This is a genomic window from Paraburkholderia unamae (genome assembly GCF_003268775.1).
GTDB lineage: Bacteria > Pseudomonadota > Gammaproteobacteria > Burkholderiales > Burkholderiaceae > Paraburkholderia > Paraburkholderia unamae.
The window spans coordinates 57,672-173,014 of sequence record NZ_QLSU01000003.1; the positions used below are offsets into that span (position 1 = coordinate 57,672).

Genomic DNA, 115,343 nt, shown 5'->3' on the forward strand with positions numbered 1-115,343 from the left:
TCGCGCCCTCGTGCCACGGCATGCCCGCCCGCACGCACGCCAGCGCGTTCACGAGCGTGCGGCTGTCCGCCGACTTGTGCACGAACGCATGCGCGCCCGCCGCGAGCGCGTTTTGCCGGTCGTCGGGGTCTTCGGAAGCGGAGAGCACGAGAATGCGCACGCCGGGACGCAACTGCCGCAGCCCCTTCACCAGCGCCGCGCCGCCGATGTCGGGCAGGTAGTAGTCCATGATCACGCTGCTGATGTCCGCATGCTCGTGGACGGCGGCGAGCGCCGCGTGGCCGCTGGCCACGTCGTGCACCGTGAGTTCCGGGTCCGCCTTCGCGATCGTGAGCAGCAAGCCCTCACGGAACATCGCGTGGTCATCGATCAGCAATACGCCTGTCACAGCTTTCCCCCGAATATGCGTGTTCTGGGTGACGAGGCAAGCTGAGGCGGGATGCGGCTACGTTGCGCGGGTCACCGTTTGTCGTTCTAACCGCAAGCGCGGCGTAAGCCGAATCATAGTATGTTTTCGAGATGACATGGAAAATCGGCTTCAGGCGGCGCTTGCGCGTCGCGCGGCGCGCTGCGGCAGCACGGCGATACAGCCGACGATGAAGATGAGCAGCAGCGCGGACGCATAAAGCCGGCTGAATTCCAGGCCGCCTTGCGCCACGGGCTTGTCGAGCAGGTCGCCCAGCGTCGCGCCGAGCGGGCGCGTGAGCACGAACGCAAACCAGAAGAGCGCCGTGCGCGACACGCGCGGCCACAGCCACAGCAGGCCCACGACGACCAGTGCCGCGCCGAAGATCACCGCGCCCATTTCGTAGCCCAAGCCCAGCCCGCCGCGATCCTCACCGGCGACCCAGTCGCCCAGCGCCGTGCCCAGCGTTTGCGAAAAGAGGATCGTGGTCCAGTAAAACCATTCGACGCGCGCGCTCGCGACGCTCTCGATCGACACCGTGCCTTCCGCGCGATACCAGACGCCCAGGCTCGTGATCAGCAACAGGAGAATAATCGACACGCCGCCGGGATAGCCGACACCGAGCGAGCGGTCGAAAAAATCGGCCAGCGTCGTGCCGAGCGTGGTCGTGGCGACGATGGTTGCCCAGTAGAGCCAGGGATAAAAGTTGCGGGCACGAATCTGCGCCGAAACCAGCACGACGAAGCCCGCGAGAAAGATGAGGGAGCCGACCAGGTAGCCCAGGTTCAGTGACATCGTCACCCAGTCTCCGCCCGTTTCGCCGAGCGTGGTGCACGCCACCTTGATGATCCAGAAGCCGAGCGTCACCGCGGGAACCTTGCTCACCGCGTGGTCGATAAAAGTTCGTGAAGCGGAAGTCATTGGACACTCCTTGCGCCACATGACGGGCGAAATGGAACAGCCTGCGACTATAAGGCCCCTTTCCTTAGCTAAACCTTAGCTGAATACCCAGGCTGCATGAATGTGGCCCGTAAAGGCAGATATGCGCCGCTTGCTTGTGCATAAGCAAACTCTAAGGTTGGATGCGTACGCTGGGTACATACGTCGTGCAGAAAAGCATGGCGTGTCGTTCCGCAAGCGTCGTGCCTGGCGTGTCCAGTCCGGCATCACTTATCAGGATTACGAATCAATATCCACGATGGAGTCCATATCATGAAAGCACTACTTGTTTCCGCCATTCTTTCGCTCGGTGTTGCGCTGACCCCGGCCGCCTTCGCGCAAAGCACCACCCCGGCGCAAATGCCGCAACACACTTCGCAGGGGTCCGGCACGCAACGCGCCAATGACTCATCGGGCTATGGCATGGAGGGCGGCGGCACCTCGAATGCTTCGGTGCCGGGTTCGTCTCGCGCCTTCACACAGGCGTCGAACCATGCCTCGAACATGCACAACGAGGGTCGCAACGGCCTCTTCGCGCACCATTGAGCGCGGGCGCTTCGGCCGCGCGCCCCCTGCGGTTCGATCACACCCGCAAACCGCGGCTCTTGAGCCGATAAACCAGTTGTGCGCGCGTGATGCCGAGGTTGCGCGCCGCCGCCGAGAGGTTGCCCGACGCCTGGCGCACCGCGCTCTTGAGCAACGCGGACTCGATGTCGTCGAGCGAGAGCGGCGGGCCTTCGTTTTCCGTGCCCATCAACAGGCTCGTGACCTGACGCGTGACGCGCCCCGCTTCGTCCTCCGACCCCGCGAGCATATTGAGCTTGTCGGAGGGCAGCAGCGCGCCGTGCTCGTCCACGCCGAACACCGAGAGATCGAAGGTTTCCCCGCTGATGAAGAGATGGCCCACGTCGATCGCGCCGTCGTCGGCGGCGAGTATCACGCCGCGCTCCACGATGTTCTCCAGTTCGCGGATATTGCCGGGCCAGTTGTAGCTGAGGATCGCGTCGATGGCGCGGCTCGTGAAGCCCGTGACGTTGCGCCCGTGGCGCTCGCGGTATTTGCGCAGGAAGTGATTGAGCAGCACCGGCAAGTCTTCCTTGCGCTCGCGCAGCGAAGGCACGCGCACCGGAAACACGTTGAGCCGGAAAAAGAGGTCCTCGCGAAAGCGCCCCGCGCGCACTTCGTCGCGCAGGTCGAGATTGGTGGCCGCCACCACGCGCACGTCCACACGCCGCGTTTGCGTGTCGCCCACGCGCTCGATCTCGCCTTCCTGTAGCGCGCGCAACAGCTTGCCCTGCGCCGTCATGGTGAGAATGCCGATCTCGTCGAGAAAGAGCGTGCCGCCGTTGGCGCGCTCGAAACGTCCGGGCCGGCTTTGCGTGGCATCTGTGAAGCCGCCCTTCTCGACGCCGAAGAGTTCCGACTCCACGAGCGACTCGGGAATGGCCGCGCAGTTGATCGCGACGAACGCGCCTTCGCTGCGCTTGCTGATGCGATGCAGCGTGCGCGCGAACACTTCCTTGCCCACGCCGCTTTCGCCGAGAAAGAGCACCGTCGCGCGCGTGCCCGCCACGCGCCGGATCATGTGGCAAACGGCATTGAAGCCCGGCGACGCCCCCACCATGTTGCCGTCGCCGAACGCGGTGGGCGTTTCGCGCGGCGCGAGCGCGCCGTAACCGCTCAGCGCATGCGTGTGCTCGTCGCTCGCGGCGAGCCCCTGCGTGAACGATTGCGCTTTCAGGAAGCGCAGATCGTTGGTGGCCTCGTCGCCCCACGCCTCGATCGGCTTGCCGATGATGCGGCAATACGATTGCCCGAGCGCGCGGCACTCCACCTCGCGATAAAGAATCGGCCGCCCCATGAACACGCTCGTGTAGCCGCTCGCGTAACCGATCTGCGTCCAGCACGCGGGCTCGGCGCCAATGCCGTAAATGCGCACGTGCTCTTCGTCTTCGGCGCAGCCCTTCCAGAGAAACTCGCCGTAGTAGTGGCCCTTCTCGACGTCGATTTCGAGCCGCACCGGCTCCACCTCGGTCAGCCCTTCGAGCATGTGCAATTGCGGCCCTACCGCGAACATCTCGGCCACGTCGTTCGCGGCGCGCACCTTGCCCACGAGTTCCGCGTCGCGCGCGCCCGAGTTGTAGCCCATGCGCGTGAGCAGCCCGCGCGCGGCGTCGATGCCGAGACTGTCGATGAGCTCGCGCCGCAGCGTGCCGAGCGACTGCGCGTGCAGCAGCACCATGCGCTGATCGTCGAGCCAGATGCGGCCGTTGCCGGGCGCGAAGCGCAGGCGCGACATGAGGTCGGCGATGTCGGGATAACGCAGGCTGTCCACGCGCGCGCCCTTGGGCGTCACGAGTTTCATCTGTCCGCCCGTGTGATCGCCCGCCTGATCGCCCGTCCGATCCCCCGTGCGGTCCCTCGCTGGCTCCGCCTTGCGTTGCGTACCCATGCTGCGCTGCTCTCCGCTTCGATGAACGGCCACACGATAGGGGAAGCCGCCTGGCCGCGCAAGACGCAATCGCGCGCCGCCGTCGGCCCTGCGGGTAATCCCCGATGCTCGTTTGAGCAAGCGGTTTCGGGCCTCACGCCGGGCATTCGATCATTTGGTCGAACCGTCCGCATGCCTCGCGACGGGTGCCGCCGCCCATCGCGAAGCGGCCCGATCGCGCCAAACGCCGCACGCGCAAGGCCTCGCCCTCACGGCGCTACGCCCACCACACGCCACCCGCTGCGCCCTGGCCCGCTCATTGCATATAGGGAACACCACGCGGCGCATTGCACGAAAAGATCGAAGCACATCGAAGCGCCGCGTGGATCAAAACGGAGGAGGCAATGAGCAAACCGCAATCGCTCGTCACCGCGCTGGAACGGCCCTTCGATGTGGCGCGGCGCTACGTGCGAACGAAGGCGCACCGCGCCGACGGCTTCGTCGAGTTCGAATTCTCGATTGGCGACCCGCGCATTTGCGTGGAACTGGTGATGCGCGAGTCCGACTATCGCGCGTTCTGCGCAACGCACGACGTCGTGCGGCTTTCCGCCGTGGAAGCCGCGGCGCTCGACGCGGAAGAACTCAAGTGGCGTTATGGCCAACCCGGTCTCGCCGAATAAACAACGTTGCATGCGCAATCGATAACAAGGAGGAGCAACAGATGCAAATCGACATCAAGACCTCGGCGGTGCAGCCGGTGCGGCAGACGTTCTCGCACATCGCGCGTCGGCTCGGCGCCGACAAGCCCGCGTCGCGCTATCAGGAAGCGACGTTCGACCTGCAACCCGAGGTCAATTTCCACTACCGCCCGCTGTGGCAGCCGCAATACGAGCTTTACGACAAGGCGCGCACAGCGATCCGCATGAACGACTGGTACGCGTTCAAGGACCCGCGCCAGTACTACTACGGCGCCTATACGATCGCCCGCGCGCGCCAGCAGGACACGATGGAAAAGAACATCGAGTTCGTCACGCGGCGCGCGCTGCTCTCCGGCTTGCCCGACGAACAGAAAGAACGCATCGCCTCGATCATGGTGCCGCTGCGCCACGTGGAGTGGGCCGCGAACACGAACAACTGCTTCGTCACGGCCTACGGCTGGGGCACCGCCATCACGCAGGCCACGATGTATCACAGCATGGATCGCCTCGGCCTCGCGCAGTATCTCTCGCGCATCGGCCTCGTGCTGGACGGCAATCTCGGCAGTTCGCTCGTGGCGGGCAAGGCGGCCTGGCTCGACGCCCCCATGTGGCAGCCGTTGCGCCGCCTGGTCGAAGACCTCATGGTCGTGCAGGACTGGTTCGAAACCTTCACCGCGCAAAACGCCGTGCTCGACGGCCTGCTCTACCCGCTCGTTTATCGCCATATCGATGCGCGGCTCTCGGCGCAATGCGGCGCGGGACTCGGCATGCTCAACGAGTTCGCGATTGCCTGGTTCGACGAAACGAGCCGCTGGGTCGACGCCACGCTCAAGACCGGCATCGCGATCGGCGAGAGCGCCACGCGCGCGGAGGCCCGACATGGCTGACACCGTCTTCATCGCCTTCCAGACCAACGACGACTCGCGCCCGATCGTCGAAGCCATTGCCGAAGACAACCCGCACGCCGTGGTCAACGCGCTGCCCGCCATGGTGAAGATCGATGCGCAGGGGCGCATCGTCATCAAGCGCGAATCGATCGAGGCGCGCATCGGCCGTCCGTTCGACCTGCGCGAGCTGCAACTGAACCTGATCTCGCTCTCCGGCAACATCGACGAAACCGACGACGAATTCATCCTGGCGTGGAACGCCTGAGCCCAAAACGACACGGAGACACACCATGAGCACGCCGGCATCCTCGCCCAAAAAACTGAGTATTAAGGAAAACTATGCAATGCTCACGCGCGGCCTTGCGTGGGAGAGCACCTATCAACCGATGGACGCGATCTTCCCGTACGACCGCTTCGAGGGCATCAAGGTCCACGACTGGGACCGCTGGGAAGACCCGTTCCGCCTCACGATGGACGCCTACTGGAAATACCAGGGCGAAAAGGAGCGCAAGCTCTACGCGATCATCGACGCGTTCCAGCAGAACAACGGCCAGTTCAACGTGACCGACCCGCGCTACATCAATGCGCTCAAGCTGTTCCTCACGGGTGTGAGCCCGCTCGAATACGCGGCGCATCGCGGCTTTGCGCTCGCGGGCCGCAACTTTCGCGGCGCGGGCGCGCGCATCGCCTGCCAGATGCAGGCCATCGACGAGTTGCGCCACGCCCAGACCCAGGTGCACACGATCAGCCAGTACAACAAGTTCTTCAACGGCTTTCACGACTTCCGGCACATGCATGACCGCGTCTGGTATCTGTCCGTGCCGAAGTCGTATTTCGAAGACGCCATGAGCGCCGGGCCGTTCGAGTTCGTCACCGCCATCTCGTTCTCATTCGAATATGTGCTCACGAATCTGCTCTTCATGCCGTTCATGTCGGGGGCGGCGTTCAACGGCGACATGGCGACGGTCACGTTCGGCTTTTCGGCGCAGTCGGACGAGTCACGCCACATGACGCTCGGCCTCGAAGTCGTGAAGTTCCTGCTCGAACAGGACCCCGGCAACGTGCCGATCATCCAGAAGTGGATCGACAAGTGGTTCTGGCGCGGCTACCGCCTGCTCACGCTCGTCGCGATGATGATGGATTACATGCTGCCCAAACGCATCATGTCGTGGCAGGAAGCATGGGAAACCTATTTCGAGCAGAACGGCGGCGCGCTCTTTCACGATCTGGAGCGCTACGGCATTCGCCTGCCGAAGTATCACGACGTCGCGACCAAAGAGAAGGATCGTCTCTCGCACGAGGCGTGGGGCATCTTCTACAACTACACGCACGCCGCCGCCATGCACACGTGGATTCCCACCGACGACGAGATGGACTGGCTCGCGCAGAAGTACCCGGCGACCTTCGACACGCTCTATCGTCCGCGCTTCGAATACTGGCGTCGCCAGCAGCAGGAAGGCAAGCGCTTCTACAACAACTCGCTGCCCATGCTGTGCCAGGTGTGCCAGATTCCCATGGCCTTCACCGAGCCCGACGATCCCACGAAAATCTGCTATCGCGAGAGCGACTACCTCGGCAACAAGTTCCACTTCTGCTCCGACGGCTGCAAGGACATCTTCGACAACGAGCCCGAGAAGTACGTGCAGGCGTGGCTGCCCGTGCACCAGATCTACCAGGGCAACTGCTTCGAAGCCGACGCCGATCCCGCCGCGCCCGGCTTCGACCCCATGCGCGAAGTGCTGCGCTACTACCACATCGAACCGGGCGCGGACGGCCATGAGTTCGAGGACTCGCCCGATTGCGCGAACTGGCGGCAGTGGACCGGCAAGCCCGCGTATGGCGGCGAGGTCGCCAGGGAAACGGGTAACGAAGCCGCAAGCGAAGACCAACCCACACGGCGCGCAGCGTAGGTCCTGCCGCAACCACGCCAAACACACGGAGACACATCATGGCAGTCGTCGCTTTGAACGAAGGCTACAGCGGGCCGATGCGCGATAGCGTGGAGAACTTCCACGGCAACCATCTGCTTTACGTGGGCTGGGAAGATCACCTCATGTTCTGCGCCCCGCATTGCATCGCCGTCGCGCCCGGCATGCGTTTCGCCACGCTCGCGCAGGAAGTCATTGCGGCCATGTACGGCATGCATCCGGACTGGCACTCGGTGCGACCCGAAAGCATCGAATGGTTCCGCTCGCGCGAGCGCTTCACGCCCGACTTCAACGCCAGCCTCGTGGAGAACGGTCTGGGCCACAAGGCCCTGCTGCGCCTGCGCACGCCAGGGCTCACGGGCATCGGCGGTTCGCACAGCTAGCACGGGAGGCAAGCATCATGAGCTATCAATTGACCATCGAGCCGATCGGCCAGACGATCGAGATCGAAGAGGACCAGACGCTGCTCGACGCGTGCCTGCGCGCGGGCGTGTGGCTGCCGCACGCGTGCTGCCACGGCCTGTGCGCGACGTGCAAGGTGCAGGTGAGCGACGGCGAGATCGAGCACGGCGAGGCGTCCCCGTTCGCGCTCATGGACTTCGAGCGCGACGAAGGCAAGTGCCTCGCCTGCTGCGCGCGCGTGCAGTCCGACGTGACGATCGAAGCCGATATCGACGAAGACCCGGATGCGCGCCATTTCCCGGTGCGCGACCATGTGGGGCGCGTGGCCGAGGTCGTCGACCTCACGCCCACCATCAAGGGTATTTTCGTCGAACTGCCAGGCGAAGGCATCGCGTTCCAGGCGGGCCAGTACGTGAACGTGCAGATACCGGGCGAGAGCATGCCCCGCGCGTTTTCGCTCGCGGGCGAGCCGGGCAGCGCGGCGCGCATCGAGCTCAACGTGCGGCGCGTGCCCGGCGGCAAGGGCACGACATGGTTGCACGAGCAACTGAATGTGGGCGACACGCTGCGCTTTGCCGGGCCGTTCGGGCGCTTCTTCGTGCGCGCCTCCGACCCGCAGCCCATCATCCTGATCGCGGGCGGCTCGGGCCTTTCGAGCCCGCGCTCGATGCTGCTCGATCTGCTCGCGCAAGGCGACGCGCGGCCCATCACCCTGCTCTACGGCGCACGTAGCCGCAGCGAGCTTTACTACCACGATGCGTTCCTCGCGCTTGCCGGGCGTCATGCGAACTTCAGCTACGTGCCGGCCCTTTCCGACGAACCCGCCGACTCGGGCTGGGACGGCTTTCGCGGTTACGTGCACGAAGCGGCGCGCAGCCATTTCGCGGGCGATTTCCGCGGCCACAAGGCGTACCTTTGCGGGCCGCCGGTCATGATCGAAGCCGCGATTCGCACGCTCATGCAGGGCCAGTTGTTCGAACGCGACATCTACACGGAGAAGTTCCTCACCCACGCCGACGGCGAGCAAGGCGCGGCGCGCAGCCCGCTTTTCAAGTCGATTTGAGTCTCGGCGGGCCGCAAGCGGGAACAACGGCACGGGCGCGCGCACCCGCAGTTCGGGGTGCGCCTCCCGCCCGTGCTTATCACGCATCGCTGTCGTTTGCTGCCTTCGGCGATCGAGTGTCTCGAAATCCGTTCGCCGGACCATTTATTTAGTATTACTTTATAAATAGAAGGAGACATATGAACCGCTTTTCTTTTGCGCGCAATTTCACGGCTATCGCGGCCGGTTTGTCGCTCGCCGGGGCCGCGCACGCCCAAAGCAGCGTGACGCTGTATGGCGTGCTGGACGCCAGCGTGCTGTATCTGAGCAAGACACTGAACCCCGCCACGGACACGAACGGCGGCAAGTTCATCGGCTTCGGCGATAGCGGACTCTCACCTTCGGTGTTCGGCCTGAAGGGCACTGAGGACCTTGGCGGCGGCCTGAAGGCGAACTTCACACTTGAAAGCGGCATCAACATGGGCACGGGCGGCTTCAACGACTCGAACGGCAATCTCTTCGGCCGCCAGGCCTGGGTGGGCATGAGCGGCGGTTTTGGCGACGTGAAACTCGGCTTGCAGTTCTCGCCCTTCTTCTTCGCGCTCTACGACCTGGACCCACGCCTATCCATGACGGGCAGTTCGCTGCTGCCGTGGCTGAACACCGTGGCCGCCACGGGCATCTTCACGCGCAACGCCGTTTCGTACACGAGCCCGGTGTTATATGGCCTGCAAGGCAGCGTGCTCTATGCGTTCGGCAATGTGCCAGGCGACTTCCAGGCGGGCAAGCAGGTTTCCGCAAGCCTCAAGTGGCAATGGCAGGACCTCATGGTCGAGGCCGCCTGGTTCGACAGCAACGCGAGCCCCGCCGCCGACACCGTGCCGCCCACGGCCGTGCCTTTTCAGGGCCGCATGCTCGGCGCCACGTACCGGTTCGGCACCGTGACGGCAAAGGCGTCGTTCACGAGCTTTCGCGTGAGCGGCGGCCCGAGCAACAACCTGTACGGCGGCGGCCTCGACTATCTGATCACGCCAACCATCGACGTGAACGGCGGCGTGTGGTACATGACCGACCGTAACGAAACGTCGAGCCACGCGGTGCTCGGCTCGATCGGCGCGTCGTATTCGCTGTCCAAACGCACGTCGCTCTATGCGCAGGTGGGCGTCGTGCACAACGACGGCAATGCACGCCTCGGTCTCGTTGCGGGCGAAGGGCTTTCGTCGGCCAACACGCTCTTCGCACCGGCGGGAACCACCACGGCCGTCAATCTCGGGGTCCGGCAGCTTTTCTGAAGCGCACCCGCCCGGGCGGGCACGCTTCAAACGCGCGCAGCCTCAGCCGCGCCGCTTGTCCCGTGCCAGTTCGTTGGGCGGCATCGTGTTGCTTTCCTGCAAGGGTTCGCCGACGATCCGGCGCTTGCCCGCCTGATCGCTGGCGATATGGGCGCCGTCGCCGTCGGCGTCCGATTCGGCGGCAATTTGCCTCTCCGCGCGGCTCCAGTATTCGTCCGCCTTGCCTTGCGGCGCGCCGTCGTCCTGCCAGAGTTGGTATGCGCGTCGCCGGACGCGCGCTTCGCGGTCGTCATTCATGATCGTTCCCTCCGGTGTGCGCGCGCCCGCGGCGAACGATTCGAATTCACCCGCTGCCGTTGACGCACGCCGGGAAACGCGCGCAATCGCGGTGCCCGGCGCAAAGCGCTTGCGCCTCACCGCGCTGCGTGCGATGAAGCCAGATCGACCGCAGGCGCGAGTCCGTTGGCCATCAGGCAAATTTAATCGTATGAAGATCAGCGCGATATCAGCGCGATACGGCAAAGCCGATGCGCGCGGACCAGCGGTGCTGGTTGTAATCGAGCAGATCCTCGCCGTAGCCGTTGAAATACCCGACCCACAAATAGCCGCCCCAGGCGTTGCCGAACAGCTTGGCGAGCGGGTATGTAAATTGCGCATCGACGCTGCCGTACCACGACTTCGTGCCCTTTCTCAGCGTGGTCGCGAGTTGCCAGCCATCCGGGCTGCCGTATTTGATCAGCAAGTCGACGTAACCGCGATAGTCCGCGATATCCGAGTTCTCTCCGGCGATATGCGTGTACCCATAGATTTTCGGCGCAATGGTCAGATGGTTCGCGTTGATGTCGCCGAAGTCCCAGATCGGCTTCACGTAAAAATAATCCAGGCCGCGCGACTCCGGTCCATCTTCCCCGTTCGAGTCGTGCTCATAACCGGCTTCTATCCCCATGCGCGTGAACCACTTCGACCGCCACCCGGTGTCCTCCAGGTAATAGAACAGCGCGGGCATGTAGCTCGTATCGCGGAACGGCGCCGAATATTCGTTGATGTCCCACAGCGACGTTTGCGTATACGCGAAATAAAGGTTGTCGACGAAACCTCGCGAGCGCGGATCATCGGGCAATACAAAACGGAACTTGAAGCTGATCTGGAATTTCGCGAGATCCGAATCGTTGGAGGCCCAGCCGTCCGCGAAATACGTGGGCTGGTAGAACGAAAAGCGGCCCTTGAGGAAGGTGGTGAGATCCGGCACGAGCGAATTCGAAGGCGTCACGCTCGAAGGCGGCATCTGGGCCGCGAGCGACGCGTTGCCCGCCATCGGTCCTTCGGCGGGCGCGATGGCGAGCGTTGTGGATGCAGGCGCAACGGCTGCGGGCGTGCTTCCTGGTGTGCTTCCTGGTGAGCTTCCCGGCGCGTTGGCGGACGCGTTGGTGGAAGTCCCCGCGCTCGCTGTGGCCGTTGCCGGCTTGCGCGTGAGCAGGACCACCGAAGGCGACACGTCCACGTCGGGCACGTCGATACGCACCGCGCCGCGCGCCCACTCCGGCCAGGGCGCGCGATAACTGACCGCCTTCATTTCGCCCGTTTCGAGCCGCACGTGTTCGGGCGCGCTCGCATCGCGCGTGAGCAGCACCGCCTTGGGCAGCGCCTCGCCGTTGGTGAGCGTAATGGTCAGGTTGCGCGGCACGTCGATGGTGGTGCCCGAAGGCGCGTCGCCGGTGTACACGATCGTCACGACGAGCGGCTCGTCGGAGCGCGCCTCGCGCGGCGGGCGCATGAAGGACACGGCCGCGCGGCTCACCGGCGCATGGCCCGCCAGCGTGGCCACGGCCAGCGCCATGCACGCCAGCCTGGCCCACGGCGGACGCGGCCCCGGTTCGGAGCACGAAAAGGTTTCCCCGCAAGATGCCATTCGAATCGCCACGTTGCCTCCTTGTATCGCCAGAATGATTCGCCGCGCGACGAATCCAGCCGATGCTCGTTACGAGTGAAGCGTGGTGCTTTCGGGAATCGTGCCCGATTCCCTGTTACAGACAGGCCGCCAGAATTGAATTGTTTGCTTGCGCTGCTATGATCAAAATGGTTCGTTCCGACTTGCCGGCCACGGCCGGCGAACGCTTTTCGCGAGGACTGACAATGAAACCTGTCCTGCTTGCGCTAGCCATGCTGGGCGCTTCCACGTGCTGGGCGCAAGCCAGCGCGCCAGCCGCGTCGTCGCATCCGCATCACGAGGAAACGGTCGACGACCGGGTGAAAGAATTGCATGCCGAACTGAAGATTACTCCCGCCGAAGAAGACCAGTGGGCGAAAGTGGCCGACGTGATGCGTAATAACGCCAAATCGGTGGACGACCTGATCCAGCAAAGGCACGACAACGCGCAGAAGCAGACCGCGGTGGAGAACCTGCAATCGTGGAATGAGATCGCCCAGGCCAACGCCGAAGGCAGCAAGGCGATGCTCGATGCGTTCGCGGCGCTCTATACGAGCATGCCCGACTCGCAGAAAAAGCTTGCGGACGCCGCTTTCCGTCCCGCCGAAGCGCACTCGAAGTAAGCCGCCGCGCGCACCGGGGACCGCACGACTCGACCTGGCTCGACCCGACTCAACGTGAGGCACGACGATGAAACCCTGCGTGTTGAAGTTTGCTTTCGTCTCGGCGCTGACTACGCTTTGCGCCATGCCGGCGGCGCAGGCGCGCGTGAACGTCAACGTGGGCGTGGGCATCGGCATTCCGGGCGCCTTCTACGCGCCGCCACCGCCCGTCGTCTTCATGCATCCCGCGCCCATGTGGCCGCCTCCGGTCGTGTACACGCGCCACGGCTTTTCGCCCTGGCACCATCCACCGCATTTCATGGGTCCGCGACACGTCCGGCACCCCGGCTGGGGACCGCCGCCGCCGCGCTGGCGCTAGATGCGCCCCGCATGATGATGCGATAAACAAAAAAGCCACGGCTTGCGAGGCTCGCAAAGCCGTGGCTCATCTCAGCGCGTCAAACACCATCCGCGATGCCGGATACCCTCAAGCGCCAAGCGCGGGATCGCTGTAGCTCGGGCGGCCCGTCTCGACGTGGCCCGCGATGCGGCGCACATAGGTCGAATCGCTGTCCACCGTGATCGTCAGGTCGTACCAGCCGTGCGCATTGCGCAGGTCCAGATAGAGGTGCTCGGTGTCGCCACCGCGCACCGTACGCTGGATCGTCGCGCCCGCGTCGTAGGCGTTGACGAGGGTGAACTGGCAACGCGCGCTGCCCGTGTTGTGCAGGCGCAGTTGCAGGTTGCCGTTCGCCACGTCATAGCCTTCGGCCACCTCGGGCCGCGCCGTTTCGTTGCCGCCGAACCAGCCCGGCTTCACCTGCTTGCCCGCATAGCGGCGCAAAAAGCCGTTGGGGCCGTGCACGCTGAAGTCGTAAGCGCCGCTCGCGGCGAGCGTGAGCTGGTCCTCCAGGCGCTTGCCCGCTTCGACCGTATAGGTGCGCGGCGCGTCGAGGCTGCCCGCCGTGTAGACGAGGAACACCGCGCCGGCGCGGCCCGTGTTGACGAAATGCGCGTTGGCGTGACCCGAATTGCCGTTCACGTCGAAGCGCACGAAAAGCTCATAGGGCAGCGCGCGCGCGTTGCGCACGCCCGGCTCCTGCTTCGGCACGCTGCCCACGGCGGGCGGCACGGGCACATAGTCGGGGTGACGCGTGCGGTCGGGCGGCGCATAGCTCGTGGTGGACGGCAGCGAAGGCAGCGCGGCGTTGGGCGTGGCGAAATCGAACGCCGACGTGAGGTCGCCGCACACGGCGCGCCGCCACGGGGTGATGTTCGCTTCGCGCAAATCGTGATGCAGTCCGAAGCGCTTTTCGATGAAGCGGATCACCGAGGTATGGTCGAACGTTTCCGAGCATACCCAGCCGCCCCGCGACCAGGGCGAGACCACGAGCATCGGCACGCGCGTGCCGAGCCCATAGGGGCCGGCCGCGTACTTGCTGTTGCCGGGGAAAATCTCGTTGGTGGTATCGACCGTCGAGAGGCCGTTTGCGCTCGATGCGGGCGGGAACGGCGGCGCGAGGTGGTCGAAGAAGCCGTCGTTCTCGTCGTAGTTCACGAGCAGCGCGGTCTTGCTCCACAGGTCGGGGTTCGACGTGAGGATCTGCAACACCTGATCGACGTACCACGCACCGTAGTTCGCGGGCCAGTTCGGATGCTCGGAATACGCCTCGGGCGCGACGATCCACGATACCTGCGGCAGCGCGTTGTTCGCCACGTCCTGTTTCAGCACGTCGAAATAGCCGCCGCCCGCGAGCACGTTGGTGCCCGTGCGTGCGCGGTCGTAGAGCGGGTTGCCCGGCTGCGCGTTCTGGTATTGGTGGAAGTACAGCAGCGAGTTGTCGCCGTAGTTGCCGATATACGGATTGTCGCCGGTCCAGCCCCACGAGCCCTTGGCGTCCAGCCCTTCGCCCACGTCCTGATAGATCTTCCACGAAATGCCCGCGTTTTGCAGCACTTCGGGATACGTGGACCAGCCGTAGCCCGCTTCCGCGTTGTCGATCACGGGGCCGCCGCCGCTGCCGTCGTTGCCCACCCAGCCCGTCCACATGTAGTAGCGGTTCGGGTCGGTCGAGGTCATCGTCGAGCAGTGGTAGGCGTCGCAGATCGTGAAGGCATCGGCAAGCTGGTAGTGAAACGGGATGTCGTCGCGCGTGAGGTACGCCATCGTCGTCGTGCCCTTGGCGGGCACCCACTGGTCGTAGCGGCCGCCGTTCCACGCCGCGTGCGTGGTGGGCCAGTCGTGCGGCAGATCCTGGAGGAACTGCAAGCCCAGATTGGCCGCCGTGGGATGGAACGGCAGCACTTCGCCCACGCCCGCCGCGAGCGGCTGGTTCCACACGGGCTTGCCGTTGGGCAGCGTGATCGTGCGCGTGTCGCCATAGCCGCGCACGCCGCGCAGCGTGCCGAAGTAATGGTCGAACGAGCGGTTCTCCTGCATGAGGATCACGATGTGCTCGACGTCGCGCAGGCTTCCCGTGCGATTGTTCGCGGGAATGGCGAGCGCGTTGCGAATGCCCAGCGGCAGCATCGTCAGGGCGGTGGCCGAACCGGCGCTCATCGCGGCGGTGCGGAGAAAGTCACGGCGGCTTCTCGATGTCATCTTGTGGTTTCCATCTTCGGGTTGAGAATGGCGCGCGCGGCACGCCGCCGTCTGGACGGACGGCAGTTGGCAAGACCGCGCGGCCGGGTCGTCAGTCGACGGTGTGAATGACGGGTGGTGCGAGCGGTTCGTTTTGTGCGGCTTGTGCGGACTGTGCGGACTGAGCGCCGGTGTCGTCCGATGGTCTGGCCGGCGAGCGCACGGTGTCGGCGGGCAAAGCGGCACCATCCGGGGGAATCGACGGGGAGGCTTGCGCCTCCTGATTGATCGCGTTGGCAAGCGGCGGGCTCGGCGCATGGCCGGGCTGCGCCTGCGCGAGCTCGCGCGCGGCGTTCGTGGAGAGCGCCACGCGCGCGTCGGCGTCGCGCTCGCTACATGCGCCGAGCGCGCAGCCCAGCACCGCGCACGCGAGCAGCGTGGCGGACAGGCGCCAGGTGATGAGTGCAGCGGGCGCGACCAAACGTTTGCGCGGCGCGCTCTGCGATAGCAGACGCACCGGCGCGGAATCGACCGTCATCGAAGTCTCCGTCCAGATAGAGGGACAACAGAGGCACAACAACGGCTCGAGGAGGCGGCCCGAGCTTTGCCTCGCGCGCACGAAGCATGCGGCATCAAGGCAACGCAGGAGGATAGCGAAGGCGCTTTTAAGTTTTGTGACGGCGCGCGCTGACAAACGCCTTGCGGCGCCCCAGGATCAACGCGGCTCGTGGCGGATATGCAGTTCCGCGTAACCGGTCGCGGCGTCTAGCTCGCGCGAGAAGCGATGTTCGGGAAGCAGCGCGAGCAGCAATTCGGCCGTGGTGCGCACGATGCAGCCGCGCGCGACATGGCCGCCGGACACCTGGCCGTGCGCGTCGGCCACGGACATATGCAGATGCGCGCCGTCGGGCGACACCGAGCCGGCCAGCGTCAGGATTTCGAGGTCGCCGTGCAGCGCCGTGGGCGATTCGGCGCCCGCGAAGCGCAACTGGGCCACGCTCAGGCTGCCGATGCCCTGAATGACGAAGCCGGCGCGCATGGCGCACCGGCTGAGTATGGCTTCCACGGCGACGCGCACGTCGTCGCCCGGAGACAGCCGAACGGGATGGATCTGCATGCGGGTATCCGTCTCATGTATCACCCGCAGCTTAGATCGGAGCGAGGGGCGAATGCAAGTCGCCCTCCTCGCCCCTTCCCGCGCGAGCATACGCATCCGGCGGGGCACACTCGACGATTGCAAAGGATTCCGTATCAATTCCGCAGAAGACCACCCCGCGCTCACGGATGCGCATAGATCGGACCGAGGCCGGGAATATCCTGCGCAGCCGCGGCAACCGTCGCGCCGCCCGCCGCCGACGCGCCGCCGGCGACCCCGCCGTACGCCGAGGCCACCGCGCCGTTCTGTGCGCTCACGCGCGCTTCCGCGGCCTGGAGGTTCTGCGGATAGTCCACGTAATCGGCCGCCGGGTTGTAGCCGGCCTTTTCGAGCTGGACCAGTTCCGCGCGCACCTGGGCGCGCGTGACCGGCGCGCTGGATTGCGCGAAGGAAACAGCGGGAACAGCGATGACAGCGGCAACGATCAGCGACTTGACGAGATTCATGATATCCACCTGTAAGCAGGAAAATGGTTCGGACCACGGTTGCGTGGCGCGTGCTTCCAGTCGCTTCGACATCGGTTTTGCGACATCGCTGACTGGCATGGGTGTATTTAACCCCTCGCACGTATCCGGCTTGTTTCCACAAAGCCCGGCTTTGCAAGCGTTTTTGTCCGTTTGCACGGTGGATACACAACGATACGAAAATCCCGCCGCGAAGGCCGCGCGCGCCGTATGGGCGCGCGACCGGGGGCGCTAGAAGCGGTCCACGTCGACCACAGCCTGCGCGAAGGCCTGCGGCGCTTCCTGCGGCAAGTTATGGCCGATACCGCCCGTGATCACGCGGTGCTCGTATTTGCCCGTGAACTTGCTCGCATACGCAGATGGCGGCGCATGGGGCGCGCCGTTCGCGTCGCCTTCGAGCGTGATGGCCGGCACGCCGATGGCCGGACCCGGCACGAGCTTCGCCTCGTACTCGTCGTACTTCGCTTCGCCCGGTGCCAGGCCCTGACGCCAGCGATAGTTATGGATCGTGATGTCCACGTGGTCGGGGTTGTCGAAGGCCGTTGCGCTGCGATCGAACGTGGCGTCGTCGAATTGCCATTTCGGCGAGGCCTGCCGCCAGATCAGCTTCGCGAAGTCGTGCGTGTACTTCTGGTAGCCGGCGCGGCCCCGGTCCGTCGCGAAGTAGAACTGATACCACCACTGGAACTCGGCCTCGGGCGGCAGCGGCGTCATGCCCGCCTTCTGGCTGCCGATCAGATAACCGCTCACGGAAACCAGCGCCTTGCAGCGCTGCGGCCACAAGGCGGCGATGATGTCGGCGGTGCGCGCGCCCCAGTCGAAGCCCGCGATCACCGGTTGATGCACGTTGAGCGCGTCCATGAACGCGACGATGTCGGTCGCCACCGCCGTGGGCTGGCCGTTGCGCAAGGTGTCGGCGGCGAGAAAGCGCGTGCTGCCGTAGCCGCGCAGATACGGCACGATCACGCGGTAGCCGCGCGAGGCGAGCAGCGGTGCGACGTCGACGAAGCTATGGATGTCGTAAGGCCAGCCGTGCAGCAGGATCACGGGCGGACCGTCGGCCGGGCCGTCCTCCGCATAGCCCACATTGAGCAGGCCCGCGTTGACCTGCTTGAGCGCTGCGAACGACGTGTGGCTGCCCGGCTTCACCGGGGGTAGAGGCGGCAGCGGCGCGGGCTTGGCCGCCGGGGTCTGCGCATGCGCGGTGCCCGACGCGCCCCACTGCGCGGCCGCCAGCATCAGGGCTCCGGTTCCCAGCAAACTGCGACGGCGTGCATCGATTGTTTCCGGCATTTCCGCTCTCTCCTTTATGGCGCCGTACGGTACGGCGAGCCACGGCAGTATAGGGGAGCGAAATTTCACAAGGCGCGGCGGTGCCGCGCTTGCATGGCACAGCGTCCTTACGCGAAGCGCACGCAATAAACCGGCGGCAGGTGCGCCGAAACCAGCCGCCAGTTTTCGCCGCCGTCGCCGGAAGTCCAGAGCGCGCCCGTGGTCGAGCCCATGGCGAGCCGCTCGCCGGAGTCGTCGATGGCGAGGCCATGCCGGTACACGAGGTCATACGCCGGGGCCGCCGGCAAGCCGTTCGAGAAGCGCTCGAACGTGCGCCCACCGTCGCGCGTGCGCGTCACGACGAACTCGCCGTTCACGGGCACGCGGTACTGGTCTTTCACGGCCGGCACGAACCAGGCCGTGTCGGGCTCGCGCGGGTGCACGGCCACCGCGAAACCGAAACTCGAAGGCTGCGCCTCGATGCGCCGCCAGTGCGCCGCGCCGTCGGTCGAGAGGAAGATCGCGCAGTGATGCTGGGTCCACAGCACGTCGGGATTCGCGGCGCACTGCACGATGCGGTGCGGGTCCTGCGCGTTGCCGCTGCCGCGCAGCTCGGGCGGCATGTAATCGGCCTCCATGCCTTCGGCCGTGAGACGCCAGTTCGCGCCGCCGTCCGAGGTCTGCCACACGCCGCCGCACGACACGCCTACCGTCACGTGCCGGCTGTCGCGCGGATCGACCATCACGGAGTGGATGCCCGGCGCGTCGTAGCCGCCGCCCGCCCATTCGCGGCGCTCCGGGCGATCCCATAGCGCGCGGTTGAGCGTCCAGGTGGCGCCGCCATCGCCGGAGCGGAACAGACCGCCCGGTATCGTGCCGGCCCACAACACGCCCGGTTCGTCGGGGCCGCCGGTTTCGAGCGACCAGATCTGCTGGAGCGTCCAGGGAATGTTCGCCTGGCCCGGCGCGGCGGCGTTCGAGGGCGGTTCGTCGGCGGGCTGCGGCGGGTAGAGCGGCGCCGCGCACTCTTCCCAGTGCGCCTCGCCCGCGCGGCGGCGGTGAAGCTTCACGCCGAAATGGCCGAGATTGAGCGCGGCATAGAGCGTGCCGTCACGCGCGTCGGGCAACACCATGCTCACCGGCTCGCCGACGAATTCCGGCTCGCCGAGCGTCCAGCCGCCCGCGCCGTCGGCTTGCAGCGTGAACAGTCCCTTGCGGGTCGCGACTAGCAGTCGATCGCTCATCTCGCGTGTCTCCTCACCTTTGCGCGCATGACGCCGCCCTGGCGGCCTGTTCCCTTCATCGCCCTTCTGCTTGCTTACCCGCCGGAGAGCGCCTGCACGACATAAACGCGGCTTTGCTCGCCGATCGCGTCGGACAGGCGTTCCCGGTCGCGCACGCGCCGGCCGTCCACGAACACGGCCAGATGCTTTCTCAGCGCGCCCTGGTCGTCGAGGATGTAGCCGCGCAGCCGGGGCTGCGTGGTGAAGACGGCTTCGAGCGCTTCGCCGAGCGTGTGCGCGTCGATCTCGCGCTCGGGCATCGCGACGTGCCGCTGGATCGAGGCGGCGAAGAAGATGTGCGCCATGGCGGGCCCGCGGTGCGGAAGTGGCCGCATCCGCTGGTCTTGTAGTTTACGCCATTCGTCGCGGGCACTGGGCGGCGGGACGTGCCGCCGCTCTCAGGACGCGCTGCCTTCGGCCTTGGGCTTGGCGTGCAGGCAGGGCGCGGGTAGCCGCATGCGGTACAGCGAGATCGCCTGAATTGTGAGCACGCAGAGAATCGCGCCGCCATAAGCGGACGGCAGGCTCCAGCGCGTGAGCGTCAAGCTCAGCACGTAGAAGAACGACGCGAAACCCAGCAGCCCGGCCGCCATGCCGCGCATGAGTTGCTGGGCGGCTTCGTGGCCGATCATGCGATGGGCGAAGACGGCGAGGATGATCGCCATGAACGGCAGCGACGCGAGCACGCCGCTCGCCTCGGGGCCGACGTACGGCGCGATCAGCGTCACGCCCACCACGAGGCCCGCGATGAGCGCCATGCGCGAAGGCAGATCCCACCAGGGCGCACTCAGGCGCGCGGTGCGGGCGGGCTTGTTGGGAATGAGGTTGAGCGCGAGCGCCACCGTCAGGATAGCGACGATGTAAAGCCCATTGGCGGGCAACGCGCTCCATTGCAGAAACCCCGCCACCACGGCGAACGTGAGCCCCGCGCCCGCGAGCGCCACGCTCCACCCGCGCGACGCGAGTCGGCAATAGGCCACGCAGAACGCCGCCTGCGCGGCGGTCGCGGTGAGCGAACCCGAGGTGGCCTGCGCCGCGAACGCGCTGCCGTGCTCCAGCGCGAGAAACACCGAAACCGGCCCGGAGGTGAGCGGCAGCCCGACGAGCAGCCCGCCGACCGCTTCGCCCCAACGGCGCGCGGCGAGACTGGCGGCGAGCAACAACAACGGCGTGAGAACGAGCTTGAAAACCAGAAGTTCCATGACGAGCAAGATGAAGCGAAAAATGCCGGCGCTGACGAATGCGCGAGCCGCGTAGCGCGACGCACCGCGGCTGCCCAACCATCTTGAAGGTGGCCTGACTGGCTGACAAACCATTTGTCGTCATATAATGCGTGAGTAAAACTCACACGTATTGCGCGACCTCGCCCATGTTCGACCGGCTTCCCCCTCTGCAAACGCTGCGCGCCTTCGAGGCGACCGGGCGGCTCCTGAGCATGACGCTCGCGGCGCAGGAACTGCATGTCACCCACGGCGCGGTGAGCCGGCACATCAAGACGCTCGAAACCCATCTGGGCGTGGCGCTGTTCCAGCGCCTCACGCGGCGCATCGTGCTGACCGCGGCGGGCGCCGAGTTCCTGCTGGCCGTGAACCGCACGCTCGCGGAACTCACCAAGGAGTCCGAACGGCTGCGCGCCCACGACAGCGTGACGCGCCTTAAAATCAACGCGAGCGTGTCGTTCGCGAACCGCTGGCTCGCGCCGCGCCTGCACCGGCTGAAGGCGCGCCACCCGGAGCTGGACGTGCACCTGGACGTGACCGACAAGTACGTCGACCTGAATGACTCCGATGTGGACGTGGCGATCCGCTACGGCAGCGGCCGCTATCCGCGCGTGCTGGCCGAGCGCATTCTGGACGAAACCGTGACGCCGGTTTGCAGTCCTGAGTATCAGGAGAAAATGGGCGGCATGGCCCAGGTGGAAAGCCTCGCACGCTGCACCTTGCTGCACGAGGGCGGCATGCTGGCGAACTGGGAGCAATGGTGCGCGCTGGCCGGTTTGAGCAGCGTGCGCAGCGATCGCGGCACCGCTTACAGCCACGGCAGCCTCGCCATCGAGGCCGCGATTCGCGGCGAAGGCGTGGCGCTCGGGCGCAGCGTGATCGTGGCCGACGACATCGCGGGCGGCCGGCTCGTGGCGCCCTTTCCCCAGCTTCGCCTCGAATCCGAGCGCGGCCACGACCTCGTCTATCGCATCGGCAGCCGCGACGACCCGAAGGTGCGCGCCCTGCGCGACTGGCTCGCCGACGAAATCCGCCTCTTCCTCGCGCCACCGCCTTGAGCGCCCGGCGCGGCCGCAACTAGATCGCCGCCGCGACCTCGCCGCACGGCGCGAGCGCGCGGCGAATGCACGCCACCGCGAAATCGACGTCGTCCTGCGTGGTGAAGCGCCCGAGACTCAGGCGCACCGTGCGGCTCGCCGCCTCCTCGCCCAGGCCGATGGCCGTGAGCACATGCGACGGCGTGCCCGCCGCCGAGTTGCACGCCGAGGTGGAGGAAATCGCGAGGTCGCCGGTCAGCAGAAACGGGAAAAAGCCCGGCAGATCGAACGTGAGGCTCATCGTATGCGGGATGCGCGGCGCGCGCGCCGCGTTGAGCGTGGCGCCCGGCAGCGCCAGCACGCCGGCCAGCAGGCGTTCACCGAGGCGCGCGATGCGCTCGCCGTCTTCGTGCAACGCGGTGCGCGCAAGCTCGCAGGCCACACCCATGCCCACGATCTGGTGCGTGGCGAGCGTGCCCGAGCGCAGGCCGCGCTCATGGCCGCCGCCGTGCATCTGCGGCGCGATGCGCGCGAACGCCTCGGGGCTCACGTAGAGTGCGCCGATGCCCTTCGGCCCGTACACCTTGTGCGCCGACATGGAAAGCAGGTCGATGCCCGCCGCCTTCACGTCGATGGGCGTCTTGCCGAGCGCCTGCGCCGCGTCGACGTGCAGCAGCGCGCCGGCCGCATGCACCACGCGCGCGATGGCCGCGACGTCGGTGAGCGTGCCCAGTTCGTTGTTGACCAGCATGAGCGAAACGAGCCCGGTGTCGGGCCGCAGCGCCGCCGCGACGGCCTCGGCCGTGATTTCGCCATCGGCCGTGGGCGCGAGCCGCGTCACGGCCATGCCGCGCTGCTCCAGGCTCGCCATCGTGTCGAGAATGGCCTTGTGCTCCAGCTGGCTCGTGACCAGATGGCGCTTGTGCGTGGCCCGCTCGGCGTAGCCCTTCAACGCCAGGTTGTTCGATTCGGTGGCGCCCGAGGTCCAGACGATGTCGTTCGCATCGGCGCCGATGAGCGCGGCCACATCCTTGCGCGCCTGCTCGACGAGCCGCCGCGCGCGTTGCCCCGCGTCGTGCGAGCTCGACGCGGGATTGCCGAAGTCGCCCTCGATGCCGAGGCACCCACCCATCGCCTCGATCACCCGCGGATCGGCCGGGGTGGTCGCGGCGTAATCAAAGTAATGCAAATTGCCCTTCTCGCTCATTTTTGCTTTCTCGCACGTCGGAATCGGAGAAATCGTACGCTGCGCGCCCTAAAAAATGCTTCCAAATTCGCGCGACTTCCGCTTTGAGCAGAGGATCTGATTCTGCGTTTGATTCATCCGGGAAAATTTATTTCTGATCGCGCCACGCCGTCCCCCAACAAACCCAGGACCCACCCAGGATTCGCCCCAGGACATTTACCGTCGCCCGAGGACAAATCCGTCCACCCTCGCGTGCGCCCGCGCAAAGCCGCCCCGGCGCGCGCATGCACGCCTTCACGCGCCGCCCGGCCCGCACAAGCCCGGACAAAAATGTCCACCCCGCCCCAGGCGCCACGCCGCGCCCGCCCCGCCGCGCGGGGCTTGCGCGCCGCGCGCGCGTTGGCACCGACCTTGCGTTTCGCCACCCATGAACGTAGCTGGACGTCACCCAGGTGTGCGGGACCCATCGTTGCAGGATGTGGTGCGAGAGCTTGCCCGTTACCTGCGTGGGCATCCGCATGCGGGGGACAGCGTGGATGGCATCGCTCAGTGGTGGCTCAACCTCACGCCGGACTCGGTCGGCCTCGTCGAGCGCGCGCTCGAGGTGCTGCGCGAGGCCGGCGTCGTCGTGGGCGCACGCGCGCCCGACGGCCGCATCCACTACCGCCGCCGCGTGCCCGACGCCCCGGCCGACGCCGCCGCGATCGAAGCCGCGCTCGACCGTTTGTGCGCCGCGCCCCCCGCGCTCCCGCCCGGCGGCCGCGCCCGCCCGCCGCCGCGGCCATGACCGCGCGCCGCGCGCCGATGGCCGCACTCCCTCAACGTCTGCAAGGTACGCATCATGGCGATGACCTACACCTATCCCGGCGTCTATATCGAGGAGCAGCAAAGCGCCTCGCATCCGATCACCGGCGTCCAGACCTCGATCGCGGCGTTCGTCGGCTATACGAAGAGCGGCATCGACAATCGCGCGCAGCAGATCTTCAGCTTCGGCGACTTTGAGCGGCTCTACGGCGGCCTCGCCTCGAACAGCGAACTCGGCTACGCGGTGCAGCAGTTCTTCCAGAACGGCGGCGCGCAGGCGTGGATCGTGCGCACGCCGGCCACCTCGCTCGGCGCGGCCGCGGCGAAGGTGCAGTTCCAGTCGTTCACGTTCGAGGCGCTCAGCAGCGGCACGATCCCGAACGGCCAGTTGCTGATCGACATCGACTACGTGGGCCTCACGCCGGGCGGCCCGAGCCCCGGCGCAGACCCGAAAACCTTCAACCTGACCGTGACCGATCTCGCGGGCGGCACGGTGGAGAGCTTCCCTTCGGTCACCTACGACAACACGAAAAGCAACTGGGTGGAGAACGTCGTCAACGACCCGGACAACGGCTCGCAACTCGTGAAGATGGACGCGCCGGGCACAGCCGACCTCACCGCGATCGAGGCGCTCGCGAGCATCGCGCAAACCGGCTACGTGGGCACAGCGATTTCGCCCTACTCGGTCGCGACCGACATCGGCGGCAACCTCGCGGGCGCGGTCACACTGACCACGGGCAGCGCTACCGTGCAGGGCAACGGCACGACCTTCACAACCACGCTGAAGTTCGGGCAGTCGATTCTCGTGGCGGGCGACACCAGCAACACGGCGTGGCGCGTGCTCTCCATCACGAACGACACGACGCTCACGCTCGCGCAGAACTACACGGGCCCGGGCGTGACGAACTCCGCCTTCACGCTCGCGAGCCCGGTCGCGACGAAGGACTATGGCTTCACGCTCAGCACGACGAACCCGAATCCGGCGCCCGCGGGGTTGCCGCTCTCGGTCAAGGTCATCGCCAGCAACACGGCGGTACCCGCCTCGCTCAGCGGCCTTGCCACGCAAATCCAGCAGGCCGTCAACGCCGCGCTCGCCGTGCAGATGCCGGGCGCGGTCGTGCAGGTGGGCGTCACGCCATTGCCCGCCAATCCCGCCACCCAGGCGTTGCGCATCAACGCACTGCTGCCCGGCAACCCCGACGCCGTGCTCTCGATTGCCGATCCGGCCGCGCCGCTCACCACCTGCGTGAGCCTGCTCGGCCTCACGGGCGGCAGCGCGAGCGCCAACGCGGCGCACTATGCGCTCGGCACCGGTCACACCGCCTGGGGCCAGGAAGCGACCTCGACCGCGGGCGCGGACTTCGCCTCGCCCGCCACCACGGGCCTGCCCGCCACGGCCGACCTGATCGGCGACGAGGCGAGCTTCACCGGCGTCTATGCGCTCTCGAAAGTCGATCTCTTCAACCTGCTTTGCATTCCCGACGCCACGCGCGCGAACGCGAGCAACCCCAACGCGCTCGACATCAACGTCAACGCGAACGCGGTCTACAGCGCCGCCATCGCGCTGTGCAAGCTGCGCCGCGCGTTCCTGCTGATCGACCCGCCGCCCGACGTGACGACCGTGGCGGGCGCGGTGGACTGGAAAAGCAGCCAGCTCGCCGTGGTGGACGCGAACGGCGCGGCCTTCTTCCCGCGCCTGCGCCTGGCCGATCCGCTGAACGGCTACAACCTGCGCACCTTCGCGCCGTGCGGCGTGGTGGCGGGCGTGTATGCGAGCACGGACAGCTCGCGCGGCGTATGGAAGGCCCCGGCGGGAACGGCCGCGACGCTCAATGGCGTGCAGAGCATGGTCTACCCGTTGAGCGACCCCGAGAACGGCGTGCTCAATCCGCTCGGCCTGAACTGCTTTCGCACCTTCCCCGTGTACGGCCCGGTGCTGTGGGGCGCGCGCACGCTGGTCGGCGCGGACGCCATGGCGAACCAGTGGAAGTACGTGCCGGTGCGGCGCATGGCGCTCTTTCTCGAAGAGAGCCTGTACCGCGGCACGCAGTGGGTGGTGTTCGAGCCGAACGACGAGCCGCTATGGGCGTCGATCCGCCTGAACGTGGGCAGCTTCATGCAGACCCTGTTCCTCAAGGGCGCGTTCCAGGGCAGCACGCCGAGCCAGGCCTACTTCGTCAAATGCGATAGCGAAACCACGACGCAGGCCGATATCGACAACGGCATCGTCAACATACTCGTGGGGTTCGCGCCGCTCAAGCCCGCGGAGTTCGTCGTGATCCAGATCGAGCAGATCAGCGCGCAATCGACCTGACCCGACCTGAGCCGGCCTGCACCCGCGCGTGCTCTTACTTACCTGTGCCCTAGCGGCGGAGATCAGTCATGGCAGAGTTCACCGTCAACCCCCAGCGCTTCGACCCGTACAAGAACTTCAAATTCCGGCTCAAGTGGGACGGGCGCTACGTGGCCGGCGTCAGCAAGGTCTCGGCGCTCAAGCGCACCACCGAGGTGGTCAAGCATCGCGAAGGCGGCGACCCGAGCACCTCGCGCAAGTCGCCGGGCCGCACCGAGTTCGAGGCGATCACGCTGGAGCGCGGCGTGACGCACGACACCGACTTCGAGGCCTGGGCCGCGAAGGTGTGGCAACTGGGCGCGACGCTCGGCAGCGAAGTGTCGCTCGCGGACTTTCGCAAGGACGTGATCCTCGACTTCTATAACGAGGCGGGGCAGCTTGCCATCAGCTACAAGATCTATCGCGCATGGGTTTCGGAGTACCAGGCATTGCCCGACCTCGACGCCAACGCGAACGCCGTGGCGATCCAGCATATCAAGCTCGAAAACGAGGGCTGGGAGCGCGATACCTCGGTCACCGAGCCGACCGAGCCGACCTACAACTCGACGGCCGCGTGAGCGTGACGTGAAAGCAGCATGACGATCACAGGGAGCACACCAGGGAGCCGGCAATGGCGATGAACCCCTCCGGCGCGATGCAGCCGCTCGCGGGCATGCGCCTCGTCGAAGCGTGCGAGGCGGCGCGGCGCGAGCCGGCGCTGCTGCGCCCGCTCACGCTGCTGGCCGCCGCGTGGCCCGGCTGCGAGCGCGACAGGCTGCTCGACCAGCCGCTTGCCGAGCGCAACCGCGCGCTGCTCGCGTTGCGCGCACTGAGCTTCGGGCCCGTGCTGGAGGGGTACGCCGAATGCGCCGCGTGCGGCGCGCCCATGACGTTCCACCTTGCCGTGAAAGACGCGCTCGCATCGCTCGATGCGTGCGCCGCAAGCGTGCCCGACGATGCGGCATGGCGCGTGCGCGAGGCGACGACGGCCGACTTGCTCGCGGCGTCCCGCATGCCCGACGATGAGGCGGCCGAGCGCGAACTGCTGCGGCGCTGTCTGGTTGAGAGCGCAACGAATGCAAAAAATGAAGTGACGACCGCCACGCCCGCCGCCCTCGCCGAATTCGAACGCATACACGCGGCCGCCGAACTGCATTGCGCGCTGACATGCCCGCAATGCGGCCACGCCGCCCATCACGAGCTGGACCTCGCGGACTTCGTCTGGCGCGAGGCGCGCCATGCGGCGCGACGCCTGCTCGCCGACATTCACACCCTCGCGTTGCACTATGGCTGGAGCGAGGCGGCCATCGCCGCCATGAGCCAGGCCCGCCGCGACGCCTACCTGGAGTTGCTGGACGCATGAGCACGCTGCTGCAACGCATGGCGCGCCGCGCGCGCGAAAGCCCGCTGGAGCCCACGCCGCGGATCGAACCGCTGCTGCGCACGTCGTTCGCGCCGCGCGCGGGCGAAGCCGTGGATGGCGTTTTCGAGGAGCATCGGGAGGTGGAAGCGCGTGAACCAGGCGTCCTGCATGCCGCAGCGCCCGGAGTCCACGCAAGCGAGGTCGGCCGCACAAGCGCCGATGCGACGCCACAACGGCCAGGCGCGAATGCCACACAAGCGCCCGCGCGCCCGGCCCATGTCGTTGTTCACGCAACGAAAGAAGCAGGCGATATCGCGCCGGCCCAGGCGCCAGGCACTGCACACGCGCTACAACGTCGCACCTCGCAAGCGAGAATCGATCCGCTGCTCAGTGCGAAACCTTCGGCCCCACCGAAGGCGCATGAGCCCGCCCGGAACACACGCCGCGACAACGAGTTCGCCACGCCGCCGCTTGCGCCGGAACAGCGCTTCGCAGAACACGCCGCGCATACCGAACACAGGGAACGCGTCGCCCTGCCGAGCACACCGACCACACCGGCCGCACGCGCACCCACGCCGCCACGCGCCGCCCCCCCGCCGGCCGCCGCGCCCACTGTCACGATCAACTTCGGCCGCGTGGAAGTGCGCGCCGCCAGCGCACCGCCCGCGCCGCCGCGTGCGCCGTTCCGGCCCGCCGTGAGCCTCGACGCCTTCCTGCGCCGTGGCGGAGGCAACACGCGATGAGCAGCTATCTCGCCGTGGGCGGCGTGAGCGCGTTGCTGCGCTGGCTGCTCAGCAACGCCCTCACGCCGAACGGCCCCACCACGCTGCTCGGCGGCGGCTCGCCCGGCATCACGGCCACCTCGCCCGACCTCGTGCAAACCGGCGCGGACGAAGCCCCGCACCTCAACATCTTCATGTATTACGCGAGCCTGAACCCCGCGCTGCGCAACGAGTCCGAGCCCTCGCGCAACGCGCGCGGCGAGGCCATCAGCAATCCGCCGCTCGCGCTGAATCTGCACTACCTCGTGACGGCCTATGGGGCGGGCCAGTTCGATCCCGAGATCCTGCTCGGCTGGGCCATGAAGGTCTTTCACGACACGCCGGTCGTGCCGCGCGCGATGATCGAAAGCGCAATGACCGACCTCAGCACCAACAACGTGACGCCCGAAGGCCAGCTCATCAGCGGCTGCCTGCTCGCCACGCAGTTCGAGCACATCCGCATCACGCCCGAAGCGCTCACGACCGAGGAAATCTACCGCCTCTGGACGGCCTTTCAGACCAGCTACCGCCCCACCACGTCGTATCAGGTCTCGGTGGTGGTGATCCAGGACACCGCCAGCTACGCGTCGAATCGCCCCGTGCAGCGGCGCGGCGTGCTCGCGCTGCCCTCGCAGGCCCCCGTCATCACGAGCGTCGCGCCGAACCCCGTGCTCGCGGGCGGCACGCTCACGATCCTCGGCCAGGCCTTCACCGGCGACACGCCGGGCGGCACGCTCGTGTCGTTCGACAACGCGGCGGGCCTGCCGCCCGACACGGTGCAGGGCACGACGCTGCGCATCGCCGTGCCCGCCACGCTGCAAGCCGGCACCCGCACGCTGCGCGTGCAGCGCACCGTGACCTACCCGATTTCGCCCGCCGCGCATGCGGGCTTCAGTTCGAGCCCGATGCCGTTCCAGTTGCTGCCGGTGATCACGCAGGTCAATCCCGCGAGCGTCGCGCGCGGCAGCGCGGCCACGCTCTCGATCTCGCCCGCCGTGGGCAGCGCCCAGCAGGTGGTGTTCTATCTCGGCGACACGGCCTTGCCGATCGAAGCCCGTGCGCTCGGCAACCCGCCCGTGAGCCAGCTCGCGCTCACGGTGCCCGCAAGCTTCGCAACGGGCAAGTGGCCCGTGCGCATCGAAGTGGACGGCGCGCAAAGCCGCATTGCGCTCGACACCACGAACGGCAGTCCGACCTACGGGCAATGGCTGCCGCAACTGGAGGTGACGCCATGAGCACGGCAGCCGTCATGACGCCCTCACCCGCGCCCTCAACCTCAACCGAAACGCTCGCGCAAGCACTCGATCGCGTGTATGCGCGACTCGTGCGCGGCCTCGGCGAGCGGCACGGCGAAGCGCGCCCGGAGCCAACGCCATCGGCCCCGGCTTCGTCGTTCGAAGCCGCCTCCACCGACGACACCCTCGCGCGCCTCAAATCCGTGTTCTCGCTCAGCGCCTTCGAACTCGACGTGCTGGTGCTGTGCCTCGGCGCAAGCCTCGAAGCGCGCTTCGCGAACGCATGCGCCGCCGCGCAGGGCGACGCGCGCAGCCCGTGGCCAAGCTTCGCGCTCGCGCTGGCGACGCTCGACGGCGCACACTGGAGCGCGCTGAGCGGCTCGACGCCGCTGCGCTACTGGAGCCTGATCGACGTGATCCGCGTGAGCGGCGCAGCCGAAGCGCTGCTGCACGCGCCGCTGCGCGTGAACGAACGCATTCTGCACTTCGTGCTGGGCGTGCCCGCCATCGACGCGCAGCTGGAAGCGACGATCCTCCCGCTTGCGCCCACGCACGCGCACGTGCGCGCCGGGGCCGAACTGGATGCCTACGAGCGCGCGCTCGAAAGCGGCCTGCACCAGTGGCGCGACGCGCGCGGCGCGGACCGGCCGTTGCTGCTCTGCGGCGCGCGCGCCGCCGCGCGCGAATCCGCATTCGCCTGGTTATGCGAACGATCCGGATTGCGCCCGTGGCAACTGAACGCGAGCGAGCTGCCCGCCACGGCCGAGGAGCGCAACACGCTCGCACGCCTGTGGACGCGCGAAGCGGCCTTGCAGCACGCGGCGCTCTACGTGCGCAGCGACAACGAAAGCGACGAAGCGGCCGCCGCGCTCGCAAGCTGGCTCGCGCGCGTGAGCGCACCCGTGGCGCTCGACGCGCCGCCCGGCTCGCGCGTGGAGCGGCTCGCGGGGCTGCGCGTGGACGTGCCCGCGCTGACGCCCGACGAACGCCGCACCGCATGGCTCGACGCGCTCGGCGACGACGCCGCGCGCATGAACGGCGCGCTGGAGCGCATCGTCGATTACTTCCACTTCGACGAACCGGCGATCCGTGACGCCGCCGCCCTCGCGCGCGGCGCGCCGCAAGCCGGGCCGGATCTCGGCGACGTCGCCTGGCAGGTCTGCCGCCAGCAGGGCCGCCGCGCGCTCGACACGCTCGCGCAGCGCGTCGAGCCGCGCGCGCAGTGGGGCGAGCTCGTGCTGCCGCCCACGCAAACCGACACGCTGCGCCAGATCGCCATCCATCTGCGTCAGCGCGCCGTGGTCAACCAGCGCTGGGGCTTCGCGCAGCGCTATAGCCGCGGACATGGCCTCACCGCGCTCTTTTACGGCGGCAGCGGCACCGGCAAGACCATGGCCGCCGAAATCCTCGCGCGCGAACTCGATCTCGACCTCTATCACATCGACCTCGCGGCGCTCATGAGCAAGTACATCGGCGAAACCGAGAAGAATCTGCGCACCGTGTTCGACGCCGCCGAGCAAAGCGGCGCGGTCCTGCTGTTCGACGAGTGCGATGCGCTTTTCGGCAAGCGCAGCGAAGTGCGCGACAGCCACGACCGCTACGCCAACCTCGAAGTGAGCTATCTGCTGCAACGCATGGACAGCTATCGCGGCATGGCGATCCTCACGACCAACCAGCGCCACGCGCTCGACCCCGCGTTTGTGCGGCGCATCCGTTTCATCGTGCAGTTTCCGCTGCCCGACGCGCCTTCGCGCGCGCGCATCTGGCGCGGCATTTTCCCGGCCGAAGCGCCGCTCGACGCGGCGCTCGACTTCGAGCAACTCGCGCAGCTCAACGTGCCGGGCGGCGTGATCCGCAATATCGCCGTGCACGCGGCCTTTCTCGCGGCCGAGGCGGGCACGCGCATCGGCGCGTCACAGATCCTCGCGGCCTCGCGCACCGAGTACGCGAAGATGGACCGGCCGCTCACGGCCGCCGAAACGAGGGGATGGTCATGAGGCAAGCGGCGGCAAAGGCGCGCAAAGCGGCGCAATCCACCACGCAAACGCAGGCCCGCACGGCCCCCGCGAACGTGCGCCTCGACATCTCGCATCTGAGCGTGGAAGGCTACACGGCCGCGCAGCACGCGCGTTTCATGCGCACGCTGGAGGCCGCGCTGCGCACACTGGCCGCGCAGCCGCGCGACTGGTCCTCGCTTGCCGCAAACGGCGCACAGCACCTCGCTCATGTCGCGCCGCTGACTGTGCGCCCCGGCAGCACGCCCGAGGAGGCCGCGCGCGAACTGGCGCGGCGCCTCTTCGCGCGCCTGCCTGCACAGACCACTGCCGCCACCGCCGCCACGGAGCGCCCCCATGCCTGACATTTCGCCGCGACTGCGCAAGGGCGCGATCCTGATGCTCGAACCGACGCTCGGCGTGCCGCTCGGGTCGATCCCCTTGCAGTACAACCCCGAAACGCTCACGCGCTCGCTCAAGCCGCAGGCCGTGGGCGACGAGCCCGACCGCACCGAGGTCCTGCGCCTGAAGGGCCCGCCGATCGAGACCATCAAGTGCGAGATCGAGATCGACGCCACCGACGCGCTCGCCGCCGGCGACGCCATCGCGCTCGCGCTCGGCATCCAGCCGCAGCTCGCGCTGCTGGAGTTGCTGATCTACCCGTCGAGCGTCACGCTCATCGCCAACGAAGTGCTCTCGCTGATCGGCACGATCGAGATCCTGCCGATGCAATCGGCGCTCACGGTGTTCGCCTGGAACGCCACGCGCCTGACACCCGTGCGCCTCACCGACATGGAGATCACCGAGCAGTTTTTCGACCCGCAGCTCAACCCCATTCACGCGAAGGTGTCGCTCGGCATGCGCGTGCTGAGCGTGAACGACGTGGGCTTCCTCACCCCGGCGGGCGCGCTGTACCTCGTCTACCAGACGACCAAGGAAGGGCTCGCGCTCGCGTCGCTTGCCTGAACCCGCCACCCGCACGTTACCCACAGCGAAGGCACGACGATCATGGACGCTTCCCTCAGTGCGCTGATCCGCTCCGCCGCCGGCACCGGCGCGCCGACCCTGCCTTCGAGCCGCTACTACGGCGCGGCCACGCTGCCGTATACGCTGGCCAACGGCGTGACCGTGCGCTATCTCGCGCGGCGCATCGTGCCGCAGCCGACGATCTATCCCGCGACGCAAGGCTACGCCGTTAGCGAGGGCGATCGCCTCGACAACCTCGCCGCGAAGTTTCTCGGCGACCCGCTGCTCTACTGGATGATCTGCGACGCCAACGCCAGCGTGGACCCCGACGCGCTCACCGCCCAGGCGGGCCGCGCCGTGCTGATCCCGCTTTCGTCGAACATCCCGCCCGGAGCGCGCAATGGCTAGCCCGCTCTATCTCACGCTGCTGGCCGGGCCCGTGATCGCCGTGCCGGTGCCCAAGCCGCTCATCGACGCGCTGGTCTCGGCGGAGGTGACCGAATCGGCGACAGGCAGGAGCGGCTTTCAGCTCACCTTCACACTCGCCGACGACTCGATCCTGCAAACCTTTTTCGTGCTCGCCGCCTCCTCGCCCGTGCCGGTGCTGCGCGTGGTGCTGATGGCGACCTTCGGCGGCCTGCCGCAAGTGGTGATCGACGGCATTGTGATGCACTGCGAAGTATCGCCCGAGGCCATGCAGGGGTCGTCGAAACTCGTGGTCACCGGCGAGGATCTTTCCGCGCTGATGGGCTTCGTGGATTTCACCGGCCTGCCGTATCCGGGCACGAGCCCCGACGTGCGCGTGGCCGCGATCCTCGCGAAATATGCGGCGTTCGGCGTGGTGCCCGCCGTCACGCCCGTGCCGGTGCCCGACATCGAGGTACCCACGGACCGCACGCCCGGCCAGAAGGGCACCGACCTCGACTACATTCAGGAACTCGCGCGCCTGTGCGGCTATGTGTTCTACATGATTCCCGGCCCCGCGCCCGGCACGAGCGCCGCGTACTGGGGCCCGCAGATCCGCTTCGGCATGCCGCAACCGTGCCTGAACGTGAATCTCGACGCGTGGACCAACGTCGAAAGCCTGAGCCTGCGCTACGAGCCGCAAGGCGCGGTCACGCCCGTCGTGTTCACGCAGGTGCCCGTGGTCAACACCGTCGTGCCGATTCCGATTCCATCCGTCACGCCGTTCAATCCGCCGCTCGGCCTCATGCCGCCCATCCCGCAGAAGGTCGAGCCGCTGGAGGACACCGCCAAGCTGCCCATCGGCCAGGCGCTCATGCGCGGCATGGCGCGCGCGGTGGAAACGGCCGACATCATCACGGGCCAGGGCTCGCTCGACGTGCAGCGCTACGGCCAGATCCTGCGCGCGCGCAGCCTCGTGGGCATGCGCGGCGCGGGCGTGGCGTTCGACGGCATCTATTACGTCGACAGCACCACGCATCAGGTGAAGCCCGGCGAGTACAAGCAGAGCTTCGTGCTCAAGCGCAACGCGCTGATCGCGAACACGCCCGTCGTTCCCGCCATGCCCTTCTAACGCCCAGGCAACCCGATCATGAGCAAGCCATCGAGCAAGCATTTCGGCAAGTTTCGCGGCACCGTACTCGACAACGTCGACCCCATGCAGATGGGGCGGCTCATGGTCCAGGTGGCCGCCGTCTCCAACGTGCTGCCCTCCACGTGGGCCATGCCGTGCCTGCCGTTCGGCGGCATTCAGGCGGGCCTCTACGTGACGCCCGCGATCGGCTCGGGGGTGTGGATCGAGTTCGAGCAGGGCGACCTCGACTACCCCGTGTGGGTGGGCTGCTACTGGGGCTCGGCGGCCGAGGTGCCCGCGCTCGCGCTCGCCGCGCCGCCGGGCCTCCAGCAGATGGTCGTGCAGACCACCATGCAGAACACGCTGATGATCAGCGACGTGCCGGGCCCCACGGGCGGCATCCTGCTCAAGACGGCCACGGGCGCGATGATCTCGATCAGCGAGACGGGCATCACGATCAGCAACGGCCAGGGCGCGACCATCGTCATGACGGGGCCCGCCGTCACCATCAACGAAGGCGCGCTGCAAGTGATCTGAAGAGGCAATGCGATGCCAGGCTTTCTCCTCCAGCAAGGCGCGACCGTCACCTGCGCCCACGGCGCGCCCGCCATGCCCACGGTGCCGAACCCCGCGGTCATGCTGAGCGGCATGCCCTCGGCGCTGCTGCCGTTCCCGTGGATCGTGACGGGATGCCCGGCGGCGGCGGCGTTGAACCCGCCCTGCATCACCGGCACATGGCTGCTCGGCACGCTGCGCGTGACCTCGTTCGGCCAGCCGTTCGTCGTGCAGAGCGGCACGTCGGTGTGCGCGCCGAGCGGCCTGCCGCTCATGCCGATCGTCGCGCAAACGCGCGTGGCCGCCCAATGAGCGTTGCACGAACCGCCATGAACCTCGCCTTCCCCTACGCCCTCGACCCGAACGGCCACACGGCCCAGACGAGTCTCGTCGCGCATATCGAACAGATGATCGAGCAGATCCTCTTCACCTCGCCCGGCGAGCGCGTGAACCGTCCGACCTTCGGCAGCGGCACCGCGCAGCTCGTGTTCGCGCCCAATAGCGACATGCTCGCGGCTGCGCAGCAGAATGTGATCCAGGCCAGCTTGCAGATGTGGCTATCGGACCTGATCCGCGTGCAGTCGGTCAGCGTGAGCGCCGAGGACGCCACGCTGCTCATCACCGTGGTCTACGTGGTGCTGGCCACGCAGCAGCAGCAAACGCAGCAGGTGGTGTATGGCGCGCTCGCCACGGGAGGCGCATCGTGATCTACTTCTGCGCGCAGAAGTCGCGCCGCGATCTCGTGCTGACGCGCTCGCCGCTGAACGGCATCGACTACGCGGAACTGCCAGGCGAGCGCCCCGGCTGCGGCACGCAACTCGCCATCACGTTCCTGAAGGATGCACGCGGTCTCGCACTCGGCGTGAACAACGTGAGCGTGAGCGGCGGCACGGCGATCACGGTGACGGGCGTGGACGCGGCGAGCGACGCCGACCCGCTCGTGGTCGTCGTGACGTTCTCGGGCACCGGCGACTTCTCGCCCTATACGCTCACGCTCGTCGCCACGCCCGGCGGCAACGATGCACCGGCGGGACTCGACCCGGCGCTCTCCTCGATCACATTCTCGTTCAAGGCCGACTGCCCCTCGCCCGCCGACTGCCTCGCCACGACCTGCTGCGCGACGCCCGCCGCGCCGCCGCCCGACATCAACTATCTTGCCAAGGACTACCCAGGATTCGTGCAGGTCATGCTCGACCGCATGGCCGCGCTCATGCCCGCGTGGAGCGAAACCCACGCGGCGGACATGGGCGTGGCACTCGTCGAAGCGCTGGCCTACGCCGCCGACCACCTGAGCTACCAGCAGGACGCCGTGAGCACCGAGGCGTATCTCGGCACGGCGCGCAGCCGCATTTCGCTGCGCCGCCATGCGCGGCTCGTGGACTACGCGATTGGCGAAGGCTGCAACGCGCGCGCGTGGATCTTCCTGAACACCACGAAGGACGATCAACCGGTGCAGGCGGGCACGGCGTTCTACGTGCGCACGCCGGGCGAGCCTACCGTGGTGAGGCCCACCGACCTGCCGCACGTCGCCGCGTTGCAGGCCGGCACGCAGCCGGTGTTCAGCAGCCTGTGCGACGTCACGCTGCAAACCGAGCAAAACAGCCTCTCGTTCTACACGTGGAGCGACACCGACTGCTGCTTGCCCGCCGGCGCGACGCAGGCCACGCTGAGCGGCCACTGCGCCACGTTGAATACGGGCACGGTGCTCGTGTTCGAGGAGGTGCTGGGCCCGCTGACGGGCGCGGCCGCCGACGCCGATCCCACCCACCGCTGGGCCGTGCGGCTCACGAGCGTGCGGCTATTCGACGACGGCGGCGCCACGCTTGCCGACCCGCTCACGGGCGAGGCCATCACCGAAATCACGTGGGCCGCGCAGGACGCGCTGCCGTTTCCGCTTTGCCTGTCCGTCACGCTCACGAACGACGACGGCACACCCGCTCCCATCGCGGACGTGAGCCTCGCGCGCGGCAACCTCGTGCCCGCCGACCACGGCGTGGCCGTGACGGGCGAAGCGCTGGGCGTGGTGCCGAAGCTGCCGCTCGCCGCCCAGGCCGCGACCGGCTGCACCTGCGACGACGGCACCGGCACCGCCGTCGTGCTCACCGCCCACGCGCGCTTCTATCCCGAACTCGCGCAAACCCTGCTGACGTTCGCGCCGCCCTACGACGCCACCGCGCCCGCCTCGGTGTTCCAGAGCGCAGGCCCGGACGCGGCCGTGCCGCAAATCACCGTGAGCAGCGACGACGCGCGCCACTGGAGCGCCGTGCCCGATCTGCTGGAAAGCCCCGGCGAGGCTGCGGCGTTCGTGCCCGAGATAGAAGCCGACGGCTCGGTCCACCTGCGCTTTGGCGACGGCCAGTACGGCGCCGCGCCCGCCCCCGGCCTCCAGTTCACAGCGAGCTACCGCGTGGGCAACGGCAGCGCGGGCAACGTGGGCCGCGACAGCATCGTCCATATGATCTGGAATCCTCAGTTCATTACGATCGTGCGCAATCCGCTGGCGGCGGCGGGCGGCGTCGATGCCGAGAGCATGGAGACTATCCGCCAGTACGCGCCGTTCTCATTCCAGACCCAGGCGCGCTGCGTGACCGAGGACGACTACGGCGCGCAGGCCTCGACGTTCCCCGGCATCAGCGAGGCGCGCGGCACGCTGCGCTGGACCGGCAGCTGGTACAGCGCCTTCGTTTCGATCGAGCCGGACACCACGCTCACGCCGCAGTTAGCCGCCGACACGCGCCGCCGCCTGGACCTGCTGCGCATGCTCGGCGTGGACGTCGCAGCCGAGGCCGCGCGCATCGTGGGCCTCGCCATCGTGCTGCGCATTTGTGTCGCGCCCGATCACTTTCGCGGCGACGTGTACAGCGCACTGCTGCGCCGCTTCATCACGGGCGACCAGTGCGACGGCCAGCCGGGGCTGCTCAACGCGGCGAACTTCGTGTTCGGGCAGACCATTTACGCGAGCCCGCTCGTGGCCGCCGCGCAGGCCGTGGACGGCGTGATCTCGGCCACGCTCACGCAGTTCGGGCGGCTCGACGCGCCCTGGGTGGACGGCGTCGCGCAGGGCTATCTCACGCTCGAGCGCCTCGAAATCGCGCGCTGCGACAACGACCCCAATCATCTGGACCGGGGCACCTTCACGTTACTGCTGGACGGTGGCAAATGAGCGTCTGCCCGACCACGACCGATACCCTGTGCGACTGCTGCACGGGCATCGCGCTCGAAACGCCCGAGCGCATCGTCAACGCGCCCGCGCTCGCCGCGATCGGCTATCGCGTGGGCCGCTGGGCGACCTTCAACGCCAGCATGCTCGCGAGTCTCTCGCAATCCGCCTACACGCCGATGGGCCTGCTGCGCACGCGCGAGTCGACCGACTTCAGCATTGCGCTGCTCGACGCGTGGGCCGTGGCGCTCGACATCCTCACGTTCTACCAGGAGCGCTTCGCCAACGAAGCGTTCCTGCGCACCGCGCTCGACACGCGCTCGGTGTTCGAGCTGGCGCGGCTGATCGGCTACGTGCCTTCGCCCGGCGTGGCGGCAAGCGACGTGCTCGCGTTCACGCTCGCGGACGCGCCCGGTTCTCCCGACCCTGTCCTCATCCCCGCCGGCACGCGCGTGCAGAGCGTGCCGGGGCCGGGGCAAACGGCGCAGATGTTCGAGACCTCGGCCGATCTCGTCGCGCAGATCGGCTATAACGCGCTGCCCGCGCAAACCACCCAGGCGTGGCAGCTCACCGGCGAGAACGCCACGTGGATCGCGGGCACCGCGAACAACGTGAACGTGGGCGACCTGCTGCTGTTCGTGGCCGCGGCGGGCGGCCAGCCCGTGCAGAGCGGCCCCGCCGACGCGCACTTCGTCACGGCGGTCAACACCGACGCGCAGCGCGGCGTCACGCAGTTGCAGTGGGACAACGCGCTGTCGAGCGACTTTCCCGCAGGCACGACGGCCGACGCCGTGTGCCTTTATGTGCTGCACAAAAAGGCCGCGCTCTATGGCGTACAGGCGCCCGACCCGGCGCTGCTTTCCAACAACCTGTCGAACATCGGCGGCGCGCCCTCCTCGGGTCCGGTGCTGCTGGAAGCCAAAACCGTCAAGATCATCCCGCCCGTCTTCTTCGGCGGCTCGACCGACTGGAGCTATTCGAGCTACGTGCCCGGCTCCTGGCGGCTCAATCTCGACGCCGCCTACGCGGGCCTCGCGCCCGCCGCGGGCGTGGACGAATGGGCCGTGTTCTACGGCACCCAGGGCTCGGCGTGCCTGCTGGTGACGGCCGCCGACGAATCCAACCCGAACCGCTACACGCTCACCACCAAGACCACCCGCCTCACCTTCGCGTGGGGCGCGCCGCTCGGCGGCACGGTGTCCGACGATCTCGATACCGCGCTGGCCGCCTTCGAGAACGACACGCGCAACGTCACCGTCTACGTGGACAGCGCGCAGTTGCAGCCCGCCGCGCTGCCGCTCACCGAGTGGGACGCCAACCCCGGCTACTGGATGGACCCGGCGCTCATCGCCCCCGTGGGCGCGAGCAGCGTGAGCCTCGTCGGCGGCCAGCGCATCGCGCTTGGCCAGGCGATCGGCGTGGCGGGCCAGCGCGTGCGCCTTCAGGTGCTGCCGGGCGCCGCCGCGCAGTTCGTGCCGGAAGGCTCGCTCGCGGCCACGGCCGTGCCCGACAACCAGGTGTTCCTCGTCGATGCGTGGCCGCCGCTCGTGGACGAAAGCAGCGGCACGCCGCTCTGGAGCGTCGAAACGGTGAGCGGCGTGGCGGGCGCGCTGCTCGTGCCCGACGCGTTCGTGCAGTTGCTGCCCGCCGCGAGCGGCGACGCGCCGGTGCGCGAAGCCTCCGATGTGGCTGGCGTGGCGGTTCAGGGCGACGTGACCACGCTGAGCCTGGGCGGCCCGCTCACGCGGCTCTACGACGCCGCCACCGTGTCCGTCAACGCCAACGCCGTCTGGGCCACGCACGGCGAAACCGTGCAGGAGATCCTCGGTTCCGGCGACGCGACCAACCCGGCGCTCACCTTCACGCTCAAGCAGTCGCCGCTCACCTACGTTTCCTCGACCGCGCAGAACGGCGCGCAATCCACGCTACAGGTGTGGGTCAACAATCTGCGATGGCAGGAAGCGCCCAACCTGCTCGCTTCCGGCCCGGCCGACCGCGTGTTCGTCACGCGCGTGAACGAAGCGGGCTTCACCGTGATCCAGTTCGGCGACGGCGTGAACGGCGCGCGGCCGCCCACCGGGCAGATGAACATTCGCGCCGTGTATCGCAAGGGCATCGGCAGCGCGGGCATGGTGGCTTCGGGCCAGCTTTCGCAGGCGATCGACCGGCCCCAGGGGCTGCGCTCGGCCGTCAATCCTTCGGCGGCGGCGGGCGGCGCCGATCCTGCCACGGCCGCCGATGCACGCGCGCGCGCGCCGCTGCCCACGCTCACCATCGGCCGCGTGGTGTCGCTGGAGGACTACCAGAATTACGCGCTGAACTTCGCGGGCATCGCCAAGGCCATCGCCTCGTGGACGTGGGCACGCGGCCGGCGCGGCGTGTTTCTCACCGTGGCGGGCGCGAACGGCGCGACCTTCGCGCCCACCGACGACACGATCCTCAACCTGATCGCCTCGCTGCGGCAGTACGGCAATCCGTATGTGCCGCTCACGGTCGCCTCGTATGAGCCGGTGCCGTTCGAGATGGCCGCGAACGTGCGCGTCGATCCCGCCTACGACACGACGCTCGTGCTCGCCGCCGCGTGGCAAAACCTGGCCGCCGCGTTTTCGTTCGCTGCGCGCCAGCCGGGCCAGAGCGTGGCCGCGAGCGACGTGGTCTCGATCGTGCAGCTCACGCCCGGCGTGCTCGCCATGCAACTCACGGCGCTCTGCCCGAGCGGCGACGCGGCGCTCACCGTGCCGCCGCTGCTGTGCGCGGCGGGCCCGCAGCCGCCGCTCGGCGCGCAGATGCTGCTCATCGATCCGGCGAGCGAGCACGCCATCGGAGTCTGGTCATGAGCCTCGACCCCAAAACGCTGTTCGCGCTGCTGCCGGCCGTCTACCGCACGCGCGACGCACTCGCGGGCGGCCCGTTGCAGGCGCTCATGAATATCGCCGCGAGCCAGTTCGACGTGGTCGAGGAGAACATCGAACAGCTTTACGACGATCAGTTCATCGAAACGTGCATGCCGTGGGTCATTCCGTATATCGGCGACCTGATCGGCTACAACTCGATCTATCAGACGGCCGCCGGGCTCGACAGCCGCGCGGAAGTGGCCAACACGATCGGCTATCGCCGCCGCAAGGGCACGCCCGTGTGCCTGCAACAGGTGGCCGGCGACGTGTCGGGGCGGCCCGCCATCGTGGTCGAGGAATTTCGCCGCATCGTCACGACGCAGAGCATGCGCCTGCCACGTCCGCACCATGTGGCGTGCCTCGACCTGCGCCGCGACGACGTGCTCGATACGCTGGACGACACCGCGTTCGATCGCAGCAACCGCACGCTCGACGTGCGCCGCATCGCGCCGCGCGTGCGCGAAGTGGCGCTGCCCGACCCCGCGCCGCTCGACATCGGCCTGCATGGGCCGGGGCGCATCAATGTGCCCGATGTAGCCGTCCACCTGTGGCGCTGCCAGCCGTGGTGGATCGGCGATGCGCCTGCGTTCATGGTGGACGCGCGGCGTTTTCGCTTCAGTCCCATCGGCCTCGACATGCCGCTGTTCAGCGTGCCGCCCGCAAGCGGCGCGCCGTTCTCGCGCATGCATACGCGCCTCGACGTGCCCCAGCCGATCCGGCGCGGCGAGTTCCGCCGCCAGCCCGCCCGCTTCTACGGCGCGAGCCTCGCTCTCGTGGCCGACGGCGTGGCCGTGCCCGTCACGCAAATCTGCTGCGCCAATCTCGCCGACCGCCAAAGCGCGACGGGCGGCCCGTGGTGCGTCGTGCCGCCCGGCAAGATTGCGATCGACCCCGAACTCGGCCGCATCCAGTTCGCCGCCGATCTGCCCGCGCCCGCCAGCGTGCGCGTGAGCTACGCATACGGCTTTGCGGCCGCACTGGGCGGCGGCCCCTACGATCGCAGCGCGACGCTCGACGCGCAGGCGCCCACCGCGAACCTCGCCGCCGCCGACTTCTACGCGCTGGTCGGCACGCCCCCGTTCCCGGACCTGGCGAGCGCGGTCGCGCAATGGAACGCGCAGCCGCCGGGCTCGACCGGCGTCATCGTGCTGCCCCGCTACGAGCGCCACGTGATCGACCTCACCGGGCCGAACGCCATCGCCCTGCCTTCGGCCAGCGTGCTCGCCGTCGTTTCCGCCACGCCGCTCGCGCAAGGCGGCCCGCGCGCGCTCGAATGGGACGAAGCGTGCGCCACGTTGAGCGGCAACCTCGACATCAACGGGCTCGCCGCGCCGCCGCTCCCGAACGGCGACCCCGCTGCGGCCGGGCAACTCGTCATCAACGGCGTGCTGATCGAAGGGCAACTGACTCTGGGCGGCGCGCCGCTCACCGCGCAGCTTTCCGACTGCACCTTCGTGCCGGGCCTCGGCGCGGCCGGTGACGGTCTTTCGCAATGCGAACCCGGCATCGTGCTCACGAACGACACCACGCTTTGCCTCGCACGCTGCATCATCGGCCCGATTGCCGCGAGCACGGCGGGCTCGGTGCGCGTGAGCGAATCCATCGTCGATGCGAATTCGCCTTGCTGCGTGGCCTACGCGGGCGCGGACGGCTACTCGGCGGGCGCGGACCTGCATATCGAGGACAGCACCGTGATCGGCAAGGTGCGCACGCGCACGCTCACTCTAGCTTCGAACACGATCTTCTTCGGGCGCACGGGGCGGCACGATCCGTGGCCCGCCGCGCTCTGGTGCAGCCGCCGCCAGACCGGCTGCGTGCGCTTTTGCTCGCTGCCGCAGAACGCCATCACGCCGCGCCGCTACGAGTGCCTGCCGCCCGACCTTGCCGACCCCGCGAGCGTCGCCCGGTTTGCGCCTTCCTTCGTCACGCTGCGCTATGGGCGGCCCGGCTACGCGCTGCTCTCGGGCGACGTGCCGCTCGCGATCTGGCAAGGCGCGGACAACGGCTCGCAGATCGGCGTGTACTACGGTATTCAGGAAACCGAAGCGGTTTCGAACGTGCAGATCCGTCTGCCCGAGTATCTGCCCGTGCTGCTCGAAGGCGGCGTGTTCGTGCATCCGGCGCGGCCCGAGCCGCGCCCGGCGCCGCCGCCCGCGAGCTATTACGGCGCGCGGCCGAGCTGCTGCGGCGACGAAGACGACGCCGACGCGTGGCTGCCCGGCATCGGCGCGGGACTGCTGTAGACCCATCAACCATCGAAAGACGTGGCGACGCGAGAGGCAACGAGGAGCAGGCCATGAAAGGTGATTTCAGCCGTATTCGCTTCGAGCCGCAGCAGCATTACACCGACGTCCTCGATCAGCAGGGGCGCGTGGCCTTCGACGCGGACCACAACGAGCAGCGCTTCATCGACCGGCGCCGCCGCACGATCGAGACCATCGACGTGATCGGCGAGTACGGCGCGCCGATGGACGACGCGGGCTTCGCGATCAGCCTGGCGGGCACGACGCTCTCCATCGGCGCGGGGCGCTATTACGTGCACGGCCTGCTGTGCGAGAACGATGCCGCGCTCGCCTACGACGAGCAGCCGTTCCTGATGGCGCCCGCCGACCTCACGGGCATGCTCGAAGCGCTGTGGCGCACACAGGGCGGCGGCTGCGTGCAGGTGTTTCTCGAAGTGTGGCAGCGCATGGTCACGGCGCTCGACGACGCGTGCCTGGGCGAGCCCGCGCTCGGCCAGGCCGATACGACCGTGCGCCTGCAAACGGTGTGGCGCGTGGCGGCGAATCTTGTCACGCCGCAGTCGTCCTCGCAAGGCGGCGCCACGCTCTCGACCAGCGCGCAAGCGGGTACCCAATCGAGCCTCACGCTGCTCGGCGCGCGCGAGGCGCAAGCGCTCGAATCCACGGCCTCGCGCGCGGCGCTGATCCGCGACGAGGCCGCCCTTGCGTCGCTCTCGCTCGCGGGCGGCACGAGCGGTACAAGCGCCGCGAGCACCACGAGCGCGGCGCGGACGAGCGCGGGCCTCGCGCTGAATCCCGCAGCGCTCGCAGCGGCGCTTGCACTCGAAAGCGGCGCAAGCGCCACGTCCGGAGCCCCGGCCACCGCGGCGGGCAGCGGCGCTGCGAAATCGCCCGCCACGTGCAGTTGCGCCGCGATGTACGCGGCCACGCCGCCCGTGCACAGCGGCACGCTGAGCGCCCAGGTCTCCACGGGCGGCGCTGACTGCGGCTGCCAGCCCATCCCCGCCGCGGGCTATACGGGCCTCGAAAACCAGCTCTATCGCATCGAGATCCAGCGCGGCGGCGCGCTCGGCGCGGCCACCTTCAAGTGGTCGCGCGAGAACGGCTCGGTCGAGGTGGCCGTGCTCGGCGTGTCGGGCAACAAGGTGAAGGTGGCGAGCCTCGGCATGGACGCGAACCTCGGCTTCCAGGAAGGCCAGTGGATCGAACTCGCCGACGACACCGGCCAGTTCGGCGACACGCCCGACCAGCCAGGCCTGCTCTATCAGATCCAGCAGATCGACCGCCCATCGATGACGCTCACCATGACCACGACGGTACAGAGCGTCGACCCCGCGCGCCATGCGCGCATGCGCCGCTGGGACCAGGGCGGCGCGAGCGCCGGCGCCAGCGGCGTGCCGCTCTCGCCGGGCTGGATCGCACTCGAAAACGGCATCCAGGTGTGCTTCGGCGCGGGCGCCTACTACGCGGGCGACGCGTGGACCATCGCGGCGCGCACGGCCACCGGCCAGATCGACTGGCCGCCTTGCGGCAGCGACGGCAACCCGTTCCAGCCACCGCATTACACGCACGTCTTCCGTGCGCCGCTCGCCTGCATCCACGCGAATTTGCGCCGCTCCGACGCGCGCCTGTCCAACTACTCGCCCTTCCTCATCGACGACTGCCGCCGCCTCTTCCCGGACCTTGCCGACCTGAGCCGCTTCGTGAACGCGCAGGCGCTGCACGTCACCGGCATCAACTGGTCCAACGACGACGTGATGACCTTCGACACGCTCGTCGCCAACGGCCTGCAAGTGCAGCTCGACGGCGCGCCCACCGGGCCGCTCTCGCCCGCGAACTTCATCGTGACGCTCGAAACGCCGTTGCCGCTCGGCGCGACCAGCACCGCGACAGACACGGCCACCAACCTCGCGGCGGGCGCGGCGTCGCTCCAGGGCCTGACCGTCGTGCGCTATCCGTTCATTCTCGATTCGGCCGTCGCGCTCAACGGCGACACGCTTTCGTGGTCGCTGCCAGGCGCAAGCGCGGGCAAACGCCAGATCAGCGAACTGGCCGTCATCGACCGCTCGCTCACCACCTTCGCGCAAATGGGCGCGCCCGCCCGCGCGCGCGTGAAGCTGCCCGGCCACGCCATCTACGGGCTCAATGCGCAGGGCGCGCCGATTTGGCTCGACGGCCAGGCGTTCGGGCAAACCGGCACGCCCGCTTCGGGCAACGGCGAGCGCGTGGATCTCGGCCTGCCGAGCGGCGACGGCGCACGCGCGAGCGATTTCGAAAGCTGGTTCTATCTGTATCCCGCGCTGGCCGTGCAAAGCGTTGCCTTTACATATCAGGCGCTCGTGGTCGCGTCGGTCAACGGCGCGCCCACCATCGTCGCGACGAAACCCGGGGCGACCACGCAACCCATCGTGCAGCAGGCCACCATCACGCTCAACTACGCGGCCGTCGCCGCCACGACCCTCCAGCTTTCGCTGACGGGCGACGCGAACGTGGCGAGCGTGCCCTCCAGCGTGGCCGTGAACGTGGGCGAGAGCAGCGTGAGCGTGAACGTGTCGATCAACGCGCTGCCCGCCGTGGGCGCGGCGCACACCTACACGTTGACGGCCTCGCTGCCCTCGGCGCTCGGCCAGGCGAGTTCGCAGAGCGCGTCGTTCACGATCAGCGGGCGCGGCGGCCGCCAGCCCGTCGAGACCACGCCCTTGACGCTCGATCCGCAAGCGACGACGAAAGCCGCCACAAAAATCAAGCGCGCCACGACACGCCGGGCGAGCACGAAATCGTCGGGAAAGGGGTAAGACGATGCGCGCCGTCTGGTCGTTCTGGAGCAAGCCGTATCTGGCCGGGCGCGGCGGCGTCTGGCGCGCGCCCCATCATCACCTGCTCGCGTGGGCGCTGTCGCTGCGCGTCGCGCGCGCGCACTATCCCGACACCGCGCTCGTGACCGACACGGCGGGCAAGGCCATCCTCGTCGATCACCTCGGTCTTTCGTTCTCCCAGGTGAGCACCGAACTCGACGCCCTGCGCGACGAAGACGCGGGCTGGTGGGCGCTCGGCAAGCTCTACGCGTACAGCGTGCAGGACGCGCCCTTCGTCCATATCGACAGCGACGTCTTTCTCTGGAAGGCGCTGCCGCGCAACATGACCGACGCGCCCGTGTTCGCGCAGTGCCCCGAACTGCATCCGCCGCTCGACACCTGGTCGCCGCCGTGCGACATCGAGGCCGCGTTCGCGAAGCACGGGCTCAGTCTGCCTGTGGAGTGGGAGTGGGCGCGCTCGTTCGGCTCGGAGGTCTATCGCGAGGAGAACTGCGGCGTGGTCGGCGGCCAGGACGTGGGCTTCCTGCGCCACTACGCGCACAGCGCGCTGCGGCTCGTGCGCGACCCCGCGCACCGCCGCGCATGGTGCGAGATTCCCTGCAAGGACGGCTACAACATGCGCGTGGAGCAGATGATGCTCGCGGCCTGCGTGGACTATCACCGCTCGCATCCGGGCTCGCCGTGGCATGGCGTGCGCATCCGCTATCTCTTTCCCGACTTCGCGGGCGCGTTCGATCCCGCGCGCGCGGCGCAAGCGGGCTACACGCACCTGCTGGGCGACAGCAAGCGCAATGCGGCCGTCGCGCAGCGGCTCGAACAGCGCGTGCGCGGCGAGGACCGCGACTGCTATGAGCGTTGCGTGCGCCTTGGCGCGCGGCTCGCGCAAGGCGCGTTTGCGTGAGAAGTCGATCGCTTGCGTGCGCCTCGGGCCGGTTTCAGTCCTCCGCGCGGCCGCTCTGGCGAAAGCGCTCGGGCGCGATGGCGTGCTTGCGCATCAGCTCGAAAAACGCACGGCGGTTCTTGCGCGCCGCCGTGGCCGCCTGCGTGATGTTGCCCGCATGCGTGGCGAGCAGCCGCTCGATATAGTCGCGCTCGAACGCCGTGACGCTGCGCGCCTTGGCGTCGCGAAACGATTCGGGCGCGATGTCGGGGCCGCGCGGCTCGGGCAGCGCGAGGTCGTCGGCGTCGATCACGGGGCCGCCGCAAAAGAGCACGGCGCGCTCGATCACGTTGTACAGCTCGCGCACATTGCCGGGCCACGAATAGGCGAGCAGCTTGCGCGTGGCGCGCGCGGTGAGTCCGAGCGCGGGGCGGCGCGCCTTGCGGCAGCACAGTTGCGCGAAATGGCCGGCGAGCGCGGGCACGTCCTCGGCGCGCTCGCGCAGCGCGGGCAGGTTCAGGCTCAGCACGTTCAGCCGAAAGTAGAGGTCGCGCCGGAACGCGCCCCGTTCCACGAGCGCGGCCAGGTCGTGATTGCTCGCGGCGATCACGCGCACGTCCGCATGCCAGAGCCGGTCGCTGCCCACGGGCCGGTATTCCATCTCCTGCAAAAATCGCAGCAGCTTGGTTTGCGCGCCGAGCGGCAATGCGTCGATCTCGTCGAGAAACAGCGTGCCGCCTTCGGCCTCGCGCACGAGCCCGCTGCGCGCGGCGTGCGCCGAGGTGTACGCGCCGCGCGCGCAGCCGAACAGCTCGCTTTCCATCAGCTCGACGGGAATCGCGCCGCAGTTCACCGCCACGAGCCCGCGCGCGGCGCGCGGCGAGAGATAGTGGATGGCACGCGCGAACATCTCCTTGCCGGTGCCGGTTTCGCCGAGGATCAGCACGCTCGCGTCGCTGCGCGCCGTGAGCGGCAAGCGCGCGAGTTCGCGCACGAACGGCGCGCTCGTGCCGATCAGGTCGTGCGCGCGCGCGCAGCGGATAGCCTCGCAGGCGTCGAGCGCGGGCCGCGCGAGCAGCCCGGCCGCCCGCTCCACGCGCATGCCGGGTTCGCCGTCGCGATACGGCGCGCACACGAAATCGAACGCCCCCGCCCCGAGCAGCGCGGCCACGTCCTGAGCGCCCAGGCCGCTGCACACGACGATGACGCAGCACGCCGGGTTCGCACTGCGCAGTTGCGCGATATGGCTCGCCGCGAGCGCCTGCGCGCCCGCATCGACGCAGAGCACGAGCAGGTCGCACGCGCCGCCCGCCTCCTGCGGCGCAAGCCAGAGCACGTCGAGCCGCGCGCCAAGTTGCGCGCACAACGCTCGCCAGGCATTGCGCCCGGCTGCCTGGGCGTCCCCCACGGCGCTCACGCCGCACTTGAGCCTGTCCATTTGTCTTCTTCCGTTGACCGAAGCGCGGTTCGGCTTTCGCCAGGACGAGGAAACCCGCGGCGCTCATGCGCCGGACCGTAAGGAATACCGGGAATCGTCTCGCCGCTCCAAACCGGTTCTTGTTCGATAGCCGCCTGTGTGAAGCTTAAATGACGCCAACAGCTTCACCCCGCGCAATATCCGGTCGATAATCGCGCGACTGCGACAATGATCATTTCTTTCGGAATTAATGTAGCGTAGCACAAGACCATCAACTTTCAAGACGGTAAGTATTTCCATTCCGCCCCTCAATCAGAAAGCGCGCGCGCAGTCCTGGTGCGCGTCGCCGGGCGATGGCGCAGTGTTTATAAACAAGTCGCGCCCGCTATTAAATTAATCACCCGCATTTAATTGAATTACGCCGAATTCAGGCTATCGGGCTTTAATTTCAAATCAGAAATTTCCTGAACCATTTACATTGCGATTTTCTGGAAATGCGTCATCGGCCGGAAAGTCCACTCGAAACGTCATTTCCCGGTTTTCGCCTTGGGTTTTAACGCACGACAGGGCGAATCAGCCCTCCGGCAACGCGATGTCGGCGCGGATCAATTCGTCGGCAAGCGCGAGCGCCACGTCGCGGGCCTGCGCGCCGGTCGCGCACGGCCCCGGCCGCGAGCAGCCTTCGAACGGATAGATGAGCCGCCCGTCGGTCCTGCGGCGAATACGCAACACGCCGTAGTAGCGGCCCGCACCGTCGATCTGCTCGCCACAGAAGACCTCGTAGTCCTCGGCCGTGGTCGGGCGGCGCGCGGCGGGTTTCGGGCTCTTTTCTGGCATGGGGCACTCCGTGGTCGCCGTGGGCAAGATGCGCGCCATTCCAGCAAGCGGCGCGCCTGCCGCCCCCACGCGCACCAGGCTTTCGCGCCGTTGTTCCCGATAACAGGCACAATACGCGCCTACGCCGCCGCACGAACGTAGTGTTCGATATGCGAACAGTTCGATGCCGCCGCACCGCCAGCCGCCTTTTTCCAGCAGTCATGAACCAAGATCGTCCTGCAAGCCCAGCCATTGCCACACGCCCGCCGAACTCGCCGCGCTTCCTGCTGTTGCTGATCTGCCTGTTCGCCTCCGCCGGGCAGCTCGCCATCGACATTTACGTGCCCGCGCTGCCCGCCATGGCGCACTACTTCGCGACCTCGCCACAGGCGATCCAGTCGAGCGTGTCGGTCTATATGGCCGCCTACGCCCTCGGCCAGCTCGTGTTCGGGCCGATCGCCGACGCCTTCGGCCGCAAGCGCGTGCTCGCCTTCGGGCTCGTGATCTACACGCTCGGCTGCGTGCTCTCGCTCGTCGCGCCGAACCTGGAGACGTTCGTGTTCGCGCGCTGCCTTCAGGGCTTCGGCATCGCCGCGACCAATCTGCTCGCGAAGGCGATCATCACCGATTCGTTCGCGGGCGTCGCGCTCATGCACGCGTTCACCTATATGTCGATCACCTGGGGACTCGCGCCGATCGTGGCCCCGGTGATCGGCGCGCACTTGCAGGAGTGGTTCGGCTGGAAATCCTGCCTCGTGTTTCTGCTCGTCTATTCGCTCTTCATGTGGGCGCTGCTGTGGCGCTTTCGCGAGACCTTGCGGCACCCCGTGCACCTGGAGCCGCGCACCTTGATCGCGAACGCGGGCAAGGTGCTCGCGAGCCCCGTGTTCCAGAGCTGCTTTCTCGCCCAGGGCCTGTGCTACAGCATCCTGCTCGTGTTCAATATCGTCGGGCCGTTCATGGTGCTCAACACGCTGCACAAGCCGCCCACCTACTTCGGCTATCTCGCGCTCGGCATCGGCCTCATGTATTTCCTCGGCGGCCTGTCGAACCGCCTGCACGGGCCGCGCATGCCGACGCCGGAACAGCGCCTGCGCCTGGGCGCGCGCGTGATGGCTGGCGCGGCCATCGCCATGCTCGTGCTCTCGCTCACCGTTGGCCTGCGCGTCTGGACGCTCGCCGTGCCCGTGCTCGTAATGGGTCTTTGCGCGGGCGCGATGTATCCCACGCTGATGGCCAAGGGCAATTCGCTGTTCCCGCATATCGCGGGCTTGACGAGCGCGATTCTCGGCTGCGCGCTGCTGCTCGTTTCGGCGGCGATGATGGGGCTGGCCGGTTTTGTTTCCGTGCACGTGCTCACGCCGCTCGCGGTGTTCTTCGTGCTGCTCGCGCTCACGGTTGTCGCGATGGTGACGAAGCTCTTGCGCCACCTCGCGCAGAATCAGGCCGCCGCCAGCGTCACGACCACCGCGTGACGACATGGCGGCCTAGCGTATCGCGCGCGCCACGTCCTGCAACTGCGTGAAGGCGCGGTAGCGCGCGTCGTGCAGCGCCGCGATCTCGCCCGTGGCGCTCGCGTAGACCTTGCTGATCTGCGACATCGCGGCCATCGCCTCGCGCACATTCCCGTAGAGGCCGCCCGCCACGCCGCCCAGCATCGCCGCGCCGAGCAGCACGGGCTCCTCGGCATGCGTGGCGAGCACGGGCTTGCCCGTTGCGTCCGCAAGCAGTTGGCGCACGAGGTCGAGCCGCCCCGCGCCGCCGCTGATCACCACCTGCTCGATCGGCGCACCCGCCTGCGCCTGCACCTCGACGATCTGCCGCAGCCCGTAGCCGATGCTGCACATACCCGCCACATAGAGCGCGACGAGACTCGCCATGTCCGTCTCCATGCCGAGGCCCGCGATCACGGCGCGCGCATGCGGATCGGCAAACGGCGCGCGGTTGCCGAGAAACTCCGGCACGACATGCAGGCCTTGAGCGTGCGCGAGACGCACCGCGCCCGACAACCCTTCTTCGCACTGGCCCGCCAGCGCCGCGAGCATGGCCGGCAGCGACTGGCCTTCGCGCGCGGCGCGGCTTGCGGCCTCGGGCGCGAGGGGATGCATCGCGAGCAGCCGCTCGATGGCCGCGCCCGCCACCGACTGCCCGCCTTCGTTGAGCCACGCCTGCGGCACCATCGCCGAATAGTACGGTCCCCACACGCCGGGCACGAACACGGGGTCGCGCGTCGTGGTCATCGTGCATGACGACGTGCCGAACACATAGGCGAGGCACGACTCGGGCCGCCCCTGCGCGCCGACCGTGCCGATGCCGCCCGCATGCGCGTCGATCACGCCCGTCGCGACCGGCGTGCCGGGCAGCAGACCGAGCTGCCCGGCGGCCTCCTGCGTCAAGCCCTGGCCAAGCGGCGTGCCCGGCTCGACAATCGTCTGGCCGATGCGCGCGAAACCTTCGTCCGCCAGCACGCCGAGACCCACGGTGCGAAAGTAGCTCTCGTCCCAGCGCTTTTCGTGCGCGAGATAGGTCCACTTGCAGGTGACGGTGCAGGTGGAGCGCGCCACATCGCCCGTGGCGCGCCACGTGAGGAAGTCGGTGAGGTCGAAGAACTGCCATGCCGCCGCGAACACCTGCGGGCGGTTTTCGAGCAGCCACAGTAGCTTGGGCGTCTCCATCTCGGGCGAGATCTTGCCACCCACGAAGCGCAGCACGTCGTGGCCCGTGGCGTTGATGCGCTCGGCCTGCTCCAGCGCGCGATGATCCATCCACACGATGATGTCGCGCTCGGCCGCTTCGGAGGGGCCGACCGGCAGCGGCTTGCCGCCCTCGCCCAGCACCACGAGCGAACAGGTGGCGTCGAAACCGATGCCCGCGATCCGCTCCGGCGCAACGGCGGCCTGCGCCATGGCCTCCTTCACCGCGTGGCACACGGCGTGCCATATCTCAGTGCTCGACTGCTCGACGATGGCGCCGCTCTCGTGGAACACGGTGATGTCGCGCTTGGCCGACGCCACCATGCGCCCGGCGGCGTCGAAAATGCCCGCGCGGGCGCTGCCGGTGCCCACGTCTACGCCGATGGCGTAGCGCGCGCCGCCGGCCGGATTGGTTGAGGTCATGGCTCGTTCTATGGTTGGGTTGGCGTTGCGGCGGCGCGCTCGCGCGCCATGGCGAGTTAGAGATCGACGCTGCTGGGCAGGATCACGAGGTCGCGTATGGTGACGTTGCGCGGCCGCGTGAGCATGAATACCACAGCGTCGGCCACTTCGTTGGGCTGCATCAGGCTGCCCTGGGCCAGCGCCTCGTCCATTTTCGCCTTGGGCCAGTCGTCGAGCAAGGCCGTCACGACCGGGCCCGGCAGCACCGCGCCCACGCGCACGCCGTGCTGGGCGACCTGGCGGCGCGTGGTGTGCGCGAAAGCCTGCACCGCGAATTTGGAGGCCGTGTAGATCGGCTCCCACACCACCGGCACCACGCCCGCCACGGAACTCGTGAACACGATGTCGCCCGCCTTCTGCGCGACCATGTGCGGCAGCACCGCATGCACCGAGCGGAACGCGGCGTTGATGTTGAGGTTGAGCATGCGGTCCCAGTCGTCGGGGTTGCCCTTCACCACCTCGCCGCCGATATAGGCCCCGGCGTTCGCGTGGAAGATGTCGAGACGCCCCGCGAGATCGAGAATCTTCGGCAGCATGGCCGAATAGTCGGCAGGCCTGAGCAAGTCCATGGCGAGCGCGAACGCGTTGGGCCCCAGTTGCGCGCAGCACTGCGCGAGCCGGTCCTCGGCGCGGTCGATCAGCACGACCTTCGCGCCTTCTTCGATCAACGCGCGCGCGCACGCGAAGCCAATGCCGGACGCCGCGCCCGTAATGGCGGCGACCTTTCCCTTGATGGATTCGGACATGGGTGACTCTCTCCTTGAAGCGGAATTCAGCGGTGCATCGAATGCATCGGGCACGCCGGGCACGCCGGGCCCATCAGGCGCGGCCATGCGTGACGCGCGACTGGCGGGCGAGCGAATCCACGATCACCGCAATGGCGAGCACGGCGCCGGTAATCATGAAGCGCAGCGACGACGACAGATTCAGGAGCGTGAGCCCGCTCGCGATCGACTGAATGACGATAATGCCAAGCACTGCCGACCATGCGCTGCCGCGCCCGCCGAACAGGCTCGTGCCGCCGATCACGGCCGCCGCGATGGCGTTCAGGTTCACGTCGCCGGTGCCCGCCTGCTGGCTGGCCGAGGCCAGGCGCGCGGCCGTGAGCACGCCGCCGAGCGCGGCCAGGCTCGCGCACAGCACGAAGGCGCTCGTGTAGATCGCGCCCACCTTGATGCCCGCGCGCCGCGCGGCTTCGTGGTTGCCGCCCACGGCGTTCATGGAGCGGCCCCAGCGCGTGCGCGAAAGCGCATATTGCATGGCGACCGCGAGGCCGAGGAACAGGCCGAACATCAGGGGCACGCCGCGCCCCCGGTTCAGATAAGCCACCACGATCTCCAGAAACACGGTAATGGCGAGCGCGCGTGCGATCAGACTCCCCACCGACGAAGCCGAGAGCCGCGCCGCGTGACGGCGCGCGCGCGTGCGCATGCCGAGCAGCAGGAGCACGAGGCCCGGCAGCAGCGCAATGAGGTGCGAGACGAGCGCCGGTATGACCATCAGTTGCCCGAAATTCACCATCGTCGAGCCGTAGGGCAAGTTGATCGAACCGGTCGAGCCGAGCACGTAAAGCTGCATGCCGAGGATGGCGAGCAGGCCCGCCAGCGTCGACACGAAGCTCGGCATGCCGATCCAGTTGAGCAGCAACGCATAGAGCGCGCCGATCACCGCGCCCACCGCGATGGCCGCGACGATGGCGAGCAGCACGGGCCAGCCGTCGTTGACCCACAGCGTGCCGACGAGCGCGGAGGCGAAGCCGCTCATCGATCCCACCGAGAGATCGATCTGCCCCACCAGCAGCACGCAGACGATGCCAAGCGAGATGACGCCGACCGTCGAGCAGTCGAACAGCATGTTCACGAGGTTGTCGGCCGAGAGAAACACGGGGTTCAGGCTCGTGAACACGGTCCAGATGATGACGAGGCCCGCGATCACCGGCAGCGACCCCAGGTCGCCCGAACGCACGCGGTCCACGAAGGCGGACAGGCTGTCGCCCACGCCGCTCGCATGCTTCACGCGCACGTCGCTGCGGTCGAGCAGCGAGCCGGGCTTCGCGTCGCCCTTTGTGGCGTCCTTCGTGGCGTCCTGGTTGGCGGGCTGCGGAGCGCCATGGATGGTCTTGCTCATGATCGTTCCTTTCATTGCACGTCCTGTTGCGCCTGGCGGCGGCCCGCGCGGCGAGACACCGCGTTTTCCGTTGCGCCCGTGATCGCGGCCACGAGTTCCGCATTGGAGGAGTCGGGATAGAAAATGCCGTTGTTGCGCCCGAGGCGCAGCACGACGATGCGATCGGCCACGGCGCGCACGTCCTCCATGTTGTGGCTGATCATGATGACGGCGTGCCCGCGGTCGCGCACGCGCTCGATCAGGTTCAGCACCTCGGCGGTCTGCGCCACGCCCAGCGCCGCCGTGGGCTCGTCGAGCATGATGAGCTTGGGGTCGAGCAGCAACGAGCGCGCAATCGCCACGGTCTGCCGCTGGCCGCCCGAGAGCGACGCGACCACGTCGCGCACGCTCGGAATGCGTGCCGAAAGCTCGTTGAGCAGCGTCCAGGCCTTCACCTCCATGGTGACTTCGTCGAGCCGGTAGGGGCTCAACTCGCGGCCGAGGAAGATGTTCGCCACGACGTCCAGGTTCTCGCATAGCGCGAGGTCCTGGAACACCGTCGCGATGCCGAGATCGAGCGCCGCGCCCGGATCGGACAAGGTGACGCTCTGGCCGCCGAAGGTGATCGTGCCCGCGCTCGGCTGGTGCACGCCCGCAAGTATCTTCACGAGCGTCGATTTGCCCGCGCCGTTGTCGCCCACGAGGGCGACCACCTCGCCCGCATGCACGTCGAGCTCGATGTCGGTGAGCGCCGAAACCGCGCCGAAGTGCTTCGAAACGCCGCGCAGGCTCAGCACCAGTTCGCCGGGCTGCGCGCGCGTGGAGGCATGCGTGGAATGCGTGGATTGCGTGGATGGCTCAGTCATGAAATCAGTACCTCTATGTTTCGGTGGAACCCGGCGTGCGCCGGGCTCCCTCGCGCGCCTTCCAGCCGCGCGTCAGTTCGCCATGCCGAGCTTCTTGCAACCGTCCGCATAGCGGCCCGTGCACAGATCCTTCGTGCTCGCGAAGCCCTTGTCCACCACTTCGGCCTTGATGTTCTTCTGCGTGATCACAGCCGGTTTGAAAAGTTGCGAAGGCGTCTTGAAGAGCGTCGTCTCGCCCTTCACCGGCTGGCCGTTGAGGAAGCCCACGGCCACCTTCGCCGCCGCGCCCGCCACGATCTCGCTGGGCTTGAGGATCGTGTTGTACTGGTCGCCCGCGATGATAAGCTGAAGGCCCGCCGTGGTCGCGTCATTGCCCGTGACCGGCGGCACCGGGTTCATGCCCGCGGCCTTGAACGCCGCGATGGTGCCGCCCGCCGTGCCGTCATTGGCGGCCACCACGCCCACGATCTGCGGGCCGAAGCGCGTGATCTGCCCGCTCACCCACTGCTGCGCCTTGGGCGGCGCCCACTCGGGCGTGTCGTACTCCGAAAGGGTCTTGTAGCCGCTGCCCTGCAAGCCTTCGTGGATGCCCTTCTTGATGAGCCCGGCGGCCGCGTCGGTGGGCGAGCCGTTGACTTCGAGCACGCCGCCCTTGCTCGCCGCCACGCCCGATTCCTTCAGGTGCTGCACGAGCGAGAGCGCAATGGACTTGCCGATTTCCTCGTTGTCGAACGAAACGTAATAGTCGGCGGGCGTGGACGGCACGGGCCGGTCATAGGCAATGACCTTGATGCCCTGACTCTGCGCCATATGCACGAGCGAGGCGGCCGCCGTGGAGTCCACCGGGTCGAGCACGATCACTTTCGCGCCCTGCGCGATCACCGAATTGAACTGTTGCTGCTGCTGCGAAGCGTCGGCGTTGGCGTTCTGGTAGAGCACCTTGCAGTCGGGGCAAAGCTTCGCCATTTCGGCCTTGAAGCCGGGGAAATCGTGCTGCTCGTAGCGCGTGGACGCCTGGTCGGGCATCAGGAAGGCCACGGTGCCGCTTGGCGCGGCGTAGGCCGACGTGATACCCGCGAGCGCGAGGGAGAGCGCGGCTGCGCCGATCAGTCGGGTGGGAAGCTTGTTCATTGCGTGTCTCCGTCTATTTGGTGGAATGTCCGTGCGGGTACTGCCGTGCGCTTGCGACAACTGAGGCTAACTTAGGCGAACTGAGGGTGCCAGGTGAAGGAAAGCGTGCGAAGCGCGGCGCTAGCCGGATGCTTCGACGCCGTGCAGCGTTTCGTCCTTGCTCGCCGCGCTCGCGGCATTGAGCTGCTGATACGCCCGCCAGCGCGACGGCGACATGTCCTTGAGCAACAGGAACTGGCGGTTGAAGTTCGAGAGGTTGTTGAAGCCCACCTGGTAGCAGATGTCCGTGATGCTCAGTTCACCTGACATCAGGAGCTGGCAAGCCAGATTGATGCGCAACTGGTTCACGTAGCGCACGAACGACACGCCCGTATGGCGGCGGAAATAGCGCGAAAACGCGCTCACGCTCTGCCCCGCCAGTTCCGCGAGTTCGGTCTCGCGCAACTCCTGCGAGAGGTTCTTGCCGATGAACGTCAGCACGTGGTTGATGCGCGTGCCCGCATAGCGCGCGGGGTCGGCGCGATACGTCTCGCTCGCGAGCGGCGCGGGCCCCGCGCTCTGCACGAGCAGGTCGAGCAACGAGAAAAACAGCGTCACGCGCCGCATGCCTTGCGCGCCCAGCATCTCGCGCAGGATCGGTTCGGCCGCCGCGCCCGTTTCCGGCGTGAACAGCAGCCCCCAGCGCGAGGCGTCGAGCAGCGGCTCGACGCGCCGGAACTCGGGAAACGCCTCCATCGCACGCGCAATGAATTCCGCGTCGAATTGCAGGACGAGGCAGCGCTCGTCCACCTGCTCGTCGTGCGGCACGCTGCTCACCCAGTTGTGCGGGAGATTCGGGCCGATCATCACGAGATTGCCGGGCGCAAAGCCGCCGATGAAATCACCCACGAAATACTTGCCCGTGGTCGAGGTGATGAGGTGAATCTCGTACTCGGGATGGAAGTGCCAGCGCACCGTGCGATAGGGGTAGCCATGCGACCAGACCTTGAACGACTCGTCGCGCGGCACGGCGACCAGTTCCAGGTCCGGCTGGGAATGGGTGGCCCGGCGCGCTTGCGTGTTCGTGTGCCCTTGCGTGTGCCCTTGCGTGTGCGATGGCGTGTGCGCCTGCGTCGTGGCAGCCCCAATGGTTTGCATCTGTCCTCCTCCTGCACCGGTTTTTTCTTGTTTTGCGGCAGCTTGCGCCATGCCTCTTTGATCCCTGCCTGGCAACGCGCCGCCATGACTGAAAAGTAATCGCGACGCGCCCCTTTCACCACTGAAAATCAGACTACCGGCTGATACTTTTTTGCATTCGGGTTAGCCCTTAGCCGGTTCGCGGGCACTGAAAGTCAACTTTTGTGCAAAGCAACAGCCCTCTTTGCGCATGTCACCGCCGCCGCACCGGTCAACGCACTAATCGCCGCAATCGCGCGCCGCCGGGTCGGGTTGATAGCGCTCCAGCCAGTACGCGTACTGCGCGGGCAACACCCACGATGGCCGCTCGATCTTCAGATGCTGCGCGGCCCGGTACGGGTAATGCGGATCGGCCAGATGCGCGCGGCCAATCATGGCGAGGTCCATCTGCTCCTCGGCGATCACGCGCTCGGCCACGCGCGGAATGTCCACGCCCCACGACGACGCAACCGGCAGGCCCGCGTCGCGCCGCACACGCGCCGAGACCGGCGCGAGAAACGCGGGGCCCCATGGAATCTTCGCGCCTGGAATCGAAAAGCCGACGCTCACGTTGAGCAAGTCGAGCCCTTCGGCGCGCATCGCACGCGTGAGCGCGATCGATTCGGTGAGCGTTTCTTCGTCGCGCCCGTCGTACTCGATCACGCCAAAGCGCGCCGTGAGCGGCAGATTGCCGGGCCACACCGCGCGCACGGCCGCCAGCGTTTCGAGCAGAAAGCGGCTGCGGCCTTCGAGGCTGCCGCCATAGGCGTCGGTGCGCTGATTCGAGTGCGCCGAGAAGAAGCTCTGCGCGAGGTAGCCGTGCGCGAAGTGCAGTTCGAGCCATTCGAAGCCCGCCGCACGCGCGCGTTGGGCCGCATCGACGAAACCCTGCTTCACGCGGGCGATATCGTCCAGCGTCATCGCGCGCGGCACGCGCGGCAGATTCGCGCCGAACGCAATGGCCGAAGGCGCGATGGGCTGCCACGCGCGCGGGTCGCCCTCGGGAATGTGGTCGTCGCCCTCCCACGGCCGGTTCGCGCTCGCCTTGCGGCCCGCGTGCGCGATCTGGATGCCGGGCACCGCGCCCTCGGCCTTGATCGACGCGGCGATGCGCGCCATGCCCTCGGCCTGCCCGTCGTTCCACAGGCCCGTGCAGGCGGGCGTGATGCGGCCTTCGGGCGACACCGCCGTGGCCTCGACGATGACGAGGCCCGCGCCGCCGCGCGCGATGGCCGGATAGTGCACCTGGTGCCACGCATTCGTCACGCCTTCGGTGGCGCTGTACTGGCACATGGGCGGCACCGCAATGCGGTTGCGCAGCGTAACGTCCTTGAGTTTGAACGGACTGAACAAGGCTGACATTTCATGCCTCCAGGCGGGGGTTCGGGGAAGACCGGCAATGAGCGGCGCGCGTGGGCCGCGCGCCTCGCGCCGCCGCCCGTGTGCAAGCGCGAACGCGGGGCGTGGAAGCGGCGCATCGACTCCCACATTAGGCGAAATTTGCGCACTGCGGCGAATGCGTGAAAAGAAGCGCGCCACCCGGGCCGCGGTTCCTGGACGAGGATCTCTTATGCGATACGCCGAGTCATGGCCGTCCCCCACGCCGGGCTATTGCCGTGGCGGCGCTCGGCAACGCGATCGAATAGTTCGACTGCATCGATGCCTGGGGTCTCACCTATCTTTCCGCTGCGCTGTTTCCCGGCAGCACGGCCAGCGCCACGCTGTTCGCGCTCGGCACGTTTGCCATTGCGCTGCTGATCCGGCCGCCCGGCGGCCTGCTCCATGCGCCGCAGCTCGCCACCATCCCGGCGATGTTCCCTACCCACGTGCGTTACGCGGGCATGGCGATCGCCTGTAAGGTCTCGACGTCGCTGTTCTGCGGCACCGCGCCGATCGTGAGCGACTGGCTTGTCGACAAGACCGGCAACCCGCTCGTTCCGGCCTGCTACATGATGGCCGCCTGCGCGGTGGGCGCAATCGCACTCTTTTTCGTGATCGGGACGAAGGGATGCTCGTTGCGCGGACATCAGGTCCCGGACAAAGAGAGGGCGTGATGGCTTGATCGGATGGGCGTTGTTTCGAGGAAATGCCCGGCGTTGCGCCGGGCATTTTTCTTTTCAGTATACGCTGCAACGCTTGCCACTCTGTTGCGTGCGCAACGTTATCGGGATGCTGCGTGCCTGCGCATCAATCAATGCGGCACGTTCACCACGCCGTCGCGCACCTGGATCGCGTTGCTGCCCGGATTCGCGACGATGGACGGCAGGTTGCTCACGCTCAGCGCAGGCGCGGCGCCCGCACTGCCGCCGCGCGGTATCGTGCGGATCACCTGCGACGGCGGCAGCGGCGTGCCGTTCTTCAGATGATTCCACATCAGGTTGAGCGCCTCCAGGTTGTAGTAATGAACGGGCACGAAATGGTTGTCGAAGCCCGGCACGCCGAGGAACGCATCGAAGTGCTGACCGTTCATCACCTCGTAGAGCGACAACTGGCTGCGCGAGCCTTCGCGCTCGCTGTTCGCCGCCAGATACGCGCGCGAGGCATGGTTGATCGGCACCAGCGCGTCGCTGCGGCCCTGCACGATGATGGCGGGCTTGCCGTGCAGGTTCGCATTCACGCTGATGGCCTGCACGCTCTGGCGCATGCGCGGGTCGCGGTTCGTCCACAGCGTGCGCAGGCACACCGCGCCCGCGAAGCTCGCGTCGGGCGTCGCCAGCCGATGATCGGCCCCGCCCGGCGGCGTGACGTTGTAGACGAGACTCACGCCATTGGTGGGCGGCACGCCGTTGCCCAGCCCGAACACGGTCAGCATGGGCGAGACGGCGGGCGCGACGCCCGCGGCACCCGTCGACGCATTGGTCGTGCCGAAGCTGAAGCCGCACAGGTTGTCCACCACGCTCGCGCGCATGTACGCGTTCGCGTAGGTCACGGCAACGGCCGGCACGGCCTGCGAGTCCCACATGGGCGCCTGGAGCAGGTCCGAATCGGCTTCGTAACCGGCTGCATGTAGACGCGCGAGCGCGTCGTTCGCCTGGGCCTGCGTGTCGCCGCCGTGCACGTAGCCGGACGCCGCCAGCGAGGCGCAACGCGCCTCGCGAATCGCGGTCGTCGTGGCAGCGGGCAGCGCCGTGAGGTACGGGGCCCCGGTGGCCGCGTCCGCGAGCGCCGCGCACGGTTGCAGCAGGTTGGCGAGCGTCATGTAGTCGGCGAGCGGCTTGCCCGCTTCGGCGATGCGCTGGCCGCCTTCCCTCACCTGCGCGTCACCGGGCATGCGCACGTTGATCTGCGGCTCGCCCACCACCACCGCCGTGATCCATTTGCCGGGGTCCTGCTCGGCCGCCGCGAGCGCCGCGCCGCCGCCGTTGCTCACCGAAGCCGCGATCGTCGTGATGTCGCCGGGCGCGTAGCGTACGCCGCGATTCGACGCGTCCACGCGCGGCCCGAACTGCTGGTTGAGCACCCAGTAAGCGAACTGCACGGCTTCGAGCGTGTCCTTGCCCCAGTCCGCTTCCGGATTCTGCTGCGAATGCGCGTGCTTGAACGCATAGCGATTCGGGTACTTCTGGTTGTACGCGGCGAGCGCGCCGGCAGGCACGTTCGCGGTGAAAAGACTCGTGCGCCCGGCCGTTGCGGCGTTGGCCGTGAGGCCGTCGATCAGCGTAACCGCGCCGGTCATCAATTCGTGCGCGCCGTTGCCCGAGCCCTTGTCGGTGTATGCGACCGCGCAGCCGCGCTTGAGTCCCCACTCGCCGGCCGCCGAGATCGCGCCGTACACGCCGCGCGAGCCCGACGACGTCGCCGTGACGATGCAGGGGTTCGCCGGGTCGAAGCTCGTCGGCACCTGAACGAGGAGGCTGACGTTCTGGCGGCCCGAGCCGTCGTCGGCATACGCCAGATATTCCGCGCCCGCAATCTTGCCTTCGCCGAGCGTGTCGTTGCCGTAGAGGTCGACGTTGGGCCCCCAGAAGCGCCCATAGCCGCCGTTCACGCTCATGTCCACGAGCGCGCGATAGTTCGACCAGATGGCGAGCCTGCGCAACTCAGCAGCCGTTGGCGCAGCCGGGTTCGCGATCGCCGGTTGCGCGCCCGCCAGGCCGGTCTTGCCGAGACCGGCGGTGAGCAGGTCGTCGCTCACGCCGTCGTAGCTCGTCGTTCTCAGGCTGCTCGCCACCACGAACGACGGCAGTCTGTTCATCGCGGGGCGGCCGCCGTTGTGATCGCCTGATTGCATGTCTGCTTGCGCGCCCGGCACGAGCGCCGCGGCCGTTATCGCCATCGCGGCGCCGAGCCGCACGGTTTTACGTCGGACTGCGAACGGGGTGTCTCTCATCGTGTTTCCTTGTTTGTTGTCGGGACAAGTCGCACTGCATCGGCAATACCGTTCTGCTGCGCCGCGTCGCGGCGCCACTGGACATTAGGACATCCTGATCGCGGATACCAGGAGAGATTGCACACGGCCCGCCAGCGCGTGCGCGCGGGGCTCGAAGCGGCGCGACGATGTCGCGAAGGAAGGAGGATGTGAAGGGAGGAGATGAAGCGGGGGATGTGAAGCGACAGGCGTTGCGCGCGGTGAGTCAGGAGGTTTTCGAACCTCGCGCAACGCCGGAAGAAAAAATCAGCGGTACGTGGTCGTCGAAGATTGCAGCTTCGTCAACGTGCCGTTCTTGAACCGGTACCAGCCGTCGGCGCCTTGCATCACGACTTCGTCGGGTTGCCAGAATACGCGCTTGATCGTCAGGCGCGCGTTCACGCGTTGCACGAGCGGCGGCTTGTGGCGCAAGTCGTACAGCACGGGACCAAAGGCGGTCTGCACGAGCATGCGTGTGACCGTGGCGTTGTCGCGACCGGTTTCGTCGAAATGCGCGAGCGTCTTCGCGTCGAAGCGGTCGAAGATTTCCTTGTCGAGCATGGCCACGAAATCGCGGTCGTCGCGCACGAACTGCATGGTGCCGGAAGGGGTGGTGAACTCGCCCGGTGCGTTGCTTTGCGCATGCGCGAAGCTCGCGAACGAGACGGCCGCGAGCGCGGCGAATAACAGTCGTTTCATGTTGCGTTCCAGATTGGGCGGCCGCCCCGGTGCGGGAGCGGGACTCGAAAGCGTGGCTTTCCGGGCATTTTCGTTGATTTTGCCCGTTACGTCGAATGCCTCAATCCGTGCGGTCAGCGCCTTGTGGCGTGCGTCGCCGCGTGCTTCGGGCGGCGACCGGACTTGCGTCGGATCGCCGCGGTGAACGGGGCCATTTAGCGTGCGCCGCCCGGCAGCACCTTGGAAATGTCGCCCGTCGCGCTCGCCACGAGCACGTAGTCGCCCGCCACGCCAACCCAGTGGTAGCCACGCGCAGGCGCTTCCAGGCCATGCTGACGCCAGTCGTCGACGACGAAGATGCGGTCGCGGTATTCGGGCGGCAGCCGGTCGCCGCGATGCCAGTCTTGATGCGGAATGGCCCCGACCGCGCGATTGGCCCGCTCGATCGACGGGTTCGCCTGGCTGGCAGGACCGTGCCCGGGCTGCGCGGCGAACACACTCGATGTGGTGGCAAGCAGTGCGGCAATGACGAGTAAGGTGGTGACTTTCGATTTCATGGTGATGCCTCGAATGATCGTTGGGGGACTGAGGTGAATCTAACGGCCGGTGTGCTCGCCGCCGGTTTCACCTGCTTCGGACGGCGTGGCGCGACGCCCTGCGCCCGCGGCGCCGGTGGCCGCACGCTTCTTGGTGGCCGGCGGGCTATGCGGGGCATGCGTGGGCGGCGTCATCTGGGCCCACGCGAACAGCGGCGCCATGACGAGGAGACCGGCGATAGCCATCGTGGCATTGAGTCGCTCGAAGTACGTTTTCACGGTGTTCTCCCTGGCAGGAAAATAAAGGATAACTAAGTTATCCGTAGATCGACTCAAGGTCGAAGGAGACCCTGAGGACGGCTTGTTCCGGATTCAAAGCTTACGGCAAGTTTACATTTCGTAAGATTCGAGAGCAAGCCGTCAACACGCGGATTTCGTGCGGCGTAACGCCCCACGAAATGTCATGGGGCAAGGGGGCTACGCGCATGGCGCATCGACATTAATTCTCGTTCAGGCTCACCCAGTTCCCATCGCGAGCCGAGCGAAACACCGCGTCGATCACCCGCATGTTTGCGCAAGCATCTTCCAGCGCGATGGCCTGCGGGCCGCCGGTCAGGATCGCCTCGGCAAACACCGCCGCGGCCACACCGTATTGATCGCAAAGCGCAAGCTCCACCCAGCGATCGGCATGCACGCCTGCGCTCGTCTGCCCGCTCACCCACAGGCGCGTTGGCCGGTCATTGGGCGCGTTGAACGGAATCTCGACCTCCACCCGCCCCTGGGTGCCATGAAACTGCATGCGCTGATAAGGATGGACTTGCGTGGAGTAGAAGAAGCTTGCCTGCACGCCTTCGAAATCCATCAGCACGGAGCCGAGCCGGTCCACTTCGAACGCCGGGTCGCGCTCCATCAGCGCGACCACCCGCCTCGGCTCGCGCCCGATGACAAAGCGCGAAGTCGTGATCGGATAACAGCCGATGTCCAGCAAGCCGCCACCGCCCAGTTCGCTCTGGTTGCGGATGTCGTGCGCATTGGTGTTGTAGTACGTGAAGCCTCCGGTCACCGCGCGCAATTCGCCGATCACGCCTTCGTCGATCAAGGCGCGCACCTTCAGCCACTGAGGATGCGTGCGCACCATGAAGGCTTCCTGGATGTAGCGTCCGCTCGCATCGCGCGCGGCGATGAGCCGCTGCGCCTGTTGCGCGTCGAGCCCGATGGGCTTTTCACACAGCACGTGCTTGCCCGCCTCGGCGGACTTGATGGTCCATTCCACGTGAAGGTGATTGGGCAACGATATGTACACCGCATCGATTTCCGGGTCGGCCAGCAACGCTTCGTAGCTTTCGTAGGCGTGCGCCAGGCCGTATTTCGCGGCGGCCTCATGGGCCCGTTGCGCAGATCGCGAAGCGATGCCCTTTACGCGGCACCTGGGCGCGTGGTGCATCGGCACGACGACCTTGTCGTTGATCTTCGCCGTGCCGAGTATCCCCCAGACGATTTCATCCTTTGCCATGACATCCCCTTGCGCGTTGTATTTGCGCGGACGGTTCGAGCCGGAATGCGTGCGCCGCAGCCCTGCGGCCGCGCCAGTTTACACCTGCGCAATGCGTGGCCCACGCGGCCTGCCGCCGGTTTCGCCGCGCCACTGACGGCAAGATGAAAGCGCGCCGTCATCACAGGTTCGCCGTTAGCCGCCACATTGCTTGGGTTGTGCGCAAGTCCATCCACGCAATACAACGAGGTGAAACATGGAGAAGACACCGAAGTGGTCGCGCGTAAGCGCAGTCGCGGGAGCCGCCGTCATGGCGATGGCAGGCGTGCAGTCCCTGGCGCAGGCGGCCGACATGAACGACGTGAAGCACGTACTGCTCATCAGTTTCGACGGCTTGCACGAACAGGACGTGGCCCGCTGTATCGGCAGCAACGCGTGCCCCAACCTCGCGCTGCTCGCGAAGTCGGGCGTGACCTACTCGAACGCCCACACGCCTCACCTGTCCGACTCGTTCCCCGGCCTCGCGGCGCTGGTGACGGGCGGCTCGCCCAGGAGCGCGGGCCTCTTCTATGACGTGTCTTATGACCGCACGCTTTACGCGCCGCTCGATTCGAACTGCACGGGAGCGCAGGGCTGGAATGTCGTGTTCGACGAAACGACCGGGATCGACGCACAGGGCGGCGGCGCGCTCGTCCACCTCAACGGCGGCGGCGCCTTCAATCCGGACGCGATTCCCTATGCGAAGGTGAACGGCGTCTGCAAGCCCGTGTACCCGCACAACTACATCAAGACCAACACGGTGTTCGAAGTCGTGAAGCAGCACATTCACGGCGCGCGCACCGCATGGGCCGACAAGCACGCGTGGGGCTACGACTGGGTGAACGGGCCGTCCGGCACGGGCGTGGATGATCTCGCGCGCACCGAGATCAATTCGATCGATCCGACGACGAACACCTATTATCTGGACTCCTATACGCATACGGAGGTGTTCGACAACCTCCACGTGCAGGCGCTCATCAACGAGATCGACGGCCTCGACTCCACGGGGCAGACGAGCGCGCCCGTGCCCACGGTGTTCGGCACGAACTTCCAGACGCTCAGCGTCGCGCAGAAGTCGCCCGTCGCCAAGCTAGGCGGCTATCTCGACGCCGACTTCACGCCGGGCCAGCAGGTGAGCGCCGCGATCACCTACCTCGACGGCGCGCTCGGGCGCGTCGTGCAGGAGCTCAAGCAGCGCAACCTGTATGCGTCGACGCTCATCATCGTGACGGCCAAGCACGGCCAGTCGCCCACCGACCACACGAAACTCGTGAAGAACGGCGACACGCTCACGAAACTGCTCGAAACCAGCAACTATCTGGACTCGGGCGGCAACTTCGGCCAGAACAACACGAAGACGGGCAACCTGAACGACGGCTCGGGCCTGCCGGGGACGGGCTTCGTGCAGACCGACGACGTCGGCCTGATCTGGCTGCGCGACCCGAGCCAGAAGGCGGCCGTGGTGAAGACGCTGAAGGCCAACCTGGGTTGCAACGCGCCGGGCATCTGCGCGGACGGCCCGCAAGCGTACATCCTCGAAGGCGACCGCCTGACCGACTGGTTCGGCTCCCCTTCGAACGGCCGCACGCCCGACATCATCGTGCAGCCGAACCCCGGCGTGATCTATACGTCGAGCACGGGCAAGGACGAGGAACACGGCGGCAATGCGCCCGACGACAGCCATCTGGGTCTCGTCGTGTCGTTCCCCGGCATCCGTCACGCCGGCCGCACGGACGACCACTACGTCTTCACGACCCAGGTCGCCCCGACCATCCTGCGCGCGCTCGACCTCGACCCGCAACTGCTGCACGCGGTGCAGATCGAAGGCACGCCCATGCTGCCGGGACTCGGTCTCGAACGCTAAAGCGCGACGTTCGTCGTCCCAGGCCGAACGCCGCACCGCGTTCGGCCCAGGGGCGCGCTACGAGCCGCCCTGTTCCGCCCGGCCGCGCGCCGGGCTTTTCGCCTGCATGGGCCGAGCGTTGCTTCAACGCGGCTCGCCGCTATTCCTCAGATGCTTACAAATGACTGTCGATGAACGTGCGACAACCCACATAGCGAATTGCATGGTTATGGAAAGCTATATGAAAGACTAAATAGCCACACCTCGGGGGATACCGTGCATCAAATCGTATTAGCGCTGGCCGCCATCGCGTTGACCGCAATCGCTTACGCCCTGTGGAACACGCCGGGCTTTATCGAGGAGCGCGAACGCGCGAAGCTGGAGGACCGCCAGCGTAAGGCCGTGCTGAGCGCGATGCGCACGAGATGCATGGAGGTGGCAGAGGCAGGGCGCCCTCAGGAGTCAGGGCGCCCTGCGAGGGCGGACGTTCGCGTAGCGGACGCATGACCGGCGTGTGAGCTGGCGCACGAGGGACGCAAAAGCGCGCCCCGCCCCGCACAACACATCAAATACTCAAACCGTTTGCAGGCCGTCGATGTCGACGATACGGATGAGCTTGCCCTGCGCGTCGATGAGGCCGCGCTTCTGGAAGCGCGAGAGAATGCGGCTCACGGTTTCGAGCGTGATGCCGAGATAGCTGCCCATGTCCTCGCGCGACATGCGCAGACGGAACTCGGCCTGCGAGTAACCGCGTTCCCAGTTGCGCGACGACACATCGAGCAGGAAGGCGGCCACGCGCTCCTCGGCGGTGAGCGAGCCGAGCACCATCATCTGCGAGGCTTCCTGGTTGAACTGGCCGCCCATGAGCCGGTGCAAGCGGTCCTGCATCGTGCTGCTTTCGCGGCAGAGGGTCTTGAGCGCGGCGTAAGGAAGCGTGCAGATCGAGCTGTCTTCCAGCGCAACCGCGCTGAACGCGTGCACGTCGGTGGCGATGCCGTCGACCCCGAGCGCGTCGCCGGCGAGGCGCAGGCCGGTGATCTGCTCACGGCCGTCACGGTTGACAATGAGCGTCTTGAGCGAGCCGGAACGCACGGCGAACAGGCTGTCGAAGCGGTCGCCGGAGCGATACAGCGCTTCGCCGCGGCGCACCTTGCGCGCGCCGCAGATCAGCGCCTCGAGCCTTGGCAGGTCTTCGGCGGGCAAGCCCTGAGGCATGCAAAGATGACGCATGGCGCAACCCGAGCAGCGCGCATTGGGTTGCGTTCCCCCGATAGGAGCACGACTGGCCGGGCGTACGACGATAGCGGATCCTGCGAGAGGTGACAGCATCGAACGACTCCTTCCTTAACATTTTTTGAGATTTCGACGCATTGTCACACCATGCACGTGCGTCAATGTGGTGGCAAAATGCCGCGCATCAGAACGAGGGGGCATTGCGTCTTGTCACTTGGCGGTTTTGCGGGGTTTAGCGGCGGTCAAGATGTCGAAAAAACAACACCGCCGAAGGCGTTGCACGAATGCAAAAAAACCGCCGCACTGGCGTGCGGCGGCGCGTGGTGCAAAGCCGTGAATCGTGTGCGCGCTGGTCGGTCGGGTTTGCAGGTAGCAGCCTGACGGCTAACCGCTAACGGCTTGCGGTGCTTACCCCGCCGCAACGAGGTTGCGCTCGGCCACCTCGTACACAGCCTGTTTGACGATCCCCACGATTTCCTCCGCTTCGGCGCGGGCCATGACGAGCGGCGGCGCGAAGCCCAGGATGTCGCCGCGCAGCAAGGCGCACCGTCGCGATCCGCTCATTCGCAAGCGCTCATGGTCGCTCAACAACGGGACGCAAAATAACGGCCCCAGGACAATCGGCGGAAGGCGGCGAAAAGCAGCGGGCAGGCTGCGCTTCAGCGGGCGACGTGGTCGAGGTAGTACTGCGCCGCGCGCGTGACGTGGCGCTCGGCCAGCAGCGCCGCGAGGGCCGCGTCGCCGGATTGCACGGCGCGCAGGATGGCCGCGTGCTCGTCCCAGGTGAGGCGCACTTCTTCGTCCGTGGCGTTGACGAACAGCATGCGCGTGCGATCGCGCAGCGAGCGCATGAGGTCCGACAGCATGGAATTGGCGCCCGCCGCGTAGAGCAGGTCGTGAAAACGCGCGTTCAATTCCAGCAGGCCCGCGGGATTGCCGGCGGCCACCTTGGCGTTGCCCGCCTGAAGCACCTCTTCGATCTGCCTGACCAGTTCTGGCGTGCAATGCTCGGCGGCGAGCCGCGCGTTGAGCCCTTCGAGCGTGGCGCGGATCTGCACCATTTCGCGCGCCGCCGACGGGTCGAGCGACGCGACCACGGCGCCGTGGCGCGGCCGCACCTCGACCAGCCCTTCGGCGGCGAGCGCGCGCAGCGCCTCGCGCACGGGCACGCGCGACACGTCCAGTTCCTCGGCAATGCGGCCCTCGACCAGCCGGTCGCCCGGCTTGTACTGCCCCGAGGTGATCGACTCGCGCAGGCGGGCGATCACCAGCTCCGAAAGCTGCTTGTGCATGATCGGCTCGCGGCCGCCCGCCCCACCCGCACCGTTTGCCCCGACGGCTCCCCGCACCATGTTCCTTTCTCCACGATCCACGATCAGACTGTTGCACTCGCGCTGTTGCACCCGCACTGCTGGCGCAATTCTAGCAGTGCCCGGGTTTTCGTAGACTGTACACATGATACGAAACGCGCGCTGCCTGCGCGACGTCAATTTTGCGCGGGCCGGCACGCGAGGTCCGCTTTTTCTCCTTCTTCCACTTACGTTGCGCGCCGCGTCGACGCCATGAACGCGCGTATCTCCCGCCCGAGCGTCTCCTCACCGGAATTGAAGTGCGCGACGATCGACGTGTGATTGTGACCGCGCATCTGCACGAAGCGCGGCGGCGCGCCGCGATGGCGCAGCAGCGCGAGGAAAAACGCCGCCCCGTAGTCATCGAGGAAGCGGTTTTCGTACTCGGCCACGGCGATCATCACGGGCACCGTGGAGCGGGCCGCATGCGTGAGCGGCGAGCGCTCGGCATAGCGCGATTCGTCGTCGCCGAAATACCGGCGCACGGGGCCCGCGTTCGGATTGCGCGGATCGACATCGGCGAACAAACGCGCGCTGATGAGCACGAGGCCCGCCACGCTCTGCGGCGGCACGCCGGGCGCGAGCGCGGGATCGAACAGGCAACTCGCCGCGTGCGCGCCGCCCGCCGAATGGCCGATCAGGAAGATACGCGACGTGTCGATACGCCAGCGCGCGGCATGCTCGCGCACCCACGCCAGCGCCGACGCCACGTCCTGCGCGCCGCCGGGCCAGGGGGCCTCGTCGGCGAGCCGGTATTCCACGTTCACCGCCACGCAGCCCTGGCGGGCGAACCAGTGGCAGACGTTGTCGTAAATCTCGCCGTTCACGCTCTTGCTGCCGCGCACGAATGCGCCGCCGTGCACGAACAGCACCGCCTCGCGCAGTGCGCCGCCCTCGTGCGCGGCGTACTCCGGCGCAAAGACGTCGAGCACCTGACGCGCATTCGGCCCGTAGGCGATCTCGCGCTCCACCTGCGTGCCTGCCCTCGGCGCGGCGGCCACGACAGGCGTATAGCAATCGATCACGATCTTGCGGTGGCCGACGATGTCGTCATTCCAGCGCGGGCCGAGTTCCAGCAACTGCTCGCGCTGCGCTTCGCCCAGCGCGCTGAACGGCTCGTGCGCGGCGAATTCGCTTCGTTCGTCTCGATCGTCTGTCACCATGACACGCTCACATTGCCCTTGATGAAGGTCTGGCACGCCATGCGGTAGCCGCTCGCCAGTTCTTCGGCGCTCAGGTGGCGCCGCTCCTTTTGCTTGACCTCGTCGGTGTGCTCGCGGCCCGCCTCGACCCGGCACTTGCAGGTGCCGCACAGGCCGCCGCCGCACTTGAACGGAATGCCGCCCTGCTCGCGCAGCGACACGCGCAGCAAGTTACTGTTCTCCGGCGCCTCGACCGTCTTGCCGCCATTGCTCAGGAAAGTAATCTGAACCATTGCTAATCCGGAATCCTTAATTTTCACGGCGAATCAGCTTCGCCTCGTTGTGCCCGTGTCCGGTGAGATCCTGGATGGAGCCCAACGCCTCGCGCAAGCTCGCGAACTTCTCGAAGAAACGGGTGGGCACGAGGTTGACCCCCTGCGCGCCGCTGCCAGGCGCGGACTCCTCGACGATGCGCACACGCGCCTCGCCATCCAGCCGCGCCACCATGAACGCCGCCACGTGGCGCGCGCCGTAGAAGTAGTCGTGCGTTTCGATCGGCGTGATGCCCTCGGTCGGCTCGCTGTGGTACTGGCCGGGCCGGCTCGTGAGTACGATATACATGTGCTCTCCGGTTTTGCGCTCTTGCGCTGTTCTTGTGGGCCCGCGAGCCCGGCGCTCAGGCCTCGACGGGCAGTTCGTCCTGTTCCAGTACGATGTCGTGTGCGATCCATAGCTGACACGCCAGCCGGTAACCGGCTTCGAGCCGCTCGCCCAATTGCTTTTTCTCCTTCCAGTTGGGCGGCGGCAACTGCTCGCCGCCGGAGAGCACGCGACACGCGCAGCGCGCGCATTTGCCCATGCCGCACTCGTAGCGCAAATGCGGAAACGGAAACTGCTTGATGCCCGCGCGAACGACCAGATTGGTGTTTTCCTTGACTTCCCCCCGGTGGGCTTCCCCGTTCCTGTGGAACACGACGACTGGCATGCATCCTCCTCTGACCTAAGCGGCTGGCCTTCTCGCACCGTTGCTCGGGCCATGAATGCAGTGTAACTCATTTTTGAACATTGTATACCGTTTTCAAAACACGCCAGAGTGCACACGATAAAAGTGGCGCGGATACGCAAGCCAGCACTCCGGATTCCACGGCCTCTGGCCAGTGAATCCATTTACGTATACCGTATACCCATCTACACGCATGATGCACGCTTTATTCACCCACCATCAAGGACACGCCCCATGATTCACCTCACCGATCAGCAGATCGACGAACTCATCGATTTCGAACAAGCCATGCCAGCGCTCGAAAGCGCCTTTCGCGAGCAGGCCCGTGGCAACGCCGGGATACAGCGTCGCGTGCGCACCGAGGCGGGCGCGACCAAGCTCTCCACGCTGGGCGCGGTGCTGCCCGAAGCCGATGTGGCGGCCGCCAAGGTCTACACAACCCTTCGCGGCCAGTTCAATTTCGTGATCGTGCTGTTTCGCGCCTCCGACGGCCAATGCCTCGCCACGCTCGACGCCAACGCCATCACGCGCTTGCGCACGGCCGCCACCACCACGCTTGCCGTCAAGCGCCTTGCGCGCACCGACGCGCAAACCGCGACGATCTTCGGCACCGGCGTACAAGGGCGCGCTCACGCGCATGCGATTGTCCGCTTCACGAATCTGAAGACGCTGCGCATTGTCGGCATGGAAGGTCACGCCGAACTGGCTCACGCGCTCAACGACGCTTATGGCGCGCAAGGCGTGCAGGCTCGCGCGATCGAGGCCGGATGCGCAGCCGAGGCCCTCGACGACGCCGATGTCATCATCACGGCCACGCGCGCCACCACGCCGCTTTTCGACGGCCGGGCGCTGAAGCCGGGCGCATTCGTTGCCGCCATCGGCTCCAGCCTGCCGCACGCTCGCGAACTCGACGACACGACGCTCGCGCGCGCTAGCCGTATCGTGGTGGAGTTGCGCGATCAGGCGCGCGAGGAAGCCGGCGATCTCGTGCTGGCCGCGCCGGGCGTGGTGGACGATTCGAAGCTCGCCGAGCTAGGCGACGTGCTGGAGAACGCCGCGCGCGGCCGGCAGCGCGATGATGAAATCATCGTCTACAAGGCGGTGGGGATCGGGCTTCAGGATGCGGCGCTCGCGGCGCTGGCGTATCGCGCCTTTGAGGCGCGCGCGAAGTAAAGATTGAAAGCAGCGGGCCGGCGCTTTCCGCCGGCCCTGGATCACCCTAACGCCCCCTCATCCCGCCCGCGAGCGCCGCAAGCCCACGCGCTGCGCGAACGGCACGAACACCACCAGCGCGGCCATCGCGATACTCAGGAGCCAGTGCGCGAAACGCTCGTTGCCGGCACCGTCGCCGAGCACGTCCGCCCCCGCGCGCAGCGCCTGCGCCACGTGAGGATCGGCGAGCAGCATGTCGGCCGCGATCCAGCCGAGCAACGCGGAACCCAGCCAGATCGTCAGCGGAAAACGCTCGATCACGCGCAGCATCACCGTGCTCCCGAGGACGATGGCGGGCGCGCCCACGGCGAGCCCCGCAAGCACGATCGGCATGCGCGAGGCTTCCGGCAGGGTCTGCGCCACGGCGGCCGTCGCGAGCCCGTTATCGAGGCTCATCGCGAAGTCGGCGAAAAGAATCAGCATGACGGCGCGCCAGAGCGCTTTCGCGCCGGGCGCAGCGTCGGGCTGTGCATCGGCTGAGTGATCCTCGCGCAACAACTGCATGCCGATCCATGCGAGCAACAGCCCCGCAACGATATGCATATACGGAATCGCGAGCAGAAAGCCGATCGCATACACCATCACGAAGCGCAGCACGACGCCGAGCCCCGTGCCGAGCCACACGCCGGCACGCCGCTGCTGCGGCGGCAGCGAGCGGCATGTCATCGCAATGGCGATGGCGTTGTCGCCGCCGAGCAGCAGGTTGATGAAGACGATCTGCAACACGGCGAGCGCGTGATGCCCGAAATCCGCCGGAAGGTCCTGCATGAGTGCAGCCATTTGCATCGGAGCGTGCCCTCACGCGAACGCGACGGCCGCGAGCGTCGCGACCACGAGACCGCACACCACGGGCAGGAACAGCGCGCGCACCGCGTCGAGCACGGGCACGCGCGCAAAGCCGGTGACCGCGATGAGCGACGACCACGCCACGAGCGTGCCGCCGCCCGTCCATACCGCGCCCATCTGGCCGATCGCGGCAAGCGTCGCGGCGGGCAGATGCACCATCGGCGCGAGCGCGCCCGCGAGCGAGCCGGTGAGCGGCAGGCCCGCGAAACCCGAGCCGTCGATGCCGGTAATCATGCCCATCAGCAGGACACCGAACGAAACGAACAGCGGATTCTGCGGTATGACCTGGCTGCATGCCTGCACGAGTTCGAACAGGAACGACGGCACGTGCGCGCCCGCGGCCACGCCGAGAATCGGACCGGCCGTGCTCGCGTCGCCCACGAAGAAGAAGCCCGCGATCGGCAGCACGGCGCCCATCGCCTTGAACGCGAACACGAAGCCGTCGATGATGTGCTCGGCCGTGCGGTCGAGAAAGCCCTTGCGCCCGTGCGAAAGCGTGGCGAGCATCATGAGCACCGCCGCCATGCCGCCGATCAGCGCCGCCGCGTCGCCGCCGCGAATCGCACCGGAGCCGATCATGTCGGGGCGCATCATCACCACCACCACCGCGAGAAAGGCGAGCGGCGTGACGAGTGCGAACACCTTCGACCACAACTCGCGGCGATCGATCAGCACGCCCGCGGCGACCGGCGTCATCTGGAGCGCCGCGCCGCCGAGCGCCTGGGGCGCGATCGACAGCGATGCAAGCGCCGGTGCGGCGTCGCCGTGCCTGAACGGCGCATGTCCGTCACGGGCATCCTGACCGCCGCGATCTTCCAGAACATCGCGATCTTCTTCGAGCGCGCCGCTCGTGCCGCGCGCCAGTTCCGCCTTCGCGAAGCTGCCCTGATGCTCCTGCGCGGCTTCATCGACCGCATCTTCCGCCTCCCATGCGACGAGGTTGGCCGCCGAGGGCGCATTCACGCGGCCGCGCACCACGAAGAACCACGTGAGCGTGAGCGCGACCGCGCCCACCACGAGCGAGAGGCCGAATGCGGTGTTCGCCACGGCGAGCATGTCGGCGCCCGCCGCTTTCGCGCTGATGCCGGGCGCGACCTTGATCACGTAGTCGGACGAGAGCGCCATACCCTGCCCCGCGATCGCGATGGCAGCCGCGGCGCCGAGCGGCGGCAAGCCCGCATACACGGCGGCCGGAATCAGGATCGCGCCCACGAGCGGCACGGCGGGCGTGGGCCAGAAGAACAGGGAGATGAGGTAGGTGATGAGCGCGAGAATGAAGAACGCCACATGCCCGTTGACCATGATGCGCTTGAATGGGCGCACCATGCGCACGTCGGCGCCGAGCGCGCGCAGGCCGTTGAGCAGCGCCGTCATGAGCGCGATCACGAGAAAGATATTGAACAGTTCGTGAGCGGCGGTCAGACTGCCCATGAAGATGGCCTGAAAGCCGGTGAGCAGCTTGCCGGACCATGCGAACGCCACCGCGAAGGTCGCGAGAATCGCGGGCACGACGACGTTGGCGCGAAAGATCATCGTCGCGATGATCGCGACGACGCCAGCCAGATAGCAAAAGTGGGCTGGCGTCAGGACTGCGATGGAATGCATGGGATGCCTCAGCTCGTGATGGTGTCGGGGACGATGGAGCGTGGATTCAATACTATGGGCATTGCATCGTGGCCAAAAAAACGGCCGGAAAAATCGTGCGGACTGTGTTTATTCGAAGGCGCGCCCGCGCGAAGCGCGCCTCGTGAAGCGTGCCTCGTGTTTCGCGCGCGGTGTGTCAAATCCCGGCGGGTGCGGGCTGCGGGTGCTGGAACGTGAAGCTGTCCGCGTACAGGTAGCGCACGCTCGCGCCATGCGCGAGAAACGCGCGCCGCGCGTCGGCGATCATGCCGGGCGAGCCGCACAGGTACAGCGCGTGCTCCGAGAGATCGGCGTGATCGGCGAGCACGGCGTCCTGCACATAGCCGCGCGCGCCGGCCCACGCTTCCCCCGCGCGCGAGAGCACGGGCACATAACGAAAGTCCTCGTGGCGCGCGGCCAGTTGCGAGAAATGCTCGTGCAAATAGAGGTCGGCTTGCGTGCGCGCGCCCCAGTAAAGATCCACTGGCGGTGCGTCGCCCGCGGCGAGGATCGCGGCGAGCATGCTGGCGAGCGGCGCCGCGCCCGTGCCCGTGGCCGCCATCACGATCGGGCGATAGTCCTCGTCGTGATAGCCGAAGCCGCCGAGCGGTCCCTCGACATCGAGCGCGTCGCCCTCACGCAGCGCGCCGAGCAGCGTTTGCGTGAAGTAGCCGCCCTCGATCTCGCGAATCTGCAATTCGACGTGGGCGTCGCCGGGCTGCGAGGCCATCGAGAAGCTGCGCGAGCCGGCCTCCCCCAGCAGCACATTCAGATACTGGCCAGGCCGAAAGACGAAAGGCGCGCCATCGTCGAAGGCGAGCACAAGGCGCGTGACGTCGCCGCACAGCTTTTGCGTGCGCACCACCGTTGCGCGGCGGCGCCGCGCGGGCGCCGGAGCGTCGAGCATGCGCTCGGTGCTGATCGCCAGATCCGCTTGCGCGCGGGCCTGGCACATGAGCGCGTAACCTTGCGCCGCCTCCTCGGGTGCGAGCGCGAGCGGCGGCTCGTCGTAGTGCACGCTCCCCTGCACCAGTTTCACGCGGCAGGTGCCGCAGCCGCCGAACTCGCATTCGGCCGGCAGCGTCACGCCCGCGCGCCGCGCGGCTTCAAGCACCGTTTCCGTTGCGCACGCAACGAAACTGCTTTGCGCCTCGATCCATGTGACACGAAAGCTCGTGGACGTCACGTCGGGCCTCGCTTCTCAGAGCTTGATGTCGGGTTGCACGAGCACTTCGCGGCCGCTTTCGCGCAACAGGTCGCGCAGCGCCCCGAGCGCGGCGAGACCCGCCTGCGTGTCCTGCTCGCCGTTGCCGCCCGAGAGGCCCACGCCGCCCACCACCTGCTGGTCCACGACAATCGGAAAGCCGCCCACGAAGGCCGCAAAGCGCCCTTCGAAGCTCCATTGAATGCCGAACGCCTCGTTGCCGGGCAGCGCGGGGCCGTTGGGCGGCGTGGTGAACAAATGCGTGGAGCGCTTGTGGCCTGCGGCCGTGAAGGCCTTGTTCCAGGCGATCTGCGGACCGGTGATGCGGCCGCCGTCCATGCGTTCGAGCGCGAGCGGAAAGCCGCCTTCGTCGACCACGCAGATCGACTCCAGCACGCCGATCTGCTGCGAACGTGCGATAGCCGCGGCGATCATGTGGCGGGCTTCGGCCAGTTCGAGTTTGAAAAATGCTTTCATGGCAGGGTAACGATATCGATGAGAAAGAGAGTGACGCGCCGTGACAGACGCCCTGTCATACGCCGCGATAGACGGTCTTGGTCTGGAGATAGAACTCGAGCCCGTCGCGCCCCGACTCGCGGAACGTGGCCGTGCTCGAACGCTTGAGCCCGCCAAACGGCGCGTTGACGAGGTTGCCCGTGGTCGTGCGGTTGATCTTCACGGTGCCCGCCTCGATGTCGTTCGCAAAGCGGTGCATGAGTTGCGCGTCGCGCGTGACGAGCGCGGCGGCAAGCCCGTACTCGCTGTCGTTCGCCACGGCAATGGCGTCGTCGTAATCGTCCACGTCGATCACGGCGATCACCGGCCCGAAGATCTCCTCGCGGGCAATGCGCGCGTCGCGCGGCACGTCGGAAAATATCGTCGGCATAACGAAATAGCCGTGTGCGTATTCGCCGTGCATGAGCTGCTCGCCGCCGCACACGAGCGTGGCCTCCGTCTTGCCCACCGCGATATAGTCGAGCACCGTGCGCAACTGACCGGCCGTGGCGAGCGGGCCCACGTCCACGCCCGGCGTCATGCCGTTGCCGACCACCAGCGCGGCGGCCCTGGCCGCGAGGCGCTCGACGAACCCGGCGCGGATCGCGCGCGCCACCAGCACGCGGCTCGTGCCCGTGCAGGCCTGGCCCGCGAGCGAAAAGCCGCCCTTGATGGTGAGATCGACGGCACGGTCGATCTCGTCCGCGTCGAGCACGATGAGCGGATTCTTGCCGCCCAACTCCATTTGCGTGCGCGTGGAGAGCGAGGCCGCGCGGTGAATCTGCTCGCCCGCCGTCGTCGATCCCGTGAAGGAAATCGCCCGCACTTCACGCGCACCGACGAGTGCGGAGCCGATCGCGCCCGCGCTGCCCGTGACGAAATTGAGCACGCCCTTCGGAATGCCCGCTTCAACGAACGCCTCGGCGAGGCGCAGCCCGCTCAGCGGCGCGTCCGATGCGGGCTTGAACACCACGGTGTTGCCGCAGATGAGCGCAGGGGCGATCTTGCGCGCGGGAATCGACACCGGAAAATTCCACGGCGAAATCACGGTCACGACGCCGAGCGGTTCGCGCACGGTATAGACCATCATGCCCCCGTCGTCGCTCGGATAAGTTTCGCCGCCGTATGACTGCGCTTCGACGGCATAGAAGCGCAGGGTCTGCGCGGCACGCACGAATTCGTCTTTCCCGAGCGCCTTTTGCTTGCCCTCCTCGCGCGTGAGTTCTTCGCCAAAGCGGTCGGCGTGGCGTTCGAGGTAGGCCGCCGCGTCGAGCAGGATCTTCGCGCGCGCGGCCGGTGCCAGGCGCTTCCACGCGCCAAAAGCCGAAGACGCGGCGCGCACGGCTGCGAGCGCGTCCGCTTCGGTGCTGGCCTGAAAGCGGCCCACCACGTCGCGCGTGTCGGCGGGGTTGACGTTGTCGAATGTGGCGCCCGCGAGGCTCGCGCACCATTCGCCGTCGATGTAGTTCAGAAACGTGGGAACGTTAGTCATGAATGCAACGGTCCTGCTAGTTAAGGTCTTGACCGCGCGCGGGCCGCCGCTGCCCGCGCCGCAATGGCGCGGCGCGTGGGCGCCCCGGCGCGTGCGTGGCGCTCAGGCCGCGAGGCCCAGTTCCGGCAGCGGAATTTCCTTTTCGACGTAGTCGTAATAGAGCGCCGTGGTGTACAGCAGACGCATTTGCGCCCCCACCTCGCAGATCTTCAGGCAGCGCTGCTGAAGCTCCGGCGTGTTCGCATGCTCCAGCACGATCTGATAACCCCGTTCACCGTGAATCTCGTCGGAAACGATATGGAGATCGAAGAATTCGACTTCCTCGTCGGTGAACTTGTACAGGTCGCGCAGTGTGGGCGTCTGCTTGCGGTAAATGGACGGCACCTGCGATTCGAGCCCGACCACCAGCGCCGCCACCGCCACCACCGGGTCCTCGCGCATCGCCACCGAATAGCACCAGCCCTGGAGGCCGCGCGTGGTGGGCGACATGTTGTCGGGGTCGACTACGCGCTCGCGCGTCGTGCCGCACGCTTCGGCGAAACGGATCAGCAGGTCGGTGTGGCGGTCGCCGCCAATCTCTTCCTCGTACATGTTGGCGAGCAGGAAGTCCTTCGCCTCGGTCACGTGGTCGGGCGTGCGCGCATACAGGTAGCCCAGGTAGTCGGCGAACGGCCCGACATAGTGGTAATGGTTTTCGGCCCAGCGGGCGAGATGCGCGCGCGTGAGCTTGCCGCTCGCCCACGCGATGCTGAACGGCGCCTTGTTGGCGCTCTTGCCCTTGATTGCCTCTTCGAGTGCCGCGCGGAAGGTCTCGCGGTCCATCAGCTCTGCCATGTGTGACTCCTTCGTTCAGGGTTGGAAATCCGCCGCGCAATGGCAGCGGATCAGTGGTTCGATTCGTTTCAGTACACTGTATACAACATTTCTGGGAAAGCCAACCCCGCAAAAATCCCAGGTGCAGCTAGAACGCGTGGCGCAAGCCGACCCCGACCGCCGACTGCATGTTGCTGCTCGACGCCGCGATAAACTGCGTGACCTGTGCGACCTGCGCGTCGCCCAGCGCGCGCTGCATCGTAGCGAACGCATAGAGCTGCGTGCGCTTCGAGAGCGCGTAGTTGACCACGGCGTTGTACTGGAGGTAGCGCGGGTCGCCGTCGTTCGCGTCCACGGAGCCGTCCGTGTAGGTCACGCCCAGCCCCGCCGAGAGCGCCGGGGTGAAGAACACCATGCCGTTCACTTCGTAGTTCATGAAGTTGACGTCCTGCCCTTCGAAGCCCTGCTTGTATTCGACATGGGTGATGTCGCCGCTCAGCTTCACCTTGCCGAACTGATACGAGGCGCCGCCGCCCACCGTGAAGAACGAGTGAGCCGCGAGCGCGAACTCGCCCACGGCCGAGTTCGTCTCCTTCCAGAACGTGCCCGGCGAGAGGTTGCCGGGCTGACGCGCGTAAGTCATGCCGAAGCCCGCGTAGAGCGGCCCGTCCGCATAGCTGCCGCCAAGACTCCACATGCTGTTGCTGCCGAAACTGCCCGCCACGCCGCCGAAGCTGTACATTGCGCTGCCCGTGAAGCCGCCGTAGCTGTTGGCGTAGCGCACCGCGTTGTTCACGCGCACGCCGCGGTTCGTCAGGTCCATGTCGCCGGGGTGCTCCATGTAGACGGACCAGTCGGCGGACGTGAGTTGTGCCACGTAATCGACCATCGACTCGTACTGGCGGCCGAACGTGAGGCGGCCCAGACGATCGTTCTCGAGACCCACATACGCCTGGCGGCCGAACATCAGGCCGCCCTGGCCGAGCGAGCCGTCGGTCACGTCGAAGCCGTTTTCGAGCCGGAAGATCGCCCGCGTGCCCCCGCCCAGGTCCTCCGTGCCGAGCAGGCCGAAGCGGCTGCCCCGCGTGGTGCCGCTCGCCATCGCGTACGAGCGGCCGCCGCCCTGATTGCTCGTGTAGATCGCCGAGACATCGATCAAGCCATACAGCGTGACGCTGCTCTGCGCGTGCGCCGTCGTCGACGCCAACGGCGTTGCCGCGAGGCACGCGAGCCCTGCCTGACGCCAGAAAGTCCTTTTCATCCGGGATTCCTTTTTCGTTGAAAGATGAGCGGTAACAGGACGCAAGCGCCTCGCTCCAAGGCGCTTCCACATTCATAAGTATTCTGTATACAAAAAAGCAAAGCGCAATTCGACAAAAAAAGACTTCGCTTTTGGCACCACGGGGGGAGGCAGCGGAAGGCGCAACCGCGAACGGGCGACACTCTACGCGGCGCAAGCCGGCGCTGAGGCTTCGGTTCGAAGCCTTAGCCGGGCTTTTGCGTGAAAGTTCAGCGCGGCGCGTTCGGCACCGCTTGCGCGACCGCCGGGGCGCCCGCCTGCGCATGCGGCTCGGCTTCGGCGGGCTCGACGGCTTCGATGTCGTCGAGCGCGATCCCGTTCGTCTCGGGCAACACCCATGCGGCGAGGACGACGAACACGTAGCCCACCCCCGCCACGAGCGGTATTGCGAATGTGAGCGTGAAATGCCCGCTCGCGAGCCAGCCCGCCGTGAACGGAAACACGGAGCCGATCACGCGTCCCACGTTGTACGCGACGCCATAGCCGGTCGCGCGAACCGCATGCGGATAGGTCTCCGCGATGGTTGCCGCCACGCCCGAAAACGTGCCCTGCATGAGCACGCCCAGCAGGAAGCCCAGCACGAGCATGACCGGCGTGGGCGCGTCGACCTGCATGTAGGCGATGCTCAGAACGAACGCGCCAAGCGCGAAGATGATGTAGGTCGGGCGGCGGCCGATCCGATCGGTGCACCACGCGCCGAGCGCATAGCCCGCGAGCGACCCGCCTATCGTCACGGCGAGCCACAGCCCCGTGCCCGTGACCGAAAGGCCGCGCTCGGTCTTGAGCCACATCGGCATCCACGTGGCGATGGCGTAGTACGCGCCGAGCATGCCGCCCGAAAGCAGGCTGCACCAGAACGTGCGTGCGGCAAGGCGACCGCTCAGCACTGTGCGCAAGGCACTGCCGGGACCGGCCGCGCGGCGCGTCGCGAGCGTCCGCGAAAACGATTCGGGCTCCTGTAGATTGCGCCGCAGCCAGATCACGAGCAGCGCGGGCAGGATGCCCACGAACAGGCACACGCGCCACGCCCACTGCGGCGGCAGCCAGTTGAATAGCGCGCTGTAGGCGAGCGCGGCGGCGGCCCAGCCGAACGAATAGCTGCTCGCCGTGAAGGCCGAGAACTTGCCGCGATGCGCCGGGTTGCGAATCATCTCCGTCACCAGCACCATGCACAGCGACGACTCGCCGCCGAAGCCCAGCCCCTGCACCGCACGCAGGATCGCGAACTGGGTGGGGGAATTGGCGAAGCCGCAAGCGAAACACGAGATCGCGAACAGCGCGATGGTCCAGCGCAGGATGCGCACGCGCCCGTAGCGGTCCGCCAGCAGCCCCGCGCCTATCGCGCCAACGAGCGAGGCGATCAGCGTCCACGTGACGATGCTGCCCGCCGTGGCTTTGCTCATGTTCCACGTCTGTAGCAGCACGGGAATGAGGAACGAATAGATCATGAAGTCGTAGACGTCCACGGCATGACCGACGAAGGCGCCGGCGAAAGCCCGTTTTTCGTTTTTCGACAGTGAGGTAAGCCAGGACATGAGCGTAAGCTCCGTTAGCAGTCGGGAAATGGAGTCAGCACGCAGGCGGCGCGTAAGCGTAGCCGGCGGCTTCGAGCAGGCTCGCCACGCGAATCGAGCGCAGGTCGTGATAGCGGGGCGCCACGATCTGCACGCCTACCGGCAGGCCCAGCGCCGTGCGCCCGGCGGGCGCGACCGTCGAAGGCAGGCCGCACAGGCCGGAATGCCCGGCCCAGAAGAGTTGTGTGGTAAGCGGCTGCGGCTTGCCGTTGACGCTCAGCGTGCGCTGCCACGGCGCGAGCGCTTCGTCGAGCGGGAACGCCGCCGTGGCGGCGGCCGGGCACAGCAGCACGTCCACCTGCTCGAACAGCGCGCGCCACGCGGCGGCATAGCGCTCGCGCAGCGGCTGGAGCTTGAGCCAGTCGCGATGGCGCAGCGCCGCGCCCACATGCTGAAGCGAGGCGTAACTCGTGTCGTGCGGCGGCGCGACGTCGGCCGCGCGCACGGAGGCGGCGTAGGCGTCGTCGCCGAGATAACCGCAGGTCGAGGCGCGCAACAGCAACGTATAAGTGCGCAAAAGCTCGGCGGCGTCCAGTTGCGGTCGCGCGTCCCAGACCACGCGTGCGCCCCGCTGCTCCAGCGCCTGCCCCAGCGCGACGATGCAGCGCTCCACTTCCGCATCCACTTCCGCCACCGGATGATTGCTCAGTATGCCGAAGCGAATCTGCCGCAAATCCATCGCCTCGCAACGGGGCAACGCGTAGTGCACGGCGCAGGCGGCCTCGGCGTCCGGCCCCGCGATGGCGGCCAGCACGAGTTCGAGGTCGGCGGCGCTGCGGGCGAGCGGCCCCGCCACATTGATGTCGGGCAGCGCGACGCCGCCGGGCAAGCCGTGCCCTTCGAGCGAAACGAGGCCGTGCGTGCTCTTGTGCGAGAAGATGCCGCAATAGTGCGCGGGATTGCGGATCGATGAGCCGATATCGGAGCCCACGTCGAAGTACGCCATGCCCGCGCACACCGCGGCCGCACTGCCGCCCGACGAACCGCCCGGCGTGCGGGCATGGTCGTGCGGATTGCGGGTAGTGCCGTAGAGGTCGTTGTAACTCTGCCAGTCGCGCAGCCACAGCGGCACGTTGGTCTTGCCGAGCAGCACGGCGCCCGCGTCGCACAGGCGCTGCACCACGCTCGCGTGGCGCGCGGCGAGATTGCCGCGAAACGCCGGGTCGCCCACCGTGGTGGGCCAGCCCGCCACGTCGAACGACTCCTTGATCGTGAACGGCACGCCGTGGAGCGGACCGCGCGAGCGCCCTGCCGCCAGTTCGGCGTCGCGCTCGCGCGCGACGGCGTGCGCGCGCTCGAAATCGCTGACCACGACGGCATTGATGGTCGGGTTCTGCTCGCGCCACGCCGCCTCGCAGGCGGCGACCAGCGCGCTCGAACTGACCTCTTGACGGCGCATCGCGGCAGCCGCGGCCGCAATCGTGGCATGACGCCACGGCGCTGCGCCGGGCTGGGTTTGCGGGGCCGCGCCCGTGGGGCGGGCGGCGGCCAGGAACTCGGACATGGCTTTGCCTTGGTCGGTAGTATTTTGTATACCGTCTCAAGACAAATTTACGTTGTCAAGGGAGAAAAGCAGGAGCCAGGCAAACGGAGGACGCAACCGGCTGGTCCGGCCGCGCGCCCCCTCGGGCTTTCGGGCCTCGCGGCGGCGCGCGCCGGTCGGCTCTCGGCGTTGTGCTTCGCTGCAAAGTCGCTCACTTCGTTCCGAGCAGCCGCCACATCGAAGCCGTAATGCGCTGGCGCGCCGCGCCGTAATCGCGCCACGCATCGGCGCGCGGCCCCTCCAGCCGCTCGCGCAGGTTCGCCACGTTCCACTGGTCGCCGCTCGTGAGCGTATGCAGTTCGTCCCATCCGACCGGCACGGAAACGCCGAGACCGGGCCGGGCGCGCGGCGCGTAAGCCGCGATGGTGCTCGCCCCGCGCCCATTGCGCAGGTAATCCACGAATACCCGGCCCTTGCGGTTTTGTGCGCCCATCCTGGCGCTGAAGCGCTCGGGCAGCGTCGCGGCCATGTAGTTCGCCACCACGCGCGCAAAGTCCTTCACCTCGTCCCAGCCGGCGTGGCGCGTGAGCGGCACGACCACGTGCAGCCCCTTGCCGCCGCTCGTCTTGCACCAGGCGCGCAAGCCCAGCGCTTCGAGCAGTTCATGCGTGAGTTGCGCGGCCTCCAGCATGCGCTCCCAGGCGAGCGACGCACCGGGGTCGAGATCGAACACGATCCGGTCGGGCTTCTCGATGTTCGTGGTGAGCGCATTCCAGGTGTGCAGCTCGATGGCGTCCATCTGGGCCGCGCCCACCAGCGCCCTTGCGGAGTCCAGCGTCAAGAGCGGCGCGTGGCCGGGGTCGAGGCCCGCGTGTTGCGTGGCGTGCGGAATCTGCAATGCCTTGGCGTGTTTCTGGAAAAACAGCTCGCCGCCCACGCCCCTGGGCGCGCGAGCAAGCGCGACGGGCCGCCTTTTCAGTTGCGGCAGCAACCATGGCGCGATCCATTCGAAGTAGTGAACGAGATCGATCTTGCGCAGCCCGCTGCGCGCATCGATCACGCGTTCGGGGTGGGTGATGCGCACGCCGGCGACCTCGGCTTCATTGTGCGCGGCGCGGCCTGGACTGCGCGAGCACGTGTGACTCGCCCCATTCCCAACGCCCTTGCTTGCCCCCGACGCCTTGCTCACCGGTTGCACCTGCGCTTCGCGCACGATGCTTCGCGCAGGCTTGTCCTCGCGCAGCCCGGCGAATGACGCCTGACGCACCACGCCCGCGCTCGTCCATGTCTTGAAGCGCACTTCGGCCACGAGATCCGGGCGCACCCAATGCGCGCCTGCGCGCTGCCCGGCAGCGGGCACGGCCGCGAACGGCGAGCGTTTGCGCTCACGCTTGCGCAGTTCGGCCGCCAGTGAATCGAGCCGCGTCGCGTCGAAGCCCGTGCCCACCTTGCCCGCGTACTGCAACGCGCCCTCGCCGTCGTACACGCCGATGAGCAGCGCGCCGAACCCTTCGCGGCCGCCCTTCGGCGCCGTATAGCCGCCGATCACGAATTCCTGCCGCCGCGCACAGCGCAGTTTGAGCCAGGCCGCGCTGCGCGTGGACGTGTAACGGCTGTCGCGCCGCTTGGCGACGAGTCCTTCGAGATTCGCCTTGCAGGCGGCCGTGAGCAGCGTCTGCGGTTCGCCTTCGAAAGCTTCGGAAAAACGCAGCGCGTCGTGCGGCTGCGCGGCCAGCAGCGCCGAGAGCTTCGCGCGCCGCACGTCGAGCGGCGCCCCGCGCAGGTCCCGGCCGTCGAGCCAGGGCACATCGAAAAGCCAGAACGTGATGGCGTCGGCGCGGCCCGCGTCGAAGGCGTTCTGTAGCGCCTGAAAGTCGGGCACGCCGTTCGCGTCGAGCACCACGGCCTCGCCGTCCAGCCACGCCGAATCGACGTCGAGCGCGTGCAACGCCTGAACCTGGCGCGGGAATTTCGCCGTCCAGTCGTTGCCGGTTCGCGTGAAGATGCGCACATCGTGCTTGCCGCGCGCCTGGCGCTCGATGCGTGCAAGAACGCGGTAGCCGTCGAACTTCAGTTCGTACAACCAATTGTCTCCGTGAGGCAGGGCTTCGGCCGGGGTGGCGAGTTGCGGAGCGAGCGTGGCCGGCAGCGGCGCGTTCTGCGCTTTCGCCTTCATTTTTGTTTTCGCTTTCGCTCCCCGGCCCGCATGCGCGCTGCCGCTCGTCGCGTCGTCCACCACGTGAAATACCTCCTCGCTCACGGCCTCTTCGTCGCGCTGTTTGATGAGCAGCCAGTTTTCGTGCTTGCCGTCATGCATGGGGCTGCGCACGAGCGCCCAGCCGCCATGCAGATTGTCGCCCTCCAGCATGAACTTGAGCACGCCGCGCGCATAGCCTTCGCGCGCGCCGCGCAAGCCGCCCTCGGGACGCCACACGCCGTGGTCCCAGATCGCCACCGTTCCCGCGCCATAGCTACCTTCGGGAATGCGCCCTTCGAACGTCCCATAGTCGAGTGGATGGTCCTCCACGTGCACCGCCAGACGCTTCACGGCCGGGTCGAGGCTCGGCCCCTTCGGCACGGCCCATGACTTGAGCGCGCCGTCCAGTTCGAGGCGAAAGTCGTAGTGCAGCCGCCGTGCGTCGTGCCGCTGGATCACGAACGACGCCGCGCCGTCGGGGAGCCTCGCGGACCTTCGCGCGGCGCGACCTCGCGGTTCGGGTGTGACGTCGAAACGGCGTTTCGCTTCGTAGTCTTGCAACCGGGGTTTCATCGGCGCTCCTGTGCGGGTGCGCGCATGGCCATGCCTGTTCCACGCAGATTCCACGCATGTCGATGCACGCGCGGGTCACGCCGCGCGGCGGCTGCGCTTCGGCGTGCTCCCGTGAGGCGGCGCGCCGCCGTCGCGGGTCTCGCCGGTATGGCCGCGGCTGCCGCCGCGCTTGCCGAGACTGCGCTTGAGCAGTTCGGAAAGATCGACAATGTCGGCGCTGCGCCGCTCGTGCGTCGCGGCCTCCACATGCGTGACTTCGTGGGCCTTGCCTGCGCGCACCTTGCGCTCCGCCAGTTCGAGAATCGCGTCGCGATAGGTGTCGCGATACGCCTCGGGCTGCCAGTCCGTGCTCATGTCGTCGATGAGCTTGCGCGCCATCTGCAACTCATGCGCGCTCACGCCCGCCGCTTTCGCGCTCGCGGGCAAGCTCTGCACCGCGTCGAACTCGCGCACTTCGGTGGACCAGCGCAGCGTTTGCAGCGCAAGCGCGGGGCCCGCCGCCACGAGCGCCGCGAGATGCTGACGGCTGTGCAGCACGACGTTCGCAATGCCGATCTTGCCGCTCGCCGCGAGCGCGTCGCGCAGCAGCGCATAGGTCTTGCCCGCGCGCTTGTCGGGCGCGAGCCAGTAAGGCGTGTCGAGATAAAGAAACGACACCTGGGCGGCCTCGACGAATCCGAGCAGATCCACCGTTTGCGTGGCCTCGGGGCTCGCGGCCTTGATCTCCTCGTCGGCAATCACGACATAGGCGCCCTTTTCGTACTCGTAGCCGCGCACGATGTCGTCGTGCTCCACGGGCTTGCCGGTGCGCTTGTTGATTTGCCGGTAGCCGACCGGGTCCAGCGTGCGCCGGTCCAGCAGATTGAACCCCGTGCGCTCGCTCTGGGTGGCCGGGATCACCTCCACCGGCACGTAGACCAGCCCGAAACTGATGGCGCCCTTCCAGATCGCGCGCGGCATGATCGCCTCCTTGTTGCACTGCGTAAGACGCATTGCGTACTGCACATGGTGCAGGATTCGCGCAAGCGCAATGCCCGGCGCCTTCGTCGCGCAGATGGTCTAAACAGGGTCTAAACGGGACCTAACCGACTTGCGCGCCGCACCACGTTTTTTCGAACGGGCATACGCAATGCTGCTCTCATGAAAGGTTGGTATCGCCCGGGCCTCTCGCGAGGCGCGAGCCACGCCCACGATCGAAGCGGAGGGAGCATGCAGGACAACGGCGCACCCGCGCTCAGTGTCGACGAGGCGCTCATCAACGAAGCACTCGAAAGCCGGCCGAACCGCCTGCCCGACTACCAGGGCGAGAGCCGCGCGCTCGCGGCCCTGTCGCAGGAAATGGCGCTCGATCCATCAGGTGTCCTGCCGATGCTGGCCAAGCTCGCGCTCACGTTGTGCCGCGCCGGCTCGGCGGGCGTGAGCGTGCCCGAAGGCAACGGTGCGACAGCCGTGTACCGCTGGTGTGCCGTGGAAGGCGCACTGGCCGGCGATCTCGGCCGCACCATGCCCGCCGGAGACTGCCCGAGCGGCGCCGCGCAGGAGCGCAACGCCATGCTGCTGTTCGACCGTCCGGCGCGCTGCTTCGCGTCGTGCCGGGAGATCGATCCGCCCATACACGAATCCCTGCATATGCCCTGGCGCGTGAACGGCCTGGCCGTGGGCACCGTCTGGGCGTACGCACACGACCCCGCCCGGCACTTCAACGCCGAAGACGCGCGCCTGCTGCAAAGCCTCGCCACCTGCGCGAGCGCCGCGCAGCAGATGACGAACGCGCTGCGCGACGCCCAGAACGCCGGCCGCAATCTCGCGCAGCAGGTCGCCGATCGCACGCGCATCTTGCAGGACATCAACACGAAGCTGCGCGACGAGGCCGCGCAACGCAAGCAGATCGAGCACGCGCTGCGCGAGAGCGAAGCGCGCCTGCAAGCGGCGATTTCCATCGAAACCGTGGGCGTGCTGTTCTTCAATCTCGACGGCAGCATGGTGGACGCCAACGACGCATTCGAGCGGATGAGCGGCTACAGCCGCGCCGACCTGCGCTCCGCCACGCACTGGGACCGGCTCGTGCCGCTCGAATTCCTCGGCGTCACCACGCGCGCGGTCACCGATCTCGCCACTTCGGGGCGCACGCAACCTTACGAGCGGCAACTGATCCGCAAGGACGGCAAGCGTTGGTGGGGCCTTTTCGCACCCACGCGGCTCTCGGGCGCGGGCATGACCTCGAAGTGCGCCGAGTTCGTGCTCGACGTCACCGAGCGTAAGCGCGCGGAAACCGAATGCGTCGAAAGCGAGGAGCGCTTTCGCGCGCTCGTGGAAGGCTTCGCGCAGGCGGTATGGGAAACCGACGCCCAGGGGCAAACCGCCGCGGTCTCGCCGAGCTGGTCGGCCTACACGGGCCAGCCCGGCAATGAATGGCTGGGCGAAGGCTGGGCCAACGCCGTGCATCCCGCCGACCGCGACCAGGCACTGCGCCAGTGGAAGGAAGCCGTCGCGGCACAACGCGTGGTGAACACCGAATTCCGCCTGCGCGTGGCCACGGGCGGCTGGAGGTGGACCAACGTGCGCGCCGCGCCGATCTGGGACCCGGACGGCACGATCCGCAAGTGGGTGGGCATGAACATCGACGTCGACGACCGGCGCTGCGCCCAGGAAGCCTTGCGCGAGAGCGAGGCGCGCTTTCGCGCGCTCGCCGACGCCTCGCCCGCGCTGATCTGGCAAATCGACACGCAAGGCAACACGGTCTACCTGAACCGTCGCCACCTCGGGGCCACCGGTTTCACGCCGGAAGCGTTACTTGCAGCGGGCTGGCACACGATCGTGCATCCGCTCGACCTGCCCGGCTTTCTCTCGCGCATGCAGGACGCGCAGCGCGAGCAGAGCGCGTTCCAGATCCGCCTGCGCGTGAGGGTGAAGGATGGAAGCTGGCACTGGTTCGAAACCTGCTGCGCGCCGTGGCGCTCGGCCGGGGGCGAGTTTCGCGGCCACGTGAGCGTGTCGATCGACATCACCGAAGCCGTGCGCGCCGAAGACGCGCTCAAGGCAGCCGACCGCCGCAAGGACGAATTTCTCGCCACGCTCGCCCACGAGTTGCGCAATCCGCTCGCGCCCATCGCCAATGCGCTGCATCTGGTCCGGCGTGGCGACTTTCCGGCGGCCTCGATGCCGATCCTCGACATGCTCGATCGCCAGGTGCATCACATGGTGCGGCTGATCGACGACCTCATGGAAGTCTCGCGCATCACGCGCGGCAAGATCGGCCTCGTGAAAGCGCCGGTGGCGCTTGCCGAGATCGTCGAGAACGCCGTGGAAACGAGCCGCCCCGTGATCGACCAGGCGCGCCACCAGCTCACCGTCACGCTGCCCGGCACGCCGCTCGTGCTCGACGCGGACCGCGTGCGCCTCACCCAGGTTTTCGCGAACATGCTCAACAACGCGGCCCGCTACACCGACACGGGCGGCCAGATCCGGCTCGACGCCCGGCGCGAGGACGACTGGGCCATCGTCACGCTGAGCGACACGGGCATCGGCATGACGGCCGCTCAACTTCATGAGGTGTTCGAAATGTTTACGCAGATGCATCGCCTCGCGGAGCGCAGCCAGGGCGGTCTCGGCATCGGGCTCACCATGGTGCGCCATCTCGTGCGCATGCACGGCGGCACCGTCGAGGCCGCGAGCGACGGCCCCGGCAAAGGCAGCACGTTCACGGTGCGGCTGCCGCTATCACGTCAGGCTCCGGCGCAAACGCAAGAGACGTCGCCTGTGGTTGCGCAGGGCGCGAAACCGCTGGAAGGCAAGCGCATTCTCATCGTGGACGACAATCACGACGCGGCGGACTCGCTCGCCATGGTGCTGACGAACGAAGGCGCCCAGGTGCGCGTGGTCTACGACGGCGCCGCCGCGCTCGGTGCGCTCGAACAGAGCACGCCGCAGTCCATGGTGCTCGACATCGGCATGCCCGGCATGGATGGCTACGAAACGGCGCGCCAGATCCGCCAGAATCCGCGTTTCGCCGATTTGCAGATCATCGCGCTCACCGGCTGGGGCCAGCATGCGGACCGGCTGCGCTCGCGCATGAGCGGCATCGACTCGCATCTCACCAAGCCGGTGGATTTCAAAATGCTGATCGAGTTGCTGACGGCGCGGTGAAGCCGCGCGCCACCCGTTCATACGCCGTTGCCGCCTGGCGTCCTGAGACGCTTCCCCTGCCCTTGATGCGTATCGCCTCGAACACCGCAGACGTTTTGTACGCAACAAAGCAGAGCGAGTGCGAGGACCAGGAATATCCCTGGCACACGAGTGCGGGGCACGTTGGCATACATCGAGCAATTGCGCGAAGGATGGCTAAGCTGCGCGTGGCCCGCGTGCAGTGACAGGAACACGACGTGGCGGACGATCGAGTTTTGTATGGAGGCGTAATTTCTATGAAAGTCGACGACAACCAGCCAAGGCGGAAGACAATAGCCTGACAAAATGTCTTCGAGCCACCTGGAAGTCCCGAGCAATCCGGTGAAGCGAATGCGCGCGGACTTTACCCGCCCGGCAGCCGCCTGCCACCGCCGCGCGAACTGCTCAACAGCGACCCGGCCTGCATGTTCGTCTGGTTGCGCGTGCCCGCGCCGTGGCGTTCCGACGACTTCGCCGCCAACGCGCTCGCGCGCGGCGTGGATCGCTCCACGGTGGCGCACGGAGTGCGAATCAATCTCGCATGCGCCACTTCACGCGAACAACTGGCGCGCATTGAAGGTGCTCGCACGCACGCTGCAAGACCGCCCAGGAGCGCTGTTCGGCACGATCTAGCGCGCCTGACTCCGCGTTTACCCAGTACGCCATTTTTTCCGCCACGGACCGGTCGCGACACGTCGCGACCGGTCAAATCGACGCTCATGTTAGACAACAAAATGCGCGATGACTCACGCGCATTCCGCAGACGAGGCAAGCGCTGGTGGACAATGCATCGATCTGCCGAAGCTCTGCACACATTCGGCTAGCAGGAAACAAATGAGGTACTAGAATGCATTGATGCAACTGAAGCAAAGGCAGTCTGTTCGGCCAGAACGTTTGAGAGTGTGACGTTTAGAGTCCAGTCATGGAGGTGTGCTCATGACATGCCTGAACAAAAAGATTGTCGGTGCAGTCTTTCTTATGCTGAGCGGCCATGCGTTCGCCGACGGCACCGCCATGAGCGCGCCCGAAACCATGACGCTGGCGAATATCTCGCCCATGCCCATGGAGGTTGTGCCCGCCCTGCCGGAACCACAGGCATATTTGCACCGTTATGAAATGGAATATCAGCAGGATCAGGAAAAGCCGTTTTACGCGCAAATCGAACACTTCTATAGCGCGCCAATGGCGAATGACACTTATCACTATCATTTCGTAAAGGCCGCGCCGAATGGCAATTCGCCTTCGCAGCAGGCTTCGCCCTCGGACGATTATCTCCAGATGGGCCCCTCAACGGCCCCGCAAATCTCGATCATGCAGATTCCCAACGCCACGCTCACACTTGGCGCGCAGCCACAACGCAGACTCTCGCTGACCGTGGATGACTGGGTATTTTCCGCCACGGCGCGCGTCGCTATTCTCCATTCGCATGACACAGGGGCAACCGTTACCGTGCGGCATGGGTTTTAATTGCGCTTTTATTCATGATTTTTTATAAGTTCTTTTATCCGGCCGCGAGCGAATTTCCTTAATCGCTCGCGAGTCATTTAAATCCGGATCAATCAGGATTGCGCACGTGCGTGCGCTAACGCGACGCCGGCGGCGTGGACAACGCGTAACGCACAAGCCCGGCGTCGTGCTGCATCTCGGCCACGCTCTGCGCCGACCCCGGCCGCCGGTAGAAATAGCCCTGCGCGTAGGGAATACCCAGCCGGCATAGGATCTCGTGCTGCGCCTCCGTCTCCACGCCTTCGGCAATGATCTCCATGTCGAAGTGCTTCGCCACGGCCGCGATCCCCTTGATGAGCTGGTCGCCGCGCTTTTCGAGCTGACGCACGAACTGGCCGTCGATCTTCACGTAATCGAACGGAAAGCGTGCGAGCAGATCGAGGTTGCTGTGATGGGTGCCGAAGTCGTCGATGGCGAACTTCACGCCGCGCGCCTTGAGCGTCGCGAAGATCGCTTCGGTATGCGCGCGCTTCTCCAGCAGGAAGCGCTCGGTCACTTCGAGGATCAGGATCACGCCGGGCGGCAGGCGCTCCACCACGCCAAGCACGTCGGCGACGAAGTCCTTGCGCTCGAAGTCCAGCGGCGCGACGTTGATCGCAAGGTGGAACGGACGCACGGTCGTGGCCTGCGCGATTTCCGTGGTCGCGCGTTCGAGCACGAAGCGCGTGACGGGCCCGAGCAGCCGGCTGCCTTCCACCTCGGCCATGAACACGGCCGGGCTCACCGCGCCGAACTTCGGATGGGTCCAGCGAATGAGCGCTTCCACGCCGCCCACGCGGCCCGTGGCCAGTTCGATCACGGGCTGGTAGACGACATGGAACTGCCCGTGCCGAAGCCCGCGCCGCACCGCCGAGAGCAGCAGCCGGCGCGGCGCGAACGCGATCAGCCACGTCGCGCCGATCAGCAGATCGACGAGCAACGCCGCCGCGCCGAACATCAGGCCGTATTGCCAGCGCGCCTGCGCGTAGGCCTGCGGCGCGAATGTCACGTCGACCGAAAAGCCCCAGCGCGGCGACGTGGCGCGCGCGCCCGCATGCCTCGCGGGGTCGTCCTGCGCGAGCAGTACGCCGCGATCGTCGAGCGCCGCCGCGCCCGGCACCGAAAGCGTCACGCGCCCTGCGCCGTAGCGCACGCCGTGCGCGAGCGCGTCGGTGAGGTAGGTCGATTCGATCACGTAGAGCAAGCCGAGCTTTTCGCCGGTGGGCACGTAGAGCGGCAGCACCGGCTCGCGCGGCTGCCACGGCGAGCCGCCGATCAGGTTGATCGCTGTCGCTGCGGGTTCGTGCGTGAAGAATGGCGCGAGCGGCAAGTCGACAGGACCGACCGCCGACGAACAATAGAGACGCCCGTTCGCGACGAGATTGATGCCGCGAACATAGTTCACACGCGTGCCCAATTCGGCGAACGGCAACGCGACGCGCTCGCACGGTTGGCCCGGCAATGCGGCAAGCGCATCGCTTTGCGAACTGCGCACGCGCTCGAGCACGCGCTCGACCGCCGACACCATGTCGCTCGCGATCAGGCCCTCGCGTTGGCGGATTTGCTGCGCGCCTTCGCGCACGCCCGCCACGACCGCGCAGAGCAGCACGCCGGCGGCGCAGGCCAGCATGGCGATGAGGGCAAACGTAGGCTTCAGGCCCGCCAGGCGCATGTTGCGCGCGGGGGAACGAGAGGCTCGATTTATCATGGGCACACCGAATGCACGGCTTGCGCGCGCACGTCACTGCCCGTCACGACGGGTTCGCAACATGGACTCCTTGCGCGTCGGGTCAACCGCTTTTGTATGAGTACGATGATACGTCAGCGAGGGCCTTCGCCCACAGGCTGATTTTTCTGTTTTTCATGCGTGTGTCTTTCGGGAACGGCGCATGCTGCCCGGCAGACTTCTGCCAGGCTCAAGCCAGAGCGCGCGTGCAAACCCGCCCAAGCCGATGAATCCAGACCATACCGCAGCGCCACCCACCTCACCCGCCATAATCGAAACCACATTGCCCGCTCGTCTCGACCGGTTGCCCTGGGGCCGCTTTCATGTGCTGATCGTGGTGGCGCTGGGTGTCACCTGGCTGCTCGACGGTCTGGAAGTCACGCTGGCCGGCGCGGTGGCGAGCGCGCTGAAAACGAGTCCGCTGCTGCATCTCGACAACGCGCAGGTGGGGCTCGCGGGCAGCGCTTATATTGCGGGCGCCGTGTGCGGCGCGCTGGGCTTCGGCTGGCTCACCGACCGGCTCGGCCGCCGCAAGCTCTTTTTCATCACGCTCGCCGTGTACCTGCTCGCCACGGCCGCCACCTCGCTCTCGTGGAGCTTCGCGAGCTTCGTGGCGTTTCGCGCGCTCACGGGCGCGGGCATCGGCGGCGAGTACGCGGCCATCAATTCGACCATCCAGGAGTTCACGCCCGCGCGCGTGCGAGGCTGGACCGACCTGAGCATCAACGGCACGTTCTGGGTGGGCGCGGGCATCGGTGCGGCGGGCTCGCTCGTGCTGCTCGACCCGCATCTGCTGCCCGCCGACGTGGGCTGGCGCGTGTGCTTTTTCATCGGCGCGGTGCTCGCGCTCATCATCTTGCCGATGCGCCGCTGGATCCCCGAAAGCCCGCGCTGGCTGCTCACGCACGGCGAGCACGACGAGGCGACGCGCGTGGTGCAGGACATCGAAGCGCGCTTTCGCGCCGTGGGCCACACGCTCGACGAGCCGCCCGGCGACCCGCTGCGCCTGCACGCGCGCAGCCACACGCCCTTGCGCGTCGTGCTGCACGCCATTTTCGTGCGCCACCGCAGACGCGCGCTGGTGGGCCTCTCGCTCATGACGGCCCAGGCGTTCTTCTACAACGCGATCTTTTTCACCTACGCGCTCGTGCTCACGGAGTTTTATCACGTGCCGGGCGGCGAAGTGGGCCTCTACCTGCTGCCGTTCGCGCTCGGCAACTTTCTCGGGCCGATCATGCTCGGCAGGCTGTTCGACGTGATCGGCCGTCGCACGATGATTGCCACGACCTATGCGCTCTCGGGCGTGCTGCTCACTGTGAGCGGCTGGCTGTTCGAGCAGGGCGTGCTCACGGTCACCCTGCAAACCGTTGCGTGGATGGTGATCTTCTTCTTCGCCTCGGCGGCGGCCAGCTCCGCCTATCTGACCGTGAGCGAGTCGTTTCCACTGGAGATTCGCGCGCTCGCCATCGCCGTGTTCTATGCGTTCGGCACGGCGCTGGGCGGCATCATCGGACCCGCTTTCTTCGGACGACTGATCGATACGCACCAGCGCAGCGAGGTGTTCACGGGCTATCTCGTGGGCTCCGCGCTCATGCTCGGCGCGGGGCTCGTTGCCGCGATCTGGGGCGTGGACGCCGAGCGCAAGTCACTGGAGCACGTCGCCGCGCCGCTTTCGGCGGTCGGCGACGAGTGAGGCCGCGGGCCGCTCAGAACCGGTGCGTGATGCCCGTCAGCACCGCAACCTGATTCGGCGACGATGAAGCCGAAAGACCGTTGAGGTTGGCCACGGCCGGCTGCCCCGTCGAATCGGTGCCCGAGGCATGCTGGTAAAGCCCCACGAGATACACCTGCGTGCGCTTCGATAAAATCCACGTCGCGCCGAGATCGCCCTGCTGATAATTCACGCGGTTCACGCCATAGCCGTGCGTGTAGTCGTATGCGGCGCCGAGCAGCAGCGCGGGCGTGACGAAGTAGCGTGCGTTCACCTCGGCGTTGTGGAATTTCGCGGCCCCGCTGTACCCCAGCGGATTGAGGCTCTCGTGCGCGCCGAGGTCGCGGAACTGCGTGTTCGTGTAGACCGCGCCGAGCGTGGCCCGCCCGATCACATAGTAGCCACCCACGGCGACGATCTGCTCGTTGCCCGCCGACGCGTAGCCCGAATACACGTGGCTGGCCGCCATGTTGTTGCCCGTGGCGCTGGAGTTGGCGTTGTTGCCGAAGTACGAGAAGTTCGGGTCCTTCACGTGCACGTAGGCCGCGCCGAGCGTGAGCGGCCCGCTCGTATAGCCCGCGCCCATTGACCAGATCGCGTTGCGGCCGAATTGCCCCGGCACGCCGCCGAAACTGTAGAGCGCGTTCATGCGCAGGCCCCTCCACGTGGGGCTCGTGTACTTCACCGAGTTGTTCGAGCGGTAGTCGTTGTTGGTGTTGTCGAGGTCGCCGGGGTGGCCGCCCAGGTAGGTCGCCCATTGCGCGCCCGCGATGAGCGGCGTGATGAAGTCCACCACCGAATCGTACTGGCGGCCGAGCGTGAGCGTGCCCGCCTCCTTCGACGCGAGCCCCATGTACGCCTGGCGGCCGAACAGGTCGCCGCCCTGCTGGAAGCCGCCCGTGTTCGACGAGTAGCCGTTTTCCAGCAGGAACAGCGCGGCAAGGCCGCCGCCCAGGTCCTCCTGGCCGCGCAGGCCCCAGCGGTTGCCCAGCACGTTGCTGCTGTTCATCTCCACCTGGTGCTTGCCACCCGCGTTGTTAGCGTAGACGAGCGCGGTGTCGATGGTGCCGTAGAGCGTGACGCTCGACTGCGCGTGCGCGGCGCCGGAAAAGGTGGAGAAGGCGATGAATGCGGCGGCGGCGGCGCCACGAAGCGCGCCGCGCGATGCGAGAGACGTCCTCAATTATTTTCCTCGTTTTGTTTAGCATACCGATCAAAATGCGCAAACGGGCACGCGCATTCGCACGGCGGCGGCGATCGATATGCCTGGCTGGTCGAATGCGAGAGTGTTGCGAGACCGGGGTGGCGCGGTCCAACAAGAAAATAAATTCGTGCCGAAAAGGTTTTGTTATCGCCGCGCGGGCAACGCATGCGGCGCAGCCGCTTGCGCGCCGCTCGCAGGGCGCGGATTCTTCAGCCGTGACAACGCGTTATCATGCGACCTCGCAGTCTGGCCCTACACAGAATCATGAATATCCGGTTTCTCGAAACATTCATCTGGCTCGCGCGTCTGCAAAATTTCCGCCTCACGGCGGAAAAGCTCCACACCACGCAGGCGGCCGTATCAAGCCGCATCGCCTCGCTGGAGGAGAGCTTCGACGTGCGGCTGTTCGACCGCAATTCGCGCTCGGCCACGCTCACGCCCGCGGGCCGCAAGATGCTCGCGTACGCCGAGCGCATCGTGAACCTCGGCGAGGAGATGCGCCGCGAAGTCGAGGACTCGAGCGGCGACGGCGGCCTGATCCGCATCGGCGTGGTCGAGTCGATCGTGCATAGCTGGTTTCCCGCGCTCATGGCGTGCGTGCGCGAGCGCTTTCCCCATCTGGAGATCGAGGTCACGAGCGACACCACGATCCATCTCGCGCAACTGCTGCGCGCCGACGCCGTGGACCTGATCCTGCAAACCGAGGCGCTCGGCGACCGCGAATTCGCCAACCAGGCGCTTTGCGAATTCCCCATGCGCTGGGTCGCGAGCCCCGTGCTCGGGCTGTCGGGCCAAAGCGTCGATCTGAGCCGGCTCGCCGAATTTCCCGTTATCAGCTTCTCGCGGCATTCGGGGCCGCATATCGCGCTCGAGCGCGAGTTCGCGCGCGCGGTCGAGCGGCCGGTGCGCATCAACTGCATCAGCTCCGTGGCGGCGATGATCCGGCTCGTGGCCGACGGCTTCGGCGTGACGGTGCTCCCGCCCGCGATCATCCAGCGCGAGTTGCGCGAAGGCTCGCTCGAAGTGCTCGACGTGGAAAGCGGCTTCGCGCCGCTGCCGCTCGTGGCGAGCTACCGGCTACAGAGCCACCCGCTGCCCGCCCGCATCGCCGAACTCGCGGCCGAGCAGGCGCGCGCGTTCGTGCTCGCACTGGGGCCGGAACTCGAAGGCACGGCGGCGGGCAAGCCCGCGCGGCCTGCAAGGAAGCGAAAAACGCAGCGATAAAAAAACCTGTTCACTGTGTATTTTTTTTCTTGTTGGACCGAAGCGGCCCGCTCTCGCCACACTGCGCTATCCGTTACCCCATATGCGCAGGAAGACCCGATGAGCACGACAACGAACGCCCAACCCGGCCAGCTTTGCATCTGGACCGACACCGACCCGCAGGCCGAAGCCGATTTCAACGCGTGGTACGACCGCGAGCACATGCAGGAGCGCGTGGGCATTCGCGGCTTTCGCCATGCGCGCCGCTTTCTCGCCAACGACGGCCACGCGCGCCGCTATCTCGCGCTCTATGTGACCGAGTCGCTCGACGTGTTTCGCAGCGACGCCTACCACCAGGCGTTCACTGCACAGACCGACTGGTCGCTGCGCAACTTTTCGCGCATGAGCGACACGCAGCGCCGCGTGGGCGAACTGGCGTTCGAAGCGGGCGAAGGCGAAGGCGCGCATCTCGCGATCTTCGTGGCCGCGCCGCAGGCGCTCGCCGCCGCGGGCTGGCGCGACGCCGCCGACGAAGCCACGCACCAACCCGGCGTGCACGCGGTGCGCGTGTTCCGCACGGAAGCCACGCTTTCCGCGCCGCTCGCGACCGGCGGCGACGGCGGCAATGCCGATGCCGATGCCGATGCCGATGCCGATGCCGATGCCGACAACGACAACGCGCGCGCCGCGGCGCAAGACGCCGTCGTGTTCGTGGAAGGCAGCTCGAACGCGGCGGCGCGCGAAGCGGCCGAACAGCTCGCGCAAGCGGCCGGCGTGGCGCGCGACGCCGTGCGCGGCTTCGACATGCTCTGGCGTCTCGCGGCCTGACGGACAGAGGCCGCACGCGGACCGCACACGGCCGCGCGCCCCGCTCAACGATTATGGAGAACCCGATGAACTCTCTCGCCCAAGCCCCGACGATCGGGCGCACGCGCGCCGGACGCGGCCGTCTTGCGGGCGCCAGCATGATCGGCACCTCGCTCGAATGGTATGACTTCACCGTCTACAACACGCTCGCCGCGCTGGTGTTCAATCACCTGTTCTTCCCTTCGGTCGATCCGCTCGCGGGCACGCTGCTCGCATTCTCGACCTATGCCGTGGGCTACGTCTCGCGGCCGCTCGGCGGCTTTATCTTCGGCAATCTCGGCGACCGCCTCGGCCGCCGCGCCGTGCTCATGCTCACGCTCGTGCTCATGGGCATCACCACCGCGCTGATGGGCGTGCTGCCCACATATGCCACGGCCGGCATCCTGAGCCCCATGCTGCTGGTCGCGCTGCGCTTCGTGCAGGGCATCGCGCTCGGCGGCGAATGGGCGGGCGCGGTGCTGCTCGCGGTCGAGCACGGCGACCAGAAAAAGCGCGGCCTGAACGCCTCGTGGGCGCAGGTCGGGCCCTCGTTCGGCACGCTGCTCGGCACGGGCTTCATCGCCATCATCACGCTCTCGGTTTCGTCCGACGCCTTCCTCTCCTGGGGCTGGCGCGTGCCGTTCCTCGCGAGCCTGCTGCTCGTGTGCTTCGGCCTGTGGGTGCGCAACAGCGTGGGCGAGACGCCGCAGTTCGAAGCGTTGAGCGAAGCGCACGCCACGGCCAAGGTGCCCGTGCTCGAAGTGTTCTCGCTGCACTGGCGCCGCCTCATCGTGGCGGGCGGCGCGCGCATCGGCTCCGACGTGCTCTATGCGCTGCTCGTCGTGTTCACGCTGACTTACGTGACCACGGTGCTCAACCTCTCGCGCTCGCTCGCGCTGACCGCCGTGCTCGCAGGCACCGCCTGCAACGCGATCGCCGTGCCGTTCTTCGGCGCGCTCTCCGACCGCTTCGGGCGGCGTCCCGTGTACCTCGGCGGCGTGCTCGCGGCCATCGTCTGGGCGTTCGGCTTCTTCATGCTGATGAACACCTCGCAGCCCGCGCTGATCGTGCTCGCCGTGGTCATCGGCCTTGTGATTCACGCCGTGATGTACGGCCCGCAGGCGGCCTTCGTGACCGAGCAGTTCCCCACCCGCGTGCGCTACGCCGGCTCCTCGCTCGCCTATACGCTCGCCGGGATTCTGGGCGGCGGCTTCGCGCCGCTCATCATCGTCGCGCTGTTCCGCTCGTGGCACGCCTCGACGGCCGTTTCGCTCTACGTGAGCGGCGCGCTGATCGTCACCGGCATTGCGCTGCTCGCCGCCCGCGAAACCGCGCATCGCCCGCTCGAAGACTGACCTGTGCTTTTCCCCGGTGCGCCTGCTCAGGCGCACCGGACCCGGCCGCGCGCCGGGTTCGCTCCCACTTCATCGAACCACCATCATGACGACGCTTTCCTTCACCGTCCTTCCGGCCGGCGGCGCAGCCACGCCGCTCACGCTCGACATCGACACGCTCGTAATCGCCGGCTGGGCCGGCCGCGACGCCCACGCGATCCAGCATCACATCGACGAACTCGCCGCGCTCGGCGTGGCGCCGCCTTCGAGCACACCGCTTTTTTACCGCGTGGGCGCGGAGCAGTTGAACCAGGACGCCACCGTGGACGTGCTCGGCACCCACACGAGCGGCGAGATCGAGTGCGTGCTCATCGCAAGCCCGCTCGGCACGCTGGTGACAATCGGCTCCGACCACACCGACCGCAAGGCCGAGGCGTACAGCGTGGCCGTCTCGAAGCAGGTGTGCCCGAAGCCGCTCGGCCGCGAGGCGTGGCGCTACGAAGACGTGGCCGGCCACTGGGACCGCCTGACGATGCGCGCCACGCTCGTGAGCGCGAACGGCGCGACGCGCGCCTACCAGCGCGGCGCCGTGGACGGCCTGCTGCCGCCCGCCGACCTGTGGCAGCGCTACACCGAAGCGGGCGTGCTGCCGCCGGGCAGCGCGATGTACAGCGGCACGCTTGCCGTGCAGGGCGAGATGGCCGCGATGGAATCGGGCGATGCGTTCGAACTCGAACTGCACGACCCGGTGCTCGAACGCAGCCTGCGCGCACGCTATGTCATTCGCGCGCTGCCGGTGGTGGCATAAAGCCGCCTGAAGCCGCCTGAAGCCGCCAACGTCCCCACGCATTCACGCAAGGAACCCCATGTCATTTCTCCCTGCCACGCCCCTGCTGCAACTGGTCGCCGACCTCGACGCGGGCCGTTCGACGAGCCGCGCGCTCGTGGAAACCGCGCTGGAGCGCATCGCCGCCGAGGGCGGCAACGGCGGCCACGCATTCATCTGCGTCGACGCCGAACGCGCGCGGCGCGAGGCCGACGCCCAGGACGCGCTGCGCGGCGCGGGCGTGACGCTTTCGCCGCTCGCGGGCCTGCCGCTCTCGATCAAGGACCTGTTCGACGTGGCGGGCGAGCGCACCCGCGCGGGCTCGCGCGTGCTGGACGACGCGCCGCCCGCCGCCGCCGATGCGCCCGCCGTGGCGCGCGTGCGGCGCGCCGGGGCCGTGCCGCTCGGGCGCACCAACATGAGCGAATTCGCGTTCTCGGGCCTCGGCCTCAACCCGTGGCGCGGCACGCCGCGCTCGCCGTGGCGCGACGCCGCGACGGGCGAGGCCTGCGTGGCGGGCGGCTCCTCGTCGGGCGCGGCGGCTTCCGTGGCGGGCGGCATGGCGGCGGCGGGCCTCGGCAGCGACACGGGCGGGTCGCTGCGCATTCCCGCCGCGTTCTGCGGCCTCACCGGCTTCAAGCCCACGGCGCACCGCGTGCCCACGCGCGGCATGTTCCCGCTCTCCACCACGCTCGACTCCACGGGCGCGATCGCGCCCACCGTGGCGTGCTGCGCACTCGTCGACCGCGTGCTCGCGGGCCTGCCCGTGGACGGCGACACCGCACGCGTGCGCCCGGCCGCGCCGAAAGGCCTGCGCCTCGCGGTGCTCTCGAACTACGTGACCGAAGGCATGGACGCGCATGTGGCGCGCGCGTGGGACGACGCGCTCGCGCGCCTCTCGCGTGCGGGCGTGCAGCTCACGCCGCTGCGCCTGCCGTTGCTGGAGCGGCTGCCCGCGATCAACCGCTTCGGCTTCTCACCGATCGAAGCCTACGCCACGCATCGCGGCCGTCTCGACGCGCTGGCGTCGCGCTACGACCCACGCGTGCTCGCGCGCATTCGCGTGGGCGAAACGGCGAACGCCGCCGACTATATCGACCTGCTCGCGGCGCGCGCTGTGGCGATCGAAGACGCGCGCGCGGCGCTGGACGGCTTCGACGCCTTCCTCATGCCGACCGTGCCGATCGCGCCGCCCGCCATCGCGGCGCTCGAAGCCGACCCGGCGCACTTCGCGGCAACCAACGCGCTCGTGCTGCGCAACCCTTCTGTGGTGAACTTCCTTGACGGCTGCGCGGTGTCGCTGCCGTGCGCGCCGCGCGGCGCGGCGCCCGTGGGCCTGAGCGTGGCGGGACTCGCTGATACGGACGCACATATGCTGAGCGTGGCGGCTGCGATCGAAGGCGTGTTGCAGAGGGCGAACGCAAGCTGACAATGCGAGCCGCAACCTGACTTCTCGGGCAGGCCATCAGGCCTGCTTGACCAGCTATCAAGCAATCAAAAAATCAGGCCCCCTCCGCCACAGCGGTTTCAGACGTGTCTGATTGTTGAGCCCGCATCGATCCAGTCAGCATGAGACTCCACCCAATACAGGGGACTCATGTATGGCAGAACTCGATCCGATCAACGCGGTCCGCGGCAGGCAAGCCTTTCATCTCGACGTGCCCGGAACAGAAGCAACCGCGGCGCTCTCGGTCGTGTCGTTCAAGGCCACCGAAAAAATGGGCGAACCCAACATCGTCCATATCGAACTGACCCACCCGCAGCAGTTATTGCGCGCCGACTTCCTGAGCCGTGACGCGGTCTTCAGCATCAAGGCCGATGACGGGACCATGCGGCGCATCTCCGGCTTTATCGAGCGCTTCTCAACGCTTCAAACGACGAAGGATTTCACAAGGTACGAGGTTGTCCTCAAGTCGCATTTCGGACGGCTCGAAGCCGTCATGAACACCGGCAACTACCAGCACCAGAGCACGCCGGACATTCTCGCAGCCATCCTGCGCCGCCACGGGCTGAGAGACCATCAGTTCCGCTTCCGGTTGCGCCGCCAGTACCCCAAACACCTGTTCCGCATGCAGCACCACATGACGGATATGGCCTATGTCCAGATGCTCTGTCAGAAGGCGGGCATCTGGTGTTTTATCGCGGAGACAGAATACGGCGATCAGGTCGTTTTCGCCGATGACATCGACCATTATCTCTACGACGAACCGCAACGCGTCGTGCAGTACCGCGAGGCGGCGGGACTCGAAGCGGGTGGCGTGGAAGCCGTCACGGCGATCAAGACCCATACCGTCACAGTGCCGCAGTCGTTCATGGTGGCCGAGTACAACCCTGAATCCGCGTGGGAGCGTTTTCGCGCCTCGGCTTCCGTCGCGCCCGGGGACCCGACCACCTACGGCCAGCCGTATATCTACGGCACGAACCACCTCGACGCGGACGGGGCGCAGTGGGAAGCGCAACTCAGGCACGAAGCGGCCATCGCCGGCCAGGTTGTGTACGAAGGCGCGGCCAACGTGCTTGCCCTGCAATGCGCCACCGTGCTCGAAACGGATATCGTGCTGCCCGATGCGCCCAAAGGCATGGTCATCATCGAGACCACCCACAGCGGCGCGCGTGACGCTGCGTATTCGAACACCTTCAGGGCCATTCCTGCCGACCGTCGTTTCCGTCTGGAACTGAAGCCGGAAACCTGGGCAAAAATCAGCGGCACGCTGAGCGCACGAATTTGCAGTCCGGACAAGTACACCTATGCCTACCTGAATGCCTCCGGCTATTACGTTGTCCGTTTCGATGTGGACTTCGCAACGTGGCCCAAAGGTGGCGAGAGCGTACCACTGCGCCTCGCTAAACCCTTCGCGAGCAAGCGGCAAACGGGCTTTCACTTTGTCGCCCTGGACAATGACGAAGCGGTCATTTCATTTCGAGATGGCGACCCTGATAAACCGGAAATTATTGCGTTTCATCATCATTCGCAGGCGCGGGACCTCATCACGAGCGACCGGCGCTGGCTCTCGCGCAACACGATCCGCACGCAGAAGAACAACAAGCTGCGCATGGAGGACTGGGCGGGCCAGGAGAGCATCAAACTTAGCACGGAACACTCGGGCAAGTCACAACTGAATCTCGGCTACCTGGTCAACAACAAACTCGAATACCGGGGCGAAGGTTTCGAGACGAGAACATCGGGTTACGGGGTCAATCGTGCGGGCAACGGGCTGATGTTGACGGCCTACGACCGCCCTGGTGCCACCGGCAAGCAACTGGACATGCAGGAAACCATCGCGCAGCTCGAAAGCGCGCTGGCGACCGCGAAGGCGCTGGCGACATCCGCCAGCAGCGCGAAGGCCGAACCTGCCGACACCGACGCGCAGCGTCAGATCAAGGACGATCTGGACGGCTTGAAGAAGCCGGGACTGTTGATGAGCACACCGGCCTCGGCTGCGCTGGTTGCGGGCCAGGGTATGCAGTTCGCGGTGCAGGGCGACATCTCAGGAGTGGCCGGGAAGAACGCGGACTGGAGCGTGCTCAAGCGTTTCACGGTCGCGGCGGGTGAAAAGCTGTCACTGTTTGCGCAGAAATTTGGCATCAAGATTTTCGCGGCCAAAGGCCCAGTCGAACTCCAGGCGCAGGGCGGCCCCATGTCGTTCACTGCGGACAAGGACGTGAACGCTGGCAGCGTCAATGGCAAAGTCAATTTGTCCGCTGCGAAAGAAGTCATTCTCGAGTGCGGCGGCGCGTTCGTCCAGATCAAGGACGGCAGCCTTACGCTGGGCGGCCCGGGTGACTTGTTCCTCAAGACCATCACCGTGCAGAGGCAGGGAGCACAGACTCTGTCGGCTGCCGTTCCATCTCTGCCCGAATCAGAGGGGAATTTCGATGAGGCATTTGTGGTTCATTGGGCGGGGTCAGAAATTCCGGTGGCCAATACCCGCTATCAGATGTATTCGGAGGGCAAGCTGATTGCGGAGGGCATAACGAATGAGTACGGCGAGACTTCGCTGGCGCAGAGCCATGTTCCGCAAGGTGTTTCAATCAAGTTGAAGGGCAACTAGAAATGGCAGACGAAGACCAGGATGCGGGATACGCGGAGTCGTATATGACGCTGAAGTCATACACGAAGCGTGCGCGCGTAGAGCGTACCGCCTGTGATGTCCATGTGCCGACCGCTGCGGATTCGATCATCGGACATTGTGAGTATTACTAAACCGCAACACCGTTAATTTTTTCCGCGGAACGATTGACGGCGGCTTGACGCGCTATTTCCAGCAGCCGGGACAGGACGCGGCCTGGTGGTACTCGAAGGACTGGAGCACGCAGTACGTCAGCACGGACTGGATGGACTACAAGCAGGCCGAACATCAGAAGGGGCTAGCGCCACATATCACGAAACTCTGGCGCTCACGCGACGGTGGCAAGAACTGGACACAGCTTGACTGGCCGGAGAACCGCAATATCGGCCAGCTATTGTTCCTTGACCCTGACCGCGGCTATGCAGTTGGCTGGGGGCCACATGTGTGGCGTACCGCGGACGGCGGGCGCACGTGGAAAGCAATCGAGGTGCCCCTTCTCGCAACGGATCACGAAGCGCCACGAAAAACCTTTGACGCTGTCGATCTTGGTCCGGACGGCGTACTTCGTGTCGCGTATTACCTGCCCCAGATGGAGGACACGCCGGCGGAGAGCATCGTGGACCAGCTGAAATGGGATAGCGACGCGTTCGAGACCGACGTGAAACTTCCTGCTCAGGTAGTCGTTTCGCTCCAGTCCGAGCCGGTGCCCCCCGATTATGGCTATTCGGTTTTTTCGCTATCCCGGCTTGGGCCGCCGCGAGACTGGAACGACCTGGGTGACAACGGGCGCCGAAGTGGTGCGCTATCGACATGGGGAAATCGCGCCAACCAGACGGTCAAGCAACTCCACACCTTTGAGGTGCGCCTGACGCTGGACGGTCTAAGCGTTGGCAAACGTGGCGTGCTGCTTGTGTATGCGACGGACGCCAGCGGTGACGGTGCGCCCCGCGACATTACCCTGGCAAGCAAAGACTACGGCAAATCATGGAATGAGACCGACGACGGAATTACGCAGGGCGTCTATTTCGATGCTGCCACAAATACGCAATACGGCCTGTACGCCTATACGTTGAAAAAGCGAATCTGGTAAACAAACTGTACCCGATGAGCACCGCACCGCTTCGGCGGCGGCACTTCAACATTGATGCGCGGCTTTTTCGATTGCTCTGTAACATGCGCCCCTCACGCCGTCACCATCGGGTGGCTCTCCCCCTCTACCCCATAAGATCCGTCCCTTCATTCAATAGAATTTAGCTAGAGACCGCCCCGCCTGGTCGAATCGACTAGGCATCAGCTAAGATACGGCTCCAGCTATCGAACCAACGGAGTGTTTTCAGTGATTCAGGCAATTCAACCGGGCGCCGTCTTCAAGGACAATCTCGCACTGCTGCCGGGCATCGACGGCATCGAGCGCATCGATCTCGTGGACGCTCAGGGCAGCGTCGTGGCGAGCATCGAGAACAAGCCCGGCAAGCAAGGCTCGCTCGCGGTCTACCACTATCTGCGCGAAGCGTTCGGCACGCTCGACGCCAACGCCGCCGAGCACGGCCTCGCCGTTTTCGCCGAACACACCGCCGACGCGCACAACCGCCCCGGCGCGCACCCGAACGTCGACCGCCTGCTCGAAGTCGCTTCGGGCGGCGCGGCGCTGCGCATCGACGTCACCGCGGCAGCCTGAGCCGGGCTCCGGGTTCGCCGGGTTCGCCGGGCTTTGAGCCTCGGCGCATCCAGGCTCAAGGCGGCCCGCAACGCTGGCCGTCTTTTCCCCTTCCTCGCGCCGGCGCGCCCGCGCCCTGAATCTCCAGCACGACCTGCTGAAGCAGCGCGGTAAAGCCGTCGTAAAACCCGCGTATCACGTTGCGCTCGTGCGTGAGCACGGCGAGCGGCGTGGTGATGGCGGGCCGCACCGGGCGAATATGCAGGCCCTCGCGCTGCATGCTGCGCGCCGTGATCTCGTCGACGATGGTCGCCCCGCACCCTTCGGCCGCCATCGCGCACGCCACGTAATAGGTTTGCACCTCGATCTGCGGCTTCGGCTTCACACCGAGCTGCGTAAAGCGCCCCGCGATGATGCGGCCGATGCTGTCGTTGGCCACGATGCCGATCAGGTCCTCGCCGTCGAGCGCCTCCAGCGCGAAGTCGCCGCCCGCCTGCGGCCCGAGGTACACGAGCTCGCATTCGCCGAGCGCCTGCGAGCGCAGATCGGGGAACGTCTCCTCGCCGTAGATCACCGCGAGATCGAGCTGACGGCTGCGCAGGCCGGAAACGAGCGCGTCGAGGTGATTGGTCTCGACCTCGCAGGTGACCGACGGGTAGCGCCCGCGAAACGCGCGAATCACGCGCGGCAGGATCGAGAGGCCCATGCTGGGCAGGCAGCCCACGTGCAGCCGCCCTTCGGGATAACGCCGCAGGTTCACCGCGAGCGCCTTGAGCTGGTCGAGCCCCTGGTGCAGCCGATCCACCTCGACATAGAGAATGTCGGCCTCCACGGTGGGATGCAAGCGGCCCTTCACGCGCTCGAACAGCTTGAAGCCCAGTGTGCGCTCGGCGTGTTGCAGCACCTTGCTCGCGGCGGGCTGAGTGACGCCCAGCAGCTTCGCCGCCTGGCTGATCGAGCCGGTCTGCCGGATCGCATGGAACACCTCGATATGGCGCAGGCGCATGGCGCGCTCCCCTCTCGTTGATCCCGCAACATATAACACAAGGTTATGTATCGGGGGGAGTCGGAGCGCTCACCCAGAGGGATAAATCCGCGCCCGGCCCGCTCACTCCACCGTGTCGTTCACGTCGGTCAGGCGGATCATGTGCGGGCGCACGCGCGCTTCGTCCTCGGGCTCCTCCTGCGCAGGCGGATGAATGAGCGCGTCGAGCCGCGCGCGCGTGGCGAGGAACTCGGGCGAGTTGAACTGCGCGTAGCTGCGCGGGCGCGGCACCGGCACCTCGATCAGCTCCTGCACCGCGCCGGGATGCGGCTTGAGCACGAGAATGCGATCGGCGAGATAGATGGCTTCGTCCAGATCGTGCGTGATGAAAAAGATCGTGATGTCGACGTTGCGCCAGATGTCGAGCAGATGCGCCTGCATCTTCGCGCGTGTTTGCGCGTCGAGCGCGCCGAACGGCTCGTCCATGAGCAGGATGCCCGGCCGGTTGGCGAGTGCGCGCGCAATCGCCACGCGCTGCTTCATGCCGCCGGAAAGCTGGTGCGGGTACGCGTTCGCGAACTTCTCCAGACCCACGAGATCGAGCCATTGCAGCGCCTCGCGCTCGGCCTGCGCGCTGCCCTGCCCATTCATTCGCAGTCCAAACATCACGTTCTTCTTGACCGTGAGCCAGGGGAAAAGCGTATAGCCCTGGAACACCATGCCGCGGTCCGCGCCTGGACCGTTCACGGTCTTGGCGTTCACGCGCACTTCGCCCGAGGTTTGCGCTTCGAGCCCGGCGAGAATGCGGATGAGCGTGGACTTGCCGCAGCCCGAAGGTCCGATCACGCACACGAACTCGCGCCGGTGCGTGGTGAAGCTCACGTCGGCGAGCGCCGTGTGCTCGCCTTGCGGCGTGACGAAGCGCTTCGTGAGGTTGCGCACTTCGAGAATGGGCTCGCGCGCTTTCAGGCGTTCGAAGCGCGCGCGCACCGCATCGGACTGAAGGAGATAGTCGGGGACGGTTTGCGGATTGAACATGATGCGGTCCTTGATTTACCGGATGCGTTTTCGAGGCGGACGAAGGCTGGCGAATGTGGCGAACGCGGGCAAAAACGTCACGCCTTGAGCGTGCGGTCCCACGGGAACAGCTTGCGCCCGAGGAACGCGAGCACGAGATCGGTGCCGAGGCCGATGATGCCGATCATCATGATCGCCGCGTAGACGTTGTCGAAATGCTGGTAGCGCGCCTGCTGCGTGATGTACCAGGTGATGCCCGAACTCGTGCCCACCAGTTCCGCCACGATCAGGTAAGTCCACGCCCAGCCGAGCAGGATGCGCTGATCGCGGTAGAGGTCGGGCAGGATGCCGGGCACGACCACGTGCGTGAGCAGCCGCAGGCGCGAGGTGCCGAGCGTCATCGCCGCTTCCAGCAAGCCGTATTCGAGCTTGCGCGTGGTGTTGGCGATGATGAGCACCTGCTGGAACAACGTCCCGATCACGATGATGGCGATCTTCGGCGCATCGTAAATGCCGAGCACGGCCACCATCAGCGCGCCGAACGCCGGGGCGGGCAAATAGCGGAAGAACTCGAAGAACGGCTCCTGCAAGCGCGCGAGCGCGCTATAGGTGCCGCACACGACGCCGAGCGGCACGCCGATCAGCGAAGATACGACGAAGCCCCAGAAGATGATCTGCACGCTGTGCCAGAGGCTCTGGTGCAGCCACATGCCGTCCTGCGCGGCGGGGGGCGTCGCGAACGCGGTGTAGAACGCGCGCAGCACCTCGTGCGGCGCGGGCAGATACACCGGGTTCGCGGGCTGGCCCGCCGGCAGCGCGGCGTGAGTCTCGCGCGCATGCGCGAGTTCGTCGGCGAACACGGCCTTGTCCACACGCATGCCGGACTGGAAATAGTCCACGCTGCCCGGCTGCGTGATCAACACCTGCGGATGCCACACGAAAGGCACGTAGCTCACCACGCACCACACGAGCACCGGCAACAAAAACGAGCCGAGGCCCAACATCCACTTGCCGCGCGGCGAGAGTTCGCGGCGCACCGCGAACCATCCGGTCTGGCTGATTTCGGCCATGATGTTCTCCTGCTGGATGACGACGTATCGACGTATCAACGCATCGACGGTCGGGAAAGGCCGCTTACTTCAGCGCGCCGGTAAGCGACGGGTCCACGTACGCGCCCACGTCCTGCGCGCTCTTGTAGACCTGGTACTTCACGTTGAACGCGTCGGCGGCGCGGCTCGAACCGTAGAGCGAGCGAAAGCCGTCAGCCTTCACGTAGGCCTGTTGCGCCTCGGGCAGCGTGAGCAGTTTCGTGCCCTTGAGGAGCGGCAGATACTGCGCGGGCGTGAGACCCACGCGCGCGGCCATGATCTTCACGGCGTCGGGTTGCGTGGCCGGGTCGTCGATGTACTTCACCACGCGATACCAGACTTTCGCGAGCTTTTCGTAGTCGGCCTTGTGCGCGGCGAGGCTCACGGGGTTCACGGCGAGCACGTCGTAAATCAGGCCCGGCTCGTCAGCGGAGGTGAACACGGGGCGCGCACCCGGCACGGCGCGCTGCGCTTCGCCCGCGTTGGGCTGCCACGCGGCGATGGCGGCCACGTCGGATGAGGCGAGCACCTGCGGCGTTTCGTTGGTCTTGGCGTTCACGAGCGTGACGTCGCTCTCCTTCATGCCCGCGCGCTGGAGCGCGTCGAGCAGCAGCAGGTGATCGACCACGCCGAACTCCACGCCGATCTTCTTGCCCTTGAGGTCCTGGATCTTGCGCGCGGGCGGCTTGGCGATGACCATGTCGTTGCCGTTCGAATAGTCGGTGATGAGCGCCATCACGTTCTTCGCGCCGTTCGCGCCCATGGTCAGCGCGTCGCCGTTGGTCACGAGCACGGCGTCGAGCTTGTTGGCCGCGAAGGCGTCCATCGAGGCCGCGTAGTCGAACCAGTCGAACTTCACGTCGAGGCCCGCTTCCTTGAACCAGCCCTTGTCGATCGCGACCTGCCACGCGACCCAGCCCGGCCAGTCGCTATAGCCGATGCGCAGCGGCGCGGCGCTCGCGGCCTGCACGCCTGCCGCGAACAGGCCGGTGGCGAGCGCAAGCGCGCTGGCGGCGCGCAGCGCCCAGCGGCGCAGCGGCGTGGGGGCATTGGCCTCGCTTGCGAACGAAAGGGGCGTCGTCTTCATGGCGGATCTCCAGGAGTAAAGGTGCAACGGTTTGCTTGATGTGATGGCGTGGGGTTTCATGCTTCCGCGCGCTCGGCAACAGCGGCACCCGCGGCACCCGCGGCACGATAGGCGCGCCAGCCGCCGAAGGCGCTGATGTCGCGGGCGTTGACGAGCGCGGCGTTCTCACAGAGAAAGCCGAGCGCCGTGGCCCCGCTCGCGAGTTCGAGCGTGCCGATGCCAAGCGGCGCCGGAATACCCGCGACGAACGAGCCGAACGCGGCAGTCGGCATCTCCCAGACTTCGACTTCGATTGCCGAGCCGCCTTCGTTCACGCGCACGAGGCCGGGCTTGGCGGGCGCCTGGGGTTGCGCTTGCGTTAGTGCGTAAAGGCGATAGGCGTTCGCGGTCGTCGTGGTTTCGACGAGGTGCGCGCCGCGTTCGGTCAATTGCACGTTGAGCGGTTCGCCGCTCAAGTGCGCGCCGACCACGGCCACGCGCACGGTTGATGGTGCAGCGTCGCGCGCAGGCGCTTGCGTTTCGCCAAGCCATGCGCGGGCCAGATCGAGCAGATACGCGTCGTCGTGTGCACGCGCAACGAACGTAATGCCAAAAGGTTTGCCCGCATGGGTTCCCGTTGCGCACCGGCCCGCCGGCACGGCAAGCGCGCTCAGGTCGAGGAGATTCACGAAGTTGGTGTAGTAGCCAAAGCGCGCATTCACGCCGATCGGGTCCGCCTCCAGTTCCGCCACCGTGGACGTGGTGGGCGACGTGGGCGTGACGATCGCGTCGATATGCGGCCACACGCGTTCGCTTTCCATGCGCAGCGCAGCCAGGCGGTCGAGCGCCGCGAACGCATCGGCCGCGCTCCAGCGCGCCGCGCCGCCCACGATCTCGCGCGTGACCGGATGCAGCGCCTCGGGCTGCGCTTCGAAGAACGCGCGGATCGCGGCAAGCCGCTCGGCGACGAACGGTCCTTCGTAGAGCAGCCGCGCCGTGGCGAGAAACGGCTCGAAATCAATTTCCACGAGTTCGGCGCCTGTTTCACGCAGTTTCTCCAGCGCTTCGGAGAATGATTCGGTATACGAATCATCACCGTAAAATTCGAGCTGGGTCGCACGCGGCACACCGAGGCGCACACCGGCGAGCGAGGCGCGAGCGCGACCCGTGGGCTGCCAGGCGCGCGCGTAAGGGTCGTCCTGCGCCACGCCACGCGCGCTCTCGAACACGCGCTGCGCGTCGTCGGCCGTCTGCGCGAAGATCGAGACGCAATCGAGCGAGCGGCACGCGGGCACGACGCCCAGCGTGCTCAGCACGCCCTTGGTCGGCTTGAGCCCCACGAGTCCGTGGAAAGCGGCGGGCACGCGGCCCGAGCCCGCCGTGTCGGTGCCGAGCGAGAACGCGGCAAGGCCAAGCGCCACCGCCACCGCCGAGCCCGAACTCGAACCGCCCGAGGCATACGCCGGGTCGAGCGCGTTGCGGCACGCGCCATACGGCGAGCGCTGGCCCGAGAGTCCCGTGGCGAACTGGTCGAGATTGGTCTTGCCAACGGGAATCGCGCCCGCCGCGATCAAGCGCTCGACCACGGGCGCGCTGCGCTGCGGCGTATACGCATAGGCGGGGCAAGCCGCCGTGGTCGGCACGCCCGCGAGGTCGATGTTGTCCTTGATCGCGAAGGGCACGCCATAGAGCGGCAGCGTGGCCGGATCGCGGTCCGCCAGCGCATTGGCGTAACGCATCATCTCGTCGCGCGTCAGGGCGCGAATCCATACGCGATGCGGATCGTCGCCGCCGGTGCGCGCGGCAATGCGCTCGACCAGTTGCGCGGGCGTGAGGCTGCCGTCGAGGTAGCGCGCGCGTAGCGCCTCGATCGTCACCGGCAGATCGTCGTTGTGCGGATTCATTGACATGCGGCCTCCTCGCCGCTCACGGCGGTTGCTTGCATCGCGTGCGCCGATGCTTCGGATGCCACACGAATCACCATCAAACGCTGCCCTGCCGTTACGGCGTCGCCCGCCGCGCAATCGAGCGTCTCGATCACGCCGCTCGCGCCCGCGCTTACCGTCACTTCCATCTTCATCGACTCCAGAATCGCGACGTCCTGGCCTTCCTCCACACGTTCGCCTTCAGCGACGAGCAGTTTCCACACGCTGCCCGAGACATCGGCGCCAATCGCGCGGCAATCTTCGTCCAGCGCCTCGGCGGCGCGCGCGGCGCTCGCGGCATCGTCCGCCGCGCCTTCGGCCACGTACTCCGCCTGCCCCGCCTCGCGCCAGCGTTCGCGCTCCGCTTCGAACGAAGCCTGCTGCGTGGTCTTGAACGCTGCGATGGAGGCGGCCTCGTCACGCAGGAAGCGCTCGTAGGCGCCGAGATCGAACACGGATTCCTCGATGCGCAGGCTGCGCCGCCCCGCCAGGAACTCGCTGCGCCATTCTGCGAGTTCGGCCTCGCTCACTTCGTAAAAACGGATCTCGTCGAAAAAGCGCAGCAGCCACGGCTTGCCCGGCGTGAACTCGGCCGTCGTGCGATAGCGGTTCCACATCTGCACGGTGCGGCCCACGAACTGATAGCCGCCGGGGCCTTCCATGCCGTACACGCACAGGTACGCGCCGCCGATGCCCACGGCGTTCTCCGGCGTCCAGGTGCGCGCCGGGTTGTACTTGGTGGTGACGAGGCGATGGCGCGGGTCGACGGGCGTCGCGACAGGCGCGCCCAGATACACGTCGCCGAGACCGAGCACGAGATAGCGCGCGTCGAACACGATGCGCTTCACGTCGTCGATGCTTTCTAGCCCGTTGATGCGGCGGATGAACTCGATATTGCTCGGGCACCACGGCGCGTCGGGGCGCACCGACTGCATATAGCGCTCGATGGCCACGCGCGTGGACGGATCGTCCCACGAGAGCGGCAAATGCACGATGCGGTTGGGCACGCGCATGGCGTCGACGGCGGGCAACACCGCTTCGGCATCCTGAAGATGAGCGATCAGGCGATCGAGCGTGAGCACGGCCGGATCGAAATGCACCTGGAGCGAACGGATGCCCGGCGTGAGGTCGACGATGCCCGGCAGGCGATGCTCAAGGAGCCGGTTCATCAGCGCATGCACGCGAAAGCGCAGCTTCAGGTCGAGCACGGACGGGCCATATTCGATCAGCAGATTGCGATCGCCAGAGCGGCGGCAAACCACGCTCACGTCGGCCGCGTCGTCGCGGTAAAGCACGCACTCGTGCGCGTTTTCACTCGCAGCGGCGGGCAACTTCGGCACAAAGCGCACCGTATCGCCGGGCCGCAGTTGCCCGAGCTTCCACAGTTCCTCGCCAACCACCGTGACCGGGCACACGAAGCCGCCCAGGCTCGGGCCGTCCGGGCCGAGAATCACGGGCATGTCGCCGGTGAAGTCCACCGCGCCGATGGCGTAAGCGTTGTCGTGAATGTTCGACGGATGCAGGCCCGCTTCGCCGCCGTCCGTGCGCGCCCACTGCGGCTTCGGGCCGATCAGGCGCACGCCCGTGCGGCTGGAGTTGTAGTGCACGGTCCAACGCGCCTCGTAAAGCATGGCGATGTCTTCACGCGTGAGGAAATCGGGCGCGCCGTGCGGGCCGTCCAGCACCGCCAGTGCCCACTCGTGCGTGAGCGCAGGCACGCGCTCCTGCGCGAGCTTCGCGCCCGCCTCGCCCTTGCCCGCGCCGGGCGCGAGATGCAGCACGTCGCCCTTGCGCAGCGCGCGGCCCGCATGGCCGCCGAACTGGCCCAGCGTAAAGGTCGCCTTGCTGCCCAGATAGTCGGGCACCTGCAAGCCGCCCAGCACCGCGAGACACGCGCGCACGCCTGCACCCGTCACGCCGCCGAGCTTGAGCACCATGCCCGCGCCCGCGCGCACCACTTCCCAGTACGGCACCGGCGCGCCATCGAGCGTCGCGGCCAGCGGCGCGCCGCCCAGCACGAACAGCGTTTCCGTGTTGAAGCGCAGTGTGGCGCCGACCATCGTGAATTCGAGCCCGGCCGCGTCGGGCGCGTTGCCGAGCAATGCGTTCGCGAGGTTGAACGAGCGGTCGTCCATCGGGCCCGACGGCGGCACGCCCACGTCCCAATAGCCCAGACGCCCCGGCGTCTGCTGCACGGTGGTCTGCACGCCGCCATCGAGCACGTCGATGGTGTGCGGCGCGAACAGGAAGCGGCCGAGAAAGCCCGTGGTCTGCTCGCCCGCCACGAACGTTGCGCAGCCAACGATCGCGCGCAGGTAGTCGAGGTTCGTTTCGATGCCGTAAAGCTGCGTGCGCGCGAGCGCCGATCCGAGCTTCGCGAGCGCGGCTTCGCGCGTGGCGCCCGTGGCGATCACCTTGGCGAGCAGCGGGTCGTAGAACGCGCTGACTTCGGTGCCCGCGTCGATCCAGGTGTCCACGCGCGCGTCGGCGGGAAACTCGACATGCGTGAGCAGGCCCGAGCTTGGCTGGAACTGGCGGTTCGGATCTTCGGCATACACACGCACCTGGATGCTCGCGGCGCGCGGCGCAAGCGTGTTCGTCGGCGCGAGCGTATCGAGCGGCGCGAGCGTGCCTTCGGCCTGGCGAATCATCCACTCGACGAGATCGACGCCGTACACCTCCTCCGTCACGCCATGCTCCACCTGGAGGCGCGTGTTCACCTCCAGGAAGTAGAACGCGCGCGTTTGCGTGTCGAACACGAATTCCACGGTGCCCGCGCTCGCGTAGCTCACCGCCTTCGCGAGCCGCACGGCGGTGGCATGCAGCGCACGGCGCTCGTCGTCACTCAGGCCCGGCGCGGGTGTTTCCTCGATCACTTTCTGGTTGCGCCGCTGCACCGAGCAGTCGCGCTCGCCCAGCGAGATCACCTCGCCCCGGCCGTCGCCGAACACCTGCACCTCGATATGGCGCGCATGCTCGACGAACTTTTCCAGGTACACGCCCGCGTTCGCGAAGTTGGTTTCGCCCAGGCGCGCGACCGAGGCAAACGCGGCTTCCAGTTGCGCGGCGTCGCGGCACAGCGACATGCCGATGCCGCCGCCACCCGCCGTGCTCTTGAGCATCACGGGGTAGCCCAGCGTGGCGGCGGCTTCGAGCGCGCTCGCGACATCGGGCAGCAGGCCCGTGCCGGGCAACAGCGCCACGTCGTTGGCGCGCGCGATCTCGCGCGCCGTGTGCTTGAGGCCGAAATCCGTCATCTGCTCGGGGCGCGGGCCGATGAACACAATGCCCGCGCGCTCGCACGCCCCCGCAAACGCTGCGTTCTCCGAAAGAAAACCGTAGCCCGGATGCACTGCCTGTGCGCCCGTGCTGCGCGCCGCCGCGAGTATCGCTTCGGCATTGAGGTAGCTTTGCGCGACGGGCGCGGGGCCGATGCAGACGGCTTCGTCCGCGAGCGTGACGTGCATGGCGTGGCGGTCCGCCTCCGAATACACGGCGACCGAGGCGATGCCCAGGCGTTTGAGCGTGCGGATCACGCGGCAGGCGATTTCGCCGCGATTGGCAATGAGGATCTTGTCGAACGCCATCGTCATGCCCCCCACACCAGCAAGCGCACGGGCGT

The 115,343-nt window shown here is 67.1% G+C and carries 98 protein-coding genes and 3 pseudogenes (2 of these 101 cut by a window edge); 46 read left to right on the forward strand and 55 right to left on the reverse strand.

Annotation, left to right across the window (positions count from 1 at the left end; translation table 11 throughout):
* On the reverse strand, positions 1-388 hold the 5' portion of the coding sequence (locus C7401_RS05465) for a response regulator transcription factor (RefSeq protein WP_112170351.1). 275 nt of this gene lie to the left of the window's left edge; the window shows 388 of its 663 coding nt (coding positions 1-388); it begins with the start codon at positions 386-388; the stop codon falls past the left edge of the window.
* A gap of 150 nt (positions 389-538) precedes the next feature.
* Positions 539-1,327: a COG4705 family protein gene (locus C7401_RS05470; RefSeq protein ID WP_112170352.1), complete on the reverse strand. Its 789-nt coding sequence runs from the start codon at positions 1,325-1,327 to the stop codon at positions 539-541.
* Positions 1,328-1,618: 291 nt separating this feature from the next.
* Between C7401_RS05470 and C7401_RS05475 the strand changes: the two genes are divergently transcribed.
* On the forward strand, positions 1,619-1,891 hold the full coding sequence (locus C7401_RS05475) for a hypothetical protein (protein WP_112170353.1): 273 nt from the start codon (positions 1,619-1,621) through the stop codon (positions 1,889-1,891).
* A gap of 37 nt (positions 1,892-1,928) precedes the next feature.
* On the opposite strand, the gene C7401_RS05480 is transcribed toward C7401_RS05475, so the two are convergent.
* A complete protein-coding gene (locus tag C7401_RS05480; RefSeq protein ID WP_112170692.1) occupies positions 1,929-3,710 on the reverse strand; it encodes a sigma-54-dependent Fis family transcriptional regulator in 1,782 nt (593 codons plus the stop codon).
* 470 nt (positions 3,711-4,180) lie between these two features.
* Here C7401_RS05480 and C7401_RS05485 point away from each other — a divergent pair, with 470 nt between their 5' ends.
* From C7401_RS05485 to C7401_RS05515, 7 genes are all read left to right on the forward strand, one after another.
* Complete coding sequence (locus C7401_RS05485) at positions 4,181-4,456, forward strand: phenol hydroxylase subunit (protein WP_112170693.1); 276 nt, start codon at positions 4,181-4,183, stop codon at positions 4,454-4,456.
* A 41-nt stretch (positions 4,457-4,497) separates the two neighbouring features.
* Positions 4,498-5,361 carry an aromatic/alkene monooxygenase hydroxylase subunit beta gene (locus C7401_RS05490; RefSeq protein ID WP_112170354.1) on the forward strand — a complete coding sequence of 288 codons (864 nt, stop codon included), beginning with the start codon at positions 4,498-4,500 and terminating at the stop codon, positions 5,359-5,361.
* A complete protein-coding gene (locus tag C7401_RS05495) occupies positions 5,354-5,626 on the forward strand; it encodes an MmoB/DmpM family protein (protein ID WP_112170355.1) in 273 nt (90 codons plus the stop codon). The genes C7401_RS05490 and C7401_RS05495 overlap by 8 nt, the downstream gene beginning before the upstream one ends.
* Positions 5,627-5,651: 25 nt before the next feature.
* Positions 5,652-7,271, forward strand: a complete 1,620-nt coding sequence (locus C7401_RS05500; protein WP_112170356.1) for an aromatic/alkene/methane monooxygenase hydroxylase/oxygenase subunit alpha — start codon at positions 5,652-5,654, stop codon at positions 7,269-7,271.
* Positions 7,272-7,309: 38 nt separating this feature from the next.
* Positions 7,310-7,672, forward strand: coding sequence for a phenol hydroxylase subunit P4 (locus C7401_RS05505; RefSeq protein WP_112170357.1), 363 nt, complete (start codon positions 7,310-7,312; stop codon positions 7,670-7,672).
* 17 nt (positions 7,673-7,689) lie between these two features.
* A complete protein-coding gene (locus tag C7401_RS05510) occupies positions 7,690-8,754 on the forward strand; it encodes an NADH:ubiquinone reductase (Na(+)-transporting) subunit F (protein WP_112170358.1) in 1,065 nt (354 codons plus the stop codon).
* 179 nt (positions 8,755-8,933) lie between these two features.
* Complete coding sequence (locus C7401_RS05515; RefSeq protein WP_112170359.1) at positions 8,934-10,025, forward strand: porin; 1,092 nt, start codon at positions 8,934-8,936, stop codon at positions 10,023-10,025.
* Positions 10,026-10,067: 42 nt separating this feature from the next.
* Here C7401_RS05515 and C7401_RS05520 read toward each other — a convergent pair whose 3' ends face one another.
* Both C7401_RS05520 and C7401_RS05525 read right to left on the reverse strand, forming a co-directional pair.
* Positions 10,068-10,322 (reverse strand): DUF2934 domain-containing protein, encoded by a 255-nt coding sequence (locus tag C7401_RS05520; protein ID WP_112170694.1) that lies wholly within the window; start codon positions 10,320-10,322, stop codon positions 10,068-10,070.
* A gap of 208 nt (positions 10,323-10,530) precedes the next feature.
* Positions 10,531-11,862, reverse strand: coding sequence for a phospholipase A (locus C7401_RS05525; RefSeq protein WP_112170360.1), 1,332 nt, complete (start codon positions 11,860-11,862; stop codon positions 10,531-10,533).
* 296 nt (positions 11,863-12,158) lie between these two features.
* Here C7401_RS05525 and C7401_RS05530 point away from each other — a divergent pair, with 296 nt between their 5' ends.
* Positions 12,159-12,575: a Spy/CpxP family protein refolding chaperone gene (locus C7401_RS05530; protein WP_181565498.1), complete on the forward strand. Its 417-nt coding sequence runs from the start codon at positions 12,159-12,161 to the stop codon at positions 12,573-12,575.
* 79 nt (positions 12,576-12,654) lie between these two features.
* Positions 12,655-12,933, forward strand: a complete 279-nt coding sequence (locus C7401_RS05535; protein WP_146757884.1) for a hypothetical protein — start codon at positions 12,655-12,657, stop codon at positions 12,931-12,933.
* A 108-nt stretch (positions 12,934-13,041) separates the two neighbouring features.
* Here the strand turns inward: C7401_RS05535 and C7401_RS05540 are convergent, their stop codons facing one another.
* From C7401_RS05540 to C7401_RS05575, 8 genes are all read right to left on the reverse strand, one after another.
* Complete coding sequence (locus C7401_RS05540) at positions 13,042-15,156, reverse strand: phosphocholine-specific phospholipase C (RefSeq protein WP_112170363.1); 2,115 nt, start codon at positions 15,154-15,156, stop codon at positions 13,042-13,044.
* 91 nt (positions 15,157-15,247) lie between these two features.
* Positions 15,248-15,673, reverse strand: a complete 426-nt coding sequence (locus tag C7401_RS05545; RefSeq protein ID WP_112170364.1) for a hypothetical protein — start codon at positions 15,671-15,673, stop codon at positions 15,248-15,250.
* A gap of 177 nt (positions 15,674-15,850) precedes the next feature.
* Complete coding sequence (locus tag C7401_RS05550) at positions 15,851-16,252, reverse strand: PPC domain-containing DNA-binding protein (RefSeq protein WP_112170365.1); 402 nt, start codon at positions 16,250-16,252, stop codon at positions 15,851-15,853.
* A gap of 161 nt (positions 16,253-16,413) precedes the next feature.
* Positions 16,414-16,737: a DUF4148 domain-containing protein gene (locus tag C7401_RS05555; protein WP_112170695.1), complete on the reverse strand. Its 324-nt coding sequence runs from the start codon at positions 16,735-16,737 to the stop codon at positions 16,414-16,416.
* Positions 16,738-16,986: 249 nt separating this feature from the next.
* On the reverse strand, positions 16,987-18,048 hold the full coding sequence (locus tag C7401_RS05560; RefSeq protein WP_112170366.1) for an alpha/beta fold hydrolase: 1,062 nt from the start codon (positions 18,046-18,048) through the stop codon (positions 16,987-16,989).
* 107 nt (positions 18,049-18,155) lie between these two features.
* Positions 18,156-19,271, reverse strand: a complete 1,116-nt coding sequence (locus tag C7401_RS05565; protein ID WP_112170367.1) for a WD40/YVTN/BNR-like repeat-containing protein — start codon at positions 19,269-19,271, stop codon at positions 18,156-18,158.
* Between the two features lie 74 nt (positions 19,272-19,345).
* Entirely contained in the window at positions 19,346-19,615 is a 270-nt protein-coding gene (locus tag C7401_RS05570; protein WP_112170368.1) for a MoaD/ThiS family protein, read from the reverse strand.
* A gap of 93 nt (positions 19,616-19,708) precedes the next feature.
* Positions 19,709-20,512 carry a hypothetical protein gene (locus C7401_RS05575; protein ID WP_112170696.1) on the reverse strand — a complete coding sequence of 268 codons (804 nt, stop codon included), beginning with the start codon at positions 20,510-20,512 and terminating at the stop codon, positions 19,709-19,711.
* A gap of 131 nt (positions 20,513-20,643) precedes the next feature.
* Between C7401_RS05575 and gcvA the strand changes: the two genes are divergently transcribed.
* A complete protein-coding gene (gcvA, locus tag C7401_RS05580) occupies positions 20,644-21,588 on the forward strand; it encodes a transcriptional regulator GcvA (protein ID WP_258396905.1) in 945 nt (314 codons plus the stop codon).
* Positions 21,589-21,613: 25 nt separating this feature from the next.
* Here the strand turns inward: gcvA and C7401_RS05585 are convergent.
* Positions 21,614-22,774 (reverse strand): annotated as a pseudogene (locus tag C7401_RS05585) (cysteine desulfurase family protein); the annotation flags it as partial.
* Between the two features lie 511 nt (positions 22,775-23,285).
* On the opposite strand from C7401_RS05585, the gene C7401_RS05590 reads away from it, so the two are divergent.
* The 19 genes from C7401_RS05590 (at position 23,286) to C7401_RS05680 (ending at position 46,314) form a co-directional block, all read left to right on the forward strand.
* Complete coding sequence (locus C7401_RS05590) at positions 23,286-23,540, forward strand: hypothetical protein (RefSeq protein WP_112170371.1); 255 nt, start codon at positions 23,286-23,288, stop codon at positions 23,538-23,540.
* Positions 23,541-23,594: 54 nt separating this feature from the next.
* Positions 23,595-25,871 carry a phage tail sheath family protein gene (locus C7401_RS45465; RefSeq protein WP_112170372.1) on the forward strand — a complete coding sequence of 759 codons (2,277 nt, stop codon included), beginning with the start codon at positions 23,595-23,597 and terminating at the stop codon, positions 25,869-25,871.
* Positions 25,872-25,939: 68 nt separating this feature from the next.
* Positions 25,940-26,467 carry a phage tail protein gene (locus tag C7401_RS05600; protein WP_112170373.1) on the forward strand — a complete coding sequence of 176 codons (528 nt, stop codon included), beginning with the start codon at positions 25,940-25,942 and terminating at the stop codon, positions 26,465-26,467.
* Positions 26,468-26,520: 53 nt separating this feature from the next.
* Positions 26,521-27,252 (forward strand): hypothetical protein, encoded by a 732-nt coding sequence (locus C7401_RS05605; RefSeq protein ID WP_112170374.1) that lies wholly within the window; start codon positions 26,521-26,523, stop codon positions 27,250-27,252.
* On the forward strand, positions 27,249-27,995 hold the full coding sequence (locus C7401_RS05610; protein WP_112170375.1) for a hypothetical protein: 747 nt from the start codon (positions 27,249-27,251) through the stop codon (positions 27,993-27,995). Before C7401_RS05605 ends, C7401_RS05610 begins: the two co-directional genes overlap by 4 nt.
* Positions 27,992-29,248 carry a Pvc16 family protein gene (locus tag C7401_RS05615; protein WP_112170376.1) on the forward strand — a complete coding sequence of 419 codons (1,257 nt, stop codon included), beginning with the start codon at positions 27,992-27,994 and terminating at the stop codon, positions 29,246-29,248. The genes C7401_RS05610 and C7401_RS05615 overlap by 4 nt, the downstream gene beginning before the upstream one ends.
* Complete coding sequence (locus C7401_RS05620) at positions 29,245-31,245, forward strand: ATP-binding protein (RefSeq protein ID WP_258396906.1); 2,001 nt, start codon at positions 29,245-29,247, stop codon at positions 31,243-31,245. Before C7401_RS05615 ends, C7401_RS05620 begins: the two co-directional genes overlap by 4 nt.
* Positions 31,242-31,607, forward strand: a complete 366-nt coding sequence (locus C7401_RS05625; RefSeq protein ID WP_112170377.1) for a hypothetical protein — start codon at positions 31,242-31,244, stop codon at positions 31,605-31,607. Before C7401_RS05620 ends, C7401_RS05625 begins: the two co-directional genes overlap by 4 nt.
* Positions 31,600-32,208, forward strand: a complete 609-nt coding sequence (locus tag C7401_RS05630) for a hypothetical protein (RefSeq protein WP_112170378.1) — start codon at positions 31,600-31,602, stop codon at positions 32,206-32,208. Before C7401_RS05625 ends, C7401_RS05630 begins: the two co-directional genes overlap by 8 nt.
* Before the next feature lie 42 nt (positions 32,209-32,250).
* Positions 32,251-32,616, forward strand: a complete 366-nt coding sequence (locus C7401_RS05635) for a LysM peptidoglycan-binding domain-containing protein (protein WP_112170379.1) — start codon at positions 32,251-32,253, stop codon at positions 32,614-32,616.
* Positions 32,609-33,745, forward strand: coding sequence for a hypothetical protein (locus C7401_RS05640; protein WP_112170380.1), 1,137 nt, complete (start codon positions 32,609-32,611; stop codon positions 33,743-33,745). Before C7401_RS05635 ends, C7401_RS05640 begins: the two co-directional genes overlap by 8 nt.
* A gap of 18 nt (positions 33,746-33,763) precedes the next feature.
* A complete protein-coding gene (locus tag C7401_RS05645) occupies positions 33,764-34,282 on the forward strand; it encodes a phage baseplate assembly protein V (RefSeq protein WP_112170381.1) in 519 nt (172 codons plus the stop codon).
* 12 nt (positions 34,283-34,294) lie between these two features.
* Positions 34,295-34,612 carry a hypothetical protein gene (locus C7401_RS05650; protein ID WP_112170382.1) on the forward strand — a complete coding sequence of 106 codons (318 nt, stop codon included), beginning with the start codon at positions 34,295-34,297 and terminating at the stop codon, positions 34,610-34,612.
* Between the two features lie 17 nt (positions 34,613-34,629).
* Positions 34,630-35,007, forward strand: coding sequence for a GPW/gp25 family protein (locus C7401_RS05655; RefSeq protein ID WP_112170383.1), 378 nt, complete (start codon positions 34,630-34,632; stop codon positions 35,005-35,007).
* Positions 35,004-37,463: a baseplate J/gp47 family protein gene (locus C7401_RS05660; protein ID WP_112170384.1), complete on the forward strand. Its 2,460-nt coding sequence runs from the start codon at positions 35,004-35,006 to the stop codon at positions 37,461-37,463. The genes C7401_RS05655 and C7401_RS05660 overlap by 4 nt, the downstream gene beginning before the upstream one ends.
* The gene (locus tag C7401_RS05665) at positions 37,460-40,297 is read left to right on the forward strand and encodes a putative baseplate assembly protein (RefSeq protein ID WP_112170385.1); all 2,838 of its coding nucleotides are present in this window, start codon (positions 37,460-37,462) and stop codon (positions 40,295-40,297) included. The genes C7401_RS05660 and C7401_RS05665 overlap by 4 nt, the downstream gene beginning before the upstream one ends.
* Complete coding sequence (locus C7401_RS05670; protein WP_112170386.1) at positions 40,294-42,597, forward strand: hypothetical protein; 2,304 nt, start codon at positions 40,294-40,296, stop codon at positions 42,595-42,597. Before C7401_RS05665 ends, C7401_RS05670 begins: the two co-directional genes overlap by 4 nt.
* Before the next feature lie 53 nt (positions 42,598-42,650).
* Complete coding sequence (locus C7401_RS05675) at positions 42,651-45,392, forward strand: DUF6519 domain-containing protein (protein ID WP_112170387.1); 2,742 nt, start codon at positions 42,651-42,653, stop codon at positions 45,390-45,392.
* 4 nt (positions 45,393-45,396) lie between these two features.
* Entirely contained in the window at positions 45,397-46,314 is a 918-nt protein-coding gene (locus C7401_RS05680) for a DUF6734 family protein (RefSeq protein WP_112170388.1), read from the forward strand.
* 34 nt (positions 46,315-46,348) lie between these two features.
* Here C7401_RS05680 and C7401_RS05685 read toward each other — a convergent pair whose 3' ends face one another.
* Both C7401_RS05685 and C7401_RS05690 read right to left on the reverse strand, forming a co-directional pair.
* Positions 46,349-47,731 (reverse strand): sigma-54 interaction domain-containing protein, encoded by a 1,383-nt coding sequence (locus C7401_RS05685; protein WP_112170389.1) that lies wholly within the window; start codon positions 47,729-47,731, stop codon positions 46,349-46,351.
* 552 nt (positions 47,732-48,283) lie between these two features.
* A complete protein-coding gene (locus tag C7401_RS05690) occupies positions 48,284-48,547 on the reverse strand; it encodes a DUF6723 family protein (RefSeq protein WP_133254461.1) in 264 nt (87 codons plus the stop codon).
* 200 nt (positions 48,548-48,747) lie between these two features.
* Here C7401_RS05690 and C7401_RS05695 point away from each other — a divergent pair, with 200 nt between their 5' ends.
* Positions 48,748-50,001, forward strand: coding sequence for a multidrug effflux MFS transporter (locus tag C7401_RS05695; RefSeq protein WP_112170391.1), 1,254 nt, complete (start codon positions 48,748-48,750; stop codon positions 49,999-50,001).
* Between the two features lie 12 nt (positions 50,002-50,013).
* Here C7401_RS05695 and C7401_RS05700 read toward each other — a convergent pair whose 3' ends face one another.
* The 7 genes from C7401_RS05700 to C7401_RS05730 all read right to left on the reverse strand — a co-directional run bounded on the left by C7401_RS05700 (position 50,014) and on the right by C7401_RS05730 (position 58,301).
* On the reverse strand, positions 50,014-51,642 hold the full coding sequence (locus tag C7401_RS05700) for an FGGY-family carbohydrate kinase (RefSeq protein WP_112170392.1): 1,629 nt from the start codon (positions 51,640-51,642) through the stop codon (positions 50,014-50,016).
* Positions 51,643-51,698: 56 nt separating this feature from the next.
* A complete protein-coding gene (locus tag C7401_RS05705; protein ID WP_112170393.1) occupies positions 51,699-52,427 on the reverse strand; it encodes an SDR family oxidoreductase in 729 nt (242 codons plus the stop codon).
* A 73-nt stretch (positions 52,428-52,500) separates the two neighbouring features.
* Positions 52,501-53,808 (reverse strand): sugar ABC transporter permease, encoded by a 1,308-nt coding sequence (locus C7401_RS05710; protein WP_112170394.1) that lies wholly within the window; start codon positions 53,806-53,808, stop codon positions 52,501-52,503.
* Positions 53,809-53,819: 11 nt separating this feature from the next.
* A complete protein-coding gene (locus C7401_RS05715; protein ID WP_112170395.1) occupies positions 53,820-54,653 on the reverse strand; it encodes an ATP-binding cassette domain-containing protein in 834 nt (277 codons plus the stop codon).
* Positions 54,654-54,725: 72 nt separating this feature from the next.
* Positions 54,726-55,784, reverse strand: coding sequence for an ABC transporter substrate-binding protein (locus C7401_RS05720; protein ID WP_112170396.1), 1,059 nt, complete (start codon positions 55,782-55,784; stop codon positions 54,726-54,728).
* Positions 55,785-55,904: 120 nt separating this feature from the next.
* Positions 55,905-56,921: an AraC family transcriptional regulator gene (locus tag C7401_RS05725; protein WP_112170397.1), complete on the reverse strand. Its 1,017-nt coding sequence runs from the start codon at positions 56,919-56,921 to the stop codon at positions 55,905-55,907.
* A gap of 258 nt (positions 56,922-57,179) precedes the next feature.
* Complete coding sequence (locus C7401_RS05730) at positions 57,180-58,301, reverse strand: NADH:flavin oxidoreductase/NADH oxidase (protein WP_112170398.1); 1,122 nt, start codon at positions 58,299-58,301, stop codon at positions 57,180-57,182.
* Between the two features lie 410 nt (positions 58,302-58,711).
* On the opposite strand from C7401_RS05730, the pseudogene C7401_RS05735 reads away from it, so the two are divergent.
* Positions 58,712-58,993 (forward strand): annotated as a pseudogene (locus C7401_RS05735) (MFS transporter); the annotation flags it as partial.
* A gap of 137 nt (positions 58,994-59,130) precedes the next feature.
* Here the strand turns inward: C7401_RS05735 and C7401_RS05740 are convergent.
* The 5 genes from C7401_RS05740 to C7401_RS05760 form a co-directional block, all read right to left on the reverse strand.
* The gene (locus C7401_RS05740) at positions 59,131-61,269 is read right to left on the reverse strand and encodes a D-(-)-3-hydroxybutyrate oligomer hydrolase (RefSeq protein ID WP_112170400.1); all 2,139 of its coding nucleotides are present in this window, start codon (positions 61,267-61,269) and stop codon (positions 59,131-59,133) included.
* Between the two features lie 285 nt (positions 61,270-61,554).
* On the reverse strand, positions 61,555-61,986 hold the full coding sequence (locus C7401_RS05745) for a hypothetical protein (protein WP_112170401.1): 432 nt from the start codon (positions 61,984-61,986) through the stop codon (positions 61,555-61,557).
* A gap of 194 nt (positions 61,987-62,180) precedes the next feature.
* A complete protein-coding gene (locus tag C7401_RS05750; RefSeq protein WP_112170402.1) occupies positions 62,181-62,522 on the reverse strand; it encodes an RcnB family protein in 342 nt (113 codons plus the stop codon).
* Between the two features lie 39 nt (positions 62,523-62,561).
* Positions 62,562-62,780 carry a hypothetical protein gene (locus C7401_RS05755; RefSeq protein ID WP_112170403.1) on the reverse strand — a complete coding sequence of 73 codons (219 nt, stop codon included), beginning with the start codon at positions 62,778-62,780 and terminating at the stop codon, positions 62,562-62,564.
* A gap of 220 nt (positions 62,781-63,000) precedes the next feature.
* Positions 63,001-64,014, reverse strand: coding sequence for a Gfo/Idh/MocA family protein (locus tag C7401_RS05760; RefSeq protein WP_112170404.1), 1,014 nt, complete (start codon positions 64,012-64,014; stop codon positions 63,001-63,003).
* A gap of 235 nt (positions 64,015-64,249) precedes the next feature.
* On the opposite strand from C7401_RS05760, the gene C7401_RS05765 reads away from it, so the two are divergent.
* Entirely contained in the window at positions 64,250-65,896 is a 1,647-nt protein-coding gene (locus tag C7401_RS05765; RefSeq protein ID WP_112170405.1) for an alkaline phosphatase family protein, read from the forward strand.
* A gap of 552 nt (positions 65,897-66,448) precedes the next feature.
* Here C7401_RS05765 and C7401_RS05775 read toward each other — a convergent pair.
* The 7 genes from C7401_RS05775 to C7401_RS05800 all read right to left on the reverse strand — a co-directional run bounded on the left by C7401_RS05775 (position 66,449) and on the right by C7401_RS05800 (position 70,584).
* Positions 66,449-67,204, reverse strand: coding sequence for a helix-turn-helix domain-containing protein (locus C7401_RS05775; protein ID WP_112170407.1), 756 nt, complete (start codon positions 67,202-67,204; stop codon positions 66,449-66,451).
* Between the two features lie 312 nt (positions 67,205-67,516).
* Positions 67,517-67,672 carry a hypothetical protein gene (locus C7401_RS44850; protein WP_181565522.1) on the reverse strand — a complete coding sequence of 52 codons (156 nt, stop codon included), beginning with the start codon at positions 67,670-67,672 and terminating at the stop codon, positions 67,517-67,519.
* A gap of 95 nt (positions 67,673-67,767) precedes the next feature.
* Positions 67,768-68,460, reverse strand: coding sequence for a GntR family transcriptional regulator (locus C7401_RS05780; RefSeq protein WP_112170408.1), 693 nt, complete (start codon positions 68,458-68,460; stop codon positions 67,768-67,770).
* 185 nt (positions 68,461-68,645) lie between these two features.
* Positions 68,646-69,620, reverse strand: coding sequence for an alpha/beta hydrolase (locus C7401_RS05785; protein WP_112170409.1), 975 nt, complete (start codon positions 69,618-69,620; stop codon positions 68,646-68,648).
* A complete protein-coding gene (locus C7401_RS05790; RefSeq protein WP_092003720.1) occupies positions 69,614-69,892 on the reverse strand; it encodes a 2Fe-2S iron-sulfur cluster-binding protein in 279 nt (92 codons plus the stop codon). Before C7401_RS05790 ends, C7401_RS05785 begins: the two co-directional genes overlap by 7 nt.
* 16 nt (positions 69,893-69,908) lie before the next feature.
* Positions 69,909-70,220 carry a hypothetical protein gene (locus C7401_RS05795; protein WP_112170410.1) on the reverse strand — a complete coding sequence of 104 codons (312 nt, stop codon included), beginning with the start codon at positions 70,218-70,220 and terminating at the stop codon, positions 69,909-69,911.
* 55 nt (positions 70,221-70,275) lie between these two features.
* The gene (locus C7401_RS05800; RefSeq protein WP_112170411.1) at positions 70,276-70,584 is read right to left on the reverse strand and encodes a 2Fe-2S iron-sulfur cluster-binding protein; all 309 of its coding nucleotides are present in this window, start codon (positions 70,582-70,584) and stop codon (positions 70,276-70,278) included.
* A 252-nt stretch (positions 70,585-70,836) separates the two neighbouring features.
* Between C7401_RS05800 and C7401_RS05805 the strand changes: the two genes are divergently transcribed.
* Positions 70,837-71,775, forward strand: coding sequence for an ornithine cyclodeaminase family protein (locus C7401_RS05805; protein ID WP_112170412.1), 939 nt, complete (start codon positions 70,837-70,839; stop codon positions 71,773-71,775).
* A 57-nt stretch (positions 71,776-71,832) separates the two neighbouring features.
* Here C7401_RS05805 and C7401_RS05810 read toward each other — a convergent pair whose 3' ends face one another.
* The 11 genes from C7401_RS05810 to ku form a co-directional block, all read right to left on the reverse strand.
* A complete protein-coding gene (locus tag C7401_RS05810; RefSeq protein WP_112170698.1) occupies positions 71,833-72,582 on the reverse strand; it encodes a TerC family protein in 750 nt (249 codons plus the stop codon).
* 30 nt (positions 72,583-72,612) lie between these two features.
* Positions 72,613-74,265, reverse strand: a complete 1,653-nt coding sequence (locus C7401_RS05815; RefSeq protein ID WP_112170413.1) for a hypothetical protein — start codon at positions 74,263-74,265, stop codon at positions 72,613-72,615.
* Positions 74,266-74,440: 175 nt separating this feature from the next.
* The gene (locus C7401_RS05820) at positions 74,441-75,469 is read right to left on the reverse strand and encodes a 2Fe-2S iron-sulfur cluster-binding protein (protein WP_112170414.1); all 1,029 of its coding nucleotides are present in this window, start codon (positions 75,467-75,469) and stop codon (positions 74,441-74,443) included.
* A 15-nt stretch (positions 75,470-75,484) separates the two neighbouring features.
* Positions 75,485-75,964, reverse strand: a complete 480-nt coding sequence (locus C7401_RS05825) for a GlcG/HbpS family heme-binding protein (protein ID WP_092003706.1) — start codon at positions 75,962-75,964, stop codon at positions 75,485-75,487.
* A gap of 55 nt (positions 75,965-76,019) precedes the next feature.
* Complete coding sequence (locus C7401_RS05830) at positions 76,020-77,474, reverse strand: aldehyde dehydrogenase family protein (RefSeq protein WP_112170415.1); 1,455 nt, start codon at positions 77,472-77,474, stop codon at positions 76,020-76,022.
* Positions 77,475-77,576: 102 nt separating this feature from the next.
* Positions 77,577-78,308 carry an iron-containing redox enzyme family protein gene (locus tag C7401_RS05835; protein WP_112170416.1) on the reverse strand — a complete coding sequence of 244 codons (732 nt, stop codon included), beginning with the start codon at positions 78,306-78,308 and terminating at the stop codon, positions 77,577-77,579.
* Between the two features lie 127 nt (positions 78,309-78,435).
* Positions 78,436-79,548 carry a porin gene (locus C7401_RS05840; protein ID WP_112170417.1) on the reverse strand — a complete coding sequence of 371 codons (1,113 nt, stop codon included), beginning with the start codon at positions 79,546-79,548 and terminating at the stop codon, positions 78,436-78,438.
* A 248-nt stretch (positions 79,549-79,796) separates the two neighbouring features.
* Positions 79,797-81,122, reverse strand: a complete 1,326-nt coding sequence (locus C7401_RS05845) for an MFS transporter (RefSeq protein ID WP_112170418.1) — start codon at positions 81,120-81,122, stop codon at positions 79,797-79,799.
* Positions 81,123-81,156: 34 nt separating this feature from the next.
* Positions 81,157-82,665, reverse strand: coding sequence for an amidase (locus C7401_RS05850; protein ID WP_112170419.1), 1,509 nt, complete (start codon positions 82,663-82,665; stop codon positions 81,157-81,159).
* 190 nt (positions 82,666-82,855) lie between these two features.
* A complete protein-coding gene (gene ligD, locus C7401_RS05855; RefSeq protein ID WP_112170420.1) occupies positions 82,856-85,414 on the reverse strand; it encodes a DNA ligase D in 2,559 nt (852 codons plus the stop codon).
* A gap of 75 nt (positions 85,415-85,489) precedes the next feature.
* Entirely contained in the window at positions 85,490-86,374 is an 885-nt protein-coding gene (gene ku, locus C7401_RS05860) for a non-homologous end joining protein Ku (RefSeq protein WP_112170699.1), read from the reverse strand.
* A 249-nt stretch (positions 86,375-86,623) separates the two neighbouring features.
* Between ku and C7401_RS05865 the strand changes: the two genes are divergently transcribed.
* The 3 genes and pseudogenes from C7401_RS05865 to C7401_RS05875 all read left to right on the forward strand — a co-directional run bounded on the left by C7401_RS05865 (position 86,624) and on the right by C7401_RS05875 (position 91,045).
* Positions 86,624-89,560 carry a PAS domain S-box protein gene (locus C7401_RS05865; RefSeq protein WP_181565499.1) on the forward strand — a complete coding sequence of 979 codons (2,937 nt, stop codon included), beginning with the start codon at positions 86,624-86,626 and terminating at the stop codon, positions 89,558-89,560.
* A gap of 410 nt (positions 89,561-89,970) precedes the next feature.
* A pseudogene (locus tag C7401_RS45470) lies at positions 89,971-90,211 on the forward strand (aminotransferase-like domain-containing protein); the annotation flags it as partial.
* A 303-nt stretch (positions 90,212-90,514) separates the two neighbouring features.
* On the forward strand, positions 90,515-91,045 hold the full coding sequence (locus C7401_RS05875; RefSeq protein ID WP_112170422.1) for a hypothetical protein: 531 nt from the start codon (positions 90,515-90,517) through the stop codon (positions 91,043-91,045).
* Positions 91,046-91,160: 115 nt separating this feature from the next.
* Here the strand turns inward: C7401_RS05875 and C7401_RS05880 are convergent, their stop codons facing one another.
* A complete protein-coding gene (locus C7401_RS05880; protein ID WP_258396907.1) occupies positions 91,161-92,771 on the reverse strand; it encodes an EAL domain-containing protein in 1,611 nt (536 codons plus the stop codon).
* A gap of 244 nt (positions 92,772-93,015) precedes the next feature.
* Between C7401_RS05880 and C7401_RS05885 the strand changes: the two genes are divergently transcribed.
* Positions 93,016-94,482, forward strand: coding sequence for an MFS transporter (locus C7401_RS05885; protein WP_112170701.1), 1,467 nt, complete (start codon positions 93,016-93,018; stop codon positions 94,480-94,482).
* 13 nt (positions 94,483-94,495) lie between these two features.
* Here C7401_RS05885 and C7401_RS05890 read toward each other — a convergent pair whose 3' ends face one another.
* On the reverse strand, positions 94,496-95,683 hold the full coding sequence (locus tag C7401_RS05890; protein WP_112170423.1) for a porin: 1,188 nt from the start codon (positions 95,681-95,683) through the stop codon (positions 94,496-94,498).
* A 285-nt stretch (positions 95,684-95,968) separates the two neighbouring features.
* Here C7401_RS05890 and C7401_RS05895 point away from each other — a divergent pair, with 285 nt between their 5' ends.
* From C7401_RS05895 to C7401_RS05930, 8 genes are all read left to right on the forward strand, one after another.
* On the forward strand, positions 95,969-96,928 hold the full coding sequence (locus C7401_RS05895) for a LysR family transcriptional regulator (protein ID WP_112170424.1): 960 nt from the start codon (positions 95,969-95,971) through the stop codon (positions 96,926-96,928).
* A gap of 99 nt (positions 96,929-97,027) precedes the next feature.
* Positions 97,028-97,735: a DUF4286 family protein gene (locus C7401_RS05900; protein WP_112170425.1), complete on the forward strand. Its 708-nt coding sequence runs from the start codon at positions 97,028-97,030 to the stop codon at positions 97,733-97,735.
* A gap of 65 nt (positions 97,736-97,800) precedes the next feature.
* A complete protein-coding gene (locus tag C7401_RS05905) occupies positions 97,801-99,108 on the forward strand; it encodes an MFS transporter (protein WP_112170426.1) in 1,308 nt (435 codons plus the stop codon).
* Positions 99,109-99,193: 85 nt separating this feature from the next.
* Entirely contained in the window at positions 99,194-99,895 is a 702-nt protein-coding gene (locus C7401_RS05910) for a DUF2848 domain-containing protein (RefSeq protein ID WP_112170427.1), read from the forward strand.
* 58 nt (positions 99,896-99,953) lie between these two features.
* A complete protein-coding gene (locus C7401_RS05915) occupies positions 99,954-101,342 on the forward strand; it encodes an amidase (RefSeq protein WP_112170428.1) in 1,389 nt (462 codons plus the stop codon).
* Between the two features lie 172 nt (positions 101,343-101,514).
* On the forward strand, positions 101,515-103,965 hold the full coding sequence (locus C7401_RS05920) for a type VI secretion system Vgr family protein (protein WP_112170429.1): 2,451 nt from the start codon (positions 101,515-101,517) through the stop codon (positions 103,963-103,965).
* Positions 103,966-104,161: 196 nt separating this feature from the next.
* Positions 104,162-105,073 (forward strand): WD40/YVTN/BNR-like repeat-containing protein, encoded by a 912-nt coding sequence (locus tag C7401_RS05925; RefSeq protein ID WP_112170430.1) that lies wholly within the window; start codon positions 104,162-104,164, stop codon positions 105,071-105,073.
* A gap of 249 nt (positions 105,074-105,322) precedes the next feature.
* Positions 105,323-105,661, forward strand: a complete 339-nt coding sequence (locus C7401_RS05930; protein WP_258396919.1) for a DUF2322 family protein — start codon at positions 105,323-105,325, stop codon at positions 105,659-105,661.
* A 55-nt stretch (positions 105,662-105,716) separates the two neighbouring features.
* On the opposite strand, the gene C7401_RS05935 is transcribed toward C7401_RS05930, so the two are convergent.
* The 7 genes from C7401_RS05935 to C7401_RS05965 all read right to left on the reverse strand — a co-directional run.
* Entirely contained in the window at positions 105,717-106,646 is a 930-nt protein-coding gene (locus C7401_RS05935) for a LysR family transcriptional regulator (RefSeq protein WP_112170431.1), read from the reverse strand.
* Positions 106,647-106,748: 102 nt separating this feature from the next.
* Positions 106,749-107,663 (reverse strand): ABC transporter ATP-binding protein, encoded by a 915-nt coding sequence (locus tag C7401_RS05940; protein WP_112170432.1) that lies wholly within the window; start codon positions 107,661-107,663, stop codon positions 106,749-106,751.
* A gap of 77 nt (positions 107,664-107,740) precedes the next feature.
* Complete coding sequence (locus tag C7401_RS05945; protein ID WP_112170433.1) at positions 107,741-108,712, reverse strand: ABC transporter permease; 972 nt, start codon at positions 108,710-108,712, stop codon at positions 107,741-107,743.
* Positions 108,713-108,776: 64 nt separating this feature from the next.
* Positions 108,777-109,817: an ABC transporter substrate-binding protein gene (locus tag C7401_RS05950; protein WP_112170434.1), complete on the reverse strand. Its 1,041-nt coding sequence runs from the start codon at positions 109,815-109,817 to the stop codon at positions 108,777-108,779.
* Positions 109,818-109,873: 56 nt separating this feature from the next.
* Complete coding sequence (atzF, locus tag C7401_RS05955; RefSeq protein ID WP_112170435.1) at positions 109,874-111,706, reverse strand: allophanate hydrolase; 1,833 nt, start codon at positions 111,704-111,706, stop codon at positions 109,874-109,876.
* Positions 111,697-115,308: a 5-oxoprolinase/urea amidolyase family protein gene (locus C7401_RS05960; RefSeq protein WP_112170436.1), complete on the reverse strand. Its 3,612-nt coding sequence runs from the start codon at positions 115,306-115,308 to the stop codon at positions 111,697-111,699. Before C7401_RS05960 ends, atzF begins: the two co-directional genes overlap by 10 nt.
* A gap of 2 nt (positions 115,309-115,310) precedes the next feature.
* Positions 115,311-115,343: the 3' end of an urea amidolyase associated protein UAAP2 gene (locus C7401_RS05965; RefSeq protein WP_112170437.1), read on the reverse strand. 621 nt of this gene lie beyond the right edge of the window; 33 of the gene's 654 nt are visible here — the last part of the coding sequence; its start codon lies beyond the right edge, outside the window; its stop codon occupies positions 115,311-115,313.

Coding starts and splice junctions, on each gene's coding strand:
- C7401_RS05470 (WP_112170352.1), bottom strand. CDS start 1,327: ATGACTTCCGCTTCACGAACTTTTATCGACCACGCGGTGAGCAAGGTT.
- C7401_RS05475 (WP_112170353.1), top strand. CDS start 1,619: ATGAAAGCACTACTTGTTTCCGCCATTCTTTCGCTCGGTGTTGCGCTG.
- C7401_RS05480 (WP_112170692.1), bottom strand. CDS start 3,710: ATGAAACTCGTGACGCCCAAGGGCGCGCGCGTGGACAGCCTGCGTTAT.
- C7401_RS05485 (WP_112170693.1), top strand. CDS start 4,181: ATGAGCAAACCGCAATCGCTCGTCACCGCGCTGGAACGGCCCTTCGAT.
- C7401_RS05490 (WP_112170354.1), top strand. CDS start 4,498: ATGCAAATCGACATCAAGACCTCGGCGGTGCAGCCGGTGCGGCAGACG.
- C7401_RS05495 (WP_112170355.1), top strand. CDS start 5,354: ATGGCTGACACCGTCTTCATCGCCTTCCAGACCAACGACGACTCGCGC.
- C7401_RS05500 (WP_112170356.1), top strand. CDS start 5,652: ATGAGCACGCCGGCATCCTCGCCCAAAAAACTGAGTATTAAGGAAAAC.
- C7401_RS05505 (WP_112170357.1), top strand. CDS start 7,310: ATGGCAGTCGTCGCTTTGAACGAAGGCTACAGCGGGCCGATGCGCGAT.
- C7401_RS05510 (WP_112170358.1), top strand. CDS start 7,690: ATGAGCTATCAATTGACCATCGAGCCGATCGGCCAGACGATCGAGATC.
- C7401_RS05515 (WP_112170359.1), top strand. CDS start 8,934: ATGAACCGCTTTTCTTTTGCGCGCAATTTCACGGCTATCGCGGCCGGT.
- C7401_RS05520 (WP_112170694.1), bottom strand. CDS start 10,322: ATGAATGACGACCGCGAAGCGCGCGTCCGGCGACGCGCATACCAACTC.
- C7401_RS05525 (WP_112170360.1), bottom strand. CDS start 11,862: ATGGCGCTGGCCGTGGCCACGCTGGCGGGCCATGCGCCGGTGAGCCGC.
- C7401_RS05530 (WP_181565498.1), top strand. CDS start 12,159: ATGAAACCTGTCCTGCTTGCGCTAGCCATGCTGGGCGCTTCCACGTGC.
- C7401_RS05540 (WP_112170363.1), bottom strand. CDS start 15,156: ATGACATCGAGAAGCCGCCGTGACTTTCTCCGCACCGCCGCGATGAGC.
- C7401_RS05545 (WP_112170364.1), bottom strand. CDS start 15,673: ATGACGGTCGATTCCGCGCCGGTGCGTCTGCTATCGCAGAGCGCGCCG.
- C7401_RS05550 (WP_112170365.1), bottom strand. CDS start 16,252: ATGCAGATCCATCCCGTTCGGCTGTCTCCGGGCGACGACGTGCGCGTC.
- C7401_RS05555 (WP_112170695.1), bottom strand. CDS start 16,737: ATGAATCTCGTCAAGTCGCTGATCGTTGCCGCTGTCATCGCTGTTCCC.
- C7401_RS05560 (WP_112170366.1), bottom strand. CDS start 18,048: ATGCCGGAAACAATCGATGCACGCCGTCGCAGTTTGCTGGGAACCGGA.
- C7401_RS05565 (WP_112170367.1), bottom strand. CDS start 19,271: ATGAGCGATCGACTGCTAGTCGCGACCCGCAAGGGACTGTTCACGCTG.
- C7401_RS05570 (WP_112170368.1), bottom strand. CDS start 19,615: ATGGCGCACATCTTCTTCGCCGCCTCGATCCAGCGGCACGTCGCGATG.
- C7401_RS05575 (WP_112170696.1), bottom strand. CDS start 20,512: ATGGAACTTCTGGTTTTCAAGCTCGTTCTCACGCCGTTGTTGTTGCTC.
- C7401_RS45465 (WP_112170372.1), top strand. CDS start 23,595: ATGGCGATGACCTACACCTATCCCGGCGTCTATATCGAGGAGCAGCAA.
- C7401_RS05600 (WP_112170373.1), top strand. CDS start 25,940: ATGGCAGAGTTCACCGTCAACCCCCAGCGCTTCGACCCGTACAAGAAC.
- C7401_RS05605 (WP_112170374.1), top strand. CDS start 26,521: ATGGCGATGAACCCCTCCGGCGCGATGCAGCCGCTCGCGGGCATGCGC.
- C7401_RS05610 (WP_112170375.1), top strand. CDS start 27,249: ATGAGCACGCTGCTGCAACGCATGGCGCGCCGCGCGCGCGAAAGCCCG.
- C7401_RS05615 (WP_112170376.1), top strand. CDS start 27,992: ATGAGCAGCTATCTCGCCGTGGGCGGCGTGAGCGCGTTGCTGCGCTGG.
- C7401_RS05620 (WP_258396906.1), top strand. CDS start 29,245: ATGAGCACGGCAGCCGTCATGACGCCCTCACCCGCGCCCTCAACCTCA.
- C7401_RS05625 (WP_112170377.1), top strand. CDS start 31,242: ATGAGGCAAGCGGCGGCAAAGGCGCGCAAAGCGGCGCAATCCACCACG.
- C7401_RS05630 (WP_112170378.1), top strand. CDS start 31,600: ATGCCTGACATTTCGCCGCGACTGCGCAAGGGCGCGATCCTGATGCTC.
- C7401_RS05635 (WP_112170379.1), top strand. CDS start 32,251: ATGGACGCTTCCCTCAGTGCGCTGATCCGCTCCGCCGCCGGCACCGGC.
- C7401_RS05640 (WP_112170380.1), top strand. CDS start 32,609: ATGGCTAGCCCGCTCTATCTCACGCTGCTGGCCGGGCCCGTGATCGCC.
- C7401_RS05645 (WP_112170381.1), top strand. CDS start 33,764: ATGAGCAAGCCATCGAGCAAGCATTTCGGCAAGTTTCGCGGCACCGTA.
- C7401_RS05650 (WP_112170382.1), top strand. CDS start 34,295: ATGCCAGGCTTTCTCCTCCAGCAAGGCGCGACCGTCACCTGCGCCCAC.
- C7401_RS05655 (WP_112170383.1), top strand. CDS start 34,630: ATGAACCTCGCCTTCCCCTACGCCCTCGACCCGAACGGCCACACGGCC.
- C7401_RS05665 (WP_112170385.1), top strand. CDS start 37,460: ATGAGCGTCTGCCCGACCACGACCGATACCCTGTGCGACTGCTGCACG.
- C7401_RS05670 (WP_112170386.1), top strand. CDS start 40,294: ATGAGCCTCGACCCCAAAACGCTGTTCGCGCTGCTGCCGGCCGTCTAC.
- C7401_RS05675 (WP_112170387.1), top strand. CDS start 42,651: ATGAAAGGTGATTTCAGCCGTATTCGCTTCGAGCCGCAGCAGCATTAC.
- C7401_RS05680 (WP_112170388.1), top strand. CDS start 45,397: ATGCGCGCCGTCTGGTCGTTCTGGAGCAAGCCGTATCTGGCCGGGCGC.
- C7401_RS05685 (WP_112170389.1), bottom strand. CDS start 47,731: ATGGACAGGCTCAAGTGCGGCGTGAGCGCCGTGGGGGACGCCCAGGCA.
- C7401_RS05690 (WP_133254461.1), bottom strand. CDS start 48,547: ATGCCAGAAAAGAGCCCGAAACCCGCCGCGCGCCGCCCGACCACGGCC.
- C7401_RS05695 (WP_112170391.1), top strand. CDS start 48,748: ATGAACCAAGATCGTCCTGCAAGCCCAGCCATTGCCACACGCCCGCCG.
- C7401_RS05700 (WP_112170392.1), bottom strand. CDS start 51,642: ATGACCTCAACCAATCCGGCCGGCGGCGCGCGCTACGCCATCGGCGTA.
- C7401_RS05705 (WP_112170393.1), bottom strand. CDS start 52,427: ATGTCCGAATCCATCAAGGGAAAGGTCGCCGCCATTACGGGCGCGGCG.
- C7401_RS05710 (WP_112170394.1), bottom strand. CDS start 53,808: ATGAGCAAGACCATCCATGGCGCTCCGCAGCCCGCCAACCAGGACGCC.
- C7401_RS05715 (WP_112170395.1), bottom strand. CDS start 54,653: ATGACTGAGCCATCCACGCAATCCACGCATTCCACGCATGCCTCCACG.
- C7401_RS05720 (WP_112170396.1), bottom strand. CDS start 55,784: ATGAACAAGCTTCCCACCCGACTGATCGGCGCAGCCGCGCTCTCCCTC.
- C7401_RS05725 (WP_112170397.1), bottom strand. CDS start 56,921: ATGCAAACCATTGGGGCTGCCACGACGCAGGCGCACACGCCATCGCAC.
- C7401_RS05730 (WP_112170398.1), bottom strand. CDS start 58,301: ATGTCAGCCTTGTTCAGTCCGTTCAAACTCAAGGACGTTACGCTGCGC.
- C7401_RS05740 (WP_112170400.1), bottom strand. CDS start 61,269: ATGAGAGACACCCCGTTCGCAGTCCGACGTAAAACCGTGCGGCTCGGC.
- C7401_RS05745 (WP_112170401.1), bottom strand. CDS start 61,986: ATGAAACGACTGTTATTCGCCGCGCTCGCGGCCGTCTCGTTCGCGAGC.
- C7401_RS05750 (WP_112170402.1), bottom strand. CDS start 62,522: ATGAAATCGAAAGTCACCACCTTACTCGTCATTGCCGCACTGCTTGCC.
- C7401_RS05760 (WP_112170404.1), bottom strand. CDS start 64,014: ATGGCAAAGGATGAAATCGTCTGGGGGATACTCGGCACGGCGAAGATC.
- C7401_RS05765 (WP_112170405.1), top strand. CDS start 64,250: ATGGAGAAGACACCGAAGTGGTCGCGCGTAAGCGCAGTCGCGGGAGCC.
- C7401_RS05775 (WP_112170407.1), bottom strand. CDS start 67,204: ATGCTGTCACCTCTCGCAGGATCCGCTATCGTCGTACGCCCGGCCAGT.
- C7401_RS44850 (WP_181565522.1), bottom strand. CDS start 67,672: ATGAGCGGATCGCGACGGTGCGCCTTGCTGCGCGGCGACATCCTGGGC.
- C7401_RS05780 (WP_112170408.1), bottom strand. CDS start 68,460: ATGGTGCGGGGAGCCGTCGGGGCAAACGGTGCGGGTGGGGCGGGCGGC.
- C7401_RS05785 (WP_112170409.1), bottom strand. CDS start 69,620: ATGGTGACAGACGATCGAGACGAACGAAGCGAATTCGCCGCGCACGAG.
- C7401_RS05790 (WP_092003720.1), bottom strand. CDS start 69,892: ATGGTTCAGATTACTTTCCTGAGCAATGGCGGCAAGACGGTCGAGGCG.
- C7401_RS05795 (WP_112170410.1), bottom strand. CDS start 70,220: ATGTATATCGTACTCACGAGCCGGCCCGGCCAGTACCACAGCGAGCCG.
- C7401_RS05800 (WP_112170411.1), bottom strand. CDS start 70,584: ATGCCAGTCGTCGTGTTCCACAGGAACGGGGAAGCCCACCGGGGGGAA.
- C7401_RS05805 (WP_112170412.1), top strand. CDS start 70,837: ATGATTCACCTCACCGATCAGCAGATCGACGAACTCATCGATTTCGAA.
- C7401_RS05810 (WP_112170698.1), bottom strand. CDS start 72,582: ATGCAGGACCTTCCGGCGGATTTCGGGCATCACGCGCTCGCCGTGTTG.
- C7401_RS05815 (WP_112170413.1), bottom strand. CDS start 74,265: ATGCATTCCATCGCAGTCCTGACGCCAGCCCACTTTTGCTATCTGGCT.
- C7401_RS05825 (WP_092003706.1), bottom strand. CDS start 75,964: ATGAAAGCATTTTTCAAACTCGAACTGGCCGAAGCCCGCCACATGATC.
- C7401_RS05830 (WP_112170415.1), bottom strand. CDS start 77,474: ATGACTAACGTTCCCACGTTTCTGAACTACATCGACGGCGAATGGTGC.
- C7401_RS05835 (WP_112170416.1), bottom strand. CDS start 78,308: ATGGCAGAGCTGATGGACCGCGAGACCTTCCGCGCGGCACTCGAAGAG.
- C7401_RS05840 (WP_112170417.1), bottom strand. CDS start 79,548: ATGAAAAGGACTTTCTGGCGTCAGGCAGGGCTCGCGTGCCTCGCGGCA.
- C7401_RS05845 (WP_112170418.1), bottom strand. CDS start 81,122: ATGTCCTGGCTTACCTCACTGTCGAAAAACGAAAAACGGGCTTTCGCC.
- C7401_RS05850 (WP_112170419.1), bottom strand. CDS start 82,665: ATGTCCGAGTTCCTGGCCGCCGCCCGCCCCACGGGCGCGGCCCCGCAA.
- ligD (WP_112170420.1), bottom strand. CDS start 85,414: ATGAAACCCCGGTTGCAAGACTACGAAGCGAAACGCCGTTTCGACGTC.
- ku (WP_112170699.1), bottom strand. CDS start 86,374: ATGCCGCGCGCGATCTGGAAGGGCGCCATCAGTTTCGGGCTGGTCTAC.
- C7401_RS05865 (WP_181565499.1), top strand. CDS start 86,624: ATGCAGGACAACGGCGCACCCGCGCTCAGTGTCGACGAGGCGCTCATC.
- C7401_RS05875 (WP_112170422.1), top strand. CDS start 90,515: ATGACATGCCTGAACAAAAAGATTGTCGGTGCAGTCTTTCTTATGCTG.
- C7401_RS05880 (WP_258396907.1), bottom strand. CDS start 92,771: ATGATAAATCGAGCCTCTCGTTCCCCCGCGCGCAACATGCGCCTGGCG.
- C7401_RS05885 (WP_112170701.1), top strand. CDS start 93,016: ATGAATCCAGACCATACCGCAGCGCCACCCACCTCACCCGCCATAATC.
- C7401_RS05895 (WP_112170424.1), top strand. CDS start 95,969: ATGAATATCCGGTTTCTCGAAACATTCATCTGGCTCGCGCGTCTGCAA.
- C7401_RS05900 (WP_112170425.1), top strand. CDS start 97,028: ATGAGCACGACAACGAACGCCCAACCCGGCCAGCTTTGCATCTGGACC.
- C7401_RS05905 (WP_112170426.1), top strand. CDS start 97,801: ATGAACTCTCTCGCCCAAGCCCCGACGATCGGGCGCACGCGCGCCGGA.
- C7401_RS05910 (WP_112170427.1), top strand. CDS start 99,194: ATGACGACGCTTTCCTTCACCGTCCTTCCGGCCGGCGGCGCAGCCACG.
- C7401_RS05915 (WP_112170428.1), top strand. CDS start 99,954: ATGTCATTTCTCCCTGCCACGCCCCTGCTGCAACTGGTCGCCGACCTC.
- C7401_RS05920 (WP_112170429.1), top strand. CDS start 101,515: ATGGCAGAACTCGATCCGATCAACGCGGTCCGCGGCAGGCAAGCCTTT.
- C7401_RS05935 (WP_112170431.1), bottom strand. CDS start 106,646: ATGCGCCTGCGCCATATCGAGGTGTTCCATGCGATCCGGCAGACCGGC.
- C7401_RS05940 (WP_112170432.1), bottom strand. CDS start 107,663: ATGTTCAATCCGCAAACCGTCCCCGACTATCTCCTTCAGTCCGATGCG.
- C7401_RS05945 (WP_112170433.1), bottom strand. CDS start 108,712: ATGGCCGAAATCAGCCAGACCGGATGGTTCGCGGTGCGCCGCGAACTC.
- C7401_RS05950 (WP_112170434.1), bottom strand. CDS start 109,817: ATGAAGACGACGCCCCTTTCGTTCGCAAGCGAGGCCAATGCCCCCACG.
- atzF (WP_112170435.1), bottom strand. CDS start 111,706: ATGTCAATGAATCCGCACAACGACGATCTGCCGGTGACGATCGAGGCG.
- C7401_RS05960 (WP_112170436.1), bottom strand. CDS start 115,308: ATGGCGTTCGACAAGATCCTCATTGCCAATCGCGGCGAAATCGCCTGC.